The following is a 115,343-nucleotide window of genomic DNA, read 5'->3' on the forward strand; positions in this document are numbered from 1 at the left end:
TAATAAGCAGCTTATATTGACATCAAGCAATACCGAGTTTTACAAGTTTCGAACATTTTGAATAAAAATAAATTTTATAAAGACTAAATATCATGAACAAAAACATCGTCTACCTCGCAATCGCTGTCATAGTAGGGCTATTGGCGGGCTACCTTATCTTTGGAAATTCTTCCACCGATGAAGCAGCAGTTAAGGATCTATCGAATATGTCCGATAGTCATGACCATTCCGATGAATCGGAAAATCAGATGTGGACCTGCTCCATGCATCCGCAGATTATGCAACCCGAACCGGGAGACTGCCCAATTTGTGGTATGGATCTCATTCCTGCTGAAACCGGAGCGACGGGGCTTAGTGCCAATGAAATAAGAATGACGGAAAACGCAATGGCCTTGGCCAATATTCGTACAACTACCGTTGGTATAGGTGGTTCGGATGGGAGTTCACTTAAACTTTCAGGAAAGATTCGCGAAAACGAAGAAGCCAATGCTACGCAAGCTACTTATTTCGCAGGGCGTATTGAACAGTTGAACGTAAATTATACCGGAGAGAACGTAGCCAAAGGAAAGCTTCTTGCAACCATCTATTCCCCTGAATTAGTAAGTGCACAGCAAGAGCTGTTGACGGCAGCATCCATGAAGGAATCGCAACCAGCCTTATACAACGCCGTTCGCAATAAATTAAAATTATGGAAACTTTCTGAAAATCAAATCGATAAGATAGAAGAAGTGGGCAAAGTGCAGGAAAACTTCCCGGTATACGCCACAGTTTCAGGAACGATTACCGATATCATGGTTGAAGAAGGAGATTATGTCAAACAAGGGCAGCCTTTGTACAAAATTGCCAACCTGAATACCGTTTGGGCGGTTTTTGATGCTTATGAAAATCAAATAGCGTCGCTGGAGGAAGGTCAGGAAGTCAAAGTAACGACCAATGCTTATCCCAATAAAGAATTTACGGCAAAAATATCCTTTGTAGACCCGTTACTTAATTCTTCTACAAGAACGGTCATGGTAAGGGCAATACTTAACAATAAGGATAATCTCTTGAAGCCGGGTATGTTCGTGGAAGGTACGATCAAAGCTGCCGAAATGCAGATGGAGAATACCGTTATCGTACCGGCCAGTGCCGTAATGTGGACGGGGGAACGATCGGTGGTTTATGTAAAGACCAATCCCAATGAGCCTGTCTTTGAAATGCGCGAAGTTGCCCTTGGAAGTACCAATGGCGATACCTATACAATAATTAGCGGGCTTGAAAAGGGGGATCAAATTGTGACCAACGGAACATTTACCGTAGATGCGGCCGCACAGTTACAGGGTAAAAAATCGATGATGAACGCAGAGGGAGGCAAAACCATGACCGGGCATGAGGGTCATTTCGGTATGCAGGAAGGAGATAAAATGGAACCCTCAACAAGTACGGGCACCGACCATTCTAATATGAAAAAAAGGATTGAAGTATCAAGTGAGTTTCAAGGTCAGTTGAAGCAGGTTTTCGAAGCCTATATAGATGTTAAGGATGCTTTGGTAAATGATGATGGCGCGGCCGCACAAAAAGAAGCAAAACAAATGGAAGAAAGTTTGGCCAAAGTCGATATGAAGTTGCTAAAAGACAAAGAGGCCCATGATCATTGGATGACCATTCAAAAAGAGCTCAAAGCATCGTCAAATGCAGTGGCCAGCACTTCTGAGATCAAGGAGCAAAGGGACCACTTTAAACATCTATCGGCCCACATGATCAGCGGTGTTCAGCTTTTTGGAGTCAATCAAAAAGTGTACAACAGCTATTGCCCGATGGCAGATAGCAATAAGGGAGCCAATTGGCTAAGCCTGGAAAAGGAGATTCGAAACCCATACTACGGAGAAGCAATGATGACTTGTGGGGAAATTAGGGGAATGATACAATAATTAATTATAAGGCCGATAAAATTATAATAGAGAAAATTGAATGGTGTGAGTAAAAGAAAAATGAAAAGATTTTGGCATCATGAGTCAAAAACGTAGGGAGAGAAGAAGCCAACAAAGAAAGGAGAGCAAGAAAACAAAAATAGAATCTAACCGAAAAACAAGATTCTATGCTGCATTGGCGATTATCATCTTGTTTATAGTCACGGTAGTCTTGGTTTTGTTGAGAGCGATTTGGGAACATCGGTCCCATCTGTGATAATGGATAATGTGAGCGCAATGTATTTTAAAACTTTATCATGAGCCATATGCTGCACATAAAAAACATGGTCTGCCCAAGATGTGTTACGGCGGTATACAATGTTCTGAAAAAGATTGGTATTGATTATTCCAATGTGCAACTGGGCCAAGTCACATTGAATGAAGAACTGACCGCAAAACAAGAAAATCAATTACAAACCGAATTGAATAAGCTGGGTTTTTCTTTGATTGGTAATCGCAAGTCTCAATTGATCGAGCGTATGAAAAATCTTGTAATAGAAAAAATTTTTCATTCAAGACAAGAATTAAACGTCAAATTGACCGATTATGTTGGTTCAGAAATAGGTCTGGATTACAAGTACTTAAGTTCCCTTTTCTCTTCCGTGGAGAGTATCACTTTTGAACAGTATGTCATTAGCCAAAAAATTGAAAGGGTTAAGGAATTGCTCATCTATGACGAGCTAAGCTTAAAGGAAATAGCCCATCAGTTAGACTACAGCAGTGTCGCGTATTTAAGCAACCAGTTCAAAAAAATCAATGGTATAGCACCTACACAATTTAAGAAAAGTGCCCTTCAAAATAGAAAATCGCTGGATAACATATAATTTATAAGCTTAACCTTCTCTTCGTGGCTTGTTATAAGAAGTCGATTCCCATGCATTGAATTTCATTATCATCTTTATGTTCAGGTTTCAATAAAGATGTTTAGAGATTTTTTGGTGCATAGTGATGGGCGAACTTAAACCTATTGCACTGAATTTTTAGTCATTAATGGCAAAAGCTCGATTACAATAAAACTTTTTAGGTAATCGCATACTTTTTTGATGTAAATAGCCCTAAATAATCGAATGGGTCAAGGTTTGTTTTTTTTCAAACAACGCCCAGATTTAGAAAATGTTATTTTTCGATAACGTATTTGAATCAACACTTCTGATTCAAAAGGTGAAATTGTTAGAATAAAAATTGATCATAATATGAAAAGAAGATACGAAATAGAAGGAATGACCTGTAACGGCTGTAGAAACCATGTAGAAGAAGCACTATTAAACGTCGCAGGGGTAGCCGATGTATCGGTCGATTTGAAAAATGCCGAAGCAACGGTAGAATCGCAATTTGAAGTGCCTTTGGAAAATTTGCAAGAGGCCTTAAAAAATGCTGGTAATCAATATAAAATACAACCTGTAAATTGAGTGGAACATGGCTAAAATAATCCCTTTATAGTTGTCCAGTAATCTTGATGATGGCCAAAAAGAATGAAATCATAATAACCGATTAAAAGTATATACAATGGAAAATAAAGAAAAGAAAGTCAACAATTACTTAAAGTTCTTCGCAATGATCGGCACCTCAATGGTCGCGATGTTCTTTTTAATGTACACACATTCCTATCAGATTATCGATCACTTCTGGTATAGTGAAACCAGGTTCTTTATGACGTTGATCATGGGTGGGTCCATGGTTATTATCATGCTCCTGTATATGCTACAGATGTACAAAGACCGCAATAAGAATATTGCCATCTTGGCTTTGGGTGTTTTGCTGATCGCGGGTGGAATATGGCTGGTCAGGAGCCAGGTTACGGTTTCCGGTGTTGACTATATGGAAGGTATGATTCCCCATCACTCCATCGCTATTTTGACCAGTGAGCGTTCTCAAATAAAGGACGTCAGGGTTCGGGAGCTTGCCGATGAAATCATCAAGGCGCAGCGTAGGGAAATCATGGAAATGCAATGGTTGATCGACGATATCAAGAAAAATGGGATAGTAGAAACAGAAGAAGAAAAGGAAAAGCGTCCGCTTCCCAAATTTGAAGGATCGCTTACCGAAGAAACAACAAACCTTGACTGATACGGAAAAGTGAATGTCAGGAGGTAATAACAGTTTTTACTTTCGAAAGGAAAAAACGAAAATACAGGAGAATAAACGAAGGCATTTCGGACGTTAAATTATAAACGCATAAAATTTTTATGAAAATACAGCAATTTGAATATAAACCACTTTCCCACTATTCATACGTACTGCTGAGCGAAGGGGAGATGGCGATAATCGATCCCGATCGCGACCCGATGCACTATTATAATCTTGCGCATAAAGTAAATGCTAAGATCAAAGTTGTGCTATTGACCCACTCCCATGCAGACTTTGTAAGCTCACATTGGCAAATTAGCAAAGAAACAGGTGCCACGATCTATAACAGCAGCAGATTGGAAGCTGAATACCCTTTCGAAAGTTTTGATGGGAACAGTGCCATATTCGTGGGCAATACCAAACTAGAAGCCATAAATACTCCTGGGCATTCATACGATAGTATTTCCATTCTTGCCACAGATGCAAATGAGGTTGCACTTTTTACGGGGGACACCTTATTGATCGGGGATGTCGGACGCCCGGACCTGCGCGGAAATGAAGATGACAAAGAGCAAAAAAAGCAAGCACTGGCCCGTGAAATGTTCAACACAATTCGAACTAAATTCAAAAAAATACCGAATGAGGCCATTATTTACCCCGCCCACGGGGCGGGATCCCTGTGCGGCAAAAGCATGTCGGCAGATAGCAGTAGCACATTAGGTAGGGAGCGAAAGGATAACTGGGCATTTGGCCATCAAAATGAAGATGAGTTTGTCAAAGAACTCCTTGAAGACCAACCGTTCATACCGGCCTATTTCAAACATGATGTAGCTATGAACAAAAAGAAAGTTGAATCGATTGATATGGCAACCGCTAAAATCCCTATTCATCTTAATGCCGAAAAACCAAAAGATAATATCCTAATTGTCGATAGTCGTGATGAAAACGAGTTTAATCAAGGTCATTGGCCACAGAGTATCAATATTATGCAGGGTGGCGAAGCATCCTCTTTTGAAACATGGTTAGGTACTATAATCCAACCAGATGAGGAATTTTATTTGGTCGCTGATTCTCCAAAAAATGTAAAGACCATCGCCCGGCGGGTGGCGAAGATCGGATATGAAAATCAGCTTAAGGCCATAATTAACCTTCCGAAAAAAAACTTGATCGAAAACGAACGATTAAAATTCAAGCATTTTTTACAAAATCTGGATAATTACACTATTGTCGATGTCAGAAATACGGATGAAGTAAGAAAAAAGAAAATTTTTGAAGATGCCCTGAACAAACCCCTTCACGAACTTAGGAATTCAATTCAGGAAATTCCCACTGACAAACCCATTGTTGTCCATTGCGGCAGTGGATATAGAAGCGCGATCGGAAGCAGCATACTTTCAAATGAATTGCAAGACGTAAAAGTATATGACCTAGGGGATGTTATTGAGAAATTCAAATAACCAAGATGCTAAGTTTTAATGGGCAGAAGATGTAAGACAAAATTTTAAATGGCCATGGGAACACGTTTTTTTACAGGTTTAATCATTTCACTCTTAGTATTGGCAACTACAAATGCGCAGACCGTCGATTCGCTACCGCCGATATCGGCCTCCAAATCCTATTCCAACTATAGCAATGTCATTGGCTGGAAAAATGGAAGGACACCAAAAGCCCCGCCAGGTTTTACCGTTACAAAATATGCTGACGGTTTCAAGAATCCAAGGTGGATGTACGTTACACCGAATGGCGATGTACTTGTGGCGCAAAGCAATTCTAATTATCCGCTTTGGAAAAAAATCGGGGCATGGTTCATCGGGGCATCAAAGTCGAAAAGCTTTAAGAACAGTTCCGACTTGATAACCTTGCTCCGCGATGTAGACAAGGATGGGTCTCCCGATGAACGCGCCGTATTTCTCGAAAAGGAACTCGATCAACCCTTCGGAATGCTTGTGTTGGATGATTGGTTCTATGTGGCCAATACCAACGGATTGCTACGTTTTCCTTACAAGCCCGGCCAATCTCAACTATCGGGAAAAGCAGAAAAAATTACGACCTTGCCCGCAGGAAAGGCCAATCGACATTGGACACGCAATATTACTGCCAACAAGGACGGCTCGAAAATATATATAGCGGTCGGTAGTGGCTCGAATGTTGGGGAGAAAGGGGCAGAGGCCGAATTCATGAAGGCGGCCATTCTTGAGATTGATCCTGATGGCTCAGGACTAAGAATTTTCGCGTCAGGACTAAGAAACCCTGTGGGTATGGATTGGAATCCCGTTACCGGAGACTTATGGACGGCGGTCAACGAACGCGACGGATTGGGCAACAACCTCGTACCTGATTATTTGACCAGTGTCCAGGAAAACGGATTTTATGGTTGGCCCTATGTGTACTATGGGCAAAATGAAGATCCAAGGGTAAAATGGGTTCCTTCGGCCCAAGTGGAGAATACACTGGTGCCCGATGTGAACGTTGGCCCCCATACCGCATCTTTGGGATTGACGTTCTACACGGGCGATTCATTTCCTGACAAATATCGGAACGGAGCCTTTGTCGTGCAGCATGGTTCTTGGAACAGACAGGTTTTATCAGGCTATAAAGTGGTTTTCGTGCCTTTCGAGAACGGAGAACAAACTGGAAAACCTGAAGACTTTTTAACGGGTTTTATTGTTGACGGCAAAAAAGATGAGGTCTATGGCCGACCCGTGGGTGCCGCCGTACTACTCGATGGGTCGATGTTGATAACCGATGATGTGACCAATACGATCTGGAGAATCAGCTGGGAAGGTAAAAATGGTATGTGAGCGATTCTCAATGGGGGTTTGCCGTTAAATAAGTATTTTTATTTATGGAAGATGCACAACCTCCAGTAAAGGATTTGAGAAATCTTTTTGAAGAAGCCAAGGCTAGAAGCGAATTCGATTTTGTACTTAACCTGATTAATTATAGGGGAATCAGTTCATCCAATTTAAACTCGAACCTTCATGAATGGTTCGATGCAATCGAGTTTTACAAAAGGTTGTACAATGAATTGGAAGGAAAAGAGAAAACCCGTATGGGTTTACAGATTTACTCCACTTTTTTTGAGAACAGCGACTTCTACAACATAATAGGTAATCTGTGCCGTATTAAATTGGGATACAAAGGTTCATCATATCTTTTTTGGAAAACAAAAAAATATGAGCGCCTTTTGGGAATCGGCGAAAAACAAGATTTCTTGATGGAGCTCTTGGCCGATTCGGAAAAGCAGCACCTAATCGATTTTTATGAGCAGAACCATTTTAAAGAAATACGCAACAGTTTCTTCCATTCCGCCTATTCTATTGACGAAGATCGGTATGTAATGCACGATTCGGACCCTATCGATTTAAACGGTGTCTTAAACCATTCCTTTGATTTAGATGAATTCTTCTACCCCAAGTTGAATAATGTTATTGACTTATTCGACATTTTCAAGAAATTGTATTTTCAGTATTTTAATTCTTACAAAAAGGATGTAGTTGTAATGGGAATGTTTCCCAATCCCTGTGAAGTTACCATTCTGGGTTCTGAGGAAGGACTCAAAGGTTTCCGCATCAAAAATGCCGTCAATTTTTTTGGTAAATGGCACGATTCGGGCATTTGGTTCGATGAAGAGAATGGTTTTTGGGCGGGCCATAATATCAATATGAACTTAGCCAGAATTGAAGATATAGAGATAGACGAGCAATTAAGACGATACGAATCAAAAGCTAACATTACCAAGAATGATATAGAGTTTTTCAACTTGGTGGATAAAGTCAAAGAACGCAATAACCCACAGGAAATACGACGAGCAACACTATTGCTGTTGAAATTTGGCGATGTCCGTAAAGATAAAATGGATGCAGAGGAAAATGAGTACAAGAAAAGGAGCTTTCCTAAAATCATTCTTCCCTATTATCGCAAAGCCATAGAGATAGGGGCACATATCTTCAAGGATTTAGAACAGTTTAAGAAAACAGTCGCTGAGCTAGAAAAGCAACTTTGACTAGTTGTTTTCCACATTTTGCGAGAATATTACAACTCTTTCAGCAAATTTCGTAACACGGTTGGTGGTAACAATTCTGAACTTTGCATAAAGCAATTCAGATAAAGCTATGGAAACCACAACTGTTTTGGAGCAAAAGGATAAAACTAAAACCAAGAAATCAGATATCAAAAAATCCTTTCCGGTCACGGGAATGACTTGTGCGGCCTGCGCATCAAGTGTTGAATCCATCCTGTCGCATACCGAAGGTGTCAACGGTGCCAGTGTTAATTTTGCCAGTAGTTCAGTACTCGTTGATTATGATGAGACCGTTACGGAGGAAAAATTGCAAAACGCTTTGCGAGAAGTAGGTTATGACATTATCATCGATGCGGAAGACCCTTCAGAAGTACAACAAGAACTCCAGCAAAAGCATTATCAAGATATAAAAAACCGTACTATCTGGTCAGCGATTCTGACCCTTCCCATATTTATTTTGGGAATGTTTTTTATGCATTGGGAACCCGGAAAATGGATTTCGTTAGTATTGACTTTTCCTGTTTTATTTTGGTTCGGTCGTAGCTTTTTCATCAATGCTTTCAAGCAAGCTAAACACGGGAAGGCGAATATGGATACCTTGGTCGCCTTGAGTACCGGAATCGCTTTTCTCTTTAGTGTATTCAATACTTTTTTTCCTGAATTTTGGTTGAGTCGCGGTATCGAGCCTCACGTTTATTATGAAGCGGCTACCGTAATTATAAGCTTTATTTCCTTGGGGAAATTATTGGAAGAGAAGGCAAAATCCAACACTTCTTCGGCCATCAAAAAATTGATGGGATTACAACCCAAAACCCTGAAGATTATTGAGAATGGGGAAGAAAAAGAAATTCCTATTTCGGCTGTGCAAGTGGGTCAAACCATTTTGGTGCGCCCAGGAGAAAAGATACCTGTAGATGGCGAAGTTTCCAAGGGAAGCTCGTATGTAGATGAAAGTATGATTACGGGAGAGCCTGTTCCCGTAGAAAAAACAAAGGATGAAAAAGTATTTGCCGGAACGGTAAATCAAAAAGGGAGCTTTCAATTTACCGCAGAAAAAGTTGGTGGTGAAACTTTGCTATCCCAAATCATAAAAATGGTTCAGGAAGCCCAGGGAAGCAAGGCACCCGTTCAAAAACTGGTCGATAAAATTGCTGGAATATTTGTTCCTATCGTTTTGGGTATATCTATCATTACGTTCATTGTTTGGATGTCGGTAGGAGACGATAATGCATTTTCGCAGGCCTTATTGACCTCTGTAGCAGTATTGGTTATCGCTTGTCCCTGTGCATTGGGATTGGCTACACCTACGGCTATAATGGTGGGGATTGGCAAAGGTGCCGAGAACAATATCCTAATAAAAGATGCCGAAAGTTTAGAACTAGGACATAAAGTGAATGCGGTCATTCTTGATAAAACGGGTACCATTACCGAAGGAAAACCATTAGTGACGGATATTCATTGGTCTGAGAATAATAAAGACACGAAGAAATACAAGCAAATTCTTTTAGCAATTGAAGCACAATCAGAACACCCTTTAGCGGAAGCGGTGGTCAACCACTTAAAAGATGAAAATATTGAAAAAGCTGAAATTGCTTCTTTTGAAAGTATTACAGGAAAAGGCGTTCAAGCTGAAATAAAGGACGGTTCACAATACTATGTTGGAAACCATAAATTAATGCTTGAGAATAATATTCAAATCGATGCTTCCTTAATGCAAACAGCAGAAAGTCTCGAAGAGCAAGCAAAGACGGTCATATTTTTTGGTAATGAAAAACAAATGCTCGCGATACTCGCCATTGCAGATAAAATTAAGGAAACTTCAAAGAAAGCCATAGCAACGCTTCAAGAAAGAGGCATCGAGGTCTATATGCTCACGGGCGATAATAACAAGACCGCATCTGCGGTGGCACTAGAAATAGGGATAACCAACTATCAAGGAGAAGTAATGCCCTCGGACAAAGCAGCTTTTGTAGAAAAACTGCAAGCTGATGGAAAGATCGTAGCTATGGTTGGCGATGGCATCAACGATTCACACGCCTTGGCGCAAGCCAATGTGAGCATTGCAATGGGTAAAGGTTCTGACATCGCTATGGACGTGGCAAAGATGACCTTGATTACCTCAGATTTGCAATCCATCCCAAAAGCGTTGGAACTATCAAAAAAAACGGTCTTGGGCATCCGTCAGAACCTTTTTTGGGCATTCATATATAATATCATTGGAATACCTATCGCGGCAGGAGTTCTGTATCCCGTAAATGGGTTCTTATTGGACCCGATGATTGCAGGAGCAGCAATGGCATTCAGTAGCGTATCTGTAGTTGCAAATAGCTTAAGACTTAAACGAGCAAAACTTTAATTATAAATTTAAATACGATGGAAATTTTGAAATTTAAAACAAATATCAATTGTGGTGGTTGCGTCTCTAAAGTAACCCCCTTTTTGAACAAACAAGAAGGCGTTGAAAATTGGGAAGTGGATACCGCTAATCCTGATAAAATATTGACCATAGAAAGCGATGGTGCTTCCGAAGAAGATGTAAAAGCTACTTTGCAAAAAGTAGGATTTAAGGCCGAGTCCGTAGAGTAATACCTTTAAATTATTATGGGTTACGTTATCCTCTTAGGTGTCATTCTTCTTTTGGTTGTTCATTTTTATAAAAAAGCAAAACGACAAAAGGTGCAGCCTTTCCCAGAGCATTGGCATGGATTGTTGTTGGATAATGTACTCTACTATCGTAACCTTTCAAAGGAAAGGCAAGCAGCATTTCAGCAACGAATGATGCAATTTTTAAGTGAAGTCTATATTGATGGGGTACAATTGGAATTGCATGAGCTCGACAAGATTTTAATTGCGGCGAGTGCTGTAATTCCTGTTTTTGGTTTTGAGGAATGGCACTATACCAATTTAAGCGGAATCCTATTGTATCCTGATAACTTCAATGAGGATATGCAATTTAGCAGCAAAGATAAGTCGCGTAATATCGGCGGAATTGTGGGGAATGGACGTTTTGAAAAGCAAATGATATTATCGAAGAAAGCCCTCTACCATGGCTTCAAGAACCAAAGCGATAAAAACAATACGGGCATACACGAATTTGTACATCTTATTGATAAATTGGATGATTTCACGGATGGAATCCCAGAAAGGTTGTTGGAGCATCAATATACCATCCCGTGGTTAAAGTTGATCCATACGGAAATGGAAGTTATCAATGCCAATAAATCAGATATCAGAAATTATGGTGGAACCAATGAAGCGGAGTTTTTTGCCGTAGCTGCCGAGTACTTTTTTGAACGTCCCGATTTATTTAAGAGAAAACATCCAGAACTCTACAAAATGCTGGTGGAATGCTTTAGGCAGGAACCAGCACTTTTAAAAAAGTAACTGCAAAAAATAGTATAGTTAAGGTCCACTAAAAAATAAGGTATGGATGCTGTAAATGGCACGTATGATGTGCGTCATCACACAGACCATCAAGAGGATAACCGGAAGGCAGAGTCCAGGCCCCGCCATCGATAGTGGCAATCCCGGCGGGCATTGGACACTCTTCCCAAGCATCAAGGAATATCAAACAAGAACGTCGAACTACGATGCCATGCCCTCTGGGCATGTAGCCACTTTTATGGCCACGATTACCGTCATTGCCAGTAACTATCCAGAAATCAAATGGATCAAGCCCGTGTGCTATACTTTAATGGGTATCATGGCCTTCGAAATGATGAGCAGTAAGGTGCATTGGGCCTCGGACTATCCCTTGGGTCTTTTTATCGGTTATGTAGTGGGCAAGGCGGCGGCCAACCGACGAATCAAAAAAATCGATACGAACGATGGTTTGGGCTGGAAAAAAACCGAAAGGGTAAAAACTGAATTTACTACGGTTCAACTAGAAGGATACACAACTTTTGGGGTGCTATTTAGTTTTTGAAATTTGGCGAGCATTTTCATACTGCTCTCCCCCGTGCCTGCGGAAGTTGAAAACCCTCCACCTCCAATCCTGACCGAGCGGGCACGCTTCGCTGGCCCGCATTCGGTCGTCTTTCCGGCTACGGTTTTTAAACATCCTCGGCACCGCGCATAAAAGCATGGAGGCGCAGAAAAAGCGCTCCATGCATTTATCTTGCCTACGCACAATTAATTTTGAAAATTCTTGTTTAAAATGTGTAATCCTTATTGATATATTTGTAATAACCCAAGGCCAATTCCCATGAAACCAAATATTTTCATCATTCTTGCATTCCCGATGATGCTATTTTTTTCGTGCAATAGCGACGACGACAGTGTTACGGAATCGGATAGGAGCCAAGCTTTGTTGGGACAATGGGAATATGAGTCGATTGATTCCAATACAGCCGTGGACATCAATGGCGACGGCACGGTCAATGTAGACCTGTTCAACACAAACGAAATACGCCAATGCTTAAAGGATAATCTCACTTTCTTCAGCTCTCGGGGAGCTGAAGAAAAAGGTGCTTTTTCCATTAATGAGAACGGACTGTCCTGTGGGGAAGTACCCGCATTTCAAAATGTCGAGGACGATAGTTACGAACTAATTGACAACCGGATCATACGATTTGATAATCGTAACGATTGGATTATCGTGGAGTTTAGCCAAAACCGATTGGTAGTCGACCAAGAGGATTTTCTGGATGATCAGGATGTAGTGATTACCTATTCTTTCAAGAGAAGCTAGTTTTAGTTATGTTTAGCTTACTGCATTAAAAGTGCTCTTGAGCCTCAAACTCTGACCACTCTCCCCGTCACTTTATCACTCCATTGGCCATTGGTATCCCTTACCCTGACCTCAAAGTCCTGATCAAGATATTTCAAACGGCTTTCTCGGGGTTCCTCTTCCAACATGAAATACCTATCCACTCCACTGCCCGTGGCTTCGTTGTAATTGAACAATCGGGTATCCCATCGGTTGGTACTCCGGTTGAATATCCTGATTTCTACCTGGTCCAAGGTAGCTCCGCCATAGGCCTCCGAACACCCGATATCAAAACAGGTATAGATCCTGACTTGATAATCGCAGCCGTTCAATCCACCACAACTGACATTGTGCTTTTCCCCTTTGACCAATGCCATGGGCCTTCCTAAGGTGTCAACAAATGTGCTTCCGCTTTTGGAATGCCCCGTTGAGTTCTCCACCTCAAAATCAATGGTAAACGTATTTGAGGTTTCAGGATAGAAAGTAAGGTTGGTACTCCCATAGTTCAATGGAATTGTTTCCCCCTCATCATATCTATTTCCACCATAAAAGAAATAACCGACACGGTTTCCATTGAAAGAAAATGTCATTTGATAGGTCACGGCCGGATCATGAGTGCCAATGGCATTGGTAATGACTGTGATGTTAAAAGGTTCTTCTTCCAAGCGTTCCCCAGGGGCCTGACTAATGGTCAACTCGAACGGTTCTTCATATACTTCGTAGTTGATATTGACACTGGCCGTTTTCTCCACATCCGATGATGACCGCACCGTGAAAGTGATGTTATGGCTGCCCTCGGTCGTTCCGGCATACTTTCCCGCGAATGCCCCCACAGGTACATCAAAGCTTTCCCCAGCGGAGTAGCTAGTGCCCTCATATTCAAAAGAACCATTGTTGCCGTTTGCCGAAAAATACATCTCGTAGGTATCTCCCCCGATTCCAATTTCGGAAATATTGAAGTTAACATCCACCTGTTCCCCCGTATAGGCCTGCTGCAAGGTGCCCGATGCGGTAAAGGTGTAATCCTTGGCCGCCACGTTTACCGTAATATCCACGGTTTTCTCCAATCCGGTATCGTTTCGGACCGTGAAAGCCATTCGAACGGTACTTTCATTGGTACCTTCGAGCGTCCAGTTAAAGTTGCCCGTATTGACATTGTAACTGTTCCCGGGGCTTACCTCTATACCGTTGTTGTCCCTGATAAGCGCATTGCCGTTCATACTGAAACGCATGGTGTAATCCGAAGATCCGACACTTTCCGAAATATTAAAATTGAGGCCAGTGGTTTCCCCTACGGTTATGTCCGATTTTTGGGTGCCCCCGGTAAAGGTAAAATCGACCTGGTCAAAAGTGATGGTAGTGTTGGCCGTTCGCGTAACGTCCGATCCCGATTCGACACTGAGAACGATAGTATGCTGTCCGGGTTCCGATCCGGTATAGGAAATATTGTTGACCCCGGCACCCAAAGGAAATTGTTCCCCCGGACCGTAAGTTATACCATTAATGGACATCGACCCGTTTTGACTAGAGGAAAAGAAAGCCGTGTAACTGTCGTTCGCTCCGTCGGGAACTTCGTCGATATCCACAATCATACCCACCGGAATGTTGGAAAACTCAGTAGCCTTGGACGGGGTCATATTGACCGTAAAGTCGTTGTTGCCAACGACAACGGTAACCTTATCTTCAAGAATCTGACCGTTGCTGTCACGAAGCAAAAAGGTTATTTCGTAGGTTCCTGCCTGGTCCCCAACGAAATCATACGCAAAGCTTCCCGGACTTACCGAAAAATATTGGCTAGGGATTATTGGCGAATTTCCATTGTACAATTGTGCGCCGCCACCTGAAATAAAGTAATTCAGTTCATAGGAAACCCCATCGTAATCCCCTTGTTCGATAAGGCTCAATGAAATCGTACCACGCTGGCCTACCAATACCTCGTTACTATTGGCCGAGGCATTGAATTCCAGTTCAAGGGGATTGGCATCCAGATCGATCTCCACAGGTCCGACCGCTTGCCCGTAATTGTCCGTAACGAGAAAATTGATGCGATGCGGGCCCAAGGTTTCCGGCGTATAAAACAATGGGAAATTACCCAAGTCGACCGGATAGTCAGTATTGTTCCGGATCGTATTTCCATTGACCCCAGTAACCCTTCCGTTTCCTTCTTCTAGGTCATAGGTCAGGAAATAATCGATATTGGATGTGTTACCGTTCGATTTAATGTTGAAATTAAGCTGTGTCCGTTGGTTTACGAATACCTGGTTGCTTTCCGAATTTCCACTAAACGTGAAGGGAATGTTGGCAATCTCGATCTCGACACTGTCCCTTTTCCTCTGGCCATTGCTGTCTCGTATATCAAAATAGATTTTGCGCTGCCCCAATTCATCGTCCTCAAAAGTATAGTTATAATTCCCGGGATCAATGCCGCGAAAAGTCCCGGGGTCCATGACCCCGCCATTCTGGTCCCGTACGGTTCCCGCGCCTTGGCTATCGGAAGAAAAGGAATGGCTAATATCATAGGTAACTTCGCTTTCCTCGTCCTGTGTCTGCAAATCGATATTGATTGCCAGGTTGGTGTCCAGCTCCACCTGTGAGGATGCCGCGGTTGCCCTGAACGTGAAATTAACATTTCCGACCGTCAGCAGCAACTCGTTCGTCAGGGATGCCCCATCGGGAGCCTTGGCAACCATGGTCAATTTGTGCTCGCCCAAGGTTTCTGGTAAGTAGCCAAATTCGGTAACGCCCTTGGGCAACTTAAAGGGGTTTCCAGCATCGTAGGTAACATCGTCCAAATGAAGCTTGCCCGAACCATCTTCCAGTTGGTAGGTGATCTCAAATTCCTCGGTCGATTCCCCATTCGGAGCTACCGTGTTCTTGTCCCGTAGCAAGGTTACATTTACGGGATTCCGACTATTGATAATGAAATCCTCGGTACCCTTTCCCAAGAGAAAGCTGAAACTGGCGTACTTGACATTGTAGGCCAACTCCAACTCCTTTTGCAATTGGTTTGAATCCCAGGCCAATACCTTGACTTTGTGAATACCCGTATCGATGGGCATATACCGGTAGGATAGGTCAAAGTCCTTGACCAAAATGGTGTCATTTTCGCGGATGGTATCGTTTTCCGTACCTAAATAATAGCCTTTTCCGTCAAGGATATTATATTTCATGAAATAGGAAACGGTGGAGACCATCCGCTCTGGTTCCAAGCTGAAATCCGTTCTTGCAGTTTCAAATACAAAACCGTTTTCCTCGTTGTTACCATCAAAGGTAAAATCAAAGGAATCCTGGACTATTCCTTCAAAGTCCTTGCTACAGGCAATTATAAATATCATGCATAGCGAACCTATGGCGACTATGCGTTGTGGGGTATTGAATTTCATAACGTCGCTTTTTAAAACAAAAAATACCGTAGGCCGACGCCGACATACGGATAAAAATTTCCCACGTCCGAATTGACATGGTAGTATTCGTTGGCCTTGACCAATAGCGAAAAATCATTGCTCAAGCCTATTTCCATTTCAGCACCGAGATATAGGCCGTAAATAAATTGGCTTTTGCCATTGATAAGCGCACCGGTGGGCAGTTCATTGCTCCCGTTGTTGATGACCTCGTATCCGAACAGCCCACCTCCACCGAGGAAGAGACTAAAATTTTTTCTTCGAGGGGCCATAAATACACGATAATACAGCCCCGGCTGGATAGTGAAAATATTGTACGGAATATTTTGGGCACCCTTGTCCTCGGCAATTGCGGCCAAAACACTTATCTGAAAATATTGGAACCGATTGGGATGAAAATTGAACGTTCCCATAATACCATAACCATCCTCGACATAGCCACCGCTCACGCCGACCGAAGAAGCAAGGTTGCCCCGCATTTGGCCTGAAACGGCTGAACCCGCAAGACAAAACAGTACCGTAATGAAAAATAACTTTGTTCTCATCTATTTAAAATTTAGCCAACCAGTGATGACAGTTTTTTTATTATATCTATTGGAGTTGGTCATTATCTTATAAATGCGCATTATGGCCTTTCATAATTTAAATCTTGATGGGTTATTGATGACAAGTTGGTCTATATCCAAGGATAGGTTTCGATTGCCCTTTTCCTCATCTAGATTCACCATGAGGGACTTTCTCCGGTCAAGGGTAAACTTATCGAAGACCACCATGAAATAGTTCTCGGAATTCCCCTCGACTTTTTTGGGAACTTTGTACCTGAACAAGGGTTTGTGTTCCGTCTTGACATTGCTCGAACTATTCTTGTAGTTGGTGGCGATGCTGAACTTTATAAAATTGACGTCATAGTCTATATGTTCCTTGTTCTCCAAGCGAAACTGTAGGTATATTTCGTTATTCTCATAGTACACGTTCTCCAGCCAGAGAAATACATCATCGTATTTGGAAAAATATCGGATGATCTTGCCCTTGTTGAACTGGTTGTAATAACATCTCCGCCGTATATATTCCATTCTATCCAAGACATACAATTCCTGGGTAAGCGGCAAGGGTTCCCCATCGATTTCCTTTTCGAGCTTAATCTCCAATTTTTCCCCAACTGTTTTGGTAGTTGCTAAAGTGTCCTTTATGTCAGGATGTGAGGCAAAGTCGGATTCATCCAATTCAGTAGCACTTTTTTTATGGGATAGCTCTACGAGGTTATCGACCATGTCGGTGGTTATGGTCCATCGCTTCTTGGCGGGGATGTCCACAAGTTGCAGGATAAAATCATAGGCACGACCGTCACGGGTATAAATGGTATAGTTCGTAAAATCGGAGGTGTCGGGCGCCACATCGTTATAGATAAGCAAAACGATACGCTCTGAGGTTGCGGAAGCACTTTTCGTCGGGAAGGACTCCAAAAAATTCAGCTCCTTCCCATTGATGGAAAAATCATAAGGGGCGGGCAGTACCAGAATGGTCTTATAGTTCCTTGAAACCGGAATGGTGTCCATTTTCGCCATAACCGATAGGGAACCCGATAGCCCAATTATTGTAAGTACAGCTTTTATTTTCATTGTGTTGCCAATAAGAGTTCATAATCATCCATCAATAGGATTTTTTCTTTTTCCCGTAACCTTTTTTTTCGAAGGAAAGTCCCCAACCCTTGGGCGATGCCTTTTAAAACATTCGGTGCGCCGCTGGTGATTTCGTCGGTGGCCCCTCGCAGTGCATCGCCTCCCATTTCGGCCTTGTACTCCCTCCAGAGTTCCCCGGCCCTTTTGTTGTAGATTCCTTCCCTGCCATCGTTGAAGTCCCTGACGGAGATATCGACCGGATGGTGCTCGATATTGTCTATATCCAAATACACCCTGTTTCCCTGTATCGAAGCCATAGCGTAGATGAAGGTATTCTTCGGAAATCGTTTTTCGCTAAGGACCATATCTTCCATGAGTAGAAGCCTTACGTTCTCATTGGGCAAGATGAACTGGTCGCCATATACCGTTGCCCTAAAGAAAATCGGCTTTTTGGTAACGGGCATCCGTTCCCGTTGAGGCTTGCGGTTTCCGCTCAAGGATTCCCCGACTATTTTCCTTTTTCCCTCCAGCAGCATTTCACGGTAGGCCAAGCGGTTCTCCACGAATTTTTGCTTCTGCTCTTCAGCGGTCATCGCGCTCTTCTTTTCCCTTTCTGCGGTTTTCTTCCTATCTGGAAGGTTGGCCTGCACCACTTTCTGTGGTTTAGTATCCAAGGATAGCCCTTCCAATCGCTTCAAGATTCTTTGGAGCGAATCGTTTTGCGAATCATTCATTTGGGTCATGTCCGGTAAGGACGAAGATTTCCCTGCCTTTTTCTTTTCTGTTGAGTCCTTTAATTTCCAAGGCTCGGCGATAGCTTCGGATTCCAAGGTCGGAACCTTGCCGGGAAGTTCTGGATTGAAGCCATTCGTGGGATCGGTAGTGTTGCCGAACCCCATTTGGAAATCCTTGACGTTCTCAATGACAAAAAAACTGGTCAGTACCAGAATAAAAGGTAGGGCCATAGCAAAATTTCTGTGCCTTACGACCCATCGCTTCAAACGCTTTATGTTGCCACTGAATTTCATGTTACCTACGCTCGAGATCGGAATTGTCCACGACCTCAAAGTCGATAATCTTGATTCCGTTCAGGTTGTTCGGGGTAATGCCCGCTTTTTTCAGGTGCCCCTTAGTGACCAAGTTCCTATACGTTGTGGATTTGCCTTTTTCTATGGCCTGTTTGCCGTAAAAAGTAAACGGAAACGGATAGGTTGCATAGTCGATTTGAATCGAATCAAGTTCCACAAAGTAGTGATAGTCACGCATTACCACATCATGGAAGTATTTTTTTTCGACCAAACGGGCATATAAACGGTTGCCTGACCAATCGACCATGAACAAGGCTTTTTCCTCTATGTTTCTTTTGATCAGGTTCAGATCGGGTTCCAAGGAAAAAAACAGCTCATGAAAGTTTTGGACATGACCTTCGCAAAGGATTTCGAGGTTTTCCTTGGCATCCCTGATCGGTACCATGGGGAGGCGTTGCCCACCATGCAGCACATAGGCGTTATTGTTGGCACGCTCATGGGCCGATACTACGAAATAGATAGCGATCGCGAAGACCGCTATCATCAAGACCAAGCAGCTATAGACGAGCCTGTTGTTGTGCCTTCTACTTTGGGCGATATCATTGAATATCTCGTATTTTCCCTTCATAACCTTGTTATTGTGTAAGTGTCCTAACCGCTTTTGTGGCCCCGCCGCTCTTTGCATCGATGACCGTTTGTATTGCTTTTTTGCCGTAATGCTTGGGCTTGGAGACGATCCCGCCGCCCGATATGTTGAGTCCTTGCACTACAAAGTTGGCCAGTGTAGGGGCCTTGATATAGAAGAAGGAAGTCATTAGAATCAGGAGTGAGGAACTCAGTATCAACCCGAGGTCGTAGGCGCTGTTACGCAACAAATGGTCCACGAGTGCGTCGACAAGGTTGACCATGAACATATCCACTACATATAACATGGGAAGCCATAGGCAGAGGCTCATGAACTTTTGCAACCAGGCTTTCCAAAGGCCGGAAATGGCGGGAATGAACGAAAGCCCGATATTGATCGGCCCGAAAATGATAAGGATGAACAGGTAGATGGTGGCCAATGCCTTGATGCCCACGAAAATCAACGTGGAGATGATATGGGCAAAGGCCGTTATGGAACCTGCCAAACCGGTAAGTGCAAAGGATTGCAACGCATCGATATCCAAACTGAACATGTTCCATTCCACTGCATTATTGGCCGCCACGTCGATTTGCGCCAAGGCCACCTTTTGCCCGATGGTATCCCAGTTCTTTTGGGTGCTGACAAACGAGGAACCAAGGTTGTTGTAAAATTCAAAGATGGCGTGTGCAAACTCCGAGTAGTTGAAAAGGATGAACATCAACGGAAACCACTTTAGGGCCTTGAACACATCGGCGCGATCATTGCCCACAAAATGCATGATGGCGAAAATGCCCAACCCGATCTTTGCCATTTGAAAACCAATGCCCAAGGTGGGCCCCAAATTCGCAAAGGCATCATCGATATATTGGTCGAATATCGTGTTGACCGTTACCCTAAAACCTGTATCCGATTGCATAACGTACATCAATTGGTCTTGATCAAGGAATAGACCGCTTTTCGGTGTTCGTTTTTCTGTAAAAGGGAGGTGTTGACCTTTATGATGGTTTCCAGCACGCTGTCCATTCTGTCCAAGATCGACCGTAAGGCAGAAAGTCTATCGGCCGATTCGATGATCTCGCCCGTGGAGGCGATATGCGATCCTTGTGAGACCAAAGACGTAACCTGCACGAGGGCATCGGCCAACGCTTCGGTCGCCCTTTCCTTTTCCACCTTTTCCAGATTGGCGAACGAACGCAGGTTTTTCTGCGTGCCCTTATAGGCTTCCACAATTTTGTCCTTCAGGTCATAGAGTTCGGTCATTTCGGGACTTCCCATGACATAGCTGGCAGGAGTCCTTTTTGCCGTAAGGTCTTGGCTAAGGATTTTGGAGGCACTGGAATTGGCGGTAACGTTCCGTTCCATTTGTGCCAAAAGCTTGCCCATGGTCGAGTTCAAGGTGACCAGTTGCGAATTCAGCGTGGCCACATTTTGATTGAGGATGACCAGTTGGGCGTTGGCCGCTACATCGGTCACCGGAATCTGGGCGGCCCCGAAATAAGGGAGTAGCCCGATTAAAATTCTTAGGCATACAAGTTTTGGTTTTAAGTACTTCATCGTTTTCTATTTTTAGGGTTAATGTCGCTGCCGCTCAAATTCCCAAAACCGGATTCCGCCAGTTCGTTCTGCAGCTGTTTGTAGGCGTTGGCCGTTCTTTGCCAAACACGACCGTGTTTTTCGTGGAGACGGTTGATCTTTGCTTTTTCGTTGGGGTTGGTCTCGAACAGGCATTTGGTCGGCAACGAGGTCTCCAATCCGAACACCTTGACGCGGTCCTTCCAACAAATGGCCATTTCCCTTAGCTTTCGGCCCATGGGCAAATCTTTGTTGATGGAAAGGATCAGTTGCTTCTGTTTCTCGTTCAGGCCCAATAACCGTTGGATCTCCCCAAAGGAATTGCCGAATTCGCCGAGGTCCAGCAACACTTTGATATGGCTGTTGACCACGATGGTATTGCCGATGTACTTGGATTTGACAAAGTCGCTTACCTTCTGTGAGATAAAAATGGGTTGGCCCCCATATTTCCGGGCCATTCTGGACTTGGCGTCAAAATAATTGGCCATAATCGGATTGTCGAACAGGTTCCACGCCTCGTCAACGACCAATATTTTGTTTAGGGAAAGTTTTTTGGGATCCTTCAGTTTTTTGTCGAACACATCGATCATCAGGAACGCCAGGATCGGAAAGAGCTGCTCGTTTTCGATCAGGTTTTCAAGTTTGAAGTATACCAACCTTTCACGACCCAATTGGGCTATCCTTTTGTCCCTGCTGTTCAACAGGTATGCCCTGGGGCCATCTTGGGCATATTTGCCCAAGAGCAGTAAAAACAGATTGGGGTCGAAGACTTCCTTTCGTATGCCCTTGGAATCCATAAGCCGCTCCAAATGCCTTTCCGAATACCCATAAAAAGAATTGAAGGAGTTATCGGGATTATCCTTAAGGAACTGGTCCCTATAATATCCCTGTACCAACAATTCGATAATGGTCTGGATTACGGCACTGTCATGACCGTCGTCCGTTGTAGTATCCTTTCGCCCCAATAGAAGATAAACCAATGCGATAAGCTGGGTCAGCTTGTGCTCGGTAAGCATCTTTTGGCCGTCCTTTTCTACCATATCCCCTGAATCCAGCATAAAGGGGTTGAACGTAAAGGGCTTTTGGTCGTCGTTCTCTATGACGACGCCGTCCAGATGGTCCAGCAACTTGTCATAGGAATTCCCGTTCTCAAGAATGAGGATTTCCGCTCCCTCGCGATATTCGGAGAACAGATAGGCATTGGCATAAAAGGTCTTTCCGCCACCGGATCCCGAGGCGATGAGCATGCCCCGGTTAAAGATCCAGTCCTTTGCCTCGGGATCACGGTAGAGACTTACCAATAAAGGTTTACCCGTGGCCCTATCGACCATGCGTAGGCCGTGGGGGCCGTGCATCCTGTTTCGATAGCCCCCTTCAAAATACCAAAGGCTGGCCGCCATCTCCGAGGAAAAGGGACTGAAGAGTTCCATGCTCAGTCCGATGCCGTTGCCAAGGATACCCCCGAAAAAGAGGTTTTTTCGGTCCACGTTATTTTCCGTGGCATGGATGCCCAACTTCCGAAAAGCCGACCGGACGGAATTGCACATCGACCTAAAGGACTTTTTGGAATTGGAAAGGCCCAATACGTTCAAGTGATAATAGACCAGTTCCTTATGCTCGTTCAGGATATGCTGCTGGAAATCATAGATTTGGTCCCGGTAGGTGCTGTTCTTGTCCCCCTTGCGGTTTCGGGCATATTTGTCCAGACGTTTCGCCTTCGACCTAAGTTTGGCCATGGCCTTCTCCTTTTCGGGGATATAGATATATTGGTTGATAATATGCTCCTGCGGAATCCGAAAACCCAAGGAAAACAGGTTCCCTATAGGGAACAGGTTGTCCCCGGCACTATATTTTCCAAAATACTCATGAAAGGCCATATCCTCCTTGGAGAACTGGTCCAGATTTTCCAAAGTGAAGTATTGCCCTTGTTTGTCGCCGACCCGCAGCCCGTGTTCGGAAAAGTCGATATCCCTGCCCGTACCTTCCCCGTAGCCCGCTTCCAGATAACAATCGTAATAGCCCGCTCGACCGAAAAGTCCCTCGGAATCAAGGATTTTCGAGGTCATCAGACCCGAATCGTTGATAAGATCGTTGACGGCACCGACCCTGGCCTCGAAATCCGCCATTGTGTCCCCATCGAGGTATTCTTCGGGAACATAGCTTTGGCCATAGAACCGTCGCTCCTTTTTTAAGAAGGAATTGGCCCCGATAGGCGTGCGCCCGATATAGTTTTTCGGCACTTTATGGATGGCCAGATAGCACCGGTGCTCCAAAAAAGGCCTGTCCTTGAAATAGAGCTCGTCCTCGGTCTCGAAAAAATCCCGTTCCAACCGTTGTCGGTCCATTGAATAGGTTTCCCCGAAGAAGAGGTCCTGTTTGTGCAAAAGACAGTTCTCGCCCAGGATTTCCATGATACCCGAGACCATCCGGTTCAGGTTCAGATAGTCCTTACTATCCAAAGTGTAGATCTCGGGAAGTTCCAATTGCAGCGGAATGCTCAGGCAACCTCGTTCCTTTGATACCAAGATCGGTGCCTCATAACCATAAATGGGAAAGGCATCCATAAGATTCAATCTTTTTTCCATAGCACCAACATTTTTTTGTTGACATGGCCCTTAATGGTATCCGGCCCCTTTCTGTCCGCTTGGGACTTGATAAAGCCATTTTCCCCGTACGCCTTTGAATAGAAAAGCATGAGTGCGATATAGAGGGCCGCGGTACAGAAGGAAAGCAAAAGGCTAAGAAAGGTCGGGATGACCGTACTGAGGAACAGTCCAACCATCAGGGACAGGAACGAGCCCTTAAAGGCTTGATCCACATATTTGGCGCGAAGCCCAAGGAAGGAAACGTCCTTTTGCAGGGCCTTTGGAATTTTGACCATCTTGTTTTCCATGATCAGTTGGCCAAGTTTTCCCCGATCTCGATAAGGCCGTAGAAAATGACCAGCCCAACAATGGCGTTGCCCACTTTACGGGCCATGTCCTGGTTCTGTTCCCTGATGATGAGAAAGGCCAGTGCCGCGATGGCCAGAAGTACGCCTGCGGCAATCTTGATGATGCGGAAAATACTGTTCCCTATCTGTGCCGTACCCTGTTCCGCTTCGTTGACCTGATCGACCAGTTCATCGATCTGGGCAAAGCCGGCCGAATGGAAAGCAACAATAAGGAGTAGGGTCAGGAAGACGTTAATCGGAGTCGTCCACCTCCGGTTCCGGAGGGGACTCGGAATTTTTGATAATCTTGAATTTTTCATGTTCTGGAATTAAGGATTCATTCTGAACATCTTTATCGGACGCATTGAAAATATCCAACAGCTCGGAGCTGGTTTCATTCTCATCGACACGGTTGAGTAACTGGTCCATATCTTTATCCTTTGAAGATGTATTTTTTACAAATATATGTGATTTTTGCATATATGAATCATTTTCCTGAACATTTTTTTTGTTTTTGGATTTTTTAAGTATGACAAAGACCCATAGGTACCACAACAGGCACAGGATACCGATGACGGCATAGACGATATGTTCCCACTGCCAATTCAAATCTTGTCGATAATTCGTTGAAGTTCCCGAATGTTTTCTTGGTGGTAAAGCTCCAAGGCCTTTCGCATGATATCGTTGCGCGAGACCTTTTTTTCCAACTTGTAGCTGCATGCGCTGGCCAGTCGCTCATAGTCCTCGAAACAGGTCTTGCTCAATCTAAAGATAAATTGCTCCTTTTTGTCGGTATAATTGTCTTGCTCCAGCAACGTCTCGAAATCCATTACCTTCTTTTGTTCCCTACGGCTTAACTTTGCCAAGGGAAATGTACGTCCCGTGGCCCCATGGGTGTTACCATCTTTAACGTAATCATCGTTTCTTTCGTTTTTCCGGACCGTACTTTTTCCAACTTTTCCGACCGTGCCGTGCCGTTGTTCCCTGAGTCCCTCGACGGCTGACTTGGTATCCGTATTCTCTAGAATGGCCGATTCCAGCAAGTCCTTAACGTTTACTTTTTTGCCCATTTTTAATTTTTTGAAATTTTCATAACCTCTTCCATAAATCGTTTTAGCCCCAGTTCCCCGTTCTCTTTTGTTGCGGGAATAGGAATTAGGGTATTCCGGTATCGCTCCCTGTATACGGTCCGTTCCATGACGACCTGTTCCATCATCGGCATTCCCGCTTTTGCCAGGGTTTTTCTTACCGCATCGAACTTATTGACCTTGACCAGCTCGTAGCGGTTGAAGAACAGGTTGACGGAACGCAGTACCCGATTTTCGTTCCATAGATAGTTCTTCTGCAGTGTTTTGTAGAACACCGCCGTACTGTCGATTTCCAGTTCGTCAAGGAAAAAGGGAATGAAGATATGTTCGACATACAGCAGCCCCCTTACCATTTCCTCGTTAAGGTTTCCGGGGAAATCGACGATGATAAAATCCACGGTACCATAATATTTTTTAATCAACGGTTCCAAGGTCTGGACCGTTGCCCGCTCCACGGGAAATATCGGCATTTCGGTCGAACCTACCTGTCCAAGATCTCGGTTCCTCTTTTTGTACACAGAGTACTGGGGATTGTCCATGTCGATCAATACTACTTTCTTCCCGTACAGGTGGAAAAGGTTGGTGGCCAAGATGATATTCAGGGTCGTCTTGCCACAACCGCCCTTTTCCCCTGTACATGAAATTATTTTTGTTTCCATAAATATACTTTTTAAAACCATAGTATCATATGGCCATATGATACTATGAACATTTGAAACTATATCCCTATATAGCATTGAATATCCATTGCATTATAGGTTGCTATATAGCAATGATTGTATAATGCCATGGACATTGCTATACAGCAATTGAACAAAGCACAGGTAGATTGTTGCGGACAATAATGGGGATATTGAACCTAAATCTTTTTAACGGCAAGAAATTACTTCGAATGCAAAATTTACAAGGACGATTTGAAATCCTTCATGGCCTCTGAAACCCGTTCCTCCAGCTCAAGGTATTTCTCGCGAAGTCCTTCTTGGTAGACCATATTTTCCCCGAGATTACGCTTTTGCACGAACTCGTTATCGGGTAACAAAATCCAAATGGGATTATAGCCCAAACTGTAAAAATAGAGGATGATCTTGATGGAATTGACCATTGAGGAACCGCGCTCCACATTGGCCAAAGTTGTACGGTCCATGTTCAGGTAATCGCTTAGGTTGGTCATCGAAAACTGACTGAACCTTTTGTCCTCGACATCGTCCAATTCCACCAGTTCAAGACGTATTTCCTTTAAGCGTTCCCCGATATACCCCAGATCCTTGGAGTCCAGATTGATGATCGATTCAATGTCCATTATTCAAAATTTTCTATGGGATACGAGGAAAATTCCTCATCAAAATTATACTCCGTCTCTTCCTGCAAAGCTGCCAAACTTTGGGACAGGGACTCATCAAGTTCCTTCCCGAAATCGTCCATGAACTTTTCTACGGCCGCCTCGGAGTTGTCGATTGATCTTGCAATTTCACCATTTATTTTCTTTTCGTCAAATATGGCGCTCTCAAGCTCTTTTCCCGTAACTGCCTTATATTCCTCTTTCACCAGGCTGTCCACTTCATTGATAATCTTGTCAAATTCGGCTTGGGCCACACGGTCCATTTCCGTACGCACCAAAAATTCCTCCACAATATGGGCCAATAACCTTTGCCAATCGGCACCCCTTGCACCCGTATTCAGCAGTTCCAGAATATCCTCCCTAAAATCGAACAGGCGAAGCTCCTTGACCACATCCTTAAAAATTCGGCGTTTGGTACCATTGGTAAATGCATTTTTGGCCGTTTCTTCCAGACGCGTACCATAAAATTCGATGTACCCGATTTCCTTGGTAAACAGGCCCGAGACGTTCTTCGGTAAATCCAGCTCCTCTATGAGCTTCATCTGCGCTTGGAACAGTTCCCCGAAATTCTCCGGCTTGAAATCGTTGACAACGGGCAACTTGTGCTTCATGGCCCTTCGCTTGCCTTCGATGTCGGGGAGCAACTGGCCATAACATTTCTTTTCCTTGATCTGATGTTCGAAGGTGTCGGCCACCAATCCTGCGAAATGCCCAGTGGACATGGACGCGATCTTGCTTCTGGGCAAGAGTTCCATCATCTGTGTGCTCAGGTTGGTACTGACATCGGAGCTGCTCGTGTTCTTTGAGACCTTTTCTTGATGGATCTTTCCGAAAAGCTCGCTCAACCGTTTGGCCGTCTCGCCTTTGGCCGCGCCACAGATAAGGTTCGCACAGTTGTCATAGATGACATCGGCCAGTTCCCGGCCGTAATCCAGGATAAGCTGTCCGACGCTCTGAAGCCCCAAAATGGTAGCGATCTTGTTTTCCCTCCCGGTATCGATTATGGTCCGCAACAACATGATGAACAGGGTGGGTACCTCGTCGATAAGCAATGCCATGTGCCGCTTGCCCGGTTTGTTCACCCGTTTGAGGATGGTGTTCATGTACAGGCCCAAGGGTGCGGAATAGACTTCCTTCCGTTCGGGATTGTTCTGTAGCGACACGATTTTGGGATATCGGGGATCGTTCACCTCCAGACTGAAGTCATTGCCGGACATCACATAGAAGATTTCCTTGGTCGCAATGCTGGAAAGGCTTATCTGGACCGTACTGGTCTGGCCCGACAGTTGTTCCATGGCCTCCTTTTCCAAAGCGTCCCGAAAGGGGACCAATATCTGGCGTACTTCCACGTCCTCGGTCATGATCTCCATCAAAATGTCGATTTTTACCGTGGTCAAAATGGCCAAATGCCCGGGGGTACAGAGATACTTGCCCGTTTCTTCCGATTTTTTCTTGAGGTACCAGATACAGCCCCCTGTATAACTGATGGCACTGCGCGAAAAATAGTCCTGCCGTTTTATCCATTCGGGATTCAGGTTTTTCATAAGGGTCGTGGCCGTATCGATGGCATCGGATTGGTTGACCAGGCCATAGGGATCCATGGGGTTGTTCCGGTGGGTCATCCGGAGGTCGTCAAAACAGATCCGGTACAGTTTAGGAAAGGGCATTTTGGAATCGCTACCTTGCCTTTTTAAGGCTTCCTGTAAATAGCCATAAGCTTTACGGGTCAGCGTATCGAACTTAAAATCGTAGATGACCATGGCGAATTTCTTGTCGATGAACTGGGCCATGATTTCCTCGATAACGGAAAAGGACTTGCCGCTCCCTGGAGTGCCGATGACCAGCAATGCCCTGAAAAGATTGACAAAATTGATCCATCCTTTTCGTTGTTTTCCATGATGGGAATAGGTGTATGGGATATTGGCGGAATAGGGCGTATCGATTCGGTTGCCTGTCTGCTCGAAGGTTTCCTTCGTATCGTTAAAAGGGTCATTTTTAGCCGGGTTCATAAAGTCCAAGAACTGGAATAACCGCATCCCGTAGGTCATCAATCCCAAGTAGGCCAAGGAAAGAAGTACCATAGCGGCCCACATCCCCAATACGAAAATACCATGGCACCACCAAGAAACGAACAACAGGGCCAAGGACACGAGAAAGCCTGCAACATTTTTTTGACGATCCAACTCCTCCTTTTTAACCGGACGGTATATCATAATTCCGCCCATCAGAAGGCCCAACAGGAGCAGTCGGGCGACCAAGCCTTGGGATGGCAGTCCGGAACGAATCAGAAACGAGTACATACTGTCCAAGAATCCGTGATGCCCGTAGTGGTAAACATAAAGGGCATATTGTTCCCCGAATAGAATAATGGCAAAGTGGAAGGCGGAAAGGTACATGCCCATATAGCCCTTGTTCTTATCGTGCATATCCTTTTCTTTTTGGCGGTTTCCCTGGTCTTTTCACGGCGGTATTCAGCATAGGTTCACTGGCGGACAACCGGACTTTTTTTTTATTGAGATCAGTTCCTCGTTCCAATCCTTCGTGGTGGGGGATTTGTCCATTTTTAGCATGCCCTGCGCGAAGCATTGTGAAAGTGCCCCGACCGCCAGACTCCAATAGGTTCTGGAATGTTGGGGAAGAAGAACAATTTTTTCCAGATCCAGTTCCCAGAGCACCTTGTCGCGATAGCAGATGGGCTTTTGTAGGCCGTAGGGCATTCCGTAGGGGGGGCTGGAAATCTGTGCATTGATGTAGTCGGTATCCCGTTCCATGGCAACGACGGATTTGGAGAGATAGTTCAATTTCAAGCGCATCACGGGGCGTTTCCAATCCGTTTCGATAAACACCCCCTTTGACTTTCGATTGATCCAATGGCCCAGGACAATGAGGTCGTAGCGCATCCCTTCGATATCTTGGTCGAAGGCCAAATGAAGGGGGAGCGTATTGGATGGATCTACCTTATGATTCCATTGGAGAAACTGTTCCAGTTTCCGCCCGTCGATATGGCCCGACATGGAGATATAGAATGTTTTTGGGCGACCGTGTAGTTCATGGTAGGCCATGGCATCGAAACCGCTCTCCACACAGACTATTTTTTCCGCGTTGATGTTTGGATTTGAAACGAAAAGGTATTGATAACGCCCGTTGAGGAACAAGCGGAACTTTTTCACCTTTCCGTCCTTGCTGTCCCGATAGGGCCTATTGTAAAGGGTATAGTTCTTGATCTTGCCGTCCACATCGAACTTGGGAAGGGCGATATTGGCGATACGGCCGTTGCTGTCACTGATATGGAAGGCATTAAAAATCCTGCCCTTGAAGGCTTCGGATTTGAGCGTGTTTATGGAGAGCCCGCGAACTTCCGCTAAATAGTTCGGTCGGGTCAGGGGGCCGATACGATAACGCTCTTCCAGTCCAACGTACCTTTTATTCTTTTGCTGCAGCTTGACCGAGGGCGGTTCCGGGTAATCCCGTTGGATAATGTCCAGTCCCTGTTTTATGGCCTCGTAAAAATTGGGGGAGCGATTATGCAGATATTTGAAAAATCGTCCCTTGTCCAAAGAGTCGTTGCGGTTGAAATAGGTCACGGGGTTCCTTCTTGTCTGTAGGACGATGCGTTCCGCCTCCTTTCGGTATTCCTGTGAGCCCGAACTTTTCTTGAGCAGTTGGTAGCCCTGTGCGATCAGATATCCGGAAAAATCTACTTCGCTATCGATCTGGGCGATCAGCCGTTTGTAGTGCCCGGGATTTTCGGAATAGTTCTTCATCTCTATAGAATTCACTAAGCAATTGATATGTATTAATTTATGGTAGTTGGTATTGCCATAATTTGATTAAGTGTCTACCCGCCTGGCCACCTACGGACGGGTTATGGGCTTTCCTATGAACATGGGATTTGTTGGCCGCATTCCATATGGATATGCGAATGCGGGAGGCCTTGTTTTTGTGTATGGTTTGATGAAAAGTAGGCCGTCCATTACGGACGGCCCATAGAGGGGTCAACCGGTCAAACCTTTATACCCCGGCTCCGCGACTTTTTTTTTTCATCGGGATTTACCTCAAGCTTTTTGGCTTTTTCCAAATCGATATTTTTGGTGATAAAAGTTTCCCTACGCGGGGAATAGGACACCAAATAGGGTTTGGTTCCGTGGACCTTGCTCTTGATCTCCATTTCGAGTTCTTGGCCCCTGTTGAGCGCGTCGGCCTGTTTTACAGTCAACTTTGCCCCATAAAAATAGGTGTTCGGGGAAAGAGCCGCTTTGGTACGGATGTCCCGTACCTTGGGTTCGTAATAGGCCAGCTTTTGGAACACTTCCCCATCGTTGGTGCTTCCCTGAAAGAGGACGAATTCCTTTTTGTGCGCCATCCGATCGTATTCATCGGCACTGAAACTATGGTTATAGGCCCATGCCTTGTCCAGCGTTACCATTTCATTTCTCCGGTACTGGACATCCAATCTGGAACCTAGGTTCCTGTCATAGACCATCTGCACCATCTTGGCACTTTCCTTAAGCTCTCCCTCCGAGATATAGGTGGACTCGTGGAAGTGTTCCTTCCCCTCGGTCAGATTGTTGCGTACGCTTTGGGAAAGTTTTTCATAACTGATGTACTGTCCCTCCAATTGTTCCCTTACATCCCCATAGGCGAATTTCTGCTCTTTGGATTTAATGGGTTCAAAGTACTTCTCGTTTTTCGGAAGTTTGAACGACTGTCCGTCATTGGTCATTACGGATACCTTTCCGTCTTTTTCTCCGACCACGGTCGCCCGTTGCCATCGTTGGTTCACTTTTACGAAAACCTGCTCTGCTTGTTTTTCCATTTTTCAAGTTTTAAATTAAGGATTAATAAACAATTGTTAACTTTGTAATTCTGGATATGACATTTCCATTTTTCATGTCCGGAATTAAGGATTGAAGGGGGCGGGAGCGCCCCCTTTATTTATACGGCCATCTTAAAGGCCTTTAACATTCCAGTTCCACTGTAGACCCCGTTCGCTGCGAACTCCAACGTCCAATTGGCATGTACGGGTTTAACGATCTCTATGGTCCTGTCCATATAGTTTCGGTAATAACTCCAGAGAAAATAGCGAAGTGCGTTGACCTCAAAGGGAATACGGCACGATACCCATTGCTTTTCCCTGGTGAGCACGATACTCTTCCGGTTCAGAAGGGATTGGTCAGGAACCTTATTGTATTTGATATATTCCTTTGTCAGGCTACCGTTGTATTTTATTACCTCATTGTGCAGCTTTGCCAATGGCTTCTGCCCTTCGGGGTCGAACCGGATTGCCAAGTGGTCTTGGGCCACCCGGAATAAAAAGCGCGAATCGTTGATATAGGAAATAAGCATCAGATCATGGATATAGCCCTCGATTTTGGAGGAACCGGTAAAACTGAGTACCATTTTTTTCAGTTTGGTACGCTTTAAAATCTGCACCAGTAATTTTGAGGTCTCGTAATTGATGTCGGAGAGCGTGAGATAGACCACATCCTCCAATTGGAACCTTCGATGAAAGGCCATGGCTTCCATGGGGTTGCGGAGTACCACCAAATGCTTGATGGTATCGGGCACCTTACTGAACCAAACGGATTTGGAAATATCGCTTTCCGCTATCAGGGAAAGCTTCCCATCCTTGTCCATGGCATATCCCGTGACGGTATTGGCCAGGTTTCGATAGGGGAAATACAATCGGCCTTCCGGATTTTCGTAGATGCGATCTTGGAAAATGTCGGAACCTATGCCCGCTATGCTTTTCGGCCTTAAAGTAAGCTCCTCGGCAAACAATTCAAAATGGTTGAAACCGATGTCAACCAGTTCAAGAGAATTTTTGGAAGCGTTATTTAGAAGGAATTCCGGTTTTTTTTCAAGTTGCACATAGAAATCCTCGATTTTGGTCCATAGACCCGTTCTTGCTTCCGCATCCGTTCGGGAAAGCCGTTCCAATATAAAGTCAAAGGAGGTACCTTTTGTTTGGGGTTCGCTTGGCCTGTAATAGCGATATCCAAGGTCGGTCTTGATAACGATATAATGCTCCTTTCCCATGTTGTAGCCTATAAACGTATTCGTCTTACGCTGGAGGACAAATCCAAAATAATCTAGTAAGACCGGTAAATCCAGCGTTGCATCAAATTTTCTCCAGGTGTTGTTCATATTTGTAAAAATTGCATATATTTGTAATAATCACTACAAATATAAGTAAAATTTGCAATTGACAAAATTTTGTGCAACAACCTTTACAAATAAACTATGATCCATGAGCGTTGGGAGGAACATTAAAAAATCAGTAGTCGGTTGGATAAGGGGATGTGCCCGAAAGGTGGGCGACGTGACCAATTCGAGGGACAACGGTCATTTTACCCCACAGAACAGTAGTTACTGGATTTTTGTCGGGGTGTTCTTTCTTTGCATCACCGCCAATCGATTTTTTTACGATAACCCTCAAAAGCCGGAAGACCTTGGAATCCTAACAAGGCAAATAAGCCGACCCGTGACCGAGGCATCAAGGGAAGACCTGATCTATCAACGGCTCAATGACCTATTGCGCGATTTGGAAAATTTCGAACAAATGGACCGATTGAAACCATTTTTGCCCTTGCGCCCGGAAATCTTGGACAGCCTACCTTCGGCGGTTCCCCTGTTCCGGGAACACTATGTGCTGTCAAGTTCCTATGGTAACCGTCACCATCCCATCCATCAGGTTACAAAAAAACACTTCGGCATCGATCTGGCGGCCGAGAAGGGTACACCGATCTATTGTACCGCTGCCGGCAGGGTGGCCCATATCGAAAATGATCCCAATGGTCATGGTCTTCACATCATCATTTCACATGCCTATGGTTTCAGTAGCCTGTACGGGCATATGGAATCCGTGGCGGTCGAACTCGGGGAAGTACTCGATGCCCATGATTTTATTGGAACCGTTGGGAATACGGGGATTTCCACTGGACCCCATTTGCACTACGAGGTCATCAAGGACGGAAAGAGGGTAAATCCCGCATCTTCCTTCAATATAAAGTATGAGGCGTATTCCAATTTAAAAATCGATTGAACCGATAGCCATGAAATCGTATCTCACTATTCGCAATTCCATTAAACTCTTCCACAGGATCAAAAATTTTGTGTCCCAATTTTTGGACCCCGACTTCAGTGCATTTAAAAAATTTGAATTTAAGGCCGTTCCGACCGATCAATTGAACGACCTCAGAAAGTTGCGATATGTCCGTGATCTCAAATTGGCCGAATCGGGTTTTATCAATACGGCATTGAAAGAGCAGTTGGCCCTTTTAAAAAGTAAAGACCAGCTGTTCCAAAAAGACCGGAATATTACCCCTATAGGTCGCATATCCATCCATGAAAACGAAAATAAGTTGATGAAACTGTTATTGGGGTATCATAGGGTAGAGAATAGGACTTATATATCCTTTACCCATGTGAACAATTGTCCGGTCTGGCGCAACTATTCCATTTCGCTATTAAAGGAAAGGGTTCAACACCTGTATCCTTCCAGATCCGATCATTTGTTTATGAAGCACAGGTATTTCCAAAGGGATGTCGACCATTTGGATATGCAGACCAAAAACAGGCTGCTCCACCTTTTCAACGATACTTTAAGTAATATTTACTCATACAATCGGCATCTACAAAATGGCATCCAAACTCTAGGGCCGCCTGGCGATAAACTACCCAAATTTTCCAAAACGTTGCCTATTCAGGTCGAACAAGGTTTGGAGGGACTTTTCGTTCCAGCAACCCTAGGAAAAAACGTTGTCGTACTGGTGCCCTATCTAAAAGTCGCCAATGAAAAAAATCGCCTATATCTCTCGGTAGGCGAATTCCGCACATTACTTGGACAAAAATCAATAACCTTTTTGGCCGAGACCAAATACGGCGTTTCCCTAGGCATTCATGGGAACAGATTATTCCTAAAGGCTACGGACAGTGTGGAAGGTATCGATGTTTTAAAGCAATGGACATTGCTGGATGATTTTTTGGAATCCAAAAACGTCCCGAAACGGTTAAAGTACGAGGTCGTCAAAAACCTTATTGAGAAGAAGGACTATCTCATAGATGTGGACAAGATTCCCTTGCGGCAGACCAACGATACCCTACTGCTAAAAAAGCATTACGGTTCGGGCAAAACCTATTTTGCGTTGACTAAAAACGGCAAGAAACCAGAACTCAAGGAATATAGGCCCATTGCCAATCTAAAAAGCAAACATCCCGAATACTACCGTGGCTACAGGGAATATATGAACCGTACCAATCCCTTGGAACCATTGGGGACTAAAGAAAAAAGAAGAATTAAATTTTCCATTTGACACCATGCTTTTTGAGATAACGATTTTGGACACAACTGGACGCCCCTTACTACGGGATGCTTTCCTTATGGACAGTATTACCACGTTGTTGGATTTTACATCAGAAATATTACAACCATGGAGCGAAAGTGCTGAGCAGCAGGCCTATGAACTATTCATCCACTCCGAAAAGGGGCGACACGTTTTCTATCACTTCGATTCACTTGAAGGCGTGATGCTGTTCAAGAACGCCTTGTACGAACACCTTATCGAATTGAACGAAACTCTGCGTCCAAATATTGAAAACGCGAAAGATTTTACACTGTCAAACAAACCTTAAAAAATACAATCTATGACACAGGCAGAACTATTGCTTACCTCGGAAACCCAAAAATTCCGGGCCGAACATCCGGAAACGATCAAGGACTGGGAGCGTCAGCTTGCCAATGGGGAATGTGGTCCCGACCTTCATTTTTGTTTTTACGCGTTGGAGGCTTATCCGAACCTGACCGCCCGTTTGGATGCTGCGGAATACCGTTTTGATTTTGCCATCAATGCCTATATCCTGCACGCCAAATTACAGGGACAGTTTCTTGAGGACGGCCACATTGGGCCCCTTGCGCTGGAGCATGCCAATGAAGCCCTGTCGGATATCTATCGGGCCTTGAACGAAAAACACGCCGAGGGCAGGGCGGCCATCCTGAAATCGCTTCAATAGTCCGGGATGAAACAGGAACATTTGGCCCAGATCGTTGCCTTGATAAAGGCATCGAATCCCAAGAACTATTATATCAACAATTCCGGACTTGCCAAGTTGGGGGAGCTGTTGTTCTATCCCGCCTCCGGAAATGAAGAGCAAGGGAAACAGTTATTGCGGACGATTGAACAGGCTTTTCCAGAAACCTTTAAGGAAATTCTGGATTCGTTGCGGCGGTACCATCTGACCAGTTACTACACGCCCAAGACCATCATCGAATTTAAGATCGGTCTTCTAAAGAAAAATGGGTTTGAACCCAAGACCATACTGGAACCCTCGGCTGGCAATGGGGCCTATGTACAGGAATTAAAAAAGGTGTTCCCCGAAGCCCATATCACAGCTTTGGAACCTGATATCCTATCCTTTGAGATCCTTAAGGCCAATAACCAAAAAGACGACCGTGTAACCGTACTGAACACCACTTTTGAGGATTTTTTTCTGGATCAGGTGGAAAAGGCCCGTTTCGATTTGGTCATGACCAATATCCCATTTGGCGACATTCCCATCACCAAGGCGTATCGACACGATTACCTGACGGAAGGCCCGCTCAAAAACGTGGGCAATTATTTTAATTTTTATGCCCCTAAGATGGTACGCTATGGTGGGATCATGGCTTTGGTTACCTCTTCCGCCTTTGCCGAGCGAAGTGCCTACAATGGTTTTAGGGAGTCTATATTATTGGAGAACGACTTGCTCCTGGCCAACCGTTTCAACACGGACTTGTTCACCAACGAGGGCACCAAGGTCGTATCCGATCTATTGGTGTACCGTAGGACTTCCAACAAAAAAACGCTATCCACCGACGAAATGGATTTTGCGGAAACCGAAGCCGTTGAACTGGAAGGTCAATCCTTTCTGACCAATCGTTTTTTCAAGAACAATCCGGGAAATGTTCACGGTACGCCCAAGCTCGGCTTTTTCCACAACAGGCCAAGCATTATTGTTGAACCTAACGAAATATCCCTGTCGAATTTTCTGGAAGGACAATCCGATGGTTTCAAGTTCGAGGTCGGTCCGGCACCTTTAGATATACCGAAAAAACCGGAACCCTTGCCAAAGGAGGCCATAGCCGAGGAACAAACGGCAGCACCACCAACGCCTCCTATCGTCGATACGGTTTTACCTCCGATTGCCTTGCACGATAAAGAAGCCAAACAATACTCCCGGTTGTTTTTTGGTACCTACAATTTTAACAAGAAGGGCGAAGTTTTGTTTTACACCGACCCACAGAGCACAAGAAAGGTACCCCATAAAATCAGAGAATTGGTGGCGGACTATGCCCGTATGCGGAACGAGCTCGTACTGCTCAACCTCAATATCGAAAAAAGGGAACTTCCAGAGCAAGAAGTTGCCAGACGCTTCCAGGACTTGGACTACCAATTGGACACCTTCCATTTTAAGTGGGGATTCCTAAAGGGGCATCTCATATTTCTGAAGGACGACCATTATTTCGAGCAGGTCCGCCAACAGTTTGAGAAAAAGGAGGATGGAAAGGGTTATGGCAAAAATCCGTCGTTCACCCTGGAACGATTTCTAAAGGCTCCCCGCGCCAAAACCAAACCCGATGAAACCGCTTCTGCTGAAATTGGCACAGATACATCCGACTCAAAGGAACCCAGATTCGAGAATCCCGAACAAATGGCGCGCTACCAATTTGACCATAACGGACAGATCGATATAGCAGCCATCACAAGAGCCTTTAAGACCAACGAAAAGGAACTGTTGCTGAACGGGCTGGAAACCCGCTCCCTTTTTCTAGAGCCCGATAGGGAATCCGAAACGGGCTATGCAGTGGTGCCCTATTTCCTATTTTCGAGTGGCTATATCCAGGATAAGATCGAGTATGTCGGGAACCATCCTCCACCATTTGAAATCGAAACGGAAAAAATGGAACGGGCATTGACGGAACTGCTTCCCGCAAAGTTGGACCTGAACGATATCGAGTTCAATTTCGAAAGCCATTTTATTCCTATTTCCGCAAAGGAGTCCTTTTTGGAGGAACTCATAGGCGAGAAGGTACAGATCAATATGGCGCAGTTCAACTCCACCTTGACCTTGATGTTCCCAAGGGACTTTAACCAAGAGGCCCACGAACGATTCAGTGTGGTGCTCCGCCATGAGGTCAAGGCGAACTATAAACGGATATTGCAACATTTTGCGGAAAATAGGTATCCGGTCATTTTCACTTCGTACAAGGACCGATCGGGAAAGACCATCAGGAAACTGGACAAGGATGCCACCTTGATGGCCCAAAACCTTTACGAGGAACTGCAGCTCCATTTCAAATCCTTTATCGAGGGGCGGCAAGAGTTGAAGGCCACCATTGAGAACAACTATTATCAGGCCTTTTTGGCCGATGTCAATATCACCGTGCCCAAGGGATGGCTCACCTTTCCCGATACCTTGGTCTACCCGCCCTATCAACACCAGATCGATTCCACCCTCTTCGGGCTTACCAAAGGGAGTGCCCTGAACGATCATCAGGTCGGCAAGGGCAAGACCCTCTCCATGGCGATGCTGGCCCATAAACTGAAACAACATGGGAAGAGCAAAAGAACTTTGCTATTGACCTTAAAAAGCGTAGCCCCCCAGATCGAGGCCGAGATCAGGGCCAATTTTCCCCAACTGAACATCCTCCGATTAAGTTCGAAGAACATGGCCAAGGGCAAAAGGGCCAAGACCTTGAAAACGATTAAAAACCACAGGGCCATTGACCTGATCATCGCCGAGCACGGCCATTTAAAGCAGATTCCCAAATCAAGACATTTCGTCCTGCATATCCTCGGGGAAAAAATCGATATGATCGAACAGGACTTACAAACGGCAAGGGAATACGGAAATATCAAGGAATCCAAGAAACTGATTAAGGGCCTTATCAAAAGAAAGGAACATTTGGAGGATAAGTTGCAGGCGACCTTAAAAAAATTGGAGGAACGGTCCGGGGAATCGGAGACAACACTGACCGATCTGGGCATCGAGGCCCTGATGATCGACGAGGCCCATTATTTCAAGAACATCGGCTTCACGACCCGGCACCAGAACGTATCCGGCCTCAACAACCATTCGGACAGTCAAAGGAACCTGGACCTCGAAATCAGCATAAAATCCATCCACCACAGGATGGGTCCCGACAAAAACATCTTTTTTTATAGCGGCACCCCTCTAAAAAACTCGGTTACCGAACTGTATGCCTACCAGCGCTATCTTACCCCTGCGGCACTGAAGCGCAAGAACATCTTCAATTTCGATGCCTGGGCCTCGATTTTCCTGAAGCAGAGCGTAAGCATCGAACCGAACATTTTCGGGGATCCGAGGATGCATGCGCGATTTCGATACTATACCAATCTGCCCGAATTGAGCAAGATGTACAACTCCTTTACCCATATCTGTAGGGACAAACATTTCAAGACCCATGACCTTGAAGTGGACAGGGAATTTATCATTTTAGAGTCGACACCGGCCTATGAAGAACTCAAACAGGCCTCGCTCAGGTTTACAAAGGATCGCAACCAAAATGCCCTGTTCAAGGTTCCCATTTACAACGCAGACCAAATGAAGTCCGCACACATAACGGCACTTAATATCAACCGGTCCCTTTTGATCGACCCTTTGGCAAAGGACAATCTCGCCATCGATTTTTCGGAACTCGACCAGTTCAAACTCCAGCGTCTATGCCGGGATGTCGCCGGGCTTTATAAAAAAACAGCGGAGCACAAAGGGGTGTGCTTGGTGTTCTCCGACCTGAACGTTTGGAAACCTGGACAATACAACTCCTATGAAACGGTCCGCGAAATCCTTCGGGAAGACTATGGCATTCCAGCCCATGAAATTGCCTTGGCCCAAGAGGAAAAGGCGAAGAACAAAACGGATTTCATGCAAGAAAAGATACGAAATGGAGAGATTAGGGTGGCACTCGGTAGTACACAGGTATTGGGTACGGGCACGAATATCCAAAAACGGGTCGTAGGCATCTTCCATATGGACATTCCCTATTCCCCAGATGCCTTCGACCAACGTGCCGGACGGGGCCTGCGCAAGGGAAATGAAGTGGCCCAAATCTATGGCAATACGGTGGTGGAGCGATTTTACGGCATCAAGGATTCCACGGACATCTTTTCCTATTCGTTGAATACCCATAAAGAAAGATTTCGGGAACAGATCAGGGAGGCCGATCCGAACAAGCGCATTTATGACGACCTCGTTCCCGATGACAAGAGCCTGTCCTATGAACAGATGCAGGCCGCGTTGATTGGGGATATGGACCAGTTTCAACTCGTCAAGCTTTCGGATGACCTAAAGTTTCTACAATCGCAAAAGCGGTTGCACGAGCTCAACAAGGCCAATTCCTTCAAAGCCATCGAGCGCATCGAAAAGGAAAACAAACATATTGTTTCCCAAGTGGCCGATTTGGAGAGGGCGCAAAATACGATCAGCCAGCTGAACCTGCCCATGGATGAAATCGAACCCGAGGACATGGGCCAGTTGCAAAGAAGTTTGCTAGGTCTCGTTTCGGGTTCCGAACTCGAATCGAGTGTCCATAACATAAGGGAACCCAAAACATTTTTCAAAGGATTGGGCCTGGCGATGGTCGAACGGTCGAATTTGAACCTGAACATACAAAAGCACAAGCAAGTTGCCCGCTTGCAAACCCTGAACGCCAATTTGGTCTTTCAAGCGGAATATGTTCCCTCAAACAACAATTATCTCTATTGCTATCGGCTGGAGTTCAGGAATTTCCATATCGTTGGCAGAAAACAGCAGCGGTTCGACCCGGAAAAAGTCGCCCTTCAACTTTTCAAACTATGTCAAAAGATACAGCGGGAAATCAGATCCAAAAAATTCGATCTGGACTATAACCTACGTTCGATGGAAACCCATAGAAAGAAAACGGCCATTGGCTTCCCTCGGGAAAAGACGGCCAAAATGCAGGTATTAAGACAGGATATCAAAGACCTCAAACGAAAAAGGGCGGTGAAGGTCTGATCCTGCGCAAAACCTAATATTGCAAATCCAATATCTCGCCGACAATAAATGAGCGGCTATTTTAGAAGTTGCAACTAGCGACTATATTAGAGTACTGAGGTTGAAGTTGAACCGAAATTAATCTGAATTGGGTTGGTTGGTGGTAAGACCAACACTTTTTTCTATTTTCCTTTCAGTGTAATTTTTTTCAGCATATCAATTCAGTTTCGTTTCGTCCGTTGGCATTAGATATAATATTTAAATGCTAAAGGCGGTGTTTTTATGTCAGTACTCGCAGTAAGTATTTCTCCAATCTTGTCCGCAAATCTTAACGTTACAGGTTCACCATCTGCAAAAATGCAGGCATTATAATTCAATTTAGTTAAAGATAAAATATCCTTTAAAACTTGTTTTATATCTGCTTCTCCTTTATTTATTTCTATAAATAAAGGATTAGGAACCTCCATTGATAATGCAGTTTGTATTTTAGGAACATAGCCCACAGTCCATAGAAAGGCACTTCTCTCGTTAACTACATATGCATTTCCTCTTAAAATTGTATAATCTCCCTCAGTTTTGTATAATTTGAGTGGTTTTGTTTTTGAAATGGTTACTCCGACAAGATTAGTTTCTTTTGGTGTCACTTCTAAAAATGCATCCCATTCTTGATGATTAAACCTTGTTTTTGCGTGAATGAATACCTCTTTAGGATATTCTCCAATCTGTTCTTTATAGGATTGTAAGGATTGACTTAACAGAGCCTTCGCTTCTTTAGGTTCTAAATGATACTGTCCATTTTTAGGATTGTACCAAGGTCCAACTTCTCCTTTAAAAACCGTACCATCTCCATTATCTAAAAACATTTGAGCTGCACAACAAGCATTTCTTGGGTTTTTACTTTTTTCAACTTTTTTATAAACTAAACCAAGATAGCATACTCCATTTCGGACATCAGATAATTTCCAAGGTTTACCTCCAGCTTTGTAAAACGCAGCTGTTGAAATTGTCCAAGCCAAATGCCCTTCAATTTTAGAAAAATCTCTAATTGGCAGACCAAATGCATTTTTGAAATCGCGCCAAGCCAACGTACTTTCTCTAAAAATTTGTGTTGGTATGGTGTGTTTTAATAATCTTGCCTTAAATTGGTCGTGAAACTGTGCGTCATAATTATAAGTTTCAGCCTCTTTTTCTTGTTCTTTTAATTCTATGTTGATATCTGGGAATAGTGATGGTTCATACCTGAAAGATTTTGCTTTTGATTTAGACATTAGTGCCTTAGTCTGAACCATTTCTTTGGGAAGTACTGAATTTGGTCTGCAATATTTATAAATTTCATCTGGAACAATGACGAACCATACATCGACATTTTCATCTTCATTTTTATTAGCAGAAATGATCTTGTCTATAAAAAGGGAAACTAAGTCGTAAGTTCGCTTATGCGTACTGCTATTGTAAAGAAATTTACCAATATCTTCATTTGTAACTTCTTTAAATGTGATTCCTGTGGATTCCCATTTACAATCGAAAACAGCTTCAAAACCGGGAAACATCGGTCTAGTAATACTGTTACTATTATAGATTGGTTTTTGTATGTGGTCTAAATAATCTCTAAATATTTTCAGTCCTTGTTTAGTACCAATAACGCCACTCTTAATGCCATAAAGATTATTTAATGGACCAAATAAGGCAAGTCCATCTCTGGCGTCAGTACATTTTTGACCGTGTGCAAATAGTATTTTTGGTTCTTCGATGTATATAAGTTCTTTCATTCAGCTTCTAAATTTTCAATCAACTCTTCCAGCTCCTCGATATCTTCGCCTTGGTTAAAGCCCGATAATTCAGCTTCTTCTTCAAGAGTATTTTTTTCAGGAATATTATAGCTTACGTTACCTTTAAATTTTACTGGTTCATTGGATACAAAAACTTTCTCTTCACTACCCATTTCTAAATAAAAGGAAGTGTCATCGTCGGATAAATATTTAATAAATGCCAATAGTTTGGTTCTCCAAGTATTATTCCACCAGTTTTTACCTTGTCTTCTTCTTGATGAATGTTGAACGCTTGAAGAGTCAATCAATTTTTTTCCGTCTGCCGTAAAAAATATGTGTGATGAAATCATTAATACAGGAAAGGGATAAAGTTTTGAAGCTCCAGAAATTGCGAAATGCCAATTTTTATCTTTTTGCTTTCCGACTAACATGGTTTTCTCAAATTTGTCTTTTTCTAACTTACCTTTTTCGAGCCAATATGCGGTTTTATTAGACATTTCATATTCTTGAACTTCTTTATCTTTCATCCTTAATTCAAATGCTTTATTAAGAAGTTGTACTATTAGCCTTTTACATTCTGCATTTCTAATAAAATTAGAATCATAACTTCCTGATAAAATTTCCTCTGTTGGTATCCTAATTGTTTTGCTCTTATGATATGTTTCTGTTTTAGGTAAATGATATGTAAAGTCGTAGGCCCAAGCGAACGTACAGAGATAATTTTTGTAACGAACAGCAGGAAACGTCAGTTCTCTTACGTCAAATCTTTTAGGAAGCATCCAATTGTATTCGTGAAATCTTAACTCTTCAGGAAAGGACAATATCGAAAGCCAATTTGAGTCATAAATTTCTTCTTTTTCAATTACACTTTTATCGTGCAGAAAAATTTGTTGATAAAGTAAATTACTTTTTGAAGCGTCAGCAACTTCTTTTGGAACTTTTTGTTTTTCGAACGCTTCTAATATATCTTTCAAACCTCTTGCCCAAGACATTTTAAAATCGATAGCGTTAAGCCTAACAATATCAATATTAATATCATCGTAAGATAGTTGTTCATCAATTGCTAATGGAATAATGAACTTATCATCTTTCAGTTGCTTTTTTACTTTTGCTGCAACTGCTAATTCTTTAAGAACACCTTCGCGTTGATTTGAATAAGATGATGAAACAAGTAAAAATTTACAGGTATCTTCTCTTATAACTTTTTCGATATTGCTCCAGAAATCAACCCCTTTATCTAAAAAAAGAATGTCACACCAAACTTCGTATCCTAATCCAATTAGTTTTAACGCTAACCATCTAGTAAAATCATTGTCATCGGGTGTTGCGTGACTTATAAATATTTTATTTCTCATTCGCTAAATTGTCGTTTGCAGTAACTTCTTGGTTTACTATTAGTTAAAACTTTAAACTTTTTTGTTTTAAGTTAGCTTGACGTAAATAATTAACTTTTTTTTCTGCTACTTGAAGAACATCAAGTGAGCAACTACTTTCGTAAATTTTTTTTGCAATCACTTGACTAAGAAATTCAATCCTTAATTCATCTAAGTTTAAATTAAATACAGAGGCTAAAAGGTTTAATCGTTTTTCATCAAAATCCCTTTTTCCATTCTCTATTTTACTCAAATTTGCTGAATCTAATTCGAGTTTTGCACCTAACTGAGTTAACGTAAATCCCTTATCGGTTCTTAGTTGTCTGATGTATTCTCCAAAATGTTTCTTCATTTGACTTGAATATTTTGACTTGTCAGTTGATGACAAAATTAGTGAAGTATATTGATTAGTTAAAAAACCTTTCTTGATTGTTTGAAAATACCATAAGTAAGGAAAGAAGCAGTTCTTTTGTTTTTTAGCGTTGGATTGTGTCTGTCGGCAAAAAAACGAATGTGCTGCCTATGCTTTAAGTCATTGAATCTAGAAGCACGATTTACACAATATGTAGAAAAGTTTCGGCTATGCGCAGTGCGGAATCTCAAGACTCTTTCCTTTCCGTTCAGCACTTAGTTTATTAAATGTTCTCGGTTTCATGTTAGCAGTTCCGCCAGCATTACGCATGGCCATCGATGTCCCTCGTACTTTTATTTCGTTTCTTCAATTTCTTCCTCGTACATAAAATCCAAGAAAAGCAGTTCCGCCATTGACCTTTCGTCCTCAAATTTTAAGTCCCATCTCTTTTCCATAAATTCTAATAGCTTTATGCTTCTTTCCAAAATTGTGTCTGCGTTCCAATCAGGATAATTTGAAACTTCTATCTCTGAATGTGAACCGTCTGAATAACCTTGTCTGATTTTGTCTTTTCTATCATTGTATTTTGGGTTTTTCTTGTTAACAAAACAGTCATTTTGCAAGCTAGAATTGATGCTTTGAGACAAGGGGAGAAGATTTCCTAATGTGCCTTGAAAATAATGTCGTTCTTGTTTTTTGTATTCTCTAAAACTTTCTTTCCAACACTTCTTGTCAGGAGTTTGAGGGTAAATGTGCTCGATTGATATTTTATCCTTTTCTCCTTTTACAAACAGTTTCCAATCTATCTTTTGGCTACCTCTTTGTCGTACTTTTTCCATTTCATACTCATAGAGGAAATATCTTAAGCCGTTCCAATTGTAGAAACCACCGCCACTTTTAAACTTCTTCTCAATGAATTTTTGAAAGTATGTATAGTCAAAATAGGTTTCTTCTGATTCTTGGGGCGTGTAGAAACAGTAGTTCATTCGTTCATTCAATCTTTCAATTATCGTATCAATCGAGAGTTCATTATTCCTTAATTGTCTTGCTGCTCGATAGAATTCACTATTTCTATAAGTTGAAAAAGCTCTACTGAGTCGGAAGGTTACGAATATGAAACGTTCAATTGCTTGAAAAAGTCCAACTCTATCAACAGTTTCCATCTTTGACAAGTAAGAAACTGTGACTAATGGACGAAAATAAATGATTCCAATACGATTCAAACGGTCAATCCAAAGTCGTTCTATCTCTGGTAGGTCAGGATTATTTACTGGATGATTTGTGTTGTACCAATGAACTGCTGCGGATTTAAGACTATTTACATAGTCCTCAATTTCTTTCGGTGTAAGTTTAGAGCGAAGAACGGTTTTTTCTTCTCCATTTCCGTTTGTTTCAACTTCTTCTTGGTCAGTTTCTTCATTCTCTTTGATTTCCTCAAATTCTTGTATGGAACTTACTTTTACTTCTGTTTTTGCGTAGATATTTTGAGGAGTAAATTTTTGTTCAAGAAGAAAACGAATGTAATCGTCTCCTTTTTCCCTTGAGTATTGGAAATACATGATCCAATGAGCTACAAGAAAATCGTCATCATTTAAGGGATATTTCTTATTTCTGCCTAACTGATAATATACCTCTTTCCAAGCGTCATTGATTTTTTCTCTAAGTGAAGTTCGTTCGTCTGGTTTCAGTTCATCCTCTTCATATAGTGTTGTGAGGTATATTAGTCTGTTTTTTAGTAGTTCTAGGTTGGAAAGCTTTTTCCCTCGATTGTTCATTGTTTCAAAAGCGACAAAAACATCAAAGTCATCACTAATTTCATAGACGTTAAACATTAGGTTTTGCGTCAGCTTTTTAAAGAGTGATTCAATTTCGGACAGACCATACTCATTATAGAATTCGGCCAGATTCTCTTTGAAAAACTTCTTAGAATTTTCAAGGTTTAGTGTGTAAAAGGTTTCCTGAATACTTCCGCTGTTACGTTCAAGAAAAATCCTATGCTTTAGGAATTTGAAACTTGGATTGTCTGTTTCGTATCCAAATTTGTATGTCTTGATAATAAATTGTGGTGGTTTCTCAATTACAAGGTATGATTCTTTGATAGCTTTCAAGCTGAAAGAACCTAAATAAATATCATCTTCCTTATTCTCTGAATTTGAAGGTAGTTCTTTCAGCAATTCAGAAATAACTTGAATAAAAATCACAAAGGTTGTCAGCCTTTGTTGTCCATCAACGATGTGAAATGGTTTATAGCCTCTATCTTCAATCAGCCATTTTTCGTCATTCCAAGAAGACCAAGTTTGTCTATTCAATTTTTTCAAAGATAGAAGTCCTGTATAGTGAAATCTGTCATGTGGCAGGTTTACCACATCTTCCCAAAAGTCTTTTAATTGTCTTGTAGTCCAAGCGTATCCACGTTGGTAGTCCGGGATTTTGAAAATCCTGTTTTTAAATATGTTCTGTAATGATTCTAATTCTTGCATTTAGTTTCTTTTGTATGAGGCACAACAAGAATATATCATCAATCATTGAATATAAACGCAGTATACCTACAATAAAAGTATTGAATTAATGCGATAATTCTCCCAGACATAAAAACCAATTAATTGAGTTGAAGAAGATAACAGTAAGTGTTCCAGAAAACGGCGAATTTTACGGGACTGTTTAAACGTAATGCTATTGCTTCTGTCAAGGTGTCCCAACCCTGGTCTTTTTTAGTATTCTCGTTAATTGACCTTTTATAGGACATTTTAATAGATAAATACATTATCACTTCCTCGATCTCCAGAAAGCTATCGCCAATTATTTCCATAAAAATTTAATAGGCGCTCAAAGCTCATCCAGATAAGTACAACTACACCGCCCAACTCCAATAGGCAGACACCGGTTTCAACGCCCCTTCGGGGCGTATTCTGTGGTTAGGGGAAGGAGAAGCTGATTGTGGTTTAAACCCTTAATATTCAATGTTTTAAAGGTTCTTGGGGGTATCTTGTAACAACAATTAAAAGCAATACCTATGGAAACATTCTTTAAATCTTTGGGCAGGACGGGCATCGGGCAATTCTCCATATCGGTCTCCTTTCACGGTACGAACTGTGCGGTCTCCCTGCTCCCAAAGGCATCGGAGGGCGACAACGCCCTGAAAGCGATAAGGCCCTTCACGCTCAAGGGCAGTATCGAGGAAATCGATACCGTCTTTTTGGATCGGTTGGGGAAACCCATGCAGGAAACAAAAGTCCTGTTCGACAATGCCAACGGCTATCTCAGCAACCTGAAAAAGGCCGAAGAAAAGACCAAAATGGCGAACGACCGCAAGGAGAAAAAGAAAAAGGCCCTGTCCGACCTAAAGGAACTGGTCAAGGGCAAGAAATTTAACCCTATGGTCGAACACGAGAAGGCCGTGGATCTGGCCAACAAAGTACTGGAACTCGATGAAAACGAGGCTTTGGCAAAAAAAACCATCGAGGATATGAAAGCCTATCAACAACCCACCTTTTTTTAACCCACAAGCATTATGGAAGTATTAGGATTGGAACGAAAATTTATGCTAAAGAACGTTTCGGGTGAATCCGTCTTGGACGACATCGACCCGAACTGGACACCGGATCAAATCAAAGACCACTATGCCTCGGTGTATCCCGAACTGACCAACGCCAAGATCGTGGACAATGGCATTGTCGAGGGTCGTCATGAAATTATGTTCAAGACCATAGCGGGAACCAAAGGATAGCGATGAATGAAAAAGAAGCACATACCATCAAAAGAGGAACTGTCACACTTCCACAAGGCCTTGTTCGGCATTCTGGATTCGCGGACGAAGCCGTCATCGGGAACACGAAGACCCAAACACATCCAACAAGGGGATTGTTTTTTTCTGACCTGACCATACCGATCTTGCCCCGATTCGAGGTATTCGCCGATGGGGACGAAAATCGATGGGACACGCTAGGCACACTAACGAAAAATGCGTTGGACACGCTTTCGGGCAAAGAAATCGCATTGATGAACGGTAGCCCTGAAATGCGGTTCTTCGAACAATTGCAACGATTGCACAGGGAAATTCCGGATGCTATGGTAAAGGAGGTATGTACACAAGAGGGAAATAATGGCATCCTTGTCATGAAACCCGTTTTTGAGGCGCACCATATTTGGGCGATTCCAATGGCCCCGATATTTTCGCTGCGAATCCGCAGTCCAAAATTGTTCGCTAGCCTGCTGTCCTTTGTGCATTCATTGCCCTTTGACAATGTATTCAAACGGATGGGCTACCTCTTGGAATGTTTGCTCGAATGGTCATTCGAGGTCTCGGAATCCGAATCCGACCCCAAGACAGACTGCTGTGCCGAGGAGCCATGCGTTCTGTGCTTTATCGAGGCACATGCTTCCGATTATGCAGAGTACGAGGATTTCGATTGGCTGGCCTGTATGCGTGGCTACCGTCCAAAGAACACCTTGTTCAAAATGATGCGGGATTTGCTGTTGGAAGCCCCTGCCATTGAATTCAATGCCTTTGCCAACCTTTGTTTCTTGGAAGACGATATGGATATGGAAGTTGACGACCTGATCGTCTTTTTGGATAGTGAGGATTCCCAACTGGAAAACGGCTATATCAACTTTGTAAACGAGATTGCGCAGTATGGCTACTCCCATGCCATCTACGATACCTCCCTTACCATTGGTAAAGAGACCAAGGCCTTTTTTATGCGGGAGGAAGGGCAGGTAAATGCCGTTTTCAATTTTATGGACCGTTTGAACGAACTCTTAAAAAAACTCTGATGGAAGAAAACACCCTACACGACCCGAAATTTCATTTTGAACCCAAAATAGCCATCATAGGCTATGAGGCCATAAACGGGTATTACGGACGAGACGAATGTTACTTTTCAAGGCATACCGTTCGAAACGGGAAATTGGGGGCAGGGTCTCCGCTTACCATGGATATGGTAAGGGACATGCTCAAATTGGTCGATGTGGACCAAAGTGAGTTTTCCTTTAAGGGTCGGTTGCCCAAACAATTGCTCTATTTTAGGGACAAGGGGACATTGCAATTGGTCTGGTATTGTGACCGACCCGTGGAAAGGCTACTTTTTAAAGAGCAATTGGACATACCTACGGGAACATACCCCATACCCAAATTGGTATTTTCCCTTTCGGGGGAATCGCTGTCCGTTTTCGCGATAACACGAAAAAAGCCGATCCATGACGATACGGAACTCTACCATGCCCCTTTTATGAATGTATACGCCTCTGGAAAGGTGTGCATGGGCGATGCGACATTGCACTATCGCCATTTGGACTTTTATGAGGACATCATGGCCTTTGTGGAAAAGCAATTTTTCCTGTCCGTGTTTACCCATACGAACCACGACCATCTGCTGAACGGAAACTACACTGAGTTGATGCTCCAGATGCACGAGACAATGCATTTCGAGGAAGCCCTTTTACTCCCGAACCACCAACTTTTACAGCATGTCTATGAAAACTGATTACCACTACGCCCCGAATTATTTTTTCGCTCCCACCCATCCCATAACCATTGCGTTGGTCGGGGCAGGGGGCAATGGTTCCCTCGTGTTGGCACGTTTGGCAAGGCTCGACCATGCCTTGGTGCAGTTGGGGCATCCAGGCATCTATGTGACCGTTTTCGACGGGGATATGGTACAGCCTTCGAACGTGGGCCGACAATTGTACGCCCCACAGGATGTTGGGGGCAACAAGGCCATTTGTGCCGTAACCAAGGTCAACCATACCTTCGGACTGCAATGGGATGCCGTTCCCGAACGGATAGGTGCGGACGATAAAAGATTGCACGCCAATTTGATCATTAGCTGTGTGGACGGTGCCGATTTTAGGTTGGAACTGGCAAAGGTGTTGGAACACCCACACTCAAGTTCCTATCCCTATGAGAACCAACATTATTGGTTGGATTTGGGCAACGGGAAATACTTTGGTCAGTATGTCCTCGGAAATCTGCAACACAATGATCGGCCTTCGAATAGGGAGGTGCAAAACCAAAAGTTAGATCATATAGTTGATTTGTTCCCCGACCTATCAAAAATGGAGGATGAGGTGGAACAGGGTAAAGGGTGTAGCTATGCGGACAAGTTGCAGGAACAATCGCTGTTCATCAATGATGCCCTGTCGTCAATGGCCGTCCATTGCCTCTACGAACTTTTAGTGAACAAAAAAATCAAATATCACGGGGCATTCGTAAACCTTGAAACAGGCAGGACGAATCCGCTCCCCATAAAATCCAATGTGCATGCTATCGCTTGAAATTCTATACGAAAAGCTTCCCTTTTTGGGATTCATCATTTTTATGTGGATCATTCTACAGGGAATGCTCAGGCTCAAACGTTTTTTGGGAATACCGTTACTGCTATTTCTTTTCATCATGGTCGGCATTCCATTTATCAAGGACTTGATATGGCTTTTCGGGGCAATGGAACTATCGGTCTGGGGATATTATATCGCTAAAAGATGGCCGAGGTCGTACTCCTGACCATATCATTGGACTGATCGATCTTATTTGTCCGTCTTTTTCTCTCCCTCCCCATGGTTTCTGCGGGAGTTGAAAACCCTCCACCTTCAAGCCTGACCAAGCGAGCACGCTGCGCTGGCTCGCATTCGGTCGTCTTTCCGGCTACTGATTTTCAAACCCCTCGAAACGGGACGCAAACGTATGGAAGCCCCTATCGGGGTCCCATACCTTTGCGGAACGTGTTTTGTAGTTCCATAGTGTACGAGAACTTTGTTCGGTGTGTGTACCGTTGATTCCCGTATTTAAGATATTTTACCGTTTTTTACGCAAACAAATTTGAAGGCAACTATTGTAGGAATAGATTAATAGCCAAAGGTATTCTGTAACAAAAATTTACTAAATTTGTTACAGATAAGATGAATGTGTTATGCAGAGTGTTGAGTCCAAAATAAAAAAATCCATTTCCAAAAAGGAGCGGGGAGAATTAGTGTTCCCCGATGATTTTCGGGGATTGGGTTCCCCTGAAGCCATACGGCTAGCTCTCCACAGGATTGAAAAAGAAGGTTATATAAAAAGAGTGGCCCAAGGAATCTATATACGCCCCAAGACAAGTAAATATGCGGGAGAGGTATTGCCAACGGCAGAGGAAATTGCTAGGGCAATAGCCAAAAGGGACAAGATCAGGTTGGTGCCTACCGGAGTGTATGCCTTAAGTGCATTGGGGCTTAGCACACAGGTACCCATGAAACTTGTCTTTCTTACCGATGGAGCTCCCCGGGAAATAAAATTGGGGAAGCGAAGCATAAAACTAAAGAAGACCACCCCCAAGAATTTATCGGCCAAGGGCGAGATAAGCAGACTGGTCATACAGGCCCTTCGCGAGATCGGAAAGGAACAATTAACGGACGAGGAAGAAGCAAAGATTATTGCCCTATTGAAAAAAGAAGACCAAAAAGACCTGCTTCACGATATAGCATTGGCTCCGGCATGGATACGGAAAATTATGGAAAAGAGCTTGGACAATGGATAAAATGACATTCTACGATATACCCAAAGAAGATCGGCTTGCCATCTTTAAAAATGTAGAAAACAAAACGGGTATCCCCGATTTTGCTGCTGAAAAGGACTGGTGGGTCGTCCGTACATTGGGAATAATATTTGAAATGGGGATAGCGGAACATTTGGTATTTAAAGGCGGGACGTCGCTAAGCAAGGCTTGGAAACTGATAGATCGATTTAGCGAAGATATCGACCTTGCCGCTGACCGTGGATTTTTTGGATATTCTGGGGAACTATCAAAAAAAGAATTGACCAAGCTCCGAAAAGAAACCAGCTCCTATATTTCAGGGAAATTTTATCCAGAGTTGCAGCAGCGATTCAAGAGCAATGGATTTAAGGATGTGGGTTTCAATATCATTCAGGCCGAATCAAGTGACCAAGACCCCCGTATCATAGAAATCTACTATCCCTATCTTACCAAATCCCCCGGATACATCCAACCAAGAGTACAGGTCGAGATTGGCTGTCGCTCCTTAAGGGAACCTTTTCGATTAAAACCGATAAACTCCTTTGTTGACGAAGAATATCCCGATGCCGAATTTGTCGAGTCTCCAGTAAATGTCCCATCCGTAACCCCTGAAAGGACTTTTTTGGAAAAACTTTTCCTATTGCATGAGGAATTCCAACGTCCCAAGGAAAAGATAAGGGTAGATAGGTTAAGCCGTCATTTGTACGATATTTTCCAATTATCGAAAACGGAATTTGCGGTCAATGCCATCCACGACAAAGGTTTATATGAAACCATTGTAAATCATAGATATGTATTCACAAAACTTGGTGGGGTCGATTATAATCTGCATCGACCTCAGGATATACGGCCCATCCCACCCCCTGAGTATGAGGACGATTGGAAGGCAGATTATAAAACCATGCAAGAGCAAATGATTTATGGGGATTCCCCAGCCTATGAAAATTTGGTCAAAGGAATCCAAGGATTTTTAGAAAAGATGAACGCTTTGAATTGGAGAATGGGAGTGGAATTTCCCTTGCCTAAAAGTTGAGAACAATCTATATTGATTAAATTTATACCATGTCGGAAACCCTATATAAAGTACTGGATTTCAGTCGGCCGATAGACCGACAGTCTTTCGTTGAGGTCATCAGTGAACTGGATGGTCTTTCCCCTTCCCACAAAAAGACCACGCTTTCGGACGAGCAACTGAAAACCCTCATCACGGCCATCTTTACGTATGGGCTTCATTATGACGAGGTATCCGAAGGGCAACGGGAACTGCTGTTAAAGGCAATTCTGGAAGGCAAACAACCACTGTTCGACCTATCCCAAACCTTTGTAAGACATCTGATGAACAATCTGGATAGTCCTGCGATGTTACAGTTGGAAGCACTCCAAAATATCGAATGTGATTTGAAACGGCCATTGTCCAATGAACCGCTAGCGGATTTTGTAGAAATGGAACTATTGGACCAAGCTACGTCATACCGAAAATGGGAATATGGCCGATTCTCCATAGCTTATTTAACAGCGCGTTTTTCGACGCAGGCCCAATGGAAAAAAGTGGAGAAAACCGTGAAAGAAAAGAAACCACGCCCCGAAGCTTATCTCAAAAATTTTGATAAGGAACTGGAAAATGCACGCTATAGTCTCGATGCCCACGAACAAGTACTGCTACATCTTGTCGTAAAGGCAAAGCTCTGGCCTGGGAAGACTACAATGGCCGATTATTTGTTGGCGGGTTCTATAGTGCAACAACACCTGCTCGGCCTCTCCCTTCGGTCCGAAAAACTTGCCAAGGTCTTGGTAAATGCTATAGAGCGAACTCCAAACATAAACAAACGCAGGGGCGGACCTAAATTATGATTCCGTCGGAAAAACTGCTCAGCTATCTGGAAGATTTGGCCAAGAAGGAACATCCCGAGGTCAACGGCAAGGAATATTCCCGGTCACAGGTTTTATTGGCCGAGCGTTTGGTACGTGATGTACAAAATGCAATCGGCATCGCTTCTCAAAAACCGAAACTTTCGCGTAGACGGGCCTTTATCGTCATCTTGGAAGAGCTTTATTACAATGTACCCAAATACCCCGAAGAGCTTACCCTTCAGGGTATCCACCGAAGGGCTTCCCAACGGTTCGAGTATATGAACAGGGACATAAAATCCTTTACCACACCCATGGAGGTGCATCCCAAAGACCCCTGTACTTTTTATGAGGACAACGCCCATGGCAAAGCTCGCTATAGATCTGCATTAAAGCATCTCGTATTGGAATCCCATAGATATTTTGAGGTTCCTGAAGCCGAGGCTTCTCTCAAAACCCTTTTCGAGGACGTAAAACTTTGTTGAATCCATTTACCGTACAACACTCGGTGTACGACAAAGTCCTTACTGAATTGCGATATGTTTTAGGTTTGGCCTAAGTTAATCGGAGGTCACGTAGCAAGCCATGTTTTTGCAAGCAAAAACCGCTCACTTCGTTCGCGAGGCTTGTCGGGGATCCTCCCCAAACCCCTGGATTATGGCACGGCCAAAAAAGGATATTGAATCATTGAAAGCGATACGGGTCAATGTACGCATGACGGTCAATGAATACCTTATAGTTTCTAGAAATGCGGCCACGTTGGGCATGGGCATACCGGACTACATCCGTAAAAAGGTAACGGGCAGACCGCTACCAAGAACCAAGGTGACACCGGAGGACAGACGATTGTTCGTCGAGTTGAGCCGGATCGGCAACAACATCAACCAACTGACCAAAAACGCACATTTGCGTATGCATTCCCCTAAAGACTTGTATCGTCGCTTGGGAGAGTTGCGGCACCTCTTGCATGAATTAAAGTCGAATATCACCAACAAATGATTGCAAAACAGATAAAGGGCAAGGATTTTTATGGACTGTTGGCCTACAACCAACAAAAGGTGGAACTGGGCCAGGCCACTGTGCTGGATGCGAATATAGAATTGGGCAGCCCGGTCGATATGACCAAGGAGTTCAATTTAATTCGGCAGTTACGCCCGAGACTTGGCAAAGCGGTCTATCATGTGTCCCTGAACCTGCCGCCGGGCGATAAGATGCGTGATAGTGAATTCGTTTCGATAGGATTGGATTATCTCAAGGGAATGGGGTTCGATGACAACCAATATATCATGTACCGCCATGACGACCAAAGCCATCAACACATCCATATCGTTGCCAATAGGGTAAAACTATCTGGAGCGCTGGTCAGCGATAGTAGGGACTACGAGCGCAGCGAACGCTTGGTACGCAAGCTGGAAAAGAAATTTGGTCTTTCAGAGCTACCGGACGCAAGCTTGGAAAGAGAGGCGGCACTAACTCAAAAAGAGATAGAAAAATCGCTCCGGACAGGCAAAGCACCGATTAAAAGCCTGCTTCAACATCATTTGAGGGAAGCGTTAAAACGTTCAGCTACTACAGAGGAATTCCTCTATGAATTGCTGTCAAGAAATATCCGGCCAAAATTCAATATCAGCAAGACCACGGGAAGGGTTTCCGGTATCTCCTTCAAATATGAAGAAGTGATTTATAAGGGCAGCAGCCTAGGCCGAAAATATTCATGGAACAACATCATAAAAAAGATCGATTATGAACAAATCAGAGACCGTGCAGTTATTCTCGAAAATAATCATCCAGAACAAGGAAATAAAGGAGTTGTTGCTCCGGATACAGGCCAATCAAGTAACACTATCGGAAAGGCAAAAGATGCTGAGGGAGGGACAGTCCAAATTGGTGGAAAACCAAAATACGATTTGGGAGGCACTCAAAAGGATGGCCTAGATGACGAACCTTTCACTCCGTTCAAAATGGAACTGGAAGATTTCGACCGCAGGAAGCGAAAGAAGAAAAGAAGGAGAACAGGGAAATAAAATAGGGTAGGGTATTATTGGAATTTAATGGGCAACCAGGTAAACATACAGCCACTTAATTTGACCGGAAAGGCATTTTGCGAAAAGCTTGGTGTATCCTATAATGGCCAAATAATGCAAGCTTTACGGGAACTGGGTCTAGTTAGCTTTTTTAAGGTTGGTAAAAAATATCTGTATGCTTATGAGGACATTGATTCGGTCAATCAAAAACTTCGCAGAGGGGAGATTTCGATTAAGGTTGACAATGGTTATTATATTACTTTGAACGAATAGAAGGAAAGGTAGAAAATGGCTTCACAAGATAACATTTTAAAAAAATTTACCTAGCTAAGATTTTGGGCTATATCTAAAAATGATTCGATAATATAATCAGTCTCTTTACAATAAGTGGATTTTGTAAAGAGTCAAATTTTTTTAATGTTACTTAATTGACTTTAAGGACAATTCAAGAATCATGATGAAAAGGCTTAATGTAAAGAGTTTGCAATCTTATCAATTATTATAGGTCATATTTCCTGCCTTTTATTAGGTATGTAAGTTTGAAAATCTAGATTTACATAGCATTTTTCTTCAATTACAAGTCCCCCTATTTAAAGTGCATTACTAGATTCTTAAAATTATCACTAACCCTTCAAATTATTCGGATTTTTTTTATCAGTATAATTAATATTGAAGCTTATATGAGCAGATTAGACTTAGGGGCTAAGCAAGAAAAAGTTCATAAAAATATTAATATGCGGGTGCGGAATTGGTAGACATGGTAGACTTAGGATTTATCCAAATAAAAGTTCTTAAAATATTGAAAAAGCGGGCGTGGTGGAATTGGTAGACACGCCAGACTTAGGATCTAGTGCTTCACGGCGTGGGAGTTCGAGTCTCCCCGCCCGCACTTAAAGCCGAAGATTTCTCTTCGGCTTTTTTATTTCAAAAGCTCACAGAAAATAGGCATGGGTATAACATAGGTACAACATTTCTGCATTCCTCATCTTATAACACGATTTAGTCTTAATTGATTTCAAATGCGAGCATTTTTAAGTTTTACAGCTTTGCTTAAATCTTTTAGCAAATATTTAGAAATAGATAATCCCAAAATTCATTTGCGTTTTTTGAAAGTGTGAAAATTTGTTAAAATTTTGATTGAAATTTATTACTTTTAAAAAATCAAATTTAAGTTTTCCCCCACTTATTTTTTTGATAATCTTAAGTCCACAGTTTTGTGAACCCTATGCCTATGTATAATACAAATGATTTCTATTGATGAAAATTAAATTTTTAAAGGCAAGTAATGGGGATGCTATCTATATCAATCTTTTAGATAAGAATGACCAACCAAGAAATATTCTTGTAGATGGCGGTCGTGAAGCTACTTACTTTGACAGGGTACGAAGAAATGGCCCTTTAAAAAGAGTAATAGATGACATTAAGTATAGGAAAGAAAATATTGATTTGCTCATTCTGTCCCATATAGATAACGACCATATTGAAGGATTTCTGAAATGGTTTGAGCAGGATAAAAAAGCACCTGATTTTATTAAAGAAGTATGGTTCAATTCTGGTGAAGCAATTGCAAGGTATTTGAAAAAACCAAAAAACGATGATTTAGATTTATTCCTTGCTGATGGGTCTAATGTCCTTACTGGTGTAGATGAAGGAATAGAATTTCAAAAGTATCTTGAAAAGCATAATCTTGACCGTGATGGCATCATTAAAGCTGGATTAGAATGGGAAGGTTTCGGTTTAAAAGTCAATATTCTTACACCTACGCATAAACAGTTAGAGAATTTACTTGAACATTATCAGGAAAAAACAGGTGATATAAAATATACCGCAGCAGGAAATGATTGGCACAAAAATCTAAGTGACATAATTTCTGAAGAAAAAAATCCATCTTTCCGATTTAGGCAAGACCGAAGTGAGAAAAACGGCAGTAGTATTACTCTATTAATTTCTTACAGAAATAAGAAGGTTTTACTGCTTGCAGATTCACATCCGAGCGAAGTATGTGCTGCTTTAAAAGATTTTGGCCATTCAAAAGAAAATGCCGTAAAGGTTGAGTTTATGCAAGTATCTCACCACGGCAGTAAAGCTAACAACAATAAAGAGTTGTTTGAGCTGGTAGATACCCAAAATTACATTATCAGTACTAATAGCTCAGGGCACGGCCACCCACATAAAAGTGTCATCGCAAGAATTGTATCTAAGAACCCAAAGGCAACCATCTATTCCAATTATGAGACAGTGGCCAATAATCTTCTCACTGAACAGGATAAAGCGGACTTCCCACAATTACAAGTCAAACTAATTTCAAAGTTTCAAATTTAAAATGAGCATCAATGATTTAAAAAAACATACTGTAAAGGTAGGTTCTGGAAGTGGGTGCGTGTTTCAGCCTATGGATGACGAATACACTTATATATTAACCGCAAAGCACCTTTTTCAAAATAAAAACGAAGAGACTGATGAATTAGAATATTTAAGTGATGGTGCAGAAATACCGTTAACTTTTTTGGATTTTGATGGCAATAAGTGGAATGTTCATTCGGAAACATTCACTATTTGCTTTGAAGAAAATTTCTTTCCTCATCAGAATTCTGATGCGGCAATTTTGAAAATAACATATCGTGCAGGTTTTGATAATATTCATATCAGAAAAAAGTGCCCACAAAACGAATTCTACCTAAGCGGATTTCCAGGAAGACTAAGTCACCAAGATACATTAGGTAATACCGTTGCAACATTTGCAGTTACAAGATTTAAACAATCTGGTGATTTTTTTGATGTTGCTGAGTTAAGTAACCATAATTTAACAAGAGATGAAATCCAAGGCTGTTCAGGTGGTGGTATTATGGCTGTTGATGGCAAATCAAATGTTTTTATAACAGGAATACAAAGTAGGATGGCCACTAATGTTGATTTATCTTTAGGTGAAATCGGATTTGTTCCTATAAGATACTATGAAGATATAGTTGAAATTTATAATGCTGCTGGAAAACTGGTAGAGTTGCTGCCGGTTTTTCTCAAATCATTTGTTTCACTTATTGGCGACACTTTTCAAATGGGCTCAGCACCAATACACAAGGAAGAAGCTGCACTTTCAGACCTTCTCACGGCAAAAGCTGAACTAATTCGACAAAGTGATTTAACACCTTTGGGTCTTAAGAGCTTTATGGGTGACGAACGTCTTTTGGTTAATTGTAAAGACAATGTTGAGCTTCGTCGCAAAAAAGTATGGACTTTTTGGTTAGAGCTGTTGGTGATTTTGAATATCGCTAAAGATAAACTACATAATGCCGAAGACTTAGATGCACTTACCCAAAACATCAGGTTTTTTTATTCCAATACCGATAAGGATTTTTTGGATGAGCATTTACAAGACCTATGGAAAGTTGATTATACTGATTTAGCTGATGGTGGACTTGTGATTTTTGCTTCAAATCAAAAAAGGCAGAGTGCGGTTACCAAGGGTGTACTCGATTTGTGTGATATAGTGCCAAACATATCATCAGCACGCAGAGAATTTGCGAAAGTACAAAACGAAGCTTTTGCTTCTGACGCTATAAATATTGCTGAAACACTTGATTTTCCATTTGACCGTTTTAAATATACCAATATAGCAACATTTAAGGAAGATGCAGCACTGGACCTTGATGAAAAATTTGTTGATATGAAACCAGTAGAGTGTTATCCTTTATTAAAAGAATTATATGAAAGACTCTTACCGTGATATAAGGGAAATATTCAAAAATGATTTTTCTGAGACCACAGTTGAAGTTACTACTGTGGAATTAGAGAAGGGTATAACCCATTGTATTTTTCTTAAAATACCCGATGAAAAATTCTTGTTAGAAAACTGGAAAGCTATAACAAATAATATAGCATTGAATTATCAAAATCATCTTGAAACAAGTTTTGAAAAATGGAATATCTATCTGTTCTTTTTAACGTCGCAAGCTATTGAAGATATTGATTTAAAATATACCATAGAGAACAACACCTTTTCCAGCCGAAAAATTGTTGAAGATGCCTCTCTGTCACAAGAAGCTCTAATTAAGAAACACGTCAACAATGAGCTGACCTTAGAAGCTGATGTAATTAGAAGTGAGTCCGTTGATTTCTTATACGACCCCATAATTTACGATGTCTTGAAAGATAAAAGAATTAAGAAAAAGAACATTTTGCCAGAACAATTAAATCTTGCGTATGATGAGTTAATCACTAAATTTAGAGAGGAAGAAGAATGAAATTCAATTCAGTAGAAATATCAGGTTTTAGGATTTATGACCGTCCAGAAGATGCCAACTTTAATTTTGTGACCGAAGATGGTGAAACTGCGGATTTTGTTTCGCTTTTTGCACCCAATGGTTTTGGCAAAACATCGTTTTATGATGCCGTTGAGTGGGCTGTGACAGATTATGTGGGGCGATTCTGGGTCACAAAAAATACCGAGAAATCGCTTAGGACAATGCGACGTCTTACGTCTGGGCAAATATCACTTTTTAAAAACCGGAATTCCACGAATGAGACTTGGGTAAAAATCCTTGACTCAGAGAATAATGTTTACAAAGAAAACCGCCTTAAAGTCGCTAAACAACGTGCAAACGATGCCAGCTCTAATAGTAAGGATGATAAGAATTTTGCAAGAGTAATTCTTTCGCAAGAATGGATTGCAAGATTTTTAAAAGAGGCTGACGGACAGATTCGCTATAAAAAATTTATGGAAAGTAATCCAGGCCTCAGCGAGGTCGATTTGTACTACCAAAATGTCATTGCACTTTCGGGTGCTAATAATAAAAAGATTGATGTTCTTGAAAAAGACATAAAAGAATTTAAGGGCAGGATTACGGAAACCTCTGATAAAGACTTGTTGGCTACCGTTAATAACCAAATAGCTGTTATCAACAATTTTGAGTTCAATGAAAGACTTGATGTAATTGAGATTACGACTACCAAAAAGCAAGTAACAGATTTTCGGGATGCTCTAACGGATAGAATTACAGACGATACCGAGTTTAAAAAATTAAAAAAATTACTGTCGCACATTCGATTGGCACAGAATGGCGATACCGATTTCCTTTCTCGTAAGCAGTACTTTGAAGCTATAGAGAACTTGGCAAATACGGTTAAGCAACAAATTGTAATAAATGAAAATCTGCTGGATTTCAAAAAACTCGAAGCTACCGCTAATGAAATAAAGCAAAAGGAAAAATCAAAGGCTGAAATTTTGACACGGTTAAAAGCACTTGAAGTTATCCAGAATTTGATTCCCGCTTATAACGATACACTTTCAAAAATCACGTCGAAAAATGAGGTCAAAAACCAACATCAGGAAAAATTAAAGAAACTTCAAACCTATATTGAAGAGAGCAATAGGAAGGTCATAGAGGCTGAAAGTGCCAACAAGAGGTTTGAAAGGCAGCGTTTGAAAATCAATGAGCAATTAGCCAAAATCCCTGAACTTAAAAACAACCTTGAGTCGCTTGTAACTTCAATTAAGTCTTTAAAAGAAAAAATTGAGCCTCAGCACAAAAAAGTTTCTAAATCGCAAACTGCATATTCTAAGCTTGAGGAAGAGATTGATGAACTTGAAAAGGTTATCCAAGAATTTGATTTGGGTCAATATTCGGAAACAAGCCTTGGTAAGAATCAAGAACAGATAAAGAACCTGAAACAGCTTGAAACTTTGGAAGCACTAAGGTTGGGGTTTAAGAAAGAGTTAGAGTCAATACAAGAGAACATCGATTCGCAAGAATCACTCAATAAATCCCTTAATGAGTTTATTGCTTCTGGTCTTGCCATTGTGAACCAGCAGGAAACCGACACTTGCCCGCTCTGCGAACAAACCTATGATAATTATCAAGCTCTGGCAGATAGAATATTAAACAACAATGCGCTTTCTACCTCTATAAAAACCTTACTGGATGAGCGCTCAAAAAAACAATCGGAAATAAATGAAAATGTAGGTACAGCAGATAAGCTATACGAAAACATCAAGCAGTTTTACGTAAATAAGTTGGCCGATTTACAAAATCGACTAAAACGTGCTGAAGAAACAAAGGAAAGTGAAGAACGTGTTCTCGATGAGCTAACAAAGCATCTAAATGCAGAAAATGAGAGGCTTCTCGACTTAAAATCAAATTTTCAAGATGAATCCATAGATGCCTACCAGAAAAAGCTTAAAGCAGAAATAGAGGTTGTACAGACTTCCAAAGCATCTGGTGAAGAACAAATCAAAAAAACCAAAGAAGCACATCAAAAATTAGAATCTGAGAAGATTGAACTTTCAGAGAAGATAGAACTATTGAATTCCGAAATCAATGATTTAGCAAATGATAAAGATTATAATGAAGTTGCCCAGTGGTTGGATATCAACGACCAGGGTGAAGAACAAATAATTGATTTTGTTAGTGCCAAGATCCAAAAAACCAAGGATGAATCCAAAGAGTTAGATGAAGCTCTTTCAACTCTAAAAAAAGAGATAAAAACGCTCGATGAAAAACTCAAAAAACTTAACGAAGAACAACTCAAGGAAAATTTAAATGAAGTAGAGAAAAAACTTCAGGATTTGGAATCCCGTGTTGGGGCTTATCAAAACCATCTTGAAGATAATCTTCTAATAAAAACAAGTAGCCTAACGAATGAAACGCTCAATAGTTCCCTAAAAACCCAGGAAACTGAAACAAAAGAAAAGATAAGCCAGCACGAGCAATACGTAATCGAGGTAAATAAACTTAAAGGCTACTCTGAAAACATTCTGCCATATTTACAATCCGAGCAGGCAAAATTAGATTTGGCCAATACACAAAAGGAACTGAAATTTTTGCACGATAATGTGCGCAAATCTCTAAATGCTGAAATTGAGAAAACCAAAAATCATTTGGACCAAAGAATTAAGGACTTCTTTTACGAAGATTTAATCAATGAAATTTACGGGAAGATTGACCCTCACCCAACGTTCAAAAATGTTAAGTTTATCGCAACTTTTAGTGGTGATAGCCCAAGTCTCGATGTTTACGTGAAAGGTGGGACAGAAGAGAATGATGAAAATAGTCTTATCCCGAATTTATATTTCAGTTCAGCCCAGATAAATATTTTGAGTCTTAGCATCTTTCTGGCTTCTGCACTTAATTCAAAAACTTATGACTGTATATTTATCGATGACCCAATTCAATCTATGGATAGCATAAATGTACTTTCTACCATAGACTTATTGAGAAGTATTGTTGTAAATAATAAAAAGCAAATCATTCTCTCTACACACGATGAGAATTTTCACAATCTTTTAAAAATGAAAATTCCTTCTAAACTTTTTAAGTCAAAGTTTTTGGAACTCGAAAGTTTTGGAAAGTTAAAATCAACCCAATTGGGTAATGAACCTCTATACTCAAAGGCCTGAAGCATTGTCGTGATTATAAGTTCACTTGGGAATGACTATAAATGTACTTGTACCTGTTTTTTGTATTTTAAGAGCAGTCTTGTAAAATTAGAGCTCTTTCTTATACTTTTATCCAAAGCGTATATTAATAAAATATGGGAGCTACTTCGGCATTAAAAGGATACAGGACACAATTTCTATACTCACTATACAGAATACTTGTCGACTATGATAAGGGCTACGTTTTTCGAATCGAAGGGGGGTATGAAGATATTGACATACTAGACAACCAAAGAGAATATGTGGAGTCTGTCCAAATAAAAAATAAAAGCGGAAACTTAAGTTTTTCTGATTTGTTTACAGCGAGTGATTCGTTTTTCAAACGAGCATCTAAGTTATCGGCTAAGAGTAATGGCGTAAAAATTAAGATTGTCTCCTTCGGAAGCGTAAGTGAAGAATTGAAGAATGATAAAATTCTTGCAAAAAAATTAAAGAAGAAGAGATTTAAGGATGAAACTATCAAGAGAATACTTGATACCTATCAACTACCAGAATTAGTAAATGAAGAGCATTTAACCTCTCAGGTTTTACAACGTTTAAAAGAGTTCAATGTTTTTACCGACCCTAGTATTGCTTTAGAACTTTTATTATTTTGGATTTACCGTTCTGGCGAAAATCAAAGGGATATCCTGGGTAAGGATTTTGTAAGTAATCTAAATAGAATTGGCCAATTTATAAGTGAACAAAAATCTTTTCAAAATCAATTTGGTAAATCCATACATCCAATTACCCTAAAAAATCTTTTAGATGAAGATGTCCAAACTCTGAAGAAGACATTTTACTATGGGATTTCTGCTAAATATGAGCATATTCTTGCTGATTTGGATGTAGTTCGGGAAGAACAATTGGACTTGATAAAAATTGCATTTCATAGGAGTAATATTGTTTTTATACACGGAGCTTCAGGTCAAGGAAAAAGTACATTAGCCTATAGATACATACATGATTATTTAGAATCAAATGCTGTATACGAGCTTAGACTTTCCAAGAACGAAAACGAGGTTTATCAGACTTTGAATACTCTTGAGGCAATGAGTAAAGGGTTAAACTTCCCCATTACTGTCTATATTGATGTAGAACCTCAAAACAACAATTGGAACAGCATTTTAAGAGAGCTTTCAAATAAAGAAAACGTCAACTTTTTAATCACAATCCGCCAAGAAGATTGGAATAGGGTGGTCTTAGGCGAGGACTATGAATTCCAGGACATTGAACTGGTTTTTAACAGAAACGAAGCCAAGGTGATATATGATTCTCTTTCCTCGTATCGGACTGATTTGAAGTTTACCGATTTTGAAGACTCCTGGCTAGAATTTGGGATGGGCGAAATGTTGTTGGAATACGTTTATCTAATTAATGAAGGAGATACACTAAGAATTAGGTTAGACAATCAAGTACGTCGGCTGGAGAAAGAGAAAAAGGTTGATGAACTAAAGATTTTAAAATATGTGTGCATTGCTGATACGTATGGCGCTAAACTTGACTATCTAGAGCTTCTGAAATTTCTAAAAATAGATAGAACCCTTTCCAATTCATACGTGCAATTGTTGGAAAAGGAATATCTATTAAAATACTCAAGAAACAAGAAATTTCTAACCGGTCTGCACCCAATCCGATCTAAGCTTTTGTACGATATTTTAATTGAAAATAATGATTTCGATGATAAAAACCAGTATATCAGTAATTTATTGAATATAATTGACGAAGATGATTTGCATAAGTTCTTATTGAATAGTTACATGAATGGCTATGCGGTTGAAGATTCCATACAATGGCTAAGTATAATTGATTTCAAATCCTGGGCGGGATTCCTTAATTCTTTTAACTCTTTATTATGGAAAGGAGCTCATGATTATACTTTGATTACAAACCAAGAGGTATTCGAAGATGCATATACACTTTTGAAAGGTGCTTGGTGGATATTTGTTTTTGTGGATTTCACTGAGATGCTGACATCAAAATCCCAACTTGATTTGCTTGATATTCTCCACAAGAATCATGAAGGCCCTAATAAAAGGAAGGCACAAATAGAGAGGTTAACCGCGCGACTAACACCAAAAGATGAGGTTTTTAAGTATTGTAACTCTTGGCTGCAAAATTACAGTCAAATTGACATAACGCCGACGGAAGTGGATGATTATAAAAATCTCGGTGAGTTATTGTTTTGGCTCGGGCATCTAAAACTACAAACTACCATACCACTTAAGGAAAATGACTTACTAGAATTTTTTGAACGTGGGACAGTAGATATAGAGATTAAATCTTTATTCCTTTTAGGTTTAAAATCATATAACTATTTCATTGATAAAGTGGAATTAAAGATTAAAATAGAGGAAATCTTCATAGCCAATTTCCGAAAACTCTTTAACATTCCATTTTTTACTGATAATGGGAAAGAAATATCGTCTAAATTCTTTTTTGACTTAACAACAGCTTATCATGATAATAAGCTGGAAAACAAACAATTTTCAGACGGCGGGATAATTGATGTTGATTTTGAAAACCTAATTGATTCTTCAAACATATTTCATGAAAGTACAACTAGGATATTAAATATGTTGAGACAAGCTTTTCCAGATAGAAATAAGTTTCAAATTAATGGAATTGGTTACAACCCTACGGGTATGGTTTCAGACCATGATCCTACCTCAAAAAACATTTCCATCGAAAATTTACCCCTTCATTTTCTTACCGGGTTAAATCGTTTGATTATCAATTTTGTTGATTATCAATACAGAACGGAGAATTGGGAAGAATACATAGAGAAAATACTTGATGACAGAAGAATACATTACAATGCTTTATTAGAGTTCAGAAAGGGCATTGTTATGTACTTTAAAAACGAAAATAATGGTCTTAAGTTCTTAATAGAAAATGAATCTTTAATAAAGCAGCCATTATCAGAAGTGGAAAATCAAAAACTGCCAAAAAGTGTTGCGGATAAGTGGTGTTATTTAGGTGACGACATAAAAAAGAAAGAAGACTACAAAAACGTCAAGGTTGCGTACAGTGCTTTTAAATATAGAAATTTCACCTCAATAAAAAGGGACTTTTTTACTAGTATAAGCAACTATATTAATCGTTCTTATGAGGAAATTTCAAATTCGTTAAAAAGACTTAATGGCAAAGGTGCAGAAATAGAAAACGAAAACCTGCGAAACTTAACCGAAGTTATTTTGAGTGATTCTTTCAAAAACCAAGTAGCTTTTCAAGAAGAACTTGCCGACAAGTTTGAAAAGTACTATGACTCAAAAGAATTGCTAACTCTTGCAGAAAAGGAGAAGAATTTGTTATTAACTCATATAACCATTTGGAAAGCATTTCTTTATTCTCCCCATAGATACCAACCAAGTATTTTGAAATCAGCTCGATTGAGATTTGAAAAAACTATTTTGGATTTAAGAAAACGAATATTGAAAGAGACTAGGAATCACTTTTCAGGTTCGAATCTTTACGGCGAACTGATTACAGACACTGATAACAAAAATTTAATCTTTTTGTTGAACGTAACTATTGAAAATTCAATGGATGCGGTTTGGTCCTTCGTCGATTTGATTTTAACAATCTTCGGTTCAACCCATCATTCATCTTTGAAAAACCTAATTTTATCCCTGAAATTTGAGACTGTAACTCTTGTTCAGCTAGTCGACGGTAAACCGATCCATGACAAGTTTTTTGAAGTTTCTACTTCAAAACTAAGTTATATTCAAACCAAAGTTAATGAGGGCTATGAGTTTACAAGCTTATTTGAAATATTTAATATCCCAAAGGACACAAACAAAGAATTTCTAAGAGAAAAGGATATTTTCTTTTGGAACGATATAATACCGGAAATCAAACTATATGAGGAATGTTATCAAACGATAGCTACTCTGCAATATTTAGATACACACCTAGAACAGATTAAATTAAGTTTTGAGAATGTTGATGAAATTGGTAACGGCATAGTTCAAAATTATTTTAGCAACATTCAAAAGGGAGTCTTAACCGATGTTGGGCGTGAAATAGAGCTAAGGATTGATAAATTGAGCGATCATTTAATTAACAACGCCGATAACGAATCCAAATTTGATTTTGAAGAATTAAAGTCAATTTGTAAAGACATAAATAAATTAACCAATGTAGATATGGCTCAATTTAGCCTATCAGACGTGCTTTCCAAGGTTCCAGAAATAGAAAAATTATATATGATTTTTGTTCAGGATAAAATTGACGAATTTAAAGATTTGTTGCCTTAGCACATTTAATATTTGGGAACTGGTGGTTATTTCGGAGTAATGGTGCCACCCATTTCGGTCAAATGGACTTATAATATCTACGCGACTTAGCACAATTATGGCACACGTTAGAGCATTAACTAGGGTACAATTCTTTCATCGGTTATCAGCCTGCTTGAATAAATATTAAATTCTTTATAGAGTGCACCTTTTGGAAAAGTGTTTTGAATATAAATGTCCTTAAAGGTTTTCAAAGAGGTAGAAGCTTCTAATTTTAGAATAAATGGTTGTGTTAATTGATGATTTTTATGAATGAGCAGCGTAAATTGACTACGATGAATCGCCGGCTAACCAAACAATCGATTCATTTCTTCCGCTTCCTCTTTGTGATAGAAATCTTTTAAATAATGCTGGGTTGTTGATAATTTGGTATGACCCAATAGTTTAGAAATCATCAATATTCCAGTATTGGATTTTACCGCGAAATCTGCAAAAGAATGTTTGGCCATATGCATACTCACCCCTTTTTTAATGCCTGCTTTTTTACACGCAATTCTCAATGATCGGTTGGCAGCGTTGTTTGAAATATATAGTCGATGTTCAATTTCTTCGGCCGATTTGTCTTCCATACCATAGAGTGGAGGGAAGACGAACGTTTCATCCTTACCTTTGTATTTCTCTATTATATCGATTGCCTTAGGGGTAACTGGCAAAGTTCTTTTCGCACCGGCACGAGTTTTAGATTTTCCCATGGTGTAGACAATCTCATTCCCGATGATATTTTCCCATTTGAGTCGGCATACGTCGGAGAAGCGCATGCCGGCGGTAAAAAAAGAAAATAAAAACATATCCCTAGCCTTAGACATCCCTTTGTGATGCGCTGGAATTTCTAAATCTGAAAGCTTTTTGATTTCATCGAATGTAAGGGATTCTTTCTCCGTATTCTCGGTAACAATTTGATAACCTTTTATTGGGTTTATTTTGATGATGCCAATGGCAACTGCCTTATTCAGAACCGCATATAGCGATTTAAAGTTGGAGGCAACTGTATTTACTTTGTTTCCTTTCTCAAGCATCCATTGTTCATAATCTTTAGCAAACTGAACTGATAAATCTGAAAATGAAACGTGATTTGCAAACTCCTTCAACTTTTTTATATACTTCTGCTGGGTATTGGCCGTACGTATTTTTCCTTTTAGTCTGGCCTCATCCACTATCTGTTGATAGAAATCCAAGAAGGAACTGGAGTCGTACTTTTGGGCATTTTTGTAAAGGAAAAGAAGTCTTTTCGCTGAAATGCCCTCATTTTCATAATACAGTTTCTGAAGTGAAAGTAAAAGGGTGTTTAAACTGGTGTTTAATTTTTCCTCTATAGGATGACGCTTGATTTTTTTTCTTTTATCGTCCCATTGAGTTCTTCTAACGGAGATTCCTGAATCTAAATATTGTACATCCCTATTAGAGGTCTCCATCTTGAGCCTTATCAATTGCGTGCCATTTTTCTTGACGTAAGAAGAAAGATAGAAATTAAGGTTCATTTTAATTAGTTCGATATTAGTTCGAAAACCAATCAAATATAAACAAAAATAAAGGAATATAAACTTTTTATGAGTTGTTGAAAAACAGTGTTATAGTAGTAGGTGTAAGGTTTAATGCTACTTATTCCTGCATGGTATGATATACGTTCTGTACATCATCGTCCTCCTCAATTTTTTCAAGGAGTTTTTCCACATCGGCAACCTCCTCCTCGGAAAGCTCCTTGGTCACTTGCGGAATACGCTCAAAACCGGAGGAAATGATTTCGATTTCCCTTGACTCCAATTCTTTTTGAATGGACCCGAAATTTTCAAAGGGGGCGTAGATATGAATGCCGTCCTCATCCACAAAAACCTCTTCGGCACCAAAATCGATAAGTTCCAGTTCCAGCTCCTCTGGATCCAGCCCCTCTCCATTGATAGTAAAGTTGCAGGTATGATCAAACATGAATTCCACCGAACCCGAAGTACCCAGGCTGCCGTTACATTTATTGAAATAGCTTCGGATGTTGGCCACGGTGCGGGTATTGTTGTCCGTAGCGGTCTCTATCAATATCGCAATCCCGTGGGGGGCATAGCCTTCGAACAAAACCTCTTTATAATCGCCTTGGTTTTTATCGGTAGCCCTTTTAATGGCCCGATCAATATTGTCCTTGGGCATGTTCACCGCCTTGGCATTCTGAATTACCGCACGCAATTTTGAATTGCCATCAGGATCTGGGCCTCCTTCTTTGACGGCCATTACAATATCCTTCCCAATTCGGGTAAATGCTTTGGACATTGCTGCCCAACGTTTCATTTTTCGTGCTTTTCTAAACTCAAATGCTCTTCCCATCAAGTATTAAATTATGGATAAGGGCAAATTTAGAAAAAAAAGAAGCCTTGTCAAGTGGTTGAATGTAGTTCAGTGCTCAAGAAGTGAAAATAGTCTCTATGGTCTGCGCCAGTTTAAAATCCTTCTCGGTGACTCCACCGGCATCATGTGTGCTTAATTTTATGACAAGGGTATTGTACACATTTTCCCAATTAGGGTGATGGTTCATCTTTTCACACTCAAAAGCAATGCGGGTCATGGCTGAAAAGGCCTCCTTGAAATCCTTGAAGGTGAACGATTTTATGATAAAATTGTCCACAAACTCCCAACCCTGCAGCTGTGCAAGACGTTCCTCAATTTCTGATGGTTCAAGGCGCTTCGACATAGGTTTCTGAAAATTGGATAAAGGTAAAGCATTCAGGGACGTGTGAATCCCACACACCATGGCTGCTCCATGCCCAACCCCCTGAATCCACGGCAGGTTCTGCTTCCTTATACTGATTGAAACGGGAGAAATCCATGCGCCATTCATCTCCATGTTTAGGAGGTGTGGTTTTATCACTGTTCTTGGTCAAAATGTCCAGACTGCTCCACGGAAGCGCAAGTTCAACGGTCCATCCGCGGTCCCTGTCATCAGACTTGTTGATGGTGCCATCCACATGCACGGCAGTTTTAAGTCCTTGTAGGTCCCAATTCCAAAATCCATAGCGATTGCCTCTGGGATGTCTGTAACCAACCCCTTTGAAATCCCTTTTTTTCTCTTCATTGGGACCAAGGTTGGGCACTTTGTCATATCCTTGGGAGAGATAGGCATCTTCCCAAACAAAGAACACCTCGTAAATGGTGCCGAACGAATTGATTTCAAACTCATAGTACGCATCCTCTCCGGCAACGAATAGTTCCACATCATTATTTTGGTAAATGGGCGAATCCCGTTCCGTCAAGGTGGCGGTCACATCCGGTTCAGTGACCCAATAGGCCACATATAGGTACTCCTCGTCCCAAACCACTGCAGCCTTGGTTTCATGGATGGTCTCATTGCCATAAATTAGGTCTTTGAAGTTGCCTGATTTTTTTGCTTTTTGCCAGACTTCTTCATCGGGCTTCCCGTCCAGCGTAATGGGACTTTTTATCTTTTGTGCCGTATACCTTGGGATTTCTGTTATATCACAAGGCGGATATTTTTTATTTTCTTTTGATTTCTGTCCGATGGCACTGAAAACCCCTAGTAGGGCCAGGATTGCAAAAAAATTACGTTTACTCACTGTGTTGGTTATTAGGTTGGTGGGTCACTATTGACGCACTTAAAAATAAGCATATTTCTTTGCGTTTTATAGTTTATTCAAAAAATAACCAAAGAAAAAGAAAGCTTTGTCAATCCACTGGAATGTGATGATCAATGATTTCCTGACAGCTCACCATGAGGTTTTTTGGCAATAAATTGTCCTTGGGAAGGGCGGCCAAATATCGATCTTCGTTAGTGGTGTATACCCGCTTTATCAGGGGATGGTAATTTCCCATGCGTTTTATGATGTCCCTAATGAATTCTTCATGATGGATAAGGTCCCTGCTGCCCAAATGGAAAATGCCAGTTTTGTTCCGGTTGATCAAATAATGGATTTGTTGGGTCAATCGGTCGTCATTGGTCACATTGATGATGAGGTTGGGGAATACTTCAATGGCCTCGTGGTTCTCCAAGTTCATTTTAATTTCCCTGACCCGGGGAGAGGTATTGCCAAACACCATGGGAACCCGTAAGATGGCGGTTTTCTGTTTGGGCAATCGCATCATCATGTTCTCAATTTTTATTTTCAGGCGACCATAAACACTTACGGAAAGCGTTTTGTCAAATTCATAGGAAGGAAACTTGCTGTAAGCATCAAAAACATTGGCAGATGAAATAAAGTACAGCTTGGCCGTGCTGTTCATCAGATACTCCATGAGGTGTTGATGCGCTTGGATCTGTGCGCCAAAGTTTCCCCTTAATGCGGAAATGATCACATCTGGATGTACTTTCTCCAGTACCCTGAAAATATCATCCTCCTGCAGATCATACTTTAAAAATTGCTTGTTCGATGCAAAAGAAGTGTTGGAGCAATAGGTGCCATACGTATCAAAATAGGAGCAGAGTTCCTTATAGATGGCATTGCCCACAAAACCGCTTGCTCCTAGTATGAGTATCTTTTTTTTGTCCAAACGCTATGATGAGGGTTTATAAAAAGGCAATTTTACAAGGGTTGCCGGCACTTTGTTGATGCGGATTTGAATATGGATGGTTTGGTCTATTTTGGAGTGTTCAACAGGCACATAGCCCAGGCCTATTCCTTTGGAAAGGGAAGGGGACATGGTACCCGAGGTCACTTTTCCAATTTCATTGCCATCGGCATCCAAAATGGGATATCCATTTCTGGGAATCCCTCTTTCTTCCATTTGAAACGCGATGAGTTTTCGTTTGGGACCTTCTTCCTTTTCTTTGGCAAGGGCCTCGCTGTTCACAAAATCCTTGGTGAATTTGGTAATCCAGCCCAGTCCGGCCTCGAGCGGGGAAGTGGTGTCATCAATATCATTGCCATACAGGCAATACCCCATTTCCAATCGAAGGGTATCACGTGCGGCCAAACCTATGGGTTTAATACCATAATCAGCGCCCGCTTCCAACACCTTGTCCCAAACCTGCTGTACTTCGGAGTTCTTGCAGTAGATTTCAAAACCGCCGGAACCGGTATACCCCGTAGCAGAAATGATCACATGTTCTATCCCGGCAAAATCACCTACCACAAAACTGTAGAAGCCAATGGCAGAGAGGTCTACGGAGGATAACGATTGCATGGCCTCTACCGCTTTGGGTCCTTGAATGGCCAAAAGCGAATAGTCGTCCGAAAGATCGCGCATATCCGCACCTATGGACTCGTTGTATTTTGAAATATGATCCCAATCCTTTTGGATGTTGGAGGCATTGACCACCAAAAGATAGGTTTCCTCCTTGATGCGGTATACGATCAAATCGTCCACAATACCACCGGTCTCATTGGGCATGCAACTATATTGCGCTTTGCCAATGGTCAATTTAGAAGCATCATTGCTACTTACTTTTTGGATAAGGTCCAAAGCATTGGGGCCTTCTATCAAGAATTCACCCATATGGGAAACGTCAAATACACCCACACTCTCCCGTACGGTTTGGTGTTCAATATTGACTCCCTCGTAAGAAACAGGCATGTTGTAACCTGCAAACGGGACCATTTTCGCCCCTAATGCCTCATGTGTTTTGGTAAGTGCGGTGTTTTTCATGGACGTCATTTTTTGCCATGGCAAATGTATAGAATTAATTAGGGATACTCTTGCATTCGAATCTTATGATTTTTATAAATATTTGTATTTTGGACGAAACATAATTACATGCAAAAGACCGTATTGACTTTTCTGTTCACACTCCTTTTTGTGTGGGGAATGACCCCTCAGGACACCCCAAAGGATTATTTACAAGCCGATTTTCATAAACAACGAAGGGATGAGTTGAGAAAACTATTGCCCCCCAATACAGCGGTGGTACTTTTTGCCAATGCAGAGCGGAACCGGGCCAATGATGTGGATTATGTGTATCACCAAGACCCTAACTTTTACTACCTCACAGGATACCATGAGCCCAATGCGGTACTCGTGCTTTTTTCTGAGACCCAGACGGATACCTCAGGAAAAAAGTTTGATGAGATCATTTATGTCCAAGAACGGGACCCTCAGGCCGAGCAATGGACCGGAAAGCGTTTGGGCGTTGAAGGGGTAAAGGAAAAACTGGGTTTTGATATGGTTTTTAACGGGAAGGAATTTGAAAAGTTCCCGTTGGATTTTTCAAAATTCGATATGGTTTCCTTTGAGGATTTTCACAATGATTATCGTGATAAATCCGGGAATGCAGATTTGTTCGACCTTATCAAGACCTTCAAGGAAAAAGCCAATTATCCCTCCAATTACAATTCTACCCGAAATCAATTGTACGCCATGATATCCGCTGCCGATGATTCCAACAGTGGAAATTTGGCATCAACCATTAAAAGGGCATTGACACGGGATCCCGAGTTAAAGGATGATCCCTTGTTAAATGGATACGTGAATGCTGCAAATGATGAACTGCGGAAAGAAATCAAGAATACGGTATTGGTGGTCCAAAGCGAAAGCAATTTGGATTCTAGGGTGTTGTCCATGGCCATGGCAAAACTGAGGGAGATAAAAACTCCGGAGGAGATCAAGCTCTTAAAGAAGGCTGTTGAAATTTCGTCAGTGGGTCAAATTGAGGTTATGAAGGCCATGCACCCCAATATGTCCGAAACTGAGATTCAGGGTGTCCACGAATACGTGTACAAGAAATACGGTGCGGAATACGAAGGTTATCCTTCCATTGTGGGTGGAGGAAACAATGGTTGTATTCTTCACTACATTGAGAACAACAAGACCAAGGTGGGCAATGATTTGGTGCTGATGGACTTGGGTGCGGAATACCACGGCTATACCGCCGATGTGACCCGTACCATTCCTGCCAATGGAAAATTCACACCCGAACAAAAAGCAATTTATGACATTGTTTATGATGCCCAGGAAGCGGGTATAAAAGCCAGTGTGGTGGGAGCTTCTTTTCGTGAACCTCACATAGCGGCGTATGAAGTAGTGGCAAAACGTTTAATGGATTTGGGGATTACCCAAGATGAAAATGAAGCCAGAATTTATTTTCCGCATGGGACATCACATTACCTTGGGTTGGATGTTCATGATGCGGGCACCTACGAAGCCTTTAAAGCCAACTCGGTCATTACAGTGGAACCTGGAATTTATATCCCAGAAGGAAGCAAGTGCGACAAGAAATGGTGGGGCATTGCTGTGCGTATAGAAGATGATATTTTAATCACCGAAAATGGTCCCGTCAATCTATCGGAAATGGCACCAAGGACCACAGAGGCCATCGAGGCCATGATAAAACAGCCCAGCCCCCTGGATGATTTTAAACTTCCGGAGTTGGATTAGTTTTTATCCAACAAATAGCTTTTAAGGTCTTCGTATGTTTTTATGAGGATGGAATGCTTTTCCTTGTCCATTACTTTTTGGATTTGGGCGGGAATTTCCGGACTTAACCCAAGCGTGTCCTCAACCACATCGAGAAATTTTACCGGGTGAGCCGTTTCCAAGAAAATACCAAAGGTATTTGGATGGGTCTTTTGAAATTCCTTCAATCCCAAATAACCAACAGCACCATGGGGATCCATAACATACCCTGTTTGGGCATAGACCTCCTTCATGGCCGTTTTGGTTTCCTGATCAGTAAAGGAATAGGAAGAAAGGTTTTCTTGAAGTGTGGCCAAATCGTCTTGGTACAAATGTCGGATACGGACAAAATTACTGGGGTCTCCCACATCCATGGCATTGGAGATGGTGGCAATGGAAGGCATGGGTTCATAAATCCCTTTTTGCATGAATTTGGGTACTACGTTGTTCACGTTGGTAGAGGCCACGAAATGTTTAACAGGCATCCCCAGTTTTTGGGCGACCATTCCTGCGCAAATATTTCCAAAGTTTCCAGAAGGCACCGAGAAAACGATTTCCTTCCCTTTGGATTTGGCTTGTTTGTAAGCAAACAGGAAGTAGAACAATTGAGGTAACCATCGGGCTACATTGATGCTATTGGCCGATGTAAGCTTTTTGTGACCGGTGATTCCAGCATCCAAAAAGGCTGTCTTCACCATGCGCTGGCAGTCATCAAAAGTGCCATCCACTTCCATGGCCACAATGTTCTGCCCTAAAGTGGTCAATTGCTTTTCCTGGATGTCGCTCACTTTGCCGCTTGGGTACAAAATCACCACGTTTACGCCATCAACTCCCAAGAAACCATTGGCTACGGCGCCACCGGTATCCCCAGAGGTAGCTACCAACACCGTGACTTCCGTGGTTTCACCTTGGGAAAAATATCCCAAACAGTTGGCCATGAAGCGTGCACCCACATCTTTGAAAGCCATGGTAGGGCCATGGAACAGTTCAAGGGTGCCTACATTTTCTTCAATGTCAACTACGGGAAAATCAAAATCCAAAGTGTTGGCAATGATTTCCTTTAAGACGGTATCCGGAATATCATCACTCACAAATTGATGAATGGCCTGGAATGCGATTTCGTGATGGGAAAGTTCGTCGATATGTTCAAAAAAATCCGTTGGTAGGGGTGTTATGCTTTCCGGAAAGTATAATCCTTTGTCCGGGGCAATACCTGCAATCACGGCTTCTTTGAAAGTGGCCTTTATATGGGAATCGTTTAAGCTGTAAAATTTCATGTTCTATCCTAATTTTTTTACGCCATGGATATTGACCTTTGAGATATGGATGTCAAACGGGATTCCAATGTTTTTGTAGGTTTCCTCCATGGATTTTGCAACATTTTGGGCATTGTTTTCGCCTTTGCTCAAGGCAAAGATGGAAGGGCCCGATCCAGAGATGCCACAACCCAGTGCCCCGGCATCCATTGCATTGATTTTGATATCGTCAAAAGCGGGGATCAATATAGATCGGATGGGTTCCACAATATGGTCCTCAAGGGAGCGCCCGATGAGGTCATAATCGCTCTGGAACAGTCCGGCAACCAATCCGCCCAAATTACCCCATTGTTTGATTCCCTTTTCAAGGGAAATGGTGGTCTTCAATATTTTTCTGGAATCCGAAGTCTTTATTTCGATCTGCGGATGGATCACCGTGGCAAAAAGCTCATCTGGGGTAGGAATGGGGACAATGTCCAAAGGGGCATAGCTCCGAACCAAGGTGAACCCACCATAAATGGCGGGGGCCACATTATCGGCATGGGCCACATCACTGGCCAATTTCTCGCCTTCCATGGCAAATTGAACCAGTTCCAATTTGGAAAAGGGTCTGCCTAAAAGCTCGTTCATGGCCCAAACGGCACCTGCTGAACTGGCCGCACTACTTCCAATGCCGCTGCCCGGTTTTATGCGTTTGTCGATTTCAATCTCAAAACCACCGTCATGATCACTCTTCTCCAAAAGGGCCAAGCCCGCTACGCCAGAAACATTCTTCCCGGTTTCCAAGGGTAGATCCTGACCGATGATCTTGGTGATGCGGATTTCCTTTTCAGGGATTTTCCGAACCACCATTTCATCCCCAACCGAATCCAGGGCCAGACCAAGTACGTCAAAACCGCAGGAAACATTGGCAATGGTGGCCGGACAAAAAACTTTGATTTCTTCCATGATCAATAGTTTCCAATTCTGATAATATCCGCAAAGATACCTGATGCAGTAACATCTGCACCAGCGCCGGCCCCTTTTATGATCAAAGGTTGGTTGGGGTATCTTTCGGTAAAGAACAGTACAATGTTGTCGCTTCCTTCCAAATTATAAAAATCGTGTCCCTTTGGTATTTTTTGAAGTCCTACCTTGGCCTTGCCTTCTTCAAACTGGGCCACATATTTGAGCTTACAGTCTGCATCCGCTGCGTCCTTATACATTTTTTGAAAATCGGCCTCGTACTTTTTCAAGGATTCAAAAAAGGCCTCGTTGGAATTGGTTTCCAAGCTTTCCTTGGGTAAAAAGGCTTCGTTCTCGATATCCTCAATATCCAATTGATACCCACTTTCCCGGGCCAAGATCAAGATTTTCCGCATTACATCTATCCCGCTTAGGTCAATGGTAGGGTCGGGCTCCGTGTACCCTTGTTCCTGTGCCTCTAGTACTACGTCGTGGAAGGTGACTGTATCATTGAAGGTGTTGAACACAAAGTTGAGGCTCCCTGAAAGTACAGCTTGTATCTTTTTCACTTTGTCCCCGGAGGCAATCAAATGCTTTAGGGTGTCAATAATGGGAAGACCGGCCCCAACGTTGGTCTCGAACAAAAATGGAGCGTTATATTTTTTGGCCAATTGTTTTAAATCCTTGTAGTAGGTATAATCCGAAGAACAGGCAATCTTGTTACAGGTAACCACGGAGATGCTGTTCCGCAAATAGTCAGGATAGCTTTTGGATACCTCGGCATTGGCCGTATTGTCCACAAAGACACTGTTGCGATAGTTCAGGGATTTTACACGGTCAAAGAATGCTTGCTTGTCCGCTTTCTCGCCTTGGTCCAAAAGATTTTTCCAGTCTTTTAGGGCAATTCCACCCTCATCAAAAACCATGTTTCTGGAGTTGCTGATGCCAATGACCCGAACATTGAGTTTAAGTTCGTCTTTCAGGTATTTTTTTTGCTGTTGGATTTGCTCCAGGAATTTGGAACCTACATTGCCCACTCCCATAACAAATAGGTTGAGCTGTTTGGTGTTTTCCTCGAAAAAGGTCTCGTGCAAGGAGTTGAGTGCTTTTTTTACATCTTCTTTTCGGATTACCGCAGAAATATTTCGTTCTGAGGCACCTTGTGCAATAGCCCTGATATTGACGTTGTTTTTGCCCAAAGTACTGAACATTTTTCCGCTCAACCCTTGATGACTTTTCATATTGTCGCCCACCAAGGCCACAATGGTAAGGTCTTTCTCAACAATAACAGGCTTTATCTTTTTGGTGGCCATTTCATATTCGAAAGCTTCATTGACCGCCTTTTCCGCTTTTTGGGCGTCTTCGTCTGAAATACCCACGCATATGGAATGTTCCGATGAGGCTTGGGTAATCAGGACAACACTGATGTTTTTTAGGGACAAGGTCTCAAAAAAGCGTTTGGAGATTCCCGGGATACCGATCATACCGGAGCCCTCCAAGGAGAGCAGGCAAATATTGCCCACATGGCTGATGCCCCGAACCGTTTTGCCATTGCCATTGTTGTTTTTGGCAATGAGTGTTCCTGGGTTTTCAGGGTCAAATGTGTTTTTAATGGCAATGGGGATACCCTTGCCCAATACGGGTTGAATGGTTGGGGGGTAGAGGACTTTTGCCCCAAAATGGGAAAGTTCCATGGCCTCCTCGTAACTGATATGCGAAATGCATTTGGCCTGCTTCACCAATTTTGGGTTGGCGGTATACATTCCACTCACATCGGTCCAAATTTCAAGAATATCCACTTGTTCTGCCGCAGCAATGATGGCGGCGGTATAATCCGAACCACCCCTGCCCAAGGTAGTTGAGTCCCCAGAATCGCTTGAGGCCACAAATCCAGGTAGCAATACTATTTTGTGTTCATTGGCTGTAAAGAAGGCATGGCAATTGGTATTGGTCTTTTCAAAATCCACATTGGCCTTGCCGTAATTATCATCGGTGTTGATAAGCTCACGGCTATCCTTGAAAATGGCATCCAGTCCCTCAGCTTTAAAGAATTCACTGATGATGTAGGCAGAAAGCAATTCGCCATAGCTTACAATTTTATCAGAGAGTTTTTGGGTGACCTCCCCAATTAAAAAGGAACCTTCCAGAAGCGTTTCCAACACGTTGAGGTCGCTTTTGACCTTGCTCAGAACCGCACTTTGATGTTGTACGGGAATGAGTTCCTTGATGGCGTTGAGGTGTCGGTTTTCTATTTCTTGCAGGGACTCCTTGTAGGCCACATCTTGGTCCGAGGCCAGCTTTAAGGTGTTTAGGAGTAGGTCTGTAATACCGCCAAATGCGGATACCACTATTGCGGAATTACTGCCCTCAAGGTTCTGTACTATGGACTTGACCTTGCGTATATTTTCTGGATTGGCAACTGAAGTGCCACCAAATTTTAAGACTTTCATGATGAAAAATAAATGTAAAACGTTGTAAAATGGATTAAAAAAACGGACGGATGATATATAGCAGACTTACCCCAAAGGGGTGGTGGTAATCAAAGTGAAGATAGATGGAGTGGTTTCCATTGTAATAAGATTACTATCCGTTTGTTTAATTTGCATTGTTCAATAATGAGGTGATAAAAGTAGTACTTTTGAAAACTTCGTCAAATGATTCTGGTCGTTTTTGCGAAATCCGTACAAATAATCAAATTTTTGTGTTGAATGAAAATTTTTTCTGCCCAGCAAATCTATCAAGCTGATAAATTCACAATAGAAAAACAGCAAATTACCAGCGATGTTCTCATGGAGCAGGCTGCCACCAAAATTTTTGAATGGATACACGCTAGATTGCGGGGCACCAGTGTGAACATTCAATTGTTTTGTGGAATAGGCAACAATGGAGGGGATGGAATGGCCTTGGCCAGGCATCTTCAAGAACATGGGTACGTCATTACGGTGCATGTGGTGAATTACAGTGAAAAACGGTCCAAGGATTTTCTATTGAACTTGGAGCGACTAAAGGACCGAAAGATCTGGCCAAATTTCATCAATGCAGAAAGTGAGTTGCCCGAAATCTCAGCAAACGACATTGTGGTGGATGCCATTTTTGGCATTGGCCTAAATCGCTCCCCAGATGATTGGGTTGGCCAATTGATAGGGCATATAAATGCGTCCCAAGCCTTTGTATTGTCCGTGGATGTTCCTTCAGGATTGCCGATGGATAGGGCGCCATGGAACCCAAAGTATGTTATAGAGTCAAGTTATGTGCTTAGTTTCCAAGTGCCTAAGTTGGCTTTTTTTCTACCAGATACAGGTGTTTACCTGAACCAATGGGAAATTTTGGATATTGGATTGGATCCTGAATTTTTAACCCGGGAAGAGGCTGATTATGAATTGGTGGGTAAGCATCAAATAGTGTCGTTATATCGACCGAGATTAAAGTTTTCGCATAAAGGAACCTACGGCCAAGCTATGATTGTTGGAGGGAGTTACGGTAAAATTGGAGCGGTACAATTGGCCAGTAATGCATGCTTGTCCTCAGGTGCGGGATTGGTAACGGCCTTTGTTCCACAATGTGGCTATCATTCCCTTCAAACGGCAGTGCCTGAGCTAATGGTCTTAACGGATACAGATGAACATTGCATTACCGAAATCAGTATGCCGTTTGCGCCCAAAGCGGTCGGAATAGGGATGGGTCTGGGGACGAAGGAGCCTACCATAAAGGCGTTCAAGGACTTTTTAAAACAAATGGAGAGTCCTGTTGTAGTGGATGCAGATGGCCTCAATATTTTGGCGATGGCCCCACACATGTTAAAGGATGTCCCCCCACAGTCCATTTTTACACCCCACCCCAAGGAGCTGGAACGTTTGATCGGTACATGGACGGACGATTTTGAAAAATTGGAAAAAGCAAAAGCCTTTTCAATCAGCCATGATATTGTTTTGGTGATCAAAGGGGCTCATACCATAGTCCTATACAAAGGGAAGGGTTATGTGAATACCACGGGCAACCCTGGAATGGCCACTGCGGGCAGTGGAGATGTTCTTACAGGAATGGTAACGGGGTTAATGGCCCAGGGCTACACATCGTTGGAAGCCGCTATTTTTGGGGTTTATCTGCATGGTTTGGCAGGCGACATCAGTGCTTCGCAAAATGGGTATGAAGCCTTAAAGGCATCGGACATTGTGAATTCAATAGGTAGGGCCTATGTGGAAATTTTAAGCCCTCCGGATGTTGAAGAAAAAGAGCAAGAATAATTAGGAATCCTTTATTTTTTTCGGTTTGATTCTTTTCTTCACCCATGCCAAGGCATTTTCAAACTCAATGAAAAATTCCATAGGCTTCTTGTAGAAAAGTTTTTCTATTTTGAAGTTGTGCATATCTATCTCCTTTTTGGAAACGATGGCAAAGGCCTTGAGGTTTTCCAATCCCCTTAAGTAATTGTAGATGGTGGGATCCACGGCATAGGAATTTTTTCGTAGGCTGATATAGCCAAATTCCCTGTCCCTGAAGTGTATTTCAGAAATCCCGATGATTTGATAGGCACGTTCCAGCGTAACCGTAGCACCTTCGTCAAAGGTTGCGACCATGTAGTTGTCAAAGACCTGTACCGATCCTATGTCCAATTGGTACTCTCGTACCACGATGGTCTTCTTTGTAGAAGTAAATTTCATTCCCCAAAAAGTTATAGTGTCTCATGGCGAAAATATATTGAATGGGAGGGGGGGTGAAAAATATTAGATTAAAAGCTCAAATATCGTTTGTATGGTAACATTGGGGTATAAAAAAAGCTGACAATCGTCAGCTTTTTTTGATCTGTAACTTTCATTTTATTTTTCAGCTTCCGGAGATTTTTCCGTTTTCTTTATTTTGATGGTAAGCTCTTCTTTCTTTTCATCCAAGTCCATAAAGATGCTGTCTCCTTCTTCCAGTTTGGAGTTTACGATTTCCTCGGCAAGGGCGTCCTCAATATATTTTTGGATGGCCCGCTTCAAAGGTCTGGCTCCATACTGCTTGTCAAAACCTTTATCGGCTATATAATCCTTGGCTTTGTCCGTAAGGCTCAATACATAGCCAATATCCTTGATTCGCTTGTACAGTTTGTCCAATTCAATATCAATGATTTTGTGGATATCTTCTTTTTCCAAGGGATTGAAGACAATTACATCATCAATACGGTTAAGGAACTCGGGGGCAAAAGCCTTTTTCAATGCGCTTTCAATAACGCTTTTCTGATGGCTGTCTTCCTGCGCTTTTTTAGCAGCAGTTCCAAAACCTACACCTTGTCCAAAGTCCTTCAACTGACGTGCTCCAATATTGGAGGTCATGATGATGATGGTATTCCTGAAATCTATTTTTCTTCCAAGACTGTCCGTTAAGAAACCATCGTCCAATACTTGCAACAGCATATTGAAGACATCTGGGTGAGCCTTTTCAACCTCATCCAAAAGAATGACGGAATAGGGCTTGCGCCGAACTTTCTCTGTCAGCTGACCCCCTTCTTCATACCCAACATATCCGGGAGGTGCTCCCACCAATCGGGAAATAGCGAATTTTTCCATGTATTCGCTCATGTCTATCCGGATAAGTGCGTCTTCAGAATCAAAGAGTTCCTTGGCAAGAATCTTGGCCAATTGGGTTTTACCAACCCCTGTCTGGCCCAAGAAAATAAATGAGCCAATGGGTTTGTTGGGGTCTTTCAACCCGGCACGGTTACGCTGGATGGCCTTGGCCACTTTGGCCACAGCCTCATCCTGACCGATGACAAAACCTTTGATCAAATCGGGCAATTTGGCCAATTTGTTGCTTTCGGTCTGTGCTATTCGGTTCACGGGAATGCCACTCATCATGGAGACCACATCGGCTACATTGTCCTCACTTACGGTCTCCCTGTGGAGTTTGCTTTCTTCTTCCCAACGCTCTTGCGCAGAAGCCAATTCCTTTTCGAGACGTTTTTCGTCATCCCGAAGCTTGGCGGCCTCTTCGTATTTCTGTTTTTTTACAACGCTGTTTTTCAGCTCGCGGACATCTTCCAATTGACTTTCCAGTTCCAAAATCTGTTTTGGAACATCCATGTTTACAATGTGCACACGGGAACCAGCCTCATCCAAGGCGTCTATGGCCTTGTCTGGCAAGAATCGGTCTGTCATGTATCTATTGGTCAACTTAACGCAGGCCACAATGGCCTCATCGGTATAGTTGACATTATGGTGATCCTCATACTTGCCTTTGATGTTCATCAGGATTTCAATGGTTTCCTCAACGCTTGTTGGTTCTACCATTACCTTTTGGAAACGACGTTCCAAGGCGCCATCCTTTTCAATGTACTGTCTGTATTCATCAAGGGTGGTGGCTCCGATACATTGAATTTCCCCTCGGGCCAAAGCGGGCTTGAACATGTTGGAAGCATCCAAACTTCCTGTAGCACCACCGGCACCTACAATGGTGTGGATTTCATCAATAAAGAGGATGATGTCGTCATTTTTTTCAAGCTCGTTCATCACCGCTTTCATGCGTTCTTCAAACTGTCCGCGATATTTGGTTCCTGCTACCAACGATGCCAAATCCAAGGTTACAACGCGTTTGTTGTATAGGATTCGGGATACTTTTTTGTTGATGATGCGCAGGGCCAAGCCTTCGGCAATGGCACTTTTTCCCACTCCTGGTTCACCAATCAGCAAGGGGTTGTTCTTCTTTCTACGGCTCAAAATCTGGGATACACGCTCAATTTCCTTTTCCCTTCCCACAACCGGGTCCAATTTATTTTCCTCGGCCAAGCGGGTAAGGTCCCTTCCAAAATTATCCAGGACAGGGGTTTTGGATTTTTTGCTTCCCTTTTGGGACGAGCCGGAACCGAATGTACTTTCCTTGGAATCCCCTCCTTCATCAGGGTCACTTGGAAAAGATTCGGCCTGTGGGGAATCTATGTAATCATCATCACTGGTGATCATGGATTTGAATTGTTCCTTCACATTATCGTAGTCCACCTTGAGCTTGTGCAGCAATTTTGTGGTGGGGTCGTTTTCGTTTCTAAGGATGCAGAGCAATAGGTGTGCTGTATTTATAGAGGAACTCTGGAACAGTTTGGCCTCCAAGAAAGTGGTTTTCAACGCACGCTCTGCCTGACGGGTCAGATGTAGGTTTTTCTTGTCTTTTTGCATGGTTCCCGAAGTGGGATTTGCAGGACTAAGAATTTCCACTTTTCTGCGTAGGTGGTCCAAATCCACATCAAGGGCATCCAAAATACTAATGGCTTTGCCGTTTCCATCTCTTAAAAGACCGAGCATAAGATGTTCCGTACCAATAAAATCATGGCCCAAACGTAGGGCCTCCTCCTTGCTATATGCTATAACATCTTTTACTCTGGGGGAAAAATTATCGTCCATACCTTTCTTTTTCGCAACTAAAATTAATAAAAGTATTGTTACTGTGGTCAAATACCGTACCCATTATCGATAAACTAGTGGTAAATGTCGAAATAAAGGTCGTTTTTTAACAGTTTAACAAAGCTTTATCAAAAGAAAAGAGCACTTGGATAACTGTTGATAATTTTTTTAATAAAGTAGATCCCAAAGGTTTGGAAAGGGCCTATTTTCCGTATATTGCCATGATATTTTAACCACAAAAAACTATAAGATTTTAGCATGGCGGAAGGAGAAAAGTTAATTCCTATCAATATTGAGGATGAGATGAAATCTGCCTACATTGATTATTCAATGTCGGTCATTGTGTCACGTGCCCTGCCAGATGTTCGTGATGGACTCAAACCAGTTCACAGAAGAGTGCTTTTTGGAATGCATGAATTGGGAGTTAGATCAACCAGTTCACACAAGAAATCGGCCCGTATCGTTGGGGAGGTCTTGGGTAAGTATCACCCGCACGGGGATACTTCGGTCTATGATACCATGGTACGTATGGCCCAAGAGTGGAGCCTTAGGTACATGTTGATCGATGGTCAGGGTAACTTTGGTTCCGTGGACGGTGATAGCCCTGCGGCCATGCGTTATACCGAGGCCAGAATGCGCAAGATCGCTGACGAGATGTTGGCCGATATTGACAAGGACACCGTTGATCACCAACTTAATTTTGATGACTCGCTGCAAGAGCCAACCGTATTGCCTACCCGTGTTCCCAATCTTTTGGTGAACGGAGCTTCAGGTATTGCCGTGGGTATGGCCACCAACATGCCGCCCCACAACCTTTCTGAAGTGGTGGACGGGACAGTGGCCTATATAGATAACCATGAGATAGAGATCGATGAACTGATCACCCACATAAAAGCTCCTGATTTTCCAACCGGAGGTATCATTTATGGGTATGATGGGGTAAAGGAGGCATTCCATACCGGTAGAGGTCGGGTGGTCATGAGGGCCAAGGCCTCTTTCGAGGAAGTTCAAGGAAGGGAGTGTATCATTGTTACCGAGATTCCCTATCAGGTGAACAAGGCGGACATGATCAAGAAGACCGCCGATCTGGTCAATGAAAAGAAGATTGAGGGAATTGCATCCATCCGTGATGAATCGGATAGGAAAGGAATGCGTATCGTGTATATCCTTAAGCGGGATGCCATCCCCAATATTGTGCTGAATATGCTGTACAAGTATACAGCACTTCAGTCTTCCTTCAGTGTCAACAATATTGCATTGGTCAATGGAAGACCGCAGTTGTTGAACCTCAAGGAAATCATCCATTATTTTGTGGAGCACCGACACGAAGTGGTGGTTCGACGAACCAAATATGAGCTGCAAAAAGCTGAAGATCGTGCCCACATCTTGGAGGGACTTATCATCGCATCAGACAATATTGATGAGGTGATTGCCATTATCCGTGGCTCTGCCAATGTGGATGAGGCGCGTAACAGTTTAATGGAGCGTTTTAAGCTCACCGAAATACAGGCTAAGGCCATCGTGGAGATGCGTTTGCGTCAACTTACAGGTCTGGAGCAGGACAAATTGCGTGATGAGCATGCCGAGTTGTTGAAGACTATTGAGGATTTGAAGGACATTCTGGCGAAAAAAGAGCGTAGGATGCAGATCATCAAGGATGAACTTCTTGAAGTCAAGGAGAAATATGGTGATGAAAGAAGGTCTGAAATCAACTTTGCGGGAGGAGACCTAAGTATAGAGGATATGATTCCGGATGAGCAAGTGGTCATTACCATTTCCCATGCCGGGTATGTCAAGAGAACACCACTCACCGAATATAAGACCCAGAATAGGGGAGGAGTGGGCCAGAAAGCGTCCTCTACCCGAAATGAAGACTTTTTGGAGCACCTATTTGTGGGTACCAATCACCAGTATATGTTATTCTTCACGCAAAATGGGAAATGTTTCTGGATGCGTGTCTTTGAAATTCCGGAAGGATCCAGAACCTCAAAAGGTAGGGCCATCCAGAATTTGATCAATATAGAACAGGACGATAAGGTGAAAGCCTTTATCTGTACCCAGGACCTTAAGGATGAGGATTACGTGAACAGCCATTATGTGATTATGGCCACCAAGAAGGGAACCGTAAAGAAAACCTCTTTGGAGCAATACTCACGACCTCGCCAAAATGGTATCAATGCCATAACCATAAAGGATGGTGATGAGCTTCTTGAAGCCAAATTAACAACAGGGACAAGTCAGATATTCCTAGGATTGAAATCGGGTAAAGCCATTCGATTTGAGGAAGGCAAGACCCGCCCCATGGGAAGAAATGCATCCGGGGTACGCGGTATTACCTTGGCCGATGACCATGATGAGGTGATCGGAATGGTTTCTGTCCATAATTTTGAAGACGATATTCTGGTAGTTTCCGAGAATGGTTATGGAAAACGATCCTCTCTTGAGGATTACAGGATTACCAATAGAGGTGGTAAAGGAGTCAAGACAATCTCCATTACCGATAAGACGGGTGGTCTTGTAGCCATTAAAAATGTTTCGGACACGGATGATCTTATGATCATCAATAAGTCTGGAATTGCCATTCGAATGAGTGTCGAGGATCTTAGGGTCATGGGAAGGGCAACACAGGGTGTGCGTCTTATCAACCTGAAGGATTCAGACTCCATTGCTGCGGTTGCCAAAGTCATGAAAGAAGATGGTCCCTTGGATGAGACCAATATCATGGATATAGAGGTCAAGGGCGAAGATGGCACGGCTATTGATAATGACAACGAGGAAAATAAATAATCGATAAACACTAAATAATTACATTTTTGACATGAAGACTAAATTTTTGATACTAATTGCCATGGGGGTTTCAGTTATGGGTTACTCTCAAAAAAATGAGATCAAGGATGCGGAAAAAGCCCTGAAGGGTGGAGATGCCGCAGCGGCCAAGACTGCTTTGGAAGCGGCTGCGTCCACGATCGATGCTGCTGATGAAAGGGTTCAGGCCCAGTATTATGCCGTAAAAGGAAATGTATATTCCGATTTGGCCCAGAAAGGGGATGAAACTGCATTTCAACCCGCTATAGATGCTTACAACAAAGTGATTTCAGTTGAAGAGGCCAGTGGTAAGGAAAAATATACCACCGTTGCCAAGCAGAAGCTGGCACAGATCACCGGTGACTTGGTAAACGCCGCCGTTGAGGACAACAACAACCAGAAATTCAAAGAAGCTGCGGCAAAGTTGTACATGAGTTACAAATTGAGCCCGGCCGATACTATTTACTTGTATTATGCTGCCAGTAGTGCCGTTAATGGTCAGGACTATGACAACGCATTGAGTTACTACAATGAATTGAAAGAGATGGGTTATGATGGTAGCGGGGTTACCTATACAGCGGTAAACATTGAGACCGGTGAAGTGGAGACCATGGATAAAGCAACTCGTGACCTATATGTAAAGGCCAACACGCACAAAGATCCAAATGAGGAAAGAAGTCCTTCCAAAAAACCAGAGATTGTAAAAAATATCGCTCTGATCTACCAACAATTGGGAGATAATGAGAAAGCACTTGCAGCGTATTCCGATGCTAGGGCAGAAAACCCAGATGATGTAAACTTGGTTTTGGGAGAGGCCAACCTTCATTACTCCATGGGAGATAAGGAAAATTTCAAGAAGTTGATGGCGAAAGCTTCCGAAATGGCGCCTGACAACCCAGATTTGTTGTACAACATTGGAGTGATCAACATGGAACAAGGAAACTTGGAAGATGCACGGGACGCCTATAAAAAGACATTGGCCATTGATCCAGGATACATCAATGCCCTTTTGAACCTTTCCACTACCTATGTGAACGAAGGTAACGGACTTATCGATGAAATGAATGCGTTGGGAAGCTCAAAGGCCGATATCGCCAAATACGACGAGTTGAAGGGAAAGAAGGACAGTTTGTTTAAGGAAGGTGCCACGGTTTTGGAAAATGCCGTAAAAACCAATCCTGATAACCAAAGTATCCTATCACAATTGAAGAACATCTACGGAGCTTTGGGAGATACCGAGAACTTTATGCGTATCAAAAAGCTTTTGGGAGAGTAAATCGCTCCAATTTGTAAAAATAGAAAGGGACCATTTTGGTCCCTTTTTTTATTATATGATTTTCTTGATTACCCTAAGCTGATGGGTGTACCGTTTTTCTTCGGTATTGAAAATACCTGTGTGGTCCAAACGATCGATTCGGACATGCCCGTAGGTGTGGATGATATAATTGTCCTTTAAGATGATGCCAACATGGTCTATAACTCCCTCATTGTTATCAAAAAAGGCAAGGTCGCCCGGTTCGCTTTCCTCAATGAAACTTAAAGGTTCCCCTTGTTTGGACTGTCCTTCCGCATCCCTGCAAAGGGTAATCCCATTGATCTTATAGACCATTTGGGTAAATCCCGCGCTGTCTATGCCAAAAGGCGTTTTGCCTCCCCAAAGAAAAGGGGCTTTTAGGTACAGAAAAGCTACATCTACCAGTTCATTTTTTTGGGCATGCCCACTTACGGAACTACCCTCAAAGGAATGGTCCAAGAGTGTTGATGAAGAAACCATGGAGCCCAAAACAATGGGAAGTAGCATGCCATCTTGACTGCAGACATGGGAAACTATATCTGGGGAAAGTTGTTGGTTTTCGGGGTTCTCGAACGCTTTGTAATCCTCCTCTGTGATGAATTTAAACTGATGGTTGGAAACCCATCCCTCGCATTGGTCATGCGCTATCCTGATGCGGCTCCATTTTTTTCGACTTTCCAAAACCTTGAAATGTTCCCCATACAAGAGCTGGGAAGTCATTTCAGAGCTATCCTCGGGAAGTGTTCTAATGGGCACAATGCTCAGTGGGCAAATTCCATATTGCATTTACGGATGATATTGGATGGCTAAATTCTTTCCAAAATTAAGGCTGATGCACCACCACCGCCATTGCAGATAGCGGCTGCACCTAATTTGGCATTGTTCTGTTCAAGCACATTGAGCAACGTTATGGTAATCCGCGCACCGGAACAGCCCAATGGGTGTCCCAAAGAAACTGCGCCACCGTTTACATTTACGTTGGAATCCTGTAGTCCCAAAATCTTCATATTGGCAAGGCCCACAACAGAAAACGCTTCGTTGAACTCAAAGTAGTCGATATCCTCCAAAGATACCCCGGCACGATCCAGTGCTTTGGGAAGAGCCTTGGCAGGTGCAGTGGTAAACCATTTGGGCTCTTGGGCCGCATCGGCATACCCTTTTATGTAAGCCAAGGGTTTCAAGCCAAGTTCTTTCGCTTTGTCCTCACTCATCAGCACCACTGCGGCGGCCCCATCATTGATGGTGGAGGCATTGGCGGCAGTAACCGTTCCATCTTTGGTAAAGGCGGGTCGCAATGCGGGGATTTTATCTATTTTTACATTGGTATATTCCTCATCCTCGCTCACAACAATGGGTTCTCCTCGACGTTGTGGGACTTCAACGGGTACTACTTCATTTTTGAATTTTCCAGCTTTCCACGCCTCGGCAGAACGTTGGTAGGATTGTATGGCAAAGGCATCTTGATCTTCTCTGCTAAATTGATATTCCGTAGCACAGGCATCGGCACATACCCCCATGGCATTTTGATCGTAGGCATCTACCAAACCGTCTTTTTGCATTCCGTCCAGCAGGGTGGCAGGACCAAACTTCAACCCATTGCGCATATAGGCATAATGTGGGATGAGGCTCATGTTTTCCATGCCGCCGGCCACTACAATGGAATTTTCTCCCAATGCAATGGATTGGGCGGCTTGCGTAATGGCTTTCATTCCGGATGCACATACTTTGTTCACCGTTGTACAGGGAACCGTATCCGGAATCCCGGCATAAATGGCGGCCTGTCGGGCAGGAGCCTGACCCGTGCCGGCCTGTACCACATTCCCCATTAAAACCTCTTCGACCTTTTCTGGAGAAAGTCCGATCTTGTCCAATGCCCCTTTAATGGCAACCGCACCCAATTTAGGTGCCGGTATGGTGGACAATGCTCCCATAAAACTACCTATGGGCGTTCTAACAGCTGAAACGATGACAACTTTGTTCATATGTGCATTTTTACGGTTACGAAAATACTAAAATTAAATCCAAAGGGTAAGACGTGATTGTACGGCACTCCTTAATATATATTTTCTATTTTTGGGGATATCAGCATACGATATGGGAAAAGCTTTGGACAATGTATATAAACATCAATCACTTGCCTACAAGTATTTTCTCTATCTGGTATCTGTAGCCCTCATCGTTTTCTTTTTTCCTAAAGGCGGAAAATTTAAGTACGAATTTCAAAAAGGAAAGCCATGGCAGTATGAAAATCTTTATGCTCCCATTGATTTTTCGATCCAGAAAAGTACAGATGAGATTGCCCAGGAACAGCTTTCCATCCGCAATACCAAAACGGACTATTACAATTTTGATGCATCCATTGTTAGCTCGATAAAGAGCAATGTGCAAAAGGAACTGGAACAGTTGGCCACTTCCAATGCGTATTCGGCGCGGCAGCAACGAAACATGCTCAATGTGGGTATGGCGGTGATCGATAGCATTTATGCCAAAGGTGTTTTTGAAAACAGCCCGGGTTCCAATTCCATTGTTTTGGTGCGGAACAACGAGGCCATCCCCATGGCACCCAACGATTTTATCGATTTGGAAGGGGCAAAGAGACAGGTGTCTTTGCAAATTTCCCGTTCCAACGTGGTGGATAAGGCAGGGTTGGAAAATACGGTTCAATCCAACATAAAGCCCAATCTTTTCTATGATGAAACCTTGACAGAAAGTGCCTTGCAACAGGAGCTATCCAAGATATCCTACACAAGGGGAGAGGTATCGGAAGGGAGGCTGATCATTGCCAAGGGCGAAGTGGTCGAGGCCGAAAATTTCAAGATCCTCAATTCCTTGAAGGAAGAATATGAATCGGAACTTTGGCAAGGCAACAACTACTATTACATCATGTTGGGCTATACCATTTTGGTGGCATTGGTATTGATCATGTTGTTTCTTTTTCTCAAGCGGTATCGAAATGAAATTTTTAAGAACAATAATAAGGTCACCTTTATCTTTTTCAACATATTGCTCATGGTGTTGGCCACAACACTGATGGTAAAGAACAATGAGAGCTATGTATATGGGGTTCCATTGTGTATCCTACCCTTGGTGCTCAAGAACTTTTTTGATGCCCGACTGGGGCTTTTTGTACATGTACTTACCGTGTTGATTCTTGGTTTTGTGGTACCCAACAGCTTCGAGTATATTTTTCTTCAGATCATAGCGGGTATCGTTACCATTTTAACCGCCTCAGAACTGTATAAGAGGGCCAATCTCTTTATTTCTGTTGGGCAGATTACCCTAATATATATTATAGGCTATTTCGCCTTCCACGCGATCCATGAGGGAAATCTGGAGAACATTGAATGGATATTGTTTGGGGTATTTGTTCTAAATGGACTTTTGACGCTTTTTGCCCAGCCTTTGATCTATATGTTCGAGAAATTATTCGGTTTGATATCCGATGTGTCCCTGTTGGAGCTTTCAGATACCAATTCCAAGTTGTTGAAGAAACTGTCGGATAAGGCACCGGGAACGTTCCACCATTCGTTACAGGTGGCCAACCTTGCCGAAGCCGCCGCAAATGAGATTGGTGCCAATGCCATGTTGGTCCGGGTGGGAGCCTTGTACCATGACATCGGAAAAATGGAAAAGCCGACCTTCTTTACGGAGAATCAGGTCACCAATGTAAATCCGCATGATGATCTGCCGCCAAGGGAAAGTGCCAAGATTATAATAGACCACGTGATTCAAGGAATAGAAATTGCAAGAAAGAACAATCTCCCAGATAGGATCATTGATTTTATAAGGACCCATCACGGTACCACACTGGTGTACTATTTTTATAAAAAACAACAGGAACTTGAGGCTGAGGTGGATGATAATGATTTTAGGTATCCAGGTCCAATTCCCTTTTCAAAGGAAACTGCCATCCTGATGATGTCGGATGCCGTGGAAGCTGCGTCCAAGAGTTTAAAGAATCCCACTTTTTTGGTCATAGATGAATTTGTGGAGAAAATTGTGAAGGGGCAGATGCAGGCCAATCAGTTTTTAAATGCCAATATTACCCTAAAGGAAATCGAGATGGTGAAGAAGATATTGAAGCAAAAACTGACCAATATCTACCATCTTAGGGTCGAGTATCCGGAGTAAAGTCCATAAAATCAATTCCTAATTAAAAAAAACGGAAAATAGTTGCGTTCTTTCGGATGAAAAGGTACATTTGCATCCGCATTTTTAGAGTGCAAGTTCATAAGAAGTATTGGGAGAGGTGCCGGAGTGGTAACGGAGCAGATTGCTAATCTGTCAGCGCGTAAGTGCTGCCTGGGTTCGAGTCCCAGTCTCTCCGCTGTTTCCTAAGATATTTGGAATTAAATTATGTTCGGGGTGTAGCGTAGCCCGGTTATCGCGCCTGCTTTGGGAGCAGGAGGTCGCAGGTTCGAATCCTGCCACCCCGACTTAACTTATTTAAGTAAAATCAAAACACTGTTAATCTTATGATTTTCAGTGTTTTGTGTTTTTAGACATATCGTTTGAATTCATTTAAAACCATCTAAAATCATATCAAGCGTGTTCCCATCGGGAGCAAACACTTACAGTTCTTGTTGTAACTTTAAATGACTTTTAGAACCATATTTCTTGTGTTTTGACTTTCACAGTATTCACACTCTAAAAGGTTACAACATGCAGAAAAACAATCGTTTAACAATCAATTTCTTTACAAGGAAACACAAGGTGCAATCAGAGAACCGGATTGTCTATTGTAGAATCACCATCGATGGTGAACGCACCGATTTTAGCATAAATCGGGAAATCAAATCCAATTTATGGGACAATAGCCGTAAAAGAGGCAAGGGATTTTCCAGTTATGTGATTTCCCTTAACAAGTACCTGGACCATATTTATACAGGCCTACATGAGGCCCATAGGCTATTGATGGTGGAAGAGAAGGTAATAACTCCATTAGCCATAAAAGCAAGGTTCTTTGGGGAAGATGATGGAGGCAAAACTTTGAAACAATTGATTGCTTACCACAATGGAACCATGCACACTTCGTTGCGCCCGGGAACCAGAAAGAACTACCATATTACCGAAAGGTGCATAAATCTCTTTTTAAAGGAGGAATATGGTGTGGAGGATATAAAGCTCAAAAAATTGAATTACCGTTTTATATCCGACTTTGAACAGTATCTAAGAAAGTACAGGCCATCTACTCGAACCAAGTGTACTAATAACGGGGCCATGAAGCACATGGAACGGCTTAAGAAAATGTCAAGGTTAGCGGTAAGGATGGAATGGCTTTCAAAGGATCCCTTTGGGAACTATAAACTGCACTTTGTCAAAGCCCAAAGAGAACATTTGACGAAAAGAGAACTTGGACTCATAGAAGAAACCAGTTTTACAAAACAAGGTGTTGAAAAGACGAAGGATGTATTCCTGTTCTCCTGTTATACAGGCTTATCCTATATAGATGTAAAAGCACTTAGTCCCGACAATGTTATCAAAGGTATAGACGGCAATGATTGGTTGTTTACCACAAGGACGAAGACCGATGAAAGACTCAAAATACCATTGCTGCCTCAGGCAAAGGATATCATCAAGAAATATGAAGGATCTTCTGAAAGGAAAATCAACAATATCCTTTTACCCGTTTTCAGTAACCAGAAAGTGAATTTCTATCTCAAAGAGATCAGTAAAGCCTGTGGAATCCGAAAAAGGGTCACATTCCACACGGCAAGGCACACTTTTGCAACAACGGTAACCCTATCCAATGGAGTCCCAATAGAAACAGTCTCCAAACTGCTCGGCCATACCAAATTGTCCACTACCCAGATCTATGCAAGGGTACTGGAACACAAGATAGGGGAGGACATGCAGAATCTAATGGAACATATGCAGACTAGCCAATCAGCCGAAGGATGATTAGGTAGTATTTATTCGGTCCCGCTCGCGGGACAAATGAATAGCAAGAGGGTGATGCGCAGATTGCGCCATCACGGTTGTTTTCGGGTATTCAACACGTTGAATGCCAGTTGGTTGAATGGATTTTGGAATATTGTGCAAAATCAGGGGCTACAGTAGACTTTTCCGAAATCTACAGTAAACCCTTTGGGAAGCCCCGTAAACATTGAAAATTATTCAAGGAAAAATTGACGCAAATTCACGAAAAAGCAAAAAACCACACCTATGGAAAAGCAATCAACAAATGACAGGACAAGGAAAGCAACCGGGTATTCCAATATCACGGTAAACAAGGAAACGGCCACACGCTTTCGCGGCTATTCCAAAAGGTTCAACAAATCCCATAGTGAGGTACTGGATGGGATGGTCACCTTTTTCCGGGAAAACAACCTTGACCCCTTTGGAGGGGGAACAAGGATTGTCCTTGACCATATCAAAAAATTGGAGCGTCAGATGATGAAAAAAATCGACAGGCTCATCGCCATTGTCAAGAACATGGAAAAGACCAGTATCCGGCCCACATATGAAATGATGCTGATCCTTTACGAGGCCTATGTAAAGGATGGGAGGAAACCGAGACGGGAACCCGTCCAGATACAGGAAGAGCGAATGGACTTTTTGGAGGCTAGAAACACCGTTCCGAAAACAGAGCATGATAGAATGCTGCAAGAATTAAAAAACTATAAAAAGCACTGCAATGAAATCATTAACAATGTGGAGAAGGTGGAGCCAATGATGGGAAAACCCTATTTAAAAATAAATATGGGCATCGGGGATTTTGAAAGCTTGAAAAATCAATTAAGATAACGGCCATGTACCTTACCATCTCAGCACAGAAAATAGGCAGCACCTATAATTCCAGTGTAGGGAACTATGTGGACTATCTGGAAAAGGAAAACAAGGACAGGTCACCCGAACTCAGGGAGGAATTCTTTGACCAAGAGAACAACAATGTAAGCCCTCAAACGGTCATCGATGAAATAGATGCCAATACGGCCAAGTTAAGGCAGAAAGACCCAAAATTCTATTCCATAGTGGTCAGTCCCAACCAAAGGGAACTGAAGGCCATTGGCAATGACCCAAATCAACTAAGGGAATATACAAGGAAACTAATGGAGGATTATGCCAAGAGTTTCCATAGGAACCAAGATGTCAAGGCCGAGAACTTAAAGTATTATGCCAAAATCGAGCATGAACGCACCTATAGGGGCTTTGACAAACAGGTACAGGAGAATGCGCCTTTCCGAAGGGAAATAGCAAGGCTAAGGAGCGAGATACGGAAAGTGGAACGGGGCGAATCCATCGGGAATGTCAATGAACTTGAAAAAAGAATCAAAGAGCAAGAAAGATTGGCACCCCATAAACAGAACGGGCAACTGGTGGCCGCCGGAATGCAAAAGGAGGGGCCACAGACCCATATCCATATCATCGTCAGTAGAAGGGACGTAACGAATACCTACACACTTTCACCAATGGCCAAGCACAGGGCATCCGAAGTGGAACTGAACGGAAGGACGGTCAAGAGGGGATTTGATAGGGACGGTTTTTATCAAGCAGCAGAGAAGGCCTTTGACAGGACGACAGGCTTCAAAAGGAACTATGTGGAATCCTATGTAGGGAGAAAGGCCCATGCCAAGGAACCGGGGAAGTTCTTTGCCAAGGTCATGGGACTGCCCACCAAGGAAAAGGACATGGCCTTTAAACTTCTAAAAACGATGGGTGTCAAAGCTCCCAGTATCCCGACCAATAAAGTACAGATGGCGGCCAAGATCATCAAGGCTCTTGGAAGGGGCATTGATAAGGCCAGAGGTGCAGGTGAGGACATGGGCTACTGAAATCCAAAAAGTAGGTTGCGCCCTTTCGGGTTTTTGCTTCACGCTTATCTACAGGAACGCTACAAAAACCCGATAGGATCCATGCGCAAAAGTTGGGGGTAAGGATTTGGGACACTTGCAGCGCAAAACCTTGTTTTGCTTGCTCAAATAAAGTATAAGCACTATGGTTGTTAGTTTAATCTTTAAACAATGAGTTTTCAATTGGTCCCTTTTGATAAAACGGCTTAAAAAAAGCAACACCATTTTGTGAATCCCAAAATTGAGCTTTTAGCCATAAAACCTCGTCTAAAGTAAATTGGCTTTTGTGACACATCCATGCCTTTTTTGCAGTTTCAAAATGAATTTTTTCTATTGGAATCCTGAAATTCAAGTATGAAATGTCAACCATCGCCATTTCCACATTGTCTTGAATTGTTATTTCTGTTGTATACAGCTGATGCGGCTTCCCATCCCATTGTTTGCTTCCAAATACTTCGCTAACAATAGTATTAACAATTCGATGGTCTAAATGACCTGTGCCTCCAGAAGGTCCCCAGGTTAATACTACATCAGGTTTGATATCCTCAATTAATTTTTGCACTTCTTTTTTGGCTCTATCGATTTCATTCATCATGGCTTCCATGCCTTCTTCAAATTTGAATTGATCATAAAAGCCCATCATAATCGGAGGATTAACCCCTAGCTCTGTGGTGGAACAATTCATTTCTTCAATCCTAATGTTCGCAAGATTATCTCCGGCAGAAATACCTGCATGTGTGGTCACTCCCAACCTACCATCCGTAACGATTGCAATATAAATGGATACCCCTTCAGAAACATACTTTGCCAATAGGGGAGCAGCTGACATTTCATCGTCAGGGTGAGCAAAAATTGCTAAAAGCGTTCTTTTGTCTGTAATTTCATTTTTGCCTTTGTATGATTTTCCATTAGCAGAAATGACAAAAAGTAAGAGTAGAAAAAATGAACATTTTTTAAGGAGTTTTACCATGATTTTTTTCATATCAAATTGCTTACTATAACCTATATGGTAACCTTTTGAGGTTTTTATTCTATTTAAGAACTTTTAGAAATGTTGTTGCTTTACTTCGTGTTTTTAATCTTATTTAAAGTATTGGTAGCCCGGATTTTTTCCCAAGACCCATCTTTTGCAGCTACAATAGCTTTTTCATAATTTTCTATGGATTCTTCCTTATTATCAAGAACCATATTTATATACCCTAATGATTCATGGAAATGAAAATCATTATCAGTTAAATCGTTCTTTTTGATATAGTCCAAGATTTTCAAAGATTGAAACAATCGTTCATTTTTCGATTTCCAAATAGTCCTGTGATTATTCAAAAAACTTACATAGTAATAATCAAATGGTTGATTGTCATAAGCTATCCGTGCCTTAGAAATCAAAGAGTATGGAACCCAGTTCAAATCTTCTTTGATTTTATCTGCCTTGTCTGGATGGGCATTAACCAATTGCTCAAATAGCTTTAATCCCTCATCAACGCCATTTTTTTCTATCTTATTGATAATCAAATTATAAAAATAGTTTTTGTCCGCTCTTTCAAAAGTTAATTCAGCAAAGTTTTTCTGCTTAAAAAAACTTCCTAAGTTTTCAATCCTAAAACCTTTTTTCAGTTCCTTTTTGAGGTCAATTGTAACTGTTTCCCTATAGTTGTGAAACCAATTAATGTAAATTTTAAGGTTTTTTAAATCATAGACATTTGAATATTGTGTAGACAGGCTTCCTTCCTGATGAACGTCATCCAAAATATCTCTGAACAGCGAAACGGAAATGTCATTTGCTCCAGAAAGAGTCCTATCTATTTTATCATATCGCAAACAGTCATATTTTTCATCTTTCAAATCACAAATATTAAAATTCGTAGTAATCTGATAATTTCCTGTTTTTGGCACAATAGTTTCAGCATTAACGATTACAGATTTTCCAGATGCATCTGCCATAAGCATTTGCGAGGCAGGAGCTGCAAATTTGTGTTTTTCAAGGAGAACTAACGCCTCGTCTACATTTTTACATGAGACTAAAATTTCAGTCATCCCCAGAAAGTCAATTTTTTGATTTTCCAGTTCTATTTTTGGAATAGCGGCAAAGTCAAAGAACAATCCATATTCATTCATCCCTGCTTGGGCTTGCATATTGTTTTTTCCAAAAAATACGGCGCCGTATTTTTCTTTGGTTGCAGGAACAAACCACATATTATGATAAGAAGTGTATTCGTCTTCATTTGCTCCGACAAGAACATGCCCATTTTTTGAACAGGTAAAAATAGAACAGGCAATGATTGTTTGATGTATCATCAATACACCGCACAATAAGCCCAAATATTTATAACTTCTTTTCATAATTTGTCTTTATTATTAGTTACTAATTCTTCCTGAGAACAAGTATTCTTGAAGAGCTAAGTCCATAAGAAACCCATTATCATTATTTGTCAAAAGAATAAACCCCACCTTTTTTTCCAATTGCAAAGCGAATCTTGCTTGAAAATCTCCGTTATTTCCTCCATGATGAATAATTCTGCCGTTTGGAGTATCCTCTAGTTCAAATCCCAGGCTATGCCACTGTCTATTTCCCCCAAAAAAATGTAGGAATGGCTCTTTGTTCTCTATCTGAGGCGCAAACATTTTTTTATAGCTTTCTTTTGCCAATCCTTTACCTTGCATAATACCTATCATGAATTTACTCATGTCCATAGTATTTGAATACATGCTCCCTGCTACCCAAGCTTCTCTATTTAAATCCCAAAACATAGGATAATCCCCAGTATGGCCAACTACAATATTTGGCATCAGCTTATTAATGGCAGAAAATGAGCTGTTGTTAATACCTATGGGCAAGAACACTTCTTCATCGATTACTTCTTGTATTCTCTTCCCCGTTATTTTTTCAACAACTCTACCCAGGTATTCATATCCCTCTCCTGAATATTGATAGTTTGTTCCGGGAGTAAATAAAAGTTCCCCATCATTATTGGACTTCCAACCGTTAGGCCCTCCCCAAAGCCAATTTGGCAAACCAGATTGATGGCTTAAAACATGTCTAGCGGTTATGAGCTTTGACCTTTCATCTTTCTGTATTTGCTCAAATGGTAAGTATTCGAACAAAGGGCGATCTATATCGATAAGGCCTTTCTCTACGAGTCGATTGACGGCAAAAGCAAAAAATATTTTTGAAACTGAGGCTATCTCGAATATTGAAGAATTGCTAACTGGTTTTTGACTAATGGTACTTTCGACGCCAAATTGTTTATTATATATTAGTTTTCCATCTTTAACGATAGCCAAACTAAGACCAGGAATGTTTAAATAGTTTTTATAAGTCTGGACAAATTGGTCTAATTCAAAAGATTTAAATGTATCACTATCAAAGAGAACTCCCCTTTTAGGTATTAAAAAACTCGGGGCCGAATAATCATGGAGTTTTAAAGTGTCTATTTTATTTATACTTTCTGTTGATACTTCAAAAATCACGTTTTTATATTCATCAAGCCTCACTTTTTGAAACGATTCATTATTCTTCGGACTCAGAACATTAACGTTTTTAACAGCTGAAAATACTTGATAAGTGCCTTTCGGTAGCTTGGTTGTATAATGGCCTAGAGAATCTACATTGGCAGTGGTCCACATTGAATTTGAGGATTCTGAAACAATCTTTACTTTGGAAGGTAATGTCAAAGCCACATTTGACTGCCAAGATATCACACCCTCTACTTTCTCTATGACCGCATTTTTTTCAGTAAGTAGAACATCTCCTAATCTAAATGGCATGGCAATTTTTGCGCCGCCAGAACTCCATACCAAGGATTCTGTTTTTTCTGTTTTCGATTCAACATTCTGGACCATAAAATCCAAACCAATGGATCTGTTGGAAAATAAATCTTTTCCTAGATGGATTTGCCATTCATAAACGGTTAAATCTTTCTTATGCTTAACCTGGACTTTAATGTCTTGCGGAGATAGTCTACTATTGACGGGGTCCCAATTATTGTGAACCTTTCTGATCATATATCCAGACTGACTCGCCGCAATGCCAACAACTCCAGAATCCCCTCTTGGGTTATGGTCGAAATCCAAATATAAAATCTGTCTGTCCTCCGGGTTCCACCAAATATCTTCATTCGCATTGGATACAACGTTATCATTATCTTCAACTTCTACAGCGATATATAAATTTTGTTCCGATAGGTTGTATCCGATACGAAAGAAAGCTTTAGTACTAGCTGGTGCTCCTAGAAAATTATCGATTTTAACTCGCTCTATACTTTGTGGCCAGTCATTAAGCTTCCCATCTATTTTAACTCCTGAAATAGGATATGCAAAAGCTATTTTCCCTGTATGGGCAAGTAGGTTTTCGGAGAAAAAAATGATATAGACACAGAAAAGGAACCATTTAAAGTTTATCATTATATTCTAGAGTTATTAATTATTAACGTCATAAAAGTAACACCCTCATATGTGCTAAAATAGAATGAGATTAGCTTCATAATATTTTCAACTTTCTTGTAGGTAAATATCAAAATTGATGCGCACCTCACCATTAATCCCAATTGGTGTTATTGGTAAGATTCTTTTTTTAGCTTTTTCTAAAGATGCCCATCTATCATTTTCAATTTTTGGATCTCCTTTAAAATATATTTGTGATATCAGCTCTTTATGTCTTCTCCCAGTAACCCGAAAGTGGATGTGGGCCGATCTGTATACTCCTTGTAACAAGTATTTGCTTGGGAGTATGGTTGAAAAGGAATATTTCCCCAAAATATCTGTACACAACTGCGTTCTATATTTGTATTCCTCCGTGTCCATATCGTATCTTCCTTCCGAATCACAATGCCAAATCTCAACAATTGCATTTTTTATTAGAGTTTGGCAGTCTGGTTCTAAAACCCGTCCTTCTACGATTAAAGGTGTGCCCTGGACTTCACTCTTTATTAAGTCTGACCTAAAAGAGGCGTTTTCCGATAATAAGGACCCAAAATATCGCTTGTGGTTTCGCAATCTCCTTTGAATCCTATACTTTGGGACTTAACAACCGAACCAAACATGGAAATGGAAAACGCCGATAGAAAAGCGCCTTTAACAAATTCATTTATATTCATCTCTACTTAGTCTTTTGTTGTTTCCGGACAAATATTTCCTTGGCTTGATGGAATCTAAAGTCAGTGATATACTATTCACATGAATCATCATATAATCTCCAAAAATCCAAATCTTGGAAGTCAAAACTGAAATCAATTGTTGAGGATATCCCCTTAATTAAAATACGTGTGGCTTTCCCACACTTATCCAAATAGAATGATATTAATGCATCCGCATTCATGTCTTTATATTCCCATTTAATGGCATAAGTGTTGGTTTCATAATGATACAATGGGCCATTCAATTTTGGAGATCTATGCGATTTAAACCACAATAGATTTTCTTTTTCAAAAATCTCAACGTTCCCAAACCACTTGTCTTTAAAAATCCCTGTATACTTATCAAGTTCAATGCTTGAACCATAGTTTTTCTTTGCAGTCTTCCAGACCTTTTCTGTTTCTGAATCAGTTCTATTGGCTTGGTTTTTATAATTCTGTAAATAGTGGTCGATCCAATTATAGTAATCTAACCCAAGATAACTGTCAATAATTGACTGAATAATTGATTCATATAAAAAACTCCCCCCAGGCTCAGTATTGGTAAATACAGCAATGCCTAAGTTTATGTCAGGAATCATTACAATTTTGGAGCCCACTCCCGGTAAGCTTCCTGTATGATAGACAAGCTTGTTCCCCTTGACATCCATTAAGTTCCACCCTAGGCCATATCCTGCAAAGTGGGAGTTGTATCTTGAGCTTTTATTAGTTTGGTAAATAGTATGCAGCCTCCACATTTCATTGTGACTTTCCTCACTAAACAAGCTCTTATCCAATTTCTCACCATATTTACCTTTATTGAGGTGTAAATTCATCCATTTACATATATCCGAAACACTTGAAAAAATACCTCCTGCTGCTCCATTGGCAGTGGTTTTAAAATTAGATAAAACCCTCAAAGTTTCGCTAATCATTGTATGGGGCTTGGCTGAGTTAGTCTCGTCCAGGATATAATCTAAAGAAGGAAAAGTGTTGTCCATCATTAAAGGATTAAGCACATTCCGTATTACAAATTCCTCCCAAGTCATTCCGCTCTTTCTTGCAATAAGCTCCCCGGCTACCAAGTACAACAAATTGTCATAATCAAATTTTGTTCTAAATGCTGATTTCGGGTTAAAATGCTGAAAGTTCACCAATATATCATCTATCGTAAAATCAGACCCATCAGGCATAAACATCAAATCACCAGCCCCAAGTCCCAATCCACTTCGATGAGTAACCAAATCCTGAATATTAAAATTTTGTGTTACATAATCATTGTACATTTTAAACTCCGGTATATGTTCAATAACCTTATCCTGCCATGATATCTTGCCTTCTTCAACCAATATGGCAAGTGCAGTGGTGGTAAACGCCTTGCTGTTCGAAGCAATAGCGAATAGGGTATTTTCATCAATTTCTTCTTTAGTATAATTGGATTTTACTCCATACCCCTTAATGTGTATAATCTTCCCGTCTTTTACAATTGCAACGGCTGTTCCAACAACATTAAATTTCGTCATTGCTGTTTTAACCAAACTATCCACTTTTTGAGAGGTTATTTGCCCATATGTTTGTGTATGGGCCAAAAGACTTATTAGCATCCCCAATGCGTAAATGGTTTTCTTTCTAAGAAAAATATCAATCAGATATGCCCTATCTGTTTCGTTCATTATTTAAGCCTCTCTCATTTTTTGCTTCTTGGCGCGGGATACTGTTCTGGTGCAATCTATAAAGCAAGTCATCTACATCAATATTCCCTCCGGATAGAATAACCCCAATTTTTTTTTCATGAAACAACTTCTTTTTTTTCGTTAATACAGCCACTGCAACTGCACTAGATGGCTCAATAATGATTTTCATGCGTTCCCACACTAACCTCATGGCCTTAACTATTTCATCTTCGGTTACCCTAACAATCATCTCAATCCCATCCCTAATTATCGGAAAGTTCACCTCCCCTAAATTTGTTTTCAATCCATCCGCAATTGTATTTGTTGATGAATTGGATTCAATTGCCCCGTTCCTTAAAGATCGATATGCATCATCCACCTGAAAAGGTTCACCTCCGATCACCCTACAAGTGCTTTTGCCGTAGTACTTAACAGCAATTATAGTTCCAGCAACTAATCCACCTCCCCCAACTGGAGTAAGAACGTAATCCAAATTTGGATGAACTTCCAACAGTTCTTTGCAGGAAGTAGCTTGTCCCAAGATTATATTCAAGTCATTTGAAGGGTGGACTAAAGTTGCTCCTTTTTCCAAACAAATCCGCCTTGCGGTTCTTTCCCTATCATAAAGTGTTGGTTCACATTCAATGATTACACCACCATATTCTAAAACCCCTTCTTTTTTAACTTTTGGTGCATTTCTTGGCATTACTATGTAGGATTGGATTCCAAATTTATGGGCAGCCAAGGCTAACGCTTGTGCAAAATTTCCAGAAGAATGTGTTACTACACTGTTCAGTCTTTTGCTATCAGTTAAATGTTTGAGCGCATTTAAGGCTCCCCGGACCTTAAAGGATCCTGTCTTTTGGAAATTTTCACATTTGAAAAATATTTTGGCCCCAGTTATTTTATTAAAATAATTTGACGAGATTACAGGGGTGTTATGTATGTATGGCAAAATATTTTGATGGCATGTAGAGAGTTGTTTTTCAATTATTGGTTCATCCATGGTTTGTAAATTCAAAAAAATCATTTTAGAAGAATTTTCCGGTTTCCAAATTTCTATTTATATCTAAATGAGATTTTACCACTCCATGCATTGTGATATAAATTCCCTTTTCCAGTAAATTGGTGGCGGCAATAGCGCTTCCTAGATTTATTGGCGCATCAGAGTTGCTAAACCTTTCCGGTCGGATTGCCCCAGTAATTATAACCAGTTTATCCTTTACAACCTTGTTCAAGTATAATGCGGTCTGAATCATCGTATCGGTACCATGGGTAATTATAAATTTCACTCCATTATCATGTCTTATTAAATTTGCAATCTCATCTAGATCTTTTTTCAGAAGCTGTGAACTATCCTTTTGACAGGCGGTAACTATTTTATACTCGAAAGCAGGTTCGAGTTTATCCATAATTCTTTGAATTGCAGGTTCGCCAAATTCAAATGCCCATCCTTTAGTTACTTTTGGGTAATCCTTGTCAATGGTTCCTCCTGTTTGGATAAAAGTGATTTTCATTTAAAATATTTTCGAGGTGAAATCCCTTCTGTTTCCCATTTCTCACAATGAGGGCAAGTCCCATCTTCCCTTATCGATTATAAATTAGGAACATGACGAAATTATTATTATGAAAATCTAAAAAATAGAATGAGATTAGCCGGAATAGTTACTGCATCTCACGTAGGTCTTTTGGAAGAAATCCTAAAAACCCTTTAAAGCTCCGGGTAAAGTGGCTCTGGTCGGAAAACCCGCAACTATATGCAATTTCTGTAAGAGGCATTTTGGATCTCCTAATTAGGGAAACGCTTCTTTCAACTTTTAATTTGCGCATAAACTCCCCGTAAGTGCAAAAAAAATACTTTCTAAAATGTTTGGAGATGGTTACTGGATGAACATTTAAAGCAATTGATAGTTCTTCAAGGGATATCTGTTCATCCCATCTATCATTTAACATTTCTGCAAGTTGCCTTACCCAGTCAGGTCGGTTTATAGAACATTGCTTGCCCAAAAAACATAATTCCAAAATTAGAAACTTAATGGTCTCGTGGCTATTTGAGTAACATAGGTCAAGCTCTTGCAAAATCTTTAGAACCAAAAACTTTGCATCTGGATTCTTATTAATGGCAACATCTATCTGATTGGACGAAATTTCGTGTCTAGAAAAAAAAGTGCTTTCAAATTCAATATTCAAGTTTTTTGAGGTTTGAGACCGAAAGATTGTTTCATGAGGCTCACCAGCTTCATAAAAAAAAATATCCCCAGCTTTTCGCTCGTATGATTCTCTTTTGTTTTTTTCTATATCTCCTCCTTCAAAAACAAATGAAATATGTGAGTTTTCATGGCAATGAAACCCCCCTTCATTGTTTCCGGCAGTATATTGTGTTTTACTGAATAATGTGTTGTCTACATTTATTCTTTCAACGACATTCCCAGTATAAGCTCCTTTATACAATTGGCTATAAGTACACATTGAAATTAATATTATGATTAAATCATTGGGATTTGAAAAATGAAATAGCCCAAATTATAACTCTCAAGTTCAAACAAATACTATTCTTTATCCTGACAGATATACTAAATGGCTTCAAAATTTACGCCAAAAACATATTTTATTGATAATCAAAACTATAGAGTTATTAGTGGATTTAATTTAATGTTTTATGTTAAAAATTTGGACAAACTTGTCGAAAGAATTGACATAAAAGACCTTTGAAATCCTAACACTAAGAAATTCTGTATTTTAAATACATCTTTAAAGCATAAAACCTCAATGCCATATAAGGACGATTTAATTTTTAAAGTGTCACAAGTTCTGGGGATTGTTCCATTATTTACTTGAAAATTATGATTTTCTTTGGGTTGCCTATACTTTTAGATACATGTTGCAAGTAGATGTAGTCAATTTACTATATTAAATAAACAAGCTTTTAGATTTAAGCTTTATTTGTTCCACAGAATCTACAATATCATTTAAATCCAAAATTTCCCCATGGATTATTAGAGTATTATCGAAAGAGTTATACCCTCTGTGGCAAGATTCTCCAATTGATGAATATAACGATGGATTCATTGCCAAATCAGTGTAAGAGTAGGTTTCCTTGTCTTCAAAAAAATCATCTAATAATTCATCATAATGTTCAAACTTATTCCTGAATTTTCTGCTTCTTAAAACACTTTCAGGGTCGATTTTTATAAGTTTCCTAAGTTCTTCGCCCCTTTCTTTATATTTTGATTTTGCTGGCCATAGAATTTTAGAAATATTACCTGATGATATTAAAATGGATTGTATACTTGACCAAACGGCAGTTTTATCAAAGTCATCAACAGCTTCCTTCAACCTCTCGTAAGAATTCGATACAAGTTCAGCTTGGAAAATCAATTCCGAAACAAAAGCACCTACTCGAATAAGTTTCATTGTTGTTTTAAACTCTCAGGAAATAAGATTTAAAAGAATAATCATAGCGTAAAAAGTATAATGCAGCGAATTCCGCAATCACTTTAATTCAGAGTATATTACCTTGGTTATCATGTCAGGCTCTATATCTAATAAGTCTGCAAGTCTTACTATTTCTCCCATTGTGAACTTATCGGGATGGTTCAGTTTGACCATATACCTGCCATAATTAATACCGAGGGATTTCGCTATTCGGGTCGGATATAATTCTGCAAGAGTGTACATCTTTCGAATTTTTCCCGTCTCGAACATTGAACCTATGGAAACCAGTGCAGGGTCTTTATGATCATCTTTTTTTGTCATGGGCGTATTTGTTAACCCTAAAATGACAAGTAATTCATTTATAGTACTGTAAAATATACTTATAATAAGTAAATAAATACTAATAATAAATAAATGATTACATTTGGTAAGTTATTATTAAAATTTCAAGCCTGTGATTTCAAATATCGACAACAAACATCTTGAATTGTTGAAGAAAGGTTGCTCTTCGACTTTTGCGGACATCTATACCAAATACAATAGACAGATTTTCTGGTTGGGCAAGAGCTTTCTCGATGATGGTTTTGTTGTGGAGACATTGGTTCAGGATGTATTCCTAAAGTTGTGGGTTAATAGGGACAGTTTGGAATCACCCAAGCATATTTATTTTTTCCTGCGGTTTGTGATGAAAAGGGAGTGCATTACATACTATACAAGCCCTAGAAACAAGTTTTTCAGGAAAGTCCACTCTTTGGAGAGTTTTGAGAATTACCAAGACTATATGGTCGGGTATGACCCTCGTGAGGATAAAGATAATTTTAAACTTCAGGAAGGGGAACAAGAGAAGTTCGAAAGTATCAAATGCGTATTGCCCTTATTGGATGATAGCAAAAGACATGTGATCAATCTCTGTTTGAAATATGGCTTTCAGTATAAGGCTATTTCCAAGGTAATGGGAAAAGGCATCAATGAAACTTGTAGAGAAATCAAAGAAGCCATTGAAGATATTAAAACCATTCTTCATCAAGGAAATAAGCTTGACTCCGGTAATCACAAGACGGATGGGATAAAGTTTACCTGCGAGATGACAGAAGAGCAGACAAAGGTGCTTAAAATGCGTTGTGAATTAAAGTATTCCTTTTCCGAAATAGCCAATGAACTTAATCTCTCCCAAAAGAAGGTGCATCAGGAATTCATGATAGCCTATAGGCTAATGGAAGCAAGACATCAATTGCAATCAGCCTAGTATGGAAAAGTCAACGCTAAAACTCACTCGAAAGATCCAAATACTGATTGACCTCCCTACCCTGGAGGAAAAGAAACAGGCCTTGGATAAACTGTACCAGTGGCAGAACAGATGCTTTAGGGCGGCCAACCTCATAGTGACCCACCTTTATGTACAGGAAATGATAAAGGAATTCTTTTATCTATCAGAGGGGATAAAATATAAATTGACTGATGAAAAGAAGGATGAACAAGGAATCCTAAATCGTTCTAGGACCAATACCACTTATCGAGTGGTATCAGACCGTTTTAAAGGAGAAATCCCCACAAACATATTGTCCAATTTGAACCAGGCATTGATTTCATCTTTCAAGAAGAACAGACCAGAGTATTGGAACGGTGAACGCTCCTTGAAAAATTTCAAGAGGGATATGGCCTTCCCTTTTGACTTGGAGGGTATAAGTGGATTATCCTATAACGAAGAGAAGAATGCCTTTTGCTTTCGTTTATTTCGGATTCCCTTTAAAACCTACTTGGGAAAGGATTTTACGGATAAACGGACGTTGTTGGAGCGGGTAGCGGAGGGAAAAACTAAACTATGCACATCACACATCAAGTTAAAAGATGGCAAGATTTTCTTATTAGCGGTATTCGAGATTGAAAAAGAAAACCATGATTTAAGAGCGGAGATTATTGCAGAAGCCTCTCTATCCCTAGAATATCCTATTGTCGTAAAGGTTGGCAAAGCAAGGCTTACCATTGGTACAAAGGAAGAATTTTTATACAGAAGACTGGCAATCCAGTCGGCACACAGACGGGCAAAGATCGGGGCAACCTATTCCAAATCGGGTAAAGGCATCAAAAGAAAACTAAAGGCAGTTGACAGACTTGGTCAAACGGAAAGTAAATATGTACATAATCGTTTGCATGTCTATAGCCGGAGGTTGATTGATTTTTGTGTTAAACATAGGGCAGGGACCCTCATACTATTGAATCAGGAGGAAAAAACTGAGATTGCTAAAGAAGAGGGATTTGTATTAAGAAATTGGAGCTACAATGATTTGATGACCAAAATAAAATATAAGGCCAATAAAGCAGGTCTCGAAGTGATAATTGATTAACAAAACCGATGGAGGGTGCTTGTACACCCGTAAGGTGAGGTTATAGACACTCACTAAATGCTAAAAGCATATACAACGCGTGGGCTTTCTTATCATACCGTATAGGCAAATTTAAATTAAACTGTATTTTTAAATTAAGCATTGGGCTTTTTGCTTTCTACTAAAATTTCATAAAGCTTGTGTCTCCAAAAATCTTTAGCCTTGATATCTGAATCATCAATCATGAGATCTACTTTGTTCATCAAATCTAAGAGTTGAAAGATAGTATTGACATTTTCTTTCTGAATGAATGCTTGGACTTGCTTTCTATACTTTTCCCTGAATTCTTTTTGTTTTGATTTTTTAACCTTATCAAAAAGATAGTTTTTTAAGTCCTGTGGAGATTGAGCTTTTTTTATGTACTCTGCATCTTTATGTATTGTGTTCACAAATTCATTTATTGCTTCTGCCAAGTTTTGTAGTATACCAACAACTTTATCCACTCCAACCTGATGCGAAAATGAAGCCATTTTTGCATTTAAGTTTGGTTTAATGATTAAGTTGTCTTCTTTGCCAAAGTTTAGACTGAACAATCCATTGAATTTTACTGCATCCCGCTTTATTTCATCATTGACCAATTCCAATTCAAAACCAACTTCTAACCCTTTCATCAGTTTTTTATAGTTCATGCGAGTGAATACTATTCTTATATCTGATTCACTACAGGTATAATATCTTACCATGTATTCTTCCTTTTGGGATTTCATTATTTGATGTATTGAAATCAATGCAACAAACACTGAAAACTTTATATTATAGTCCTTGTATCTGCTTACAGAGGTGATAGCACGAACAAAGTAATTGTTGTCTTTGTCAATAAGGAAGCGAAATTGTTTTTGATAGTCATTTTCACTATTCTTTTTGTCTAACGATTTTAGATTGGTTTGAATAATATCATCATACTCGTTATCATGACAATAATTTAAAAATTTGTCGGCACTGAATAAATCTAGAAATTCAGATTTAACGGAATATTTTGTAGTCCCTGCAATTAAATCTGATTCGGTTATTTTTAAAATATCTTCGTCTTCAATATTGGAGATTTCTATGATAGCGCTCTTTTTGTCTAGAATTTTTTCACATCTAACGTTTTTGAGTTTGGTTGCAACATCAAACTTTGTGAACTTGGAATCAATAGCTAGTACATCATTGACCAAAGAGTTAGCCCCGGTAACAGGAATGAACTCATCTTCTATTCCTGATATTTTAAAGCAGTCATATAACTTTTCATAATGGTCACTGTTTTCAATTAATTTAAGTGCTTTTTTTACAGAAACACCATTGTCATTTATTGGGAAATCTCTGTACCCAACTTTTTTTCTTTCACCTACTTTCATCGTTATAAATTTTAATTTTTAAAAATGCCCCTCCTAATTAAGGAGGGGACTGGTGTATAGTCTAGTTCTCACCCTTGCTATCTTTCCTGTTGCTTCTAACATGTGGTTTTACCTTGATGGTTTTTCCACCAACTTTTCTAGTGTGACCAGGTATTCTGTTATATTTTCTACCGTCTGAATCTTTTGCCATAAATAACACCTCCTTTCGTTGTAAAATTTTTCCTATATTTCGGAGTATTTCCCCTCAATATTGTATTAACCGAAAAAAATATTGTTCCCCCATTGGGGTAAATTATTATTTTACAATTATTATATAAATGCAGGATGTTGGGAAATATCTAGAAGGAAATTCAAAAAAGCTTGATCATATCAGTAATGTTGAATGGGAAATTGCATTGAGAAAGTGTCGGGACCATTTGCGTTTTAGACTTCGAGGAAGAACCAAGCAAGGAGCTCATTCTACCGAATATCTTGAAGTTCCAGCACATGAATATTATTTGGCATTTGCGTATAATGGTATAATTTTTGGCCAGTGGGAATGGAAGGATGAATACACTCTAGATCAGCAGTTGATAAGAATAATTGATAGTCGGATATCAACGGTTGTGCAATCATATAAATCAGTTCTTGCCAAAAATGCAAGGAAAGTAGAAGAAGGGAAAATTCCTGATATAGTTTCGTTAGAACCGAAAAATGTGGAAGAGAGTTTTTATGATTTAGAAGATCACCCCCCGCCAAATGAAGATGAATTAATGCAAATTGAGAAAGAATACGGATTGATTGAGGAATTCATGATGAATTCTGATGATGATTACTTAAAAATTTTTTGGGAATGCGCAAAAGAGGGGCTAAAGAGGAACGAGACTGCTGAGATTATGGGTATTAAGCCTAAGCAACTTGATAAGGTCAGGGAAAAATTTCTAAGACAGTTAAGAAAAATGGACGGTGATGAAAAGGGATGAGGCAATTAAAACTTTAAATAATCTTTACGGCTTGTTGATGGAAATAAACTATCACAAGTTACCCGAGGATTATATCGAAGAGTTAAATGATGACAACGATTTTATCAAAAGTCATTTAAGGAATGTTCTAAGACAACGGGCAATTGCTAAAGGGATTCTAAATCAGAATAGATACAATAGGGCTTATGATGAATTCATAAGAATCAAAAAAATGGGAGTTGATAAATTAAAAGAATTGATACCTCAACAAGATATGGCCGAGCTGGTTCCTTTATTTAGCAAGTTTGAAGAGTTGGATGAAAAAGACAAAAAAGCAATTGCTGAAGATGAAGAGTTTTTGATATTTATTTCAGCACTTAAGGACAAAATAGAACGCGGAGAACTTGACTAGGCCTGAAATTGAAGCAAAAAGGTTATTGGACTCTTTGGGTTGGGAAAAACCTGGGGATTTATCGTTGAATCAAATTGGGATTTCATTAAATGCTATGATAAGAGACGTTGAAATGAAAGGTAGTCAAGGGAGAATTTTGATGAAAGAAAATTATTCGGTCATTTCCGTGAACTCTGACATTAGCTATAATCCTAAAAGAAACTTCGTAATTGCCCATGAAATTGGGCATTTGAGTCTTCATAAAAAAATTATGCCTCTGTTTTCGGATAATAAAAGGACTCTTAATGAATGGTATTCTAAGGGAAAACACGAAGAAGAGGCAAATCAATTCGCATCTGAACTTTTAATGCCCACTGAATTATTTATAAGGGAATCTAATGCTAAGAACAAAAGTTTCAGTTTTGAATTAATTAGGGAATTATGTGACTTCTTTGGAGCTTCCCAAACCGCTACTCTTTTGAAATATTGTAGGATAGGTAATACCCCGGTAAGCATTGTTTTTAGCAATAAAGGGGTTATTTCTTGGAAGGTTGAATCTAAAGATTTCCCTTTAAAGTTTTTGAAAATTGGTTCAAAAGTACAGGAGGGAACTAGTGCATACGATTTTTATCAGTATGGAGAAATTGAGCAAGATCCAGTTGAGGTAGCACCTATGGACTGGTTTCCTGAGGATTTTCAGGTTGAGGACTTTGAAGATGTGGATTTGATGGAACAGAGTATTAGAATAGGTGAGGAAAGCTTACTTACTTGCCTTTGGTTTTAAGGGGGGGGGTTATATTCCTTGTGTGTTATTAACAAATTGGTGTTAAGAAGATTACCTCATTAAGAGCTGTTTATTTAGTAAATTTGAACATGGGAAAATCAACAATATACTCTACTGGATATGGTAACAAGAATATCGATGACTTTATTAATGAATTGAAGTCATTTGAAATTAAATTCTTGCTTGATATAAGGTCCAAACCTTATTCCAAATGGAATGTCCCATTCAATCAGGAATCACTTGATCTAAAACTCAGGACACATGGAATAAATTATGTGTTTGTTGGGGATAGTCTTGGGGGGCTTCCCGAAGACAGAGGTTGTTACGATTTTGAAGGGAAGGTTATTTATGATAAAATCAAAGAAAAGGATTTTTTTAAGGAAGGACTTAAGCGATTAATTGTGGCCAATTCAAAAAAGGTTAACATAGCAATTATGTGTAGTGAATCAAAGCCTGAAGAATGCCATAGAAGTAAATTAATCGGACAGGAACTATTGAAACATGATATTTCAATAAACCATATAGTTCCATCCGGAATAACTAAGTCTCAGGAGTTGGTTATGAATGAATTGAACAAGGGTAAGGCTATTGTCGATTTGTTTGGGGAGGAAATAGACTTCACATCTCGAAAAACCTATTAGAAATGGAATTCTTCACATTGGGCGTATACAATTCTAATGAACAAGAATATTTTGAAAAATTGCTACAGAATAGAATCGACACCTTTTGTGATATTAGACAGAGAAGAGGAGTAAGAGGATCAAAATATGCTTTTGTTAATAGCAACCGACTACAAGATAAACTTCATGGATTAGGTATTAACTACGGGCATTTTATTGAACTGGCACCTACAACTGAGATTAGAAATCTTCAGAAAGAAGCTGACCTTCAGTTAGGTCAGGTTAAAAGAAATCGGACTAAGTTGGGCAAAATATTTTCAATTGCTTACAAGGAAAGAGTTTTGAAGAATTTTGATTTCAATCAATTTATTGACCAGCTTGAGAATGCGGGAGCAAATAAAGTAGCTCTATTTTGTGTTGAGGAAAAGCCCGAAGCATGCCATAGATCTATTGTTACTGACAAACTATCGACCTTAGGGTATAAGGTCACACATTTATGAAGGCCACGGTTGTCATACTTTCCAAAACTCACATGAATGGCCGCTCCTGTGTTGGTGGCATGACGATGGATGGTAGATATGTAAGATTGTTGGATTCTAACGGAGATAACCAGCCTGAGGATACTGACTTGGAACCTATGCAGGCTTGGGATATCAAATTTCGAATTAAACCTAACACTACTCCCCCGCATGTTGAGGATGTTTTAGTTTTAGAGCGTACAAGAAAAAGAATGCTTAAGAAAGGGATAACTATCCTAGAGTTTATTGAAAAAAGGGATATTCCAATTTGGAGAGGACATCCAGACAATATATTCGATGGACTTATTCAATGGACTGGAAATGGAAGTGGTTTTATAGATAGGGATGGAGGTGTCCCAACCCATAGTGTGGGGTTTTGGCTCACTGATAGACGTTTATTGAGAAGAGATTATAATGGGGTTAGATATAGATATCCATCTGTGAATGGAAACAGAAGCCTAAAGTTTAAAGGATTTCAAGAACCTGTTGATGCCATACCTGCTGGAACTTTATTAAGGATTTCATTAGCCCGGTGGGTTTCATTCAGTCCTGATGAGGAACGAAAATGTTGGCTTCAATTATCCGGTTGGTATGATTTGTAGTATTCAATATTGAGTGACAATAAAAATTTATGGCCAAGTTTAAAATTTACCTATTTTTCAGCTTAAGTTTAAGTTGGACCGAAATAGGATAAAGTTTGGTATACTTTATTTCGAAATCATCCCAGTCCTTTGATATTTTCATCACCTCTATCATGTCATTTATGTACTTCTCCAAGTATACTAATCCCTCATCATTCAAAAATTGAAACAATTTATATTTCTTGATATACCCAGTTATCAATGGATTTTCTTTTGCCAACAAATTGGGCAATACTTCTCGGTCAAATCGCCCATATATAAATTGCTTAATCCAAATGGCACAAATAGGTGGCTTAATGAAATCATTAGGGTTTAAACCATCCCATCCGTTTAGTTTATATATTAAAGAGAAGAAAGGTTTGCTATTTGGAAACATAGGTTGGTATTCCCTAGCCAAATCCCGAATTACGTGCTTTATTTCTCTTATTGATGTGGTTCTTCCATTACGGAGTTGGAACTTTTCCAATTCCTTGTTTATTTCCTCTTTCTTGGGAAGAAGAGATTCGGTCTCGAATAAGAGTTCTTGTCTTTCTGCACGATCTCGAATTTTCTTTATAACCTTTTCTTCCAGACCAGATTTTTTTAGCTTTTCTTCTTTCATAGTCTAAATGGTGTTGTACTTAAGATTTATATTTCTATCCCTACTGATATCCTTGACTGGTTTAAATGTTAGGTAATCTCCTACCTTAAAATTTTCCAAAAGATTGTCATACTCATCTTTTGGAAAAAATTTATTGTATTTACCGTATAAGGAGCTTTTTCCATATTCCCATAAATAAAAATTGTATACAAAACTGGGGTGTACATGATTTTCCCTTGCGTACCGATCAATAAACATGGGTTCGTCAATATGTGGTAGTACCTCTTCTAGTTTTTCCTTGGAAAATAGATACTCTCTTGCAAAATCATTGGCTTCATCTTCATCAATCTCAAAATCGTCTATAATTTTGGCAACATTCCTTTTTCCAGAATCATCAATTTCAATACTAAAATGATGTTTTTCATTTTTGATAGTATCCCAATCATAAAGTACATGATAAAGCTCGTGGATAAGAGCAAACCATAGGGTTGGATAGAACTGGGTGTATTTTGTAAGTGCTATGCAGGGTTTTTCTCTATGGCTGAATGTTGCTCCCCGTAAATGAAGGTTTTTGTTGAATTTTGGCACAATAATTAAGGTCACACCAAATTTGAAAAGTTTCTGTGCCACCACCAACAAACCCTCTTCTACATTCATGCTGTGCATTCTGATTTTAGGAAAGTAATTAATTAAAGCCTCCCTGTCATATGTATTGGGATTGGGTGTTTTTTCTATACTTTTACAAACAGCTTCAAACCAAAAATTTAAACTCTTTTTCCCGGATTTCCTTTTTCCGGAACTTAGTGTTGCAGATATTTTGTTTTTTCCATATTCAAAAATATTTTCGTAGCTAAAAAAGCTTTTTATTTTTGACTCTATAGCATCAAAATCATTTATGCTATCAATTAATCCAATTCTTTTAAGTTCCGGCAAATCAAAGTTATCTACCAAAAAGCTTCTTTTTCTAGCTTTTTCTATGCTTTCTTTCTTAGTGTCAAAAACTAAATCGAAGTATTTATCAATTAGGTCATGGTGAGAAATATTCAAAAGATAGGATAGTTTAAGTATAGTGAGAAAATCTATTTTCTTCGAGTCACCTTCTAAAACTGAATCTAAAGTTTTATTTTCAACATCCAATATTATGCAGGCCTGATGCTTAGTAATAGATAAATCGTCAAGACGCTGCTCAAACAATTC

Annotated in this window: 98 protein-coding genes and 3 tRNA genes (1 of these 101 cut by a window edge); 53 read left to right on the plus strand and 48 right to left on the minus strand. The window is 41.2% G+C overall.

Features of this window, described 5'->3' with window-relative positions; all coding sequences use genetic code 11:
- The first annotated feature begins 92 nt into the window (after positions 1–92).
- The 12 genes from DN53_RS09795 (at position 93) to DN53_RS09850 (ending at position 12,730) form a co-directional block, all read left to right on the plus strand.
- Positions 93–1,910 (plus strand): efflux RND transporter periplasmic adaptor subunit, encoded by a 1,818-nt coding sequence (locus DN53_RS09795; protein ID WP_109649920.1) that lies wholly within the window; start codon positions 93–95, stop codon positions 1,908–1,910.
- Positions 1,911–2,206: 296 nt separating this feature from the next.
- Positions 2,207–2,773 (plus strand): helix-turn-helix domain-containing protein, encoded by a 567-nt coding sequence (locus DN53_RS09800; protein WP_109649921.1) that lies wholly within the window; start codon positions 2,207–2,209, stop codon positions 2,771–2,773.
- A 369-nt stretch (positions 2,774–3,142) separates the two neighbouring features.
- Positions 3,143–3,358 carry a heavy-metal-associated domain-containing protein gene (locus tag DN53_RS09805; protein ID WP_109649922.1) on the plus strand — a complete coding sequence of 72 codons (216 nt, stop codon included), beginning with the start codon at positions 3,143–3,145 and terminating at the stop codon, positions 3,356–3,358.
- 97 nt (positions 3,359–3,455) lie between these two features.
- Complete coding sequence (locus DN53_RS09810) at positions 3,456–4,016, plus strand: DUF305 domain-containing protein (RefSeq protein WP_109649923.1); 561 nt, start codon at positions 3,456–3,458, stop codon at positions 4,014–4,016.
- A gap of 119 nt (positions 4,017–4,135) precedes the next feature.
- A complete protein-coding gene (locus DN53_RS09815) occupies positions 4,136–5,473 on the plus strand; it encodes an MBL fold metallo-hydrolase (RefSeq protein WP_109649924.1) in 1,338 nt (445 codons plus the stop codon).
- Between the two features lie 54 nt (positions 5,474–5,527).
- Positions 5,528–6,817 carry a PQQ-dependent sugar dehydrogenase gene (locus DN53_RS09820; protein WP_394340342.1) on the plus strand — a complete coding sequence of 430 codons (1,290 nt, stop codon included), beginning with the start codon at positions 5,528–5,530 and terminating at the stop codon, positions 6,815–6,817.
- 44 nt (positions 6,818–6,861) lie between these two features.
- Positions 6,862–8,022 carry a hypothetical protein gene (locus tag DN53_RS09825; protein ID WP_109649926.1) on the plus strand — a complete coding sequence of 387 codons (1,161 nt, stop codon included), beginning with the start codon at positions 6,862–6,864 and terminating at the stop codon, positions 8,020–8,022.
- A 109-nt stretch (positions 8,023–8,131) separates the two neighbouring features.
- Positions 8,132–10,396, plus strand: coding sequence for a heavy metal translocating P-type ATPase (locus tag DN53_RS09830; protein WP_109649927.1), 2,265 nt, complete (start codon positions 8,132–8,134; stop codon positions 10,394–10,396).
- A gap of 17 nt (positions 10,397–10,413) precedes the next feature.
- Complete coding sequence (locus DN53_RS09835; RefSeq protein ID WP_109649928.1) at positions 10,414–10,626, plus strand: heavy-metal-associated domain-containing protein; 213 nt, start codon at positions 10,414–10,416, stop codon at positions 10,624–10,626.
- 15 nt (positions 10,627–10,641) lie between these two features.
- Positions 10,642–11,424, plus strand: coding sequence for a M90 family metallopeptidase (locus DN53_RS09840; protein ID WP_109649929.1), 783 nt, complete (start codon positions 10,642–10,644; stop codon positions 11,422–11,424).
- 64 nt (positions 11,425–11,488) lie between these two features.
- Positions 11,489–11,965: a phosphatase PAP2 family protein gene (locus DN53_RS09845; RefSeq protein ID WP_223308334.1), complete on the plus strand. Its 477-nt coding sequence runs from the start codon at positions 11,489–11,491 to the stop codon at positions 11,963–11,965.
- Positions 11,966–12,244: 279 nt separating this feature from the next.
- On the plus strand, positions 12,245–12,730 hold the full coding sequence (locus DN53_RS09850) for a hypothetical protein (protein WP_109649931.1): 486 nt from the start codon (positions 12,245–12,247) through the stop codon (positions 12,728–12,730).
- Positions 12,731–12,774: 44 nt separating this feature from the next.
- Here the strand turns inward: DN53_RS09850 and DN53_RS09855 are convergent, their stop codons facing one another.
- The 18 genes from DN53_RS09855 to DN53_RS09935 all read right to left on the minus strand — a co-directional run bounded on the left by DN53_RS09855 (position 12,775) and on the right by DN53_RS09935 (position 32,499).
- A complete protein-coding gene (locus DN53_RS09855; RefSeq protein WP_109649932.1) occupies positions 12,775–16,131 on the minus strand; it encodes a TraQ conjugal transfer family protein in 3,357 nt (1,118 codons plus the stop codon).
- A gap of 11 nt (positions 16,132–16,142) precedes the next feature.
- Positions 16,143–16,694: a conjugal transfer protein TraO gene (locus DN53_RS09860; protein WP_109649933.1), complete on the minus strand. Its 552-nt coding sequence runs from the start codon at positions 16,692–16,694 to the stop codon at positions 16,143–16,145.
- Positions 16,695–16,784: 90 nt separating this feature from the next.
- A complete protein-coding gene (locus tag DN53_RS09865; RefSeq protein WP_109649934.1) occupies positions 16,785–17,768 on the minus strand; it encodes a DUF4138 domain-containing protein in 984 nt (327 codons plus the stop codon).
- Positions 17,765–18,733 (minus strand): conjugative transposon protein TraM, encoded by a 969-nt coding sequence (traM, locus tag DN53_RS09870; protein ID WP_165357347.1) that lies wholly within the window; start codon positions 18,731–18,733, stop codon positions 17,765–17,767. The genes DN53_RS09865 and traM overlap by 4 nt, the downstream gene beginning before the upstream one ends.
- Positions 18,734–18,797: 64 nt before the next feature.
- On the minus strand, positions 18,798–19,424 hold the full coding sequence (locus DN53_RS09875; protein WP_109649936.1) for a hypothetical protein: 627 nt from the start codon (positions 19,422–19,424) through the stop codon (positions 18,798–18,800).
- A 7-nt stretch (positions 19,425–19,431) separates the two neighbouring features.
- Positions 19,432–20,337 carry a TraJ family protein gene (locus DN53_RS09880; RefSeq protein ID WP_165357349.1) on the minus strand — a complete coding sequence of 302 codons (906 nt, stop codon included), beginning with the start codon at positions 20,335–20,337 and terminating at the stop codon, positions 19,432–19,434.
- 8 nt (positions 20,338–20,345) lie between these two features.
- Positions 20,346–20,975 (minus strand): hypothetical protein, encoded by a 630-nt coding sequence (locus DN53_RS09885; RefSeq protein ID WP_109649938.1) that lies wholly within the window; start codon positions 20,973–20,975, stop codon positions 20,346–20,348.
- Positions 20,972–23,578 (minus strand): TraG family conjugative transposon ATPase, encoded by a 2,607-nt coding sequence (locus DN53_RS09890; protein WP_109649939.1) that lies wholly within the window; start codon positions 23,576–23,578, stop codon positions 20,972–20,974. The genes DN53_RS09885 and DN53_RS09890 overlap by 4 nt, the downstream gene beginning before the upstream one ends.
- Positions 23,563–23,886 carry a DUF4133 domain-containing protein gene (locus DN53_RS09895; RefSeq protein WP_109649940.1) on the minus strand — a complete coding sequence of 108 codons (324 nt, stop codon included), beginning with the start codon at positions 23,884–23,886 and terminating at the stop codon, positions 23,563–23,565. Before DN53_RS09895 ends, DN53_RS09890 begins: the two co-directional genes overlap by 16 nt.
- Positions 23,887–23,888: 2 nt before the next feature.
- On the minus strand, positions 23,889–24,245 hold the full coding sequence (locus tag DN53_RS09900; protein WP_109649941.1) for a hypothetical protein: 357 nt from the start codon (positions 24,243–24,245) through the stop codon (positions 23,889–23,891).
- Positions 24,178–24,354, minus strand: coding sequence for a hypothetical protein (locus tag DN53_RS17925; protein WP_165357351.1), 177 nt, complete (start codon positions 24,352–24,354; stop codon positions 24,178–24,180). Before DN53_RS17925 ends, DN53_RS09900 begins: the two co-directional genes overlap by 68 nt.
- A gap of 176 nt (positions 24,355–24,530) precedes the next feature.
- A complete protein-coding gene (locus DN53_RS09905; protein WP_109649943.1) occupies positions 24,531–24,995 on the minus strand; it encodes a hypothetical protein in 465 nt (154 codons plus the stop codon).
- A 2-nt stretch (positions 24,996–24,997) separates the two neighbouring features.
- Positions 24,998–25,672, minus strand: coding sequence for a ParA family protein (locus tag DN53_RS09910; RefSeq protein ID WP_165357353.1), 675 nt, complete (start codon positions 25,670–25,672; stop codon positions 24,998–25,000).
- A 242-nt stretch (positions 25,673–25,914) separates the two neighbouring features.
- Positions 25,915–26,313: a hypothetical protein gene (locus DN53_RS09915; protein WP_109649945.1), complete on the minus strand. Its 399-nt coding sequence runs from the start codon at positions 26,311–26,313 to the stop codon at positions 25,915–25,917.
- Positions 26,313–28,778 (minus strand): type IV secretory system conjugative DNA transfer family protein, encoded by a 2,466-nt coding sequence (locus tag DN53_RS09920; protein ID WP_109649946.1) that lies wholly within the window; start codon positions 28,776–28,778, stop codon positions 26,313–26,315. The genes DN53_RS09915 and DN53_RS09920 overlap by 1 nt, the downstream gene beginning before the upstream one ends.
- Before the next feature lie 45 nt (positions 28,779–28,823).
- Entirely contained in the window at positions 28,824–30,116 is a 1,293-nt protein-coding gene (locus DN53_RS09925; protein ID WP_109649947.1) for a toprim domain-containing protein, read from the minus strand.
- A 239-nt stretch (positions 30,117–30,355) separates the two neighbouring features.
- Positions 30,356–31,168, minus strand: a complete 813-nt coding sequence (locus tag DN53_RS09930; protein WP_109649948.1) for a hypothetical protein — start codon at positions 31,166–31,168, stop codon at positions 30,356–30,358.
- Positions 31,169–31,287: 119 nt separating this feature from the next.
- Positions 31,288–32,499, minus strand: coding sequence for a hypothetical protein (locus DN53_RS09935; protein WP_109649949.1), 1,212 nt, complete (start codon positions 32,497–32,499; stop codon positions 31,288–31,290).
- A gap of 103 nt (positions 32,500–32,602) precedes the next feature.
- On the opposite strand from DN53_RS09935, the gene DN53_RS09940 reads away from it, so the two are divergent.
- From DN53_RS09940 to DN53_RS09960, 5 genes are read left to right on the plus strand one after another with little or no spacing between them, the layout of a single operon-like run.
- Positions 32,603–33,397: a M23 family metallopeptidase gene (locus DN53_RS09940; RefSeq protein ID WP_109649950.1), complete on the plus strand. Its 795-nt coding sequence runs from the start codon at positions 32,603–32,605 to the stop codon at positions 33,395–33,397.
- A 10-nt stretch (positions 33,398–33,407) separates the two neighbouring features.
- A complete protein-coding gene (locus tag DN53_RS09945; protein ID WP_109649951.1) occupies positions 33,408–34,667 on the plus strand; it encodes a hypothetical protein in 1,260 nt (419 codons plus the stop codon).
- A 25-nt stretch (positions 34,668–34,692) separates the two neighbouring features.
- Positions 34,693–34,986, plus strand: a complete 294-nt coding sequence (locus tag DN53_RS09950; protein ID WP_129654153.1) for a hypothetical protein — start codon at positions 34,693–34,695, stop codon at positions 34,984–34,986.
- 12 nt (positions 34,987–34,998) lie between these two features.
- Positions 34,999–35,364, plus strand: a complete 366-nt coding sequence (locus DN53_RS09955; RefSeq protein ID WP_109649953.1) for a hypothetical protein — start codon at positions 34,999–35,001, stop codon at positions 35,362–35,364.
- 6 nt (positions 35,365–35,370) lie between these two features.
- Positions 35,371–40,386 (plus strand): helicase-related protein, encoded by a 5,016-nt coding sequence (locus DN53_RS09960; protein ID WP_109649954.1) that lies wholly within the window; start codon positions 35,371–35,373, stop codon positions 40,384–40,386.
- Positions 40,387–40,610: 224 nt separating this feature from the next.
- Here DN53_RS09960 and DN53_RS09965 read toward each other — a convergent pair whose 3' ends face one another.
- The 4 genes from DN53_RS09965 to DN53_RS09980 form a co-directional block, all read right to left on the minus strand.
- The gene (locus tag DN53_RS09965; protein WP_109649955.1) at positions 40,611–42,134 is read right to left on the minus strand and encodes an argonaute/piwi family protein; all 1,524 of its coding nucleotides are present in this window, start codon (positions 42,132–42,134) and stop codon (positions 40,611–40,613) included.
- Positions 42,131–43,489 carry a toll/interleukin-1 receptor domain-containing protein gene (locus tag DN53_RS09970; protein ID WP_109649956.1) on the minus strand — a complete coding sequence of 453 codons (1,359 nt, stop codon included), beginning with the start codon at positions 43,487–43,489 and terminating at the stop codon, positions 42,131–42,133. The genes DN53_RS09965 and DN53_RS09970 overlap by 4 nt, the downstream gene beginning before the upstream one ends.
- A gap of 43 nt (positions 43,490–43,532) precedes the next feature.
- Positions 43,533–43,859: a helix-turn-helix domain-containing protein gene (locus tag DN53_RS09975; protein WP_109649957.1), complete on the minus strand. Its 327-nt coding sequence runs from the start codon at positions 43,857–43,859 to the stop codon at positions 43,533–43,535.
- Between the two features lie 353 nt (positions 43,860–44,212).
- Entirely contained in the window at positions 44,213–46,339 is a 2,127-nt protein-coding gene (locus DN53_RS09980) for a DUF262 domain-containing protein (protein WP_109649958.1), read from the minus strand.
- 533 nt (positions 46,340–46,872) lie between these two features.
- On the opposite strand from DN53_RS09980, the gene DN53_RS09985 reads away from it, so the two are divergent.
- From DN53_RS09985 to DN53_RS10070, 18 genes are all read left to right on the plus strand, one after another.
- Entirely contained in the window at positions 46,873–47,358 is a 486-nt protein-coding gene (locus DN53_RS09985) for a PRTRC system protein E (protein ID WP_129654154.1), read from the plus strand.
- 12 nt (positions 47,359–47,370) lie between these two features.
- The gene (locus DN53_RS09990; RefSeq protein WP_109649961.1) at positions 47,371–47,586 is read left to right on the plus strand and encodes a PRTRC system protein C; all 216 of its coding nucleotides are present in this window, start codon (positions 47,371–47,373) and stop codon (positions 47,584–47,586) included.
- A 2-nt stretch (positions 47,587–47,588) separates the two neighbouring features.
- The gene (locus DN53_RS09995; protein WP_109649962.1) at positions 47,589–48,632 is read left to right on the plus strand and encodes a hypothetical protein; all 1,044 of its coding nucleotides are present in this window, start codon (positions 47,589–47,591) and stop codon (positions 48,630–48,632) included.
- The gene (locus tag DN53_RS10000; RefSeq protein WP_109649963.1) at positions 48,632–49,342 is read left to right on the plus strand and encodes a hypothetical protein; all 711 of its coding nucleotides are present in this window, start codon (positions 48,632–48,634) and stop codon (positions 49,340–49,342) included. The genes DN53_RS09995 and DN53_RS10000 overlap by 1 nt, the downstream gene beginning before the upstream one ends.
- On the plus strand, positions 49,326–50,132 hold the full coding sequence (locus tag DN53_RS10005) for a PRTRC system ThiF family protein (protein WP_109649964.1): 807 nt from the start codon (positions 49,326–49,328) through the stop codon (positions 50,130–50,132). The genes DN53_RS10000 and DN53_RS10005 overlap by 17 nt, the downstream gene beginning before the upstream one ends.
- The gene (locus DN53_RS10010; protein ID WP_129654155.1) at positions 50,119–50,358 is read left to right on the plus strand and encodes a hypothetical protein; all 240 of its coding nucleotides are present in this window, start codon (positions 50,119–50,121) and stop codon (positions 50,356–50,358) included. The genes DN53_RS10005 and DN53_RS10010 overlap by 14 nt, the downstream gene beginning before the upstream one ends.
- Positions 50,359–50,764: 406 nt before the next feature.
- On the plus strand, positions 50,765–51,367 hold the full coding sequence (locus DN53_RS10015) for a DUF6088 family protein (protein WP_109649966.1): 603 nt from the start codon (positions 50,765–50,767) through the stop codon (positions 51,365–51,367).
- Positions 51,360–52,397, plus strand: a complete 1,038-nt coding sequence (locus DN53_RS10020) for a nucleotidyl transferase AbiEii/AbiGii toxin family protein (RefSeq protein WP_109649967.1) — start codon at positions 51,360–51,362, stop codon at positions 52,395–52,397. The genes DN53_RS10015 and DN53_RS10020 overlap by 8 nt, the downstream gene beginning before the upstream one ends.
- Positions 52,398–52,426: 29 nt before the next feature.
- Positions 52,427–53,215 (plus strand): hypothetical protein, encoded by a 789-nt coding sequence (locus DN53_RS10025; protein WP_109649968.1) that lies wholly within the window; start codon positions 52,427–52,429, stop codon positions 53,213–53,215.
- On the plus strand, positions 53,212–53,697 hold the full coding sequence (locus DN53_RS10030; RefSeq protein WP_109649969.1) for a hypothetical protein: 486 nt from the start codon (positions 53,212–53,214) through the stop codon (positions 53,695–53,697). The genes DN53_RS10025 and DN53_RS10030 overlap by 4 nt, the downstream gene beginning before the upstream one ends.
- A gap of 172 nt (positions 53,698–53,869) precedes the next feature.
- The gene (locus tag DN53_RS10035) at positions 53,870–54,211 is read left to right on the plus strand and encodes a plasmid mobilization protein (RefSeq protein ID WP_165357355.1); all 342 of its coding nucleotides are present in this window, start codon (positions 53,870–53,872) and stop codon (positions 54,209–54,211) included.
- A complete protein-coding gene (locus DN53_RS10040; protein WP_109649971.1) occupies positions 54,208–55,236 on the plus strand; it encodes a relaxase/mobilization nuclease domain-containing protein in 1,029 nt (342 codons plus the stop codon). The genes DN53_RS10035 and DN53_RS10040 overlap by 4 nt, the downstream gene beginning before the upstream one ends.
- An 807-nt stretch (positions 55,237–56,043) precedes the next feature.
- Positions 56,044–56,125, plus strand: a tRNA-Leu gene (locus DN53_RS10045).
- A 368-nt stretch (positions 56,126–56,493) separates the two neighbouring features.
- On the plus strand, positions 56,494–57,558 hold the full coding sequence (locus DN53_RS10050; protein ID WP_109649973.1) for a ComEC/Rec2 family competence protein: 1,065 nt from the start codon (positions 56,494–56,496) through the stop codon (positions 57,556–57,558).
- Position 57,559: 1 nt separating this feature from the next.
- Positions 57,560–58,960: an ABC-three component system protein gene (locus DN53_RS10055; protein WP_109649974.1), complete on the plus strand. Its 1,401-nt coding sequence runs from the start codon at positions 57,560–57,562 to the stop codon at positions 58,958–58,960.
- Positions 58,941–59,477 (plus strand): ABC-three component system middle component 1, encoded by a 537-nt coding sequence (locus DN53_RS10060; protein WP_109649975.1) that lies wholly within the window; start codon positions 58,941–58,943, stop codon positions 59,475–59,477. Before DN53_RS10055 ends, DN53_RS10060 begins: the two co-directional genes overlap by 20 nt.
- Positions 59,474–62,629 (plus strand): AAA family ATPase, encoded by a 3,156-nt coding sequence (locus DN53_RS10065; RefSeq protein WP_109649976.1) that lies wholly within the window; start codon positions 59,474–59,476, stop codon positions 62,627–62,629. The genes DN53_RS10060 and DN53_RS10065 overlap by 4 nt, the downstream gene beginning before the upstream one ends.
- Positions 62,630–62,763: 134 nt before the next feature.
- Entirely contained in the window at positions 62,764–66,906 is a 4,143-nt protein-coding gene (locus tag DN53_RS10070) for an ATP-binding protein (RefSeq protein ID WP_109649977.1), read from the plus strand.
- A gap of 326 nt (positions 66,907–67,232) precedes the next feature.
- On the opposite strand, the gene DN53_RS10075 is transcribed toward DN53_RS10070, so the two are convergent.
- The 6 genes from DN53_RS10075 to gcvT form a co-directional block, all read right to left on the minus strand.
- Complete coding sequence (locus DN53_RS10075; protein WP_109649978.1) at positions 67,233–68,423, minus strand: tyrosine-type recombinase/integrase; 1,191 nt, start codon at positions 68,421–68,423, stop codon at positions 67,233–67,235.
- A 121-nt stretch (positions 68,424–68,544) separates the two neighbouring features.
- The gene (locus DN53_RS10080) at positions 68,545–69,255 is read right to left on the minus strand and encodes a YebC/PmpR family DNA-binding transcriptional regulator (RefSeq protein ID WP_129654156.1); all 711 of its coding nucleotides are present in this window, start codon (positions 69,253–69,255) and stop codon (positions 68,545–68,547) included.
- Positions 69,256–69,331: 76 nt separating this feature from the next.
- The gene (locus DN53_RS10085) at positions 69,332–69,619 is read right to left on the minus strand and encodes a 4a-hydroxytetrahydrobiopterin dehydratase (protein WP_129654157.1); all 288 of its coding nucleotides are present in this window, start codon (positions 69,617–69,619) and stop codon (positions 69,332–69,334) included.
- Positions 69,603–70,499: a carbohydrate-binding family 9-like protein gene (locus DN53_RS10090; protein ID WP_165357357.1), complete on the minus strand. Its 897-nt coding sequence runs from the start codon at positions 70,497–70,499 to the stop codon at positions 69,603–69,605. Before DN53_RS10090 ends, DN53_RS10085 begins: the two co-directional genes overlap by 17 nt.
- 109 nt (positions 70,500–70,608) lie before the next feature.
- The gene (locus DN53_RS10095) at positions 70,609–71,430 is read right to left on the minus strand and encodes a sugar nucleotide-binding protein (protein WP_129654159.1); all 822 of its coding nucleotides are present in this window, start codon (positions 71,428–71,430) and stop codon (positions 70,609–70,611) included.
- 3 nt (positions 71,431–71,433) lie between these two features.
- A complete protein-coding gene (gcvT, locus tag DN53_RS10100) occupies positions 71,434–72,525 on the minus strand; it encodes a glycine cleavage system aminomethyltransferase GcvT (RefSeq protein ID WP_129654160.1) in 1,092 nt (363 codons plus the stop codon).
- 108 nt (positions 72,526–72,633) lie between these two features.
- Here gcvT and DN53_RS10105 point away from each other — a divergent pair, with 108 nt between their 5' ends.
- A complete protein-coding gene (locus tag DN53_RS10105; RefSeq protein ID WP_242502112.1) occupies positions 72,634–74,250 on the plus strand; it encodes an aminopeptidase P family protein in 1,617 nt (538 codons plus the stop codon).
- On the opposite strand, the gene thrC is transcribed toward DN53_RS10105, so the two are convergent.
- From thrC to thrA, 3 genes are read right to left on the minus strand one after another with little or no spacing between them, the layout of a single operon-like run.
- Positions 74,247–75,545, minus strand: coding sequence for a threonine synthase (thrC, locus tag DN53_RS10110; protein WP_129654161.1), 1,299 nt, complete (start codon positions 75,543–75,545; stop codon positions 74,247–74,249). The two genes, DN53_RS10105 and thrC, sit on opposite strands and share 4 nt — an antisense overlap.
- Before the next feature lie 3 nt (positions 75,546–75,548).
- Positions 75,549–76,472 (minus strand): homoserine kinase, encoded by a 924-nt coding sequence (locus tag DN53_RS10115; RefSeq protein ID WP_129654162.1) that lies wholly within the window; start codon positions 76,470–76,472, stop codon positions 75,549–75,551.
- A gap of 2 nt (positions 76,473–76,474) precedes the next feature.
- Positions 76,475–78,919, minus strand: a complete 2,445-nt coding sequence (thrA, locus tag DN53_RS10120) for a bifunctional aspartate kinase/homoserine dehydrogenase I (protein WP_129654163.1) — start codon at positions 78,917–78,919, stop codon at positions 76,475–76,477.
- A 258-nt stretch (positions 78,920–79,177) separates the two neighbouring features.
- Here thrA and DN53_RS10125 point away from each other — a divergent pair, with 258 nt between their 5' ends.
- A complete protein-coding gene (locus tag DN53_RS10125; protein ID WP_129654164.1) occupies positions 79,178–80,713 on the plus strand; it encodes an NAD(P)H-hydrate dehydratase in 1,536 nt (511 codons plus the stop codon).
- Here DN53_RS10125 and DN53_RS10130 read toward each other — a convergent pair whose 3' ends face one another.
- Positions 80,714–81,130: an STAS/SEC14 domain-containing protein gene (locus DN53_RS10130; protein WP_116219220.1), complete on the minus strand. Its 417-nt coding sequence runs from the start codon at positions 81,128–81,130 to the stop codon at positions 80,714–80,716.
- A gap of 156 nt (positions 81,131–81,286) precedes the next feature.
- The gene (locus tag DN53_RS10135; RefSeq protein ID WP_129654165.1) at positions 81,287–83,842 is read right to left on the minus strand and encodes an ATP-dependent Clp protease ATP-binding subunit; all 2,556 of its coding nucleotides are present in this window, start codon (positions 83,840–83,842) and stop codon (positions 81,287–81,289) included.
- 258 nt (positions 83,843–84,100) lie between these two features.
- Between DN53_RS10135 and gyrA the strand changes: the two genes are divergently transcribed.
- Both gyrA and DN53_RS10145 read left to right on the plus strand, forming a co-directional pair.
- Positions 84,101–86,629 carry a DNA gyrase subunit A gene (gene gyrA / locus DN53_RS10140; protein ID WP_129654166.1) on the plus strand — a complete coding sequence of 843 codons (2,529 nt, stop codon included), beginning with the start codon at positions 84,101–84,103 and terminating at the stop codon, positions 86,627–86,629.
- A 31-nt stretch (positions 86,630–86,660) separates the two neighbouring features.
- The gene (locus DN53_RS10145) at positions 86,661–87,923 is read left to right on the plus strand and encodes a tetratricopeptide repeat protein (RefSeq protein ID WP_129654167.1); all 1,263 of its coding nucleotides are present in this window, start codon (positions 86,661–86,663) and stop codon (positions 87,921–87,923) included.
- A 51-nt stretch (positions 87,924–87,974) separates the two neighbouring features.
- Here DN53_RS10145 and DN53_RS10150 read toward each other — a convergent pair whose 3' ends face one another.
- Both DN53_RS10150 and DN53_RS10155 read right to left on the minus strand, forming a co-directional pair.
- Complete coding sequence (locus tag DN53_RS10150) at positions 87,975–88,727, minus strand: C40 family peptidase (protein WP_129654168.1); 753 nt, start codon at positions 88,725–88,727, stop codon at positions 87,975–87,977.
- Positions 88,728–88,747: 20 nt separating this feature from the next.
- Positions 88,748–89,923 (minus strand): acetyl-CoA C-acyltransferase, encoded by a 1,176-nt coding sequence (locus tag DN53_RS10155; protein ID WP_129654169.1) that lies wholly within the window; start codon positions 89,921–89,923, stop codon positions 88,748–88,750.
- A gap of 112 nt (positions 89,924–90,035) precedes the next feature.
- Between DN53_RS10155 and DN53_RS10160 the strand changes: the two genes are divergently transcribed.
- The 6 genes from DN53_RS10160 to mobB all read left to right on the plus strand — a co-directional run bounded on the left by DN53_RS10160 (position 90,036) and on the right by mobB (position 95,716).
- Positions 90,036–92,072 carry an HD family phosphohydrolase gene (locus DN53_RS10160; protein ID WP_129654170.1) on the plus strand — a complete coding sequence of 679 codons (2,037 nt, stop codon included), beginning with the start codon at positions 90,036–90,038 and terminating at the stop codon, positions 92,070–92,072.
- 112 nt (positions 92,073–92,184) lie between these two features.
- A tRNA-Ser gene (locus DN53_RS10165) sits at positions 92,185–92,268 on the plus strand.
- 34 nt (positions 92,269–92,302) lie between these two features.
- Positions 92,303–92,377 (plus strand) — tRNA-Pro (locus tag DN53_RS10170).
- 226 nt (positions 92,378–92,603) lie between these two features.
- Complete coding sequence (locus tag DN53_RS10175; RefSeq protein WP_129654171.1) at positions 92,604–93,842, plus strand: site-specific integrase; 1,239 nt, start codon at positions 92,604–92,606, stop codon at positions 93,840–93,842.
- Positions 93,843–94,106: 264 nt separating this feature from the next.
- Entirely contained in the window at positions 94,107–94,688 is a 582-nt protein-coding gene (locus DN53_RS10180; protein WP_129654172.1) for a BfmA/BtgA family mobilization protein, read from the plus strand.
- Positions 94,689–94,693: 5 nt separating this feature from the next.
- Positions 94,694–95,716, plus strand: coding sequence for a MobB family relaxase (gene mobB / locus DN53_RS10185; RefSeq protein ID WP_129654173.1), 1,023 nt, complete (start codon positions 94,694–94,696; stop codon positions 95,714–95,716).
- 175 nt (positions 95,717–95,891) lie between these two features.
- Here mobB and DN53_RS10190 read toward each other — a convergent pair whose 3' ends face one another.
- From DN53_RS10190 to DN53_RS10235, 10 genes are all read right to left on the minus strand, one after another.
- Complete coding sequence (locus tag DN53_RS10190; protein ID WP_129654174.1) at positions 95,892–96,716, minus strand: PIG-L deacetylase family protein; 825 nt, start codon at positions 96,714–96,716, stop codon at positions 95,892–95,894.
- Positions 96,717–96,796: 80 nt separating this feature from the next.
- Positions 96,797–98,074 carry a carcinine hydrolase/isopenicillin-N N-acyltransferase family protein gene (locus DN53_RS10195; RefSeq protein WP_129654175.1) on the minus strand — a complete coding sequence of 426 codons (1,278 nt, stop codon included), beginning with the start codon at positions 98,072–98,074 and terminating at the stop codon, positions 96,797–96,799.
- Between the two features lie 15 nt (positions 98,075–98,089).
- Positions 98,090–100,135, minus strand: a complete 2,046-nt coding sequence (locus DN53_RS10200; RefSeq protein ID WP_129654176.1) for a serine hydrolase — start codon at positions 100,133–100,135, stop codon at positions 98,090–98,092.
- A gap of 87 nt (positions 100,136–100,222) precedes the next feature.
- Positions 100,223–100,726, minus strand: a complete 504-nt coding sequence (locus tag DN53_RS18200) for a dioxygenase family protein (RefSeq protein WP_165357359.1) — start codon at positions 100,724–100,726, stop codon at positions 100,223–100,225.
- A 172-nt stretch (positions 100,727–100,898) separates the two neighbouring features.
- Positions 100,899–102,515 (minus strand): serine hydrolase, encoded by a 1,617-nt coding sequence (locus DN53_RS10210; RefSeq protein WP_242502113.1) that lies wholly within the window; start codon positions 102,513–102,515, stop codon positions 100,899–100,901.
- The gene (locus DN53_RS10215; protein WP_207211107.1) at positions 102,499–103,521 is read right to left on the minus strand and encodes a threonine/serine dehydratase family protein; all 1,023 of its coding nucleotides are present in this window, start codon (positions 103,519–103,521) and stop codon (positions 102,499–102,501) included. The genes DN53_RS10210 and DN53_RS10215 overlap by 17 nt, the downstream gene beginning before the upstream one ends.
- 25 nt (positions 103,522–103,546) lie before the next feature.
- Positions 103,547–104,032 (minus strand): asparaginase domain-containing protein, encoded by a 486-nt coding sequence (locus DN53_RS10220; protein ID WP_129654177.1) that lies wholly within the window; start codon positions 104,030–104,032, stop codon positions 103,547–103,549.
- 148 nt (positions 104,033–104,180) lie between these two features.
- A complete protein-coding gene (locus DN53_RS10225; protein WP_129654178.1) occupies positions 104,181–104,984 on the minus strand; it encodes an AraC family transcriptional regulator in 804 nt (267 codons plus the stop codon).
- Positions 104,985–105,425: 441 nt separating this feature from the next.
- Complete coding sequence (locus tag DN53_RS10230) at positions 105,426–105,929, minus strand: hypothetical protein (protein ID WP_129654179.1); 504 nt, start codon at positions 105,927–105,929, stop codon at positions 105,426–105,428.
- A 78-nt stretch (positions 105,930–106,007) separates the two neighbouring features.
- Positions 106,008–106,271: a hypothetical protein gene (locus DN53_RS10235; protein ID WP_129654180.1), complete on the minus strand. Its 264-nt coding sequence runs from the start codon at positions 106,269–106,271 to the stop codon at positions 106,008–106,010.
- A 133-nt stretch (positions 106,272–106,404) separates the two neighbouring features.
- On the opposite strand from DN53_RS10235, the gene DN53_RS10240 reads away from it, so the two are divergent.
- Both DN53_RS10240 and DN53_RS10245 read left to right on the plus strand, forming a co-directional pair.
- Positions 106,405–107,196: a sigma-70 family RNA polymerase sigma factor gene (locus DN53_RS10240; RefSeq protein ID WP_129654181.1), complete on the plus strand. Its 792-nt coding sequence runs from the start codon at positions 106,405–106,407 to the stop codon at positions 107,194–107,196.
- A gap of 1 nt (position 107,197) precedes the next feature.
- Positions 107,198–108,295 carry a hypothetical protein gene (locus tag DN53_RS10245; protein WP_129654182.1) on the plus strand — a complete coding sequence of 366 codons (1,098 nt, stop codon included), beginning with the start codon at positions 107,198–107,200 and terminating at the stop codon, positions 108,293–108,295.
- A gap of 134 nt (positions 108,296–108,429) precedes the next feature.
- Here the strand turns inward: DN53_RS10245 and DN53_RS10250 are convergent, their stop codons facing one another.
- Positions 108,430–109,671: a hypothetical protein gene (locus DN53_RS10250; RefSeq protein WP_129654183.1), complete on the minus strand. Its 1,242-nt coding sequence runs from the start codon at positions 109,669–109,671 to the stop codon at positions 108,430–108,432.
- 317 nt (positions 109,672–109,988) lie between these two features.
- Here DN53_RS10250 and DN53_RS10255 point away from each other — a divergent pair, with 317 nt between their 5' ends.
- The 6 genes from DN53_RS10255 to DN53_RS10280 all read left to right on the plus strand — a co-directional run bounded on the left by DN53_RS10255 (position 109,989) and on the right by DN53_RS10280 (position 113,527).
- Positions 109,989–110,633: a sigma-70 RNA polymerase sigma factor region 4 domain-containing protein gene (locus DN53_RS10255; RefSeq protein ID WP_129654184.1), complete on the plus strand. Its 645-nt coding sequence runs from the start codon at positions 109,989–109,991 to the stop codon at positions 110,631–110,633.
- Complete coding sequence (locus DN53_RS10260) at positions 110,620–111,024, plus strand: hypothetical protein (protein ID WP_129654185.1); 405 nt, start codon at positions 110,620–110,622, stop codon at positions 111,022–111,024. The genes DN53_RS10255 and DN53_RS10260 overlap by 14 nt, the downstream gene beginning before the upstream one ends.
- On the plus strand, positions 111,017–111,787 hold the full coding sequence (locus DN53_RS10265; protein ID WP_129654186.1) for an ImmA/IrrE family metallo-endopeptidase: 771 nt from the start codon (positions 111,017–111,019) through the stop codon (positions 111,785–111,787). The genes DN53_RS10260 and DN53_RS10265 overlap by 8 nt, the downstream gene beginning before the upstream one ends.
- Before the next feature lie 89 nt (positions 111,788–111,876).
- Positions 111,877–112,428, plus strand: a complete 552-nt coding sequence (locus tag DN53_RS10270) for a DUF488 domain-containing protein (protein ID WP_129654187.1) — start codon at positions 111,877–111,879, stop codon at positions 112,426–112,428.
- Between the two features lie 2 nt (positions 112,429–112,430).
- Positions 112,431–112,907, plus strand: a complete 477-nt coding sequence (locus DN53_RS10275; RefSeq protein ID WP_129654188.1) for a DUF488 domain-containing protein — start codon at positions 112,431–112,433, stop codon at positions 112,905–112,907.
- Positions 112,904–113,527, plus strand: coding sequence for a dual OB domain-containing protein (locus tag DN53_RS10280; RefSeq protein WP_129654189.1), 624 nt, complete (start codon positions 112,904–112,906; stop codon positions 113,525–113,527). The genes DN53_RS10275 and DN53_RS10280 overlap by 4 nt, the downstream gene beginning before the upstream one ends.
- 46 nt (positions 113,528–113,573) lie before the next feature.
- On the opposite strand, the gene DN53_RS10285 is transcribed toward DN53_RS10280, so the two are convergent.
- Entirely contained in the window at positions 113,574–114,167 is a 594-nt protein-coding gene (locus DN53_RS10285; RefSeq protein WP_129654190.1) for a P63C domain-containing protein, read from the minus strand.
- A gap of 3 nt (positions 114,168–114,170) precedes the next feature.
- Positions 114,171–115,343, minus strand: partial view of an ImmA/IrrE family metallo-endopeptidase gene (locus DN53_RS10290; protein WP_129654191.1) — the 3' portion only. Its footprint extends 90 nt past the window's final position; only the last 1,173 of its 1,263 coding nucleotides appear in the window; its start codon lies beyond the right edge, outside the window — the gene reads right to left on this strand; it ends in the stop codon at positions 114,171–114,173.

Origin of the sequence: Flagellimonas olearia, assembly GCF_004150225.1 — a bacterium.
Lineage (GTDB): Bacteria > Bacteroidota > Bacteroidia > Flavobacteriales > Flavobacteriaceae > Flagellimonas > Flagellimonas olearia.

Bases quoted from the DNA above. Each gene is read 5' to 3' on its own strand.
- DN53_RS10060 (WP_109649975.1), top strand. From the start codon at position 58,941: ATGAAAGACTCTTACCGTGATATAAGGGAAATATTCAAAAATGATTTT.
- DN53_RS10145 (WP_129654167.1), top strand. From the start codon at position 86,661: ATGAAGACTAAATTTTTGATACTAATTGCCATGGGGGTTTCAGTTATG.
- DN53_RS10180 (WP_129654172.1), top strand. From the start codon at position 94,107: ATGGAAAAGCAATCAACAAATGACAGGACAAGGAAAGCAACCGGGTAT.
- DN53_RS09925 (WP_109649947.1), bottom strand. From the start codon at position 30,116: ATGAAGAACTATTCCGAAAATCCCGGGCACTACAAACGGCTGATCGCC.
- DN53_RS10280 (WP_129654189.1), top strand. From the start codon at position 112,904: ATGAAGGCCACGGTTGTCATACTTTCCAAAACTCACATGAATGGCCGC.
- DN53_RS09875 (WP_109649936.1), bottom strand. From the start codon at position 19,424: ATGAAGGGAAAATACGAGATATTCAATGATATCGCCCAAAGTAGAAGG.
- DN53_RS10285 (WP_129654190.1), bottom strand. From the start codon at position 114,167: ATGAAAGAAGAAAAGCTAAAAAAATCTGGTCTGGAAGAAAAGGTTATA.
- DN53_RS09910 (WP_165357353.1), bottom strand. From the start codon at position 25,672: ATGGAAACAAAAATAATTTCATGTACAGGGGAAAAGGGCGGTTGTGGC.
- DN53_RS10125 (WP_129654164.1), top strand. From the start codon at position 79,178: ATGAAAATTTTTTCTGCCCAGCAAATCTATCAAGCTGATAAATTCACA.
- DN53_RS09840 (WP_109649929.1), top strand. From the start codon at position 10,642: ATGGGTTACGTTATCCTCTTAGGTGTCATTCTTCTTTTGGTTGTTCAT.
- DN53_RS10005 (WP_109649964.1), top strand. From the start codon at position 49,326: ATGTCTATGAAAACTGATTACCACTACGCCCCGAATTATTTTTTCGCT.
- DN53_RS10130 (WP_116219220.1), bottom strand. From the start codon at position 81,130: ATGAAATTTACTTCTACAAAGAAGACCATCGTGGTACGAGAGTACCAA.
- DN53_RS10255 (WP_129654184.1), top strand. From the start codon at position 109,989: ATGCAGGATGTTGGGAAATATCTAGAAGGAAATTCAAAAAAGCTTGAT.
- DN53_RS10200 (WP_129654176.1), bottom strand. From the start codon at position 100,135: ATGATAAACTTTAAATGGTTCCTTTTCTGTGTCTATATCATTTTTTTC.
- DN53_RS10250 (WP_129654183.1), bottom strand. From the start codon at position 109,671: ATGAAAGTAGGTGAAAGAAAAAAAGTTGGGTACAGAGATTTCCCAATA.
- DN53_RS10275 (WP_129654188.1), top strand. From the start codon at position 112,431: ATGGAATTCTTCACATTGGGCGTATACAATTCTAATGAACAAGAATAT.
- DN53_RS10055 (WP_109649974.1), top strand. From the start codon at position 57,560: ATGAGCATCAATGATTTAAAAAAACATACTGTAAAGGTAGGTTCTGGA.
- DN53_RS10030 (WP_109649969.1), top strand. From the start codon at position 53,212: ATGATTCCGTCGGAAAAACTGCTCAGCTATCTGGAAGATTTGGCCAAG.
- DN53_RS09980 (WP_109649958.1), bottom strand. From the start codon at position 46,339: ATGCAAGAATTAGAATCATTACAGAACATATTTAAAAACAGGATTTTC.
- DN53_RS09860 (WP_109649933.1), bottom strand. From the start codon at position 16,694: ATGAGAACAAAGTTATTTTTCATTACGGTACTGTTTTGTCTTGCGGGT.
- DN53_RS10075 (WP_109649978.1), bottom strand. From the start codon at position 68,423: ATGAACCTTAATTTCTATCTTTCTTCTTACGTCAAGAAAAATGGCACG.
- DN53_RS09795 (WP_109649920.1), top strand. From the start codon at position 93: ATGAACAAAAACATCGTCTACCTCGCAATCGCTGTCATAGTAGGGCTA.
- DN53_RS10220 (WP_129654177.1), bottom strand. From the start codon at position 104,032: ATGAAAATCACTTTTATCCAAACAGGAGGAACCATTGACAAGGATTAC.
- DN53_RS09865 (WP_109649934.1), bottom strand. From the start codon at position 17,768: ATGAAAATAAAAGCTGTACTTACAATAATTGGGCTATCGGGTTCCCTA.
- DN53_RS10210 (WP_242502113.1), bottom strand. From the start codon at position 102,515: ATGAACGAAACAGATAGGGCATATCTGATTGATATTTTTCTTAGAAAG.
- DN53_RS10050 (WP_109649973.1), top strand. From the start codon at position 56,494: ATGAAAATTAAATTTTTAAAGGCAAGTAATGGGGATGCTATCTATATC.
- DN53_RS09920 (WP_109649946.1), bottom strand. From the start codon at position 28,778: ATGCACGATAAGAACAAGGGCTATATGGGCATGTACCTTTCCGCCTTC.
- DN53_RS10070 (WP_109649977.1), top strand. From the start codon at position 62,764: ATGGGAGCTACTTCGGCATTAAAAGGATACAGGACACAATTTCTATAC.
- DN53_RS10175 (WP_129654171.1), top strand. From the start codon at position 92,604: ATGCAGAAAAACAATCGTTTAACAATCAATTTCTTTACAAGGAAACAC.
- DN53_RS09960 (WP_109649954.1), top strand. From the start codon at position 35,371: ATGAAACAGGAACATTTGGCCCAGATCGTTGCCTTGATAAAGGCATCG.
- DN53_RS10025 (WP_109649968.1), top strand. From the start codon at position 52,427: ATGTCGGAAACCCTATATAAAGTACTGGATTTCAGTCGGCCGATAGAC.
- DN53_RS09930 (WP_109649948.1), bottom strand. From the start codon at position 31,168: ATGGAAAAACAAGCAGAGCAGGTTTTCGTAAAAGTGAACCAACGATGG.
- DN53_RS10065 (WP_109649976.1), top strand. From the start codon at position 59,474: ATGAAATTCAATTCAGTAGAAATATCAGGTTTTAGGATTTATGACCGT.
- DN53_RS09935 (WP_109649949.1), bottom strand. From the start codon at position 32,499: ATGAACAACACCTGGAGAAAATTTGATGCAACGCTGGATTTACCGGTC.
- DN53_RS09915 (WP_109649945.1), bottom strand. From the start codon at position 26,313: ATGGACATTGAATCGATCATCAATCTGGACTCCAAGGATCTGGGGTAT.
- DN53_RS09885 (WP_109649938.1), bottom strand. From the start codon at position 20,975: ATGAAGTACTTAAAACCAAAACTTGTATGCCTAAGAATTTTAATCGGG.
- DN53_RS10230 (WP_129654179.1), bottom strand. From the start codon at position 105,929: ATGAAACTTATTCGAGTAGGTGCTTTTGTTTCGGAATTGATTTTCCAA.
- DN53_RS10245 (WP_129654182.1), top strand. From the start codon at position 107,198: ATGGAAAAGTCAACGCTAAAACTCACTCGAAAGATCCAAATACTGATT.
- DN53_RS10160 (WP_129654170.1), top strand. From the start codon at position 90,036: ATGGGAAAAGCTTTGGACAATGTATATAAACATCAATCACTTGCCTAC.
- DN53_RS09985 (WP_129654154.1), top strand. From the start codon at position 46,873: ATGGAAACATTCTTTAAATCTTTGGGCAGGACGGGCATCGGGCAATTC.
- DN53_RS09830 (WP_109649927.1), top strand. From the start codon at position 8,132: ATGGAAACCACAACTGTTTTGGAGCAAAAGGATAAAACTAAAACCAAG.
- DN53_RS10115 (WP_129654162.1), bottom strand. From the start codon at position 76,472: ATGGAAGAAATCAAAGTTTTTTGTCCGGCCACCATTGCCAATGTTTCC.
- DN53_RS10085 (WP_129654157.1), bottom strand. From the start codon at position 69,619: ATGTCGAAGCGCCTTGAACCATCAGAAATTGAGGAACGTCTTGCACAG.
- DN53_RS09945 (WP_109649951.1), top strand. From the start codon at position 33,408: ATGAAATCGTATCTCACTATTCGCAATTCCATTAAACTCTTCCACAGG.
- DN53_RS10015 (WP_109649966.1), top strand. From the start codon at position 50,765: ATGCAGAGTGTTGAGTCCAAAATAAAAAAATCCATTTCCAAAAAGGAG.
- DN53_RS09850 (WP_109649931.1), top strand. From the start codon at position 12,245: ATGAAACCAAATATTTTCATCATTCTTGCATTCCCGATGATGCTATTT.
- DN53_RS09810 (WP_109649923.1), top strand. From the start codon at position 3,456: ATGGAAAATAAAGAAAAGAAAGTCAACAATTACTTAAAGTTCTTCGCA.
- DN53_RS09845 (WP_223308334.1), top strand. From the start codon at position 11,489: ATGATGTGCGTCATCACACAGACCATCAAGAGGATAACCGGAAGGCAG.
- DN53_RS17925 (WP_165357351.1), bottom strand. From the start codon at position 24,354: ATGGACCAGTTACTCAACCGTGTCGATGAGAATGAAACCAGCTCCGAG.
- DN53_RS10135 (WP_129654165.1), bottom strand. From the start codon at position 83,842: ATGGACGATAATTTTTCCCCCAGAGTAAAAGATGTTATAGCATATAGC.
- DN53_RS10035 (WP_165357355.1), top strand. From the start codon at position 53,870: ATGGCACGGCCAAAAAAGGATATTGAATCATTGAAAGCGATACGGGTC.
- DN53_RS10215 (WP_207211107.1), bottom strand. From the start codon at position 103,521: ATGGATGAACCAATAATTGAAAAACAACTCTCTACATGCCATCAAAAT.
- DN53_RS10195 (WP_129654175.1), bottom strand. From the start codon at position 98,074: ATGAAAAGAAGTTATAAATATTTGGGCTTATTGTGCGGTGTATTGATG.
- DN53_RS09955 (WP_109649953.1), top strand. From the start codon at position 34,999: ATGACACAGGCAGAACTATTGCTTACCTCGGAAACCCAAAAATTCCGG.
- DN53_RS10150 (WP_129654168.1), bottom strand. From the start codon at position 88,727: ATGCAATATGGAATTTGCCCACTGAGCATTGTGCCCATTAGAACACTT.
- DN53_RS10040 (WP_109649971.1), top strand. From the start codon at position 54,208: ATGATTGCAAAACAGATAAAGGGCAAGGATTTTTATGGACTGTTGGCC.
- traM (WP_165357347.1), bottom strand. From the start codon at position 18,733: ATGGCCCTACCTTTTATTCTGGTACTGACCAGTTTTTTTGTCATTGAG.
- DN53_RS09880 (WP_165357349.1), bottom strand. From the start codon at position 20,337: ATGCAATCGGATACAGGTTTTAGGGTAACGGTCAACACGATATTCGAC.
- DN53_RS10225 (WP_129654178.1), bottom strand. From the start codon at position 104,984: ATGTGTACTTATAGCCAATTGTATAAAGGAGCTTATACTGGGAATGTC.
- DN53_RS10190 (WP_129654174.1), bottom strand. From the start codon at position 96,716: ATGAAAAAAATCATGGTAAAACTCCTTAAAAAATGTTCATTTTTTCTA.
- DN53_RS09905 (WP_109649943.1), bottom strand. From the start codon at position 24,995: ATGGGCAAAAAAGTAAACGTTAAGGACTTGCTGGAATCGGCCATTCTA.
- DN53_RS09825 (WP_109649926.1), top strand. From the start codon at position 6,862: ATGGAAGATGCACAACCTCCAGTAAAGGATTTGAGAAATCTTTTTGAA.
- DN53_RS09990 (WP_109649961.1), top strand. From the start codon at position 47,371: ATGGAAGTATTAGGATTGGAACGAAAATTTATGCTAAAGAACGTTTCG.
- mobB (WP_129654173.1), top strand. From the start codon at position 94,694: ATGTACCTTACCATCTCAGCACAGAAAATAGGCAGCACCTATAATTCC.
- DN53_RS09995 (WP_109649962.1), top strand. From the start codon at position 47,589: ATGAATGAAAAAGAAGCACATACCATCAAAAGAGGAACTGTCACACTT.
- DN53_RS09815 (WP_109649924.1), top strand. From the start codon at position 4,136: ATGAAAATACAGCAATTTGAATATAAACCACTTTCCCACTATTCATAC.
- DN53_RS09805 (WP_109649922.1), top strand. From the start codon at position 3,143: ATGAAAAGAAGATACGAAATAGAAGGAATGACCTGTAACGGCTGTAGA.
- DN53_RS10155 (WP_129654169.1), bottom strand. From the start codon at position 89,923: ATGAACAAAGTTGTCATCGTTTCAGCTGTTAGAACGCCCATAGGTAGT.
- DN53_RS09835 (WP_109649928.1), top strand. From the start codon at position 10,414: ATGGAAATTTTGAAATTTAAAACAAATATCAATTGTGGTGGTTGCGTC.
- gcvT (WP_129654160.1), bottom strand. From the start codon at position 72,525: ATGAAAAACACCGCACTTACCAAAACACATGAGGCATTAGGGGCGAAA.
- DN53_RS09895 (WP_109649940.1), bottom strand. From the start codon at position 23,886: ATGGAAAACAAGATGGTCAAAATTCCAAAGGCCCTGCAAAAGGACGTT.
- DN53_RS10270 (WP_129654187.1), top strand. From the start codon at position 111,877: ATGGGAAAATCAACAATATACTCTACTGGATATGGTAACAAGAATATC.
- thrC (WP_129654161.1), bottom strand. From the start codon at position 75,545: ATGAAATTTTACAGCTTAAACGATTCCCATATAAAGGCCACTTTCAAA.
- DN53_RS10260 (WP_129654185.1), top strand. From the start codon at position 110,620: ATGAAAAGGGATGAGGCAATTAAAACTTTAAATAATCTTTACGGCTTG.
- DN53_RS10020 (WP_109649967.1), top strand. From the start codon at position 51,360: ATGGATAAAATGACATTCTACGATATACCCAAAGAAGATCGGCTTGCC.
- gyrA (WP_129654166.1), top strand. From the start codon at position 84,101: ATGGCGGAAGGAGAAAAGTTAATTCCTATCAATATTGAGGATGAGATG.
- DN53_RS09940 (WP_109649950.1), top strand. From the start codon at position 32,603: ATGAGCGTTGGGAGGAACATTAAAAAATCAGTAGTCGGTTGGATAAGG.
- DN53_RS09800 (WP_109649921.1), top strand. From the start codon at position 2,207: ATGAGCCATATGCTGCACATAAAAAACATGGTCTGCCCAAGATGTGTT.
- DN53_RS10105 (WP_242502112.1), top strand. From the start codon at position 72,634: ATGCAAAAGACCGTATTGACTTTTCTGTTCACACTCCTTTTTGTGTGG.
- DN53_RS10000 (WP_109649963.1), top strand. From the start codon at position 48,632: ATGGAAGAAAACACCCTACACGACCCGAAATTTCATTTTGAACCCAAA.
- DN53_RS09855 (WP_109649932.1), bottom strand. From the start codon at position 16,131: ATGAAATTCAATACCCCACAACGCATAGTCGCCATAGGTTCGCTATGC.
- DN53_RS09970 (WP_109649956.1), bottom strand. From the start codon at position 43,489: ATGAGAAATAAAATATTTATAAGTCACGCAACACCCGATGACAATGAT.
- DN53_RS09820 (WP_394340342.1), top strand. From the start codon at position 5,528: ATGGGAACACGTTTTTTTACAGGTTTAATCATTTCACTCTTAGTATTG.
- thrA (WP_129654163.1), bottom strand. From the start codon at position 78,919: ATGAAAGTCTTAAAATTTGGTGGCACTTCAGTTGCCAATCCAGAAAAT.
- DN53_RS09975 (WP_109649957.1), bottom strand. From the start codon at position 43,859: ATGAAGAAACATTTTGGAGAATACATCAGACAACTAAGAACCGATAAG.
- DN53_RS10080 (WP_129654156.1), bottom strand. From the start codon at position 69,255: ATGGGAAGAGCATTTGAGTTTAGAAAAGCACGAAAAATGAAACGTTGG.
- DN53_RS10010 (WP_129654155.1), top strand. From the start codon at position 50,119: ATGCTATCGCTTGAAATTCTATACGAAAAGCTTCCCTTTTTGGGATTC.
- DN53_RS09900 (WP_109649941.1), bottom strand. From the start codon at position 24,245: ATGAAAAATTCAAGATTATCAAAAATTCCGAGTCCCCTCCGGAACCGG.
- DN53_RS09965 (WP_109649955.1), bottom strand. From the start codon at position 42,134: ATGAAAGAACTTATATACATCGAAGAACCAAAAATACTATTTGCACAC.
- DN53_RS10235 (WP_129654180.1), bottom strand. From the start codon at position 106,271: ATGACAAAAAAAGATGATCATAAAGACCCTGCACTGGTTTCCATAGGT.
- DN53_RS09890 (WP_109649939.1), bottom strand. From the start codon at position 23,578: ATGGAAAAAAGATTGAATCTTATGGATGCCTTTCCCATTTATGGTTAT.